Origin of the sequence: Halarsenatibacter silvermanii (genome assembly GCF_900103135.1) — a bacterium.
In the GTDB taxonomy this organism is placed as follows: domain Bacteria; phylum Bacillota; class Halanaerobiia; order Halanaerobiales; family Halarsenatibacteraceae; genus Halarsenatibacter; species Halarsenatibacter silvermanii.
The window spans coordinates 1-98,110 of record NZ_FNGO01000010.1; the positions used below are offsets into that span (position 1 = coordinate 1).

Here is a 98,110-nt window from a genome sequence, read left to right on the forward strand (position 1 = left end):
CAAAGGAGGATGATGAGGATGGCAAACAAGGAGAAGTTTGAAAGGACGAAGGAGCATTTAAATTTAGGTACGATAGGGCATGTAGATCATGGGAAGACGACATTGACGGCAGCGATCACGAGGGTATTGGCCAATTATGGAGAAGCAGAGGTAATGGATTTTGACAATATAGATAATGCGCCGGAAGAGCAGGAGCGGGGGATAACGATAGCGACCTCGCATGTGGAATACGAGACAGAAAACCGGCATTATGCTCACGTGGATTGTCCTGGTCATGCTGATTATGTAAAGAACATGATCACAGGAGCAGCGCAGATGGACGGAGCGATACTTGTAGTATCTGCAGCAGACGGACCAATGCCCCAGACCAGAGAGCATATACTGTTGGCCCGTCAGGTAGGGGTACCGGCTATGGTAGTGTATTTGAACAAGGCAGATATGGTGGATGATGAAGAGCTTATAGAGTTAGTGGAGATGGAAGTAAGGGAGTTATTGGACGAGTACGATTTTGACGGAGCGGAGACACCGATAGTGGTAGGATCGGCGCTGGAGGCGTTGGAGAATCCCGAGATAGACGAGAACGAGCATGCAGCCAGCGTGGTTGAGCTTATGGAAGCGGTAGACGAGCATATACCGACCCCGGAGAGAGATGAGGACAAGCCGTTTTTGATGCCTGTTGAGGATGTATTCAGCATAACAGGTAGAGGGACGGTAGCGACCGGTCGAGTGGAAAGAGGCCGGATAGAGCCGGGAGACGAGGTAGAGATAGTAGGGATAAAGGAGACGCAGGATACGGTAGTTACAGGTATAGAGATGTTCAGGAAGTTATTGGACGAAGCGGTAGCAGGAGACAATATAGGAGCCCTGCTTAGAGGTATAGACAGAGAAGAGGTAGAGAGAGGACAGGTGCTGGCAGAGCCGGGCAGCATAGAGCCGTATACGAAGTTCAGCGCGGAGGTATATGTGCTTTCCCAGGATGAGGGAGGCAGACACACGCCGTTTTTTGACGGATATCGTCCGCAGTTTTATTTTAGGACGACGGATGTGACAGGAACGATAAGGCTGCCCGAGGGAGTAGAGATGGTAATGCCGGGAGATAATATAGAGATGCAGGGAGAGCTGATCACGCCGATAGCGATGGAAGAAGGATTGAGGTTTGCTATCAGAGAAGGCGGCAACACAGTCGGCGCCGGTGTCATTACCGAAATTCTCGAGTAAGAGAAAAGCGGGGAGATTTCTTCCTCGCTTTTCTATGGCTCGATTGCGCATGAAGATAGTGCATAAAATGAAAGATTGAATCAGGAGCTGTCAGGAAAAGGAGGGAAGAGAATGCCTCAACAGGAAAAAATAAGAATTAAGCTCAAGGCCTATGAGCACGAATTGCTGGATAAATCGGCCAAAAAGATCGTCAATACGGCTGAAAGAACCGGCGCTCAGATATCCGGCCCGGTGCCTTTGCCGACCGATAAAGAAGTTTTTACCGTTTTGAGATCGCCTCACATTCACAAAGATGCGCGCGAACAATTTGAAATGAGAACTCACAAAAGACTGATTGACATCAAAGAACCCAGTTCTAAAACTGTGGATGCTCTCATGAGGCTGGATCTGCCTGCAGGCGTAAATATAGAAATCAAACTCTAAGATAAAGGGTTTGAGATTGGAGGTGAGAACTATGGCTATAGGTTTGATTGGCAGGAAAAAGGGTATGACGCAAATTTTTTCTGAAAAGGGAGAGCTGGTGCCGGTAACAGCTATAGAAGCCGGACCATGTGTCGTTACCCAGATAAAAACTGAAGAAAATGATGGCTATGAAGCTGTTAAACTCGGATTTGAAAAGGTTAAGGCGAAAAGTTTGAATAAACCAGAGCTCGGACTTTTTGATAAGCATGATCTGGAACCAAGAAAGTATCTGCGAGAATTTAAAGCTGATATAGATGAATACGAGGTCGGAGATGAAATCGACATAAATTTATTTTCTCCGGGTGATAAAGTCGATGTGAGCGGAATAACCCGTGGTAAAGGATTCAGTGGAAATATTAAAAGACATGGACACAGTACAGGTCCTGCCACTCATGGCTTCGGACTTGATAGAGCCCCTGGTTCAGTGGGCGCGCTCGGCCCGGAAAGAGTATTTAAAGATCAAAAGATGCCGGGGCGAATGGGTCATAATCGTACCACTATCAAAAACCTCAAAGTTATGAGAATTATACCCGAGCGCGATGTACTGCTTGTGAAAGGTTCTATTCCGGGGCCGGAAAAAGGAATTGTTGAGATCAGAAGAACTAATTAATTTATCTCCGGCAGGGAAGGAGGAGTCTGATAATGCCTGAAGTTAATATGATAAACACAGCAGGCGAAAATATCGACACTGTAGATCTGAGTGATGATATTTTTGCTGAAGAAATAAATGAACACGTAGTTCATAAAGTCGTCACAGCTCAACTGGCGGCCCGCCGTCAGGGAACGGCTTCGACCAAAGAACGGCCTGAAGTGGCCGGTGGAGGCAGAAAACCCTGGCGACAGAAAGGAACAGGACGGGCCCGCCATGGTAGTATTAGGTCCCCCATCTGGGTGGGTGGAGGAGTAACTTTTGGTCCCAAACCGCGTTCTTATGAAAAAAAGGTGAACAAAAAGACCAAAAAACTTGCTCTCCGCAGCGTTCTTTCGGCTAAACTGCAGGAGGATGAACTTATCATCCTGGACGAGCTTGAGTTTGAAAAACCCTGCACACGAGATGCCAAAAGTCTGCTCGAAGATCTGGGGATGGATGAAAAGAAATTGTTATTCATTCTGCCTGAGAAAGATGAAAACACCTATCTTTCCTTCCGAAACATTCCCAGCGCCAGAACTCTGGTTTTGGATGCATTAAACACCTATGATCTGCTCGATAATGAAATGATAGTCATGCCTGAAGCCGCCCTTTCCCGGTTAGAGGAGGTGGTTTTCTGTGGATGATCTCAGAGATGTCGTTATAGCACCGATAGTTACCGAGAAAAGCATGCAGCAAATGGAAGAAAATAATGTCTACACTTTTCAGGTAGATCCCGGAGCTAATAAAATAGAAATTCGCCAGGCCATAGAGGAAGCCTTTAACGTGAAGGTGGAAAATGTTAATACTATGAACTATAGAGGTAAAACCAGACGTCTGGGTTACAATGAAGGCAAGCGACCCGACTGGAAAAAAGCAGTTGTTAAACTTTCCGACGGGGATTCGATCGAGCTTTTTGAAGGAGTATAAAGAAGCTGTAAAAGAAACTCTTTAGTCTGTGAAAATAAGTTCAGCAAGGAGGTTTTGTCATGGGCATCAAGACATTTAAACCGACCACCCCTTCCCGGCGTTATATGACTGTTCCCGATTTCGAAGAGATCACCGAAACGGAACCGGAAGCCAGTTTAACAAAGCCGATCAAGAAAACTGGCGGACGTAATTCGAACGGTCGTATTACTTCGCGTCGAAGGGGCGGCGGCCACAAAAGAAAATATAGAGTTATTGATTTTAAGCGGGACAAAGAAAACGTTCCTGCCACGGTTGCCAGCATCGAATACGACCCTAATCGCTCAGCCCGCATAGCTCTACTTCACTATCATGATGGAGAGAAAAGATATATTCTGGCTCCGGATGGAGTCGAGGTAGGAGACGAGCTTGAGGCTGGCGATAACGTTGATATCAAACCTGGCAATGCGGTTCCATTGAAAAATGTACCGGTTGGCACCATAGTCCACAACGTCGAACTTCAGCCCGGTAAAGGCGGACAGCTGGCCAGAGCAGCTGGTGCGATAGCACAGGTATTGGCCAGAGAGGAAAAGCACGTTCATGTTAAACTCCCCTCAGGTGAAGTTCGCCTGGTCAATAAAAACTGTCGGGCTACAGTAGGACAGGTTGGCAATATCGAACACGAGAACGTGGTTTCCGGTAAAGCGGGACGTACGCGCTGGCAGGGCAAGCGGCCTGAAGTGCGCGGTATGGTTATGAACCCTGTGGACCATCCTCACGGTGGTGGAGAAGGCAAATCACCTCCAGGTCGACATCCCGTAACGCCCTGGGGTAAAAAGACCATGGGCAAGCAGACCCGCAAGCGCAAAAAGTCAGATGAAAGCATCGTAAAATCCCGTCATGATAAAAAGGATAAGTAATCGAAAGGAGGGGAGTAATATTGGCTGAAGCGGCATTTAAAAACGGTCCTTTTGTAGAAAAGAAGCTCATGGAGAGAATTGAAGGGATGAATGAGAGCGGGGAAAAAGAGGTTGTAAGAACCTGGTCCCGTAGTTCCACAATTTATCCGGAAATGGTGGGACATACCATTGCTGTTCATGATGGACGAAAGCATGTCCCAATTTACATCACTGAAGAGATGGTTGGTCACAAACTTGGTGAATTTGCTCCCACCAGAATATTCCGGGGACACGGGCGACATACTGAGAGGTCTACAGCCCTCAAATAATAAGCGTCCGCAAATAAGATTCAATCCGAAAGAGGAGGGTTATGATGGAGACGCGAGCTGTTGCCAAGCACCAGAGAATTTCTCCACGCAAGGCCAGACAGGTTATCGATCTTGTACGGGGAAAAGATGTTGATGAAGCTATAGGCATTTTGAAGAATACTCCGAGAAAAGCCTCGGATATGATCGAGGATGTAATTAATTCGGCTGCAGCCAATGCTGAACACAATCATGAAATGATCAGAGATGAGCTATATATTTCGGAAGCTTTTGTTGATCAGGGCCCGACCATGAAACGCTATAAGCCTCGAGCTATGGGTCAGGCTTCCACTATACGCAAACGTACAAGCCACATAACAATTGTGGTTAGCGATGAAAAGGAGGAGGGATAAGTTTGGGTAACAAAGTCCATCCACATGGGATGAGAGTTGGGGTTATCAAAGACTGGGATGCAAAATGGTATGCTGATCGCAACAATTATTCCGAAATGCTTCATGAAGATCTGGATATCAGAACCCATATTAAAGATAAAATGTTTGAAGCTGGTATATCCCGGGTGGTCATCAAGAGAGCAGCCAAAAGATTGAAAATAGATATTCATGCCGCCCGACCAGGAATGGTCATCGGCCGTGGAGGTTCCGAGGTCGATGCACTCAGAGAAGAAATTGAGAATATGACCGGCAGAAATGTTCAGATAAACGTGGTTGAGGTTGAAGATCCAGAATTGGATGCTCAACTGGTTGCTGAAAATATCGCCGGTCAGCTGCTGCAGCGCGTTTCTTTCCGCCGGGCCATGAAACAGGCTCTTAATCGAGCGATGAGAATGGGAGCTGAGGGTTTCAGAGTCAAGTCCAGCGGCAGACTTGGCGGCGCCGAGATGGCCAGGACGGAAGGATACCATGAAGGTGCTGTACCGCTTCACACTGTCCGTGCGGATATCGATTATGGCTTTGCTGAAGCCAATACCAAGTACGGCAGCATCGGTGTCAAAGTTTGGATTAATCACGGTGAAATTCTGCCCGACGTAGAAGACGAAGAGGGGCAGAAATCGACAGCCGATAAGTAAGATAGCTGATAGAAAGGAGGCAGCAGAGAATGTTAGTACCGAAAAGAATCAAGCACAGAAAACACCAGCGCGGTAGAATGAAAGGAAAGGCAGTCCGCGGGACCAAAGTGACATTTGGCGAATATGGTCTGCAGGCCCTAGAACCCGCCTGGATTACCAATAGACAGATTGAGTCAGCACGCATAGCTCTGACAAGATTTATCAAAAAAGGTGGTAAAGTTTGGGTCAAGATTTTTCCGGATAAGCCTGTTACCGCCAAGCCCGCTGAGACCAGAATGGGCAGCGGTAAAGGCGAAGTTGAAAAATGGGTGGCTGTAGTAAAGCCAGGCCGCATAATGTTTGAAATTGCCGGTATAGAAGAAGAAGATGCTAGAGAAGCTATGAGACTTGCTTCTCACAAGCTTCCAATCCAAACTCAGTTTGTTGCCAGAGATGGTGGTGAGTCCAATGAGGGCTGAAGAATTAAGAGATCTTACAGATCTTGAACTGGATCAAAAGCTGGATGAATTTAAGGAAGAGCTTTTTAATCTTAGGTTTCAGAATGCCACCGCTCAGCTGGATAATCCTATGAGGATCAAACAGGTGCGCAGGACCATAGCCCGCATCAAGACCATAAAGCGAGAACGAGAATTGGGCATCAGACAGAGATGAGTGAGATAAAAGGAGGTGTACCATGGCTCAAAACAGCCACGATCGCAAAGTAGAAATAGGTGAAGTTGTGAGCGATAAGATGGACAAAACTGTCACCGTTAAAGTTATCAGACGCAAACAGCATGATCTATACAAGAAAACTATAAGACGCGGAAAAAGGTTTAAAGCACACGATGAAGAGAATCGCTGCCGGGAAGGTGATACTGTGGAGATAACTGAAACCCGGCCTATCAGCAAAACGAAAAACTGGCGAGTTACCAAAATACTGGAGAAAGCGAAATAATTATCAGTCTGCAAAGGAGTGGTTAAGATGATTCAGGCTGAAAGCAGCCTCAAAGTTGCTGACAACTCTGGGGCTAGAGAACTGGTCTGCATCAGGGTGCCGGGCAGCAGCGGCAAACAATATGCCGGCATCGGTGAAAAAATAATCTGTTCTGTTAAGGAGGCTATCCCCGACGGGATGGTCGATAAAGGCGAGATAGTAACTGCTCTCATAGTGCGGACCAAAAAAGAAACCAAACGACCGGATGGTTCTTACATTAAATTTGACGAAAATGCAGCAGTTATCGTAGACGAGGTGGATAACCCCAAAGGAACCCGGATTTTCGGGCCGGTTACCAGGGAACTTCGCGATAAAAATCATATGAAGATAATCTCTCTGGCTCCGGAGGTATTATAGCTGTAAAGGAGGGGTGTAAAGTGAAAGTCAAGCAGGGAGATATGGTCGAAGTGATATACGGTAAAGACATAGGCAAAAGAGGCAAAATCTTGAATGTCGACCGCGATGAAGAACGAGTGCTCGTCGAAGATGTTAATATTGTTCACCGGCACATGCGTCCCACCCAGGACATGTCCCAGGGAGGCATCATCGAGAACGAAGCTCCTGTACATGTTTCCAATGTCATGCTCGTATGTCCAAGTTGCGACCAAAAAAGCAGAGTTGGATATCAGTTTACCGATAGCGGTGACAAGGTCCGATACTGCAAAAAGTGCGACGAGATTGTTGATTAATAGCGGGAGGAAATGCAGAAAGAAGGGAGGGTCTTAGATGTCAGTTTTAGCCAGGCAGTACAAAGAAGAAATTAGACCAGCTTTGAAAGAAGAGTTGAATTATGATAATGTCATGGAGACGCCCGAACTCGATAAGGTAATTATCAATGTGGGCCTGGGAGATGCTAAAGAGGACCCCAAACTGCTGGAATCTGTCATGGGAGATATAACCATGATCGCCGGCCAGCAGCCTACAGTAACCCGGGCCAAGAAGGCTATTGCCAATTTTAAGATTCGAGAGGGTATGCCCGTTGGTATGAAGGTCACCCTCAGGGACAAAAATATGTATGAATTTGTTTACCGGCTTATCAATATTGCCCTGCCCAGAATCAGAGACTTTCGGGGAGTTTCTCGTGATTCATTTGATGGCAGAGGTAATTACAGTATCGGGATAAGAGATCACACCATATTCCCCGAGGTAGATGTGGAAGAGGTTGATCAGATTACCGGTCTGCAGATTACTATTGTAACTTCTGCTGAAGATGACGAAGAAGGCTACCAGCTTCTCAAAAAAATGGGTATGCCTTTTAACGATTAACAAAAATTAAAATTGAGGAGGGATTATCCTTGCCTCGAAAAGCTTTGGTTGAAAAGGCAAATAAAGAACAGAAATATTCGACCCGGGGGGTTAACCGCTGCGGACGCTGCGGCAGAGCCCGGGGATATATGAGAAAGTTTGATCTCTGTCGGGTCTGCTTTAGAGAGCTGGCTCACAAAGGCGAAATTCCGGGAGTAAAGAAAGCCAGCTGGTAAAAGATTGTTGAAAGTTGAAAGGAGGGTTTTATAATGAACAGCGATCCTATCGCCGATATGCTGACCAGGATACGCAATGCCAATCAGGCCGACAAAGAAGTGGTTAATATGCCTGCCTCCAATCTAAAAAAGGGTATAGCAGAAATTCTCGATGAAGAGGGTTTTGTTGACGATGTTAAGATGATTGAAAGACACCCTCAAAATGATATAAGATTATATCTCAAGTACGGCAAGAATGGCGAAAAAGTTATAACTGGTTTAAAAAGGATCAGCAAACCGGGTCTGAGGGTTTATGTCAACAAAAATGAAATACCTGAAGTGCTCGGTGGACTCGGCATTGCCGTTATCTCTACTTCACAGGGTGTAATGTCGAATAAAGATGCCCGCCGACAGGGTATAGGAGGAGAAGTTCTCTGTTACGTCTGGTAACAAAACTCCGTAATCTCGAGGGAGGTGAGCGATGTGTCCAGGATAGGTAAACAGCCGGTTGAACTGCCGGATAAAGTGGATGTCAATTTAGATGAAAAAGAGATAACTGTCTCCGGACCGATGGGGGATATGTGCAAAGAAATTCATGAATCTTTGACTCTGGAGGTCGAGGAAGATCAGCTAAAGGTTAAAATGAAAGAGGATAACAAGGAAACAAGGGCTCTCCAGGGCATGATGAGAAGCATCATAGACAGCATGATAGAAGGTGTTACCGAAGGCTTTACCCGCGAACTGGAAATGAAGGGAGTGGGTTATAGTGCCTCGCTTCAGGGAAATTCTATCAAGCTCGAGGTAGGATACTCGCATCCCGTTTTCATAGATGCACCGGGCAACATCGAATTCGAAATTGAAAATGGAACAGATATAAAAGTTAAGGGCACCGATAAACAGCTTGTAGGAGATGTAGCTGCCCGTATAAGATCAGTACGGGAACCTGAACCTTACAAGGGTAAAGGTATCAGATATAAAGGTGAAAATATTCGTCGCAAGGAAGGCAAGACTGCTGCGGCTACGACTGAATAGGAATAATCTCGTAGAATGGAGGGATTCATATGAGTCAGCTGGATAAGCGGGAAGCCCGGGAGAGACGTCACAAGCGAATAAGAAAAGATATTATGGGTACTCCCAGCAGACCACGGATGTGCGTGAATAGAAGCCTGAAAAATATCCATGTTCAGGTTATAGACGATCTGCGCAGAGAAACGCTGGTTTCGGCATCAACCGATGAACCCGAGATAGCTCAAAAAGTAGAATATGGCGGCAATAAAGAGGCTGCCCGGGTAGTCGGGGAATTTGTGGCCAATAGAGCACTGGAAGAAGGCATAGAAAAAGTTGTTTTTGATAGAGCAGGCTATCAATATCACGGCCGGGTTAAAGCGCTGGCAGAAGCAGCGCGGGAAGCCGGCCTCGAGTTTTAAGAAAAGGAGGCGATTAAATGAGATATCCCGGAATTAACCCTGAAAAACTCGATCTCGATGAAAGGGTTGTCGATATAAATCGAGTTTCAAAAGTTGTAAAAGGGGGAAGAAAATTTAGTTTCAGCGCCCTGGTGGTAGTCGGTGATGAAGACGGCCACGTGGGAGCAGGTTACGGTAAAGCCAACGAGGTTCCTGAGGCCATCAGAAAAGGTATTGATGATGGCAAGAAAAATCTTATCGAGGTTCCGATGGTGGAAGAAACTATTCCTCACGAGATAAATGGTGTTTTTGGAGCTGGCAAGGTTCTTCTTAAACCTGCAGCTCCAGGAACAGGAGTTATCGCCGGAGGTCCTGTCAGAGCAGTACTAGAGCTGGCCGGCATTAGAGACATTCTCACCAAATCCATCGGCAGCTCCAATCCTATAAATATGGTCAAAGCTGCCGTCGATGGTCTTGAAAGACTCAAGGATGTGGAAGAAGTTGCTCGTTTGCGAGGAAAGTCAGTAGAAGAAATAAAAGGATAATCACATGTAATTTAGAGGGAGGTGCCGGAATGAAACTCCACAATCTCAGCCCGAAAGAAGGCTCTAAAAGAAAAAAGCAGCGTGTTGGTCGAGGAAGCGGCTCCGGACGCGGTGCCTTTTGCGGCAGAGGAGTCAAAGGTCAAAATGCCCGTTCGGGTGGTAATGTTCATCCCATATTTGAGGGAGGACAGACCCGACTGTTTCGCAGGCTTCCCAAGGTTGGTTTCACCAATCAATTTAAGCGTGACGTGAGTATCGTCAATGTTGGGCAGCTGAACAGACTTTCATCTGATACTGAAGTTACACCCGAGCTGCTTGAAGAAGAAGGGTTTATTTCCAAAATAGGTAAAGACGGGGTCAAGATACTGGGCGATGGAGAGCTGGAAGTGGCCCTCGAGGTTAAGGCCCACGATTTCAGCGAGTCAGCCTGCGAGAAAATCGAGGCCGCCGGTGGGAAGACCGAGGTGATTTAACGTGTTAAGCTCTCTCAAAAACGTCTTTAAAGTAAGAGAGCTCCGCAATAGAGTGCTGTTTGTTCTGGGTGTTATGGTTGTTTATCGTATCGGAGCTCACATCCCCGTTCCCGGTGTGGATATAGGAATTGTTCAGGATATGATGTTTGGTGCCAACGGCGAGGGAGCCGGAGGTGCTCTTGAATTTTTTGATATGTTTGCCGGAGGGGCTTTGAGCAATTTTTCCGTGTTTGCCATGAGCATAACACCTTATATCACAGCTTCAATTATTCTTCAGCTTTTGCAGGTAGTAATTCCTCAGCTTGAAGAGCTGGCCAGACAGGGTCGGGAAGGCAAGAAAAAGATAGCCAAATATACACGCTATCTCACAGTGGTACTTGCTGTAATTCAAAGCATAGGTATTACTACTTATATTGCCCAGTTTGGAGCCGTTCCCGATGCCAGTATGTTTGACTGGATATCGATCATTATAAGTTTAACTGCCGGTACTGCCATTTTGATGTGGCTGGGTGAGCAGATAAACGAGCACGGAATCGGCAATGGTATTTCTATATTGATTTTTACTTCTATCATAGCCCGATTTCCCATGGAGCTGGCTGAAACCTGGACACTTTTCCGGGCCGGCACCATTACCGTATTCAATCTGGTGCTGTTCGCCATTCTGGCAGTTATGATAGTTGCCGGTATAGTATTTATCCAGCAGGGTGAAAGAAGGATACCGGTGCAGTATTCCAAGCGGATTGTAGGGCGAAAAGTTTACGGCGGCCGCAGCACTCATATTCCCATGAAGGTCAATCAGGCCGGAGTGATGCCCGTAATATTCGCTTCTTCAGTACTGCTCTTTCCCGGGGTGCTTTCGCAAATACTGCCCTTTGAATGGGCGGAAGGATTGGCAACTCTGATTCAGCCGGGTTCGACGCTTTACATGGTGCTTTACGGTACGCTTACATTCTTCTTCACTTACTTTTATACTGCCATCACATTTAATCCGGAAGAGGTCGCCGAAAACATGAAAGAGCAGGGAGGCTTCATACCGGGCATAAGACCGGGTAGAGCTACTATAGATTATCTCGATAAGATCCTGGTAAGGGTTACACTGGTGGGAGCTGTATTTCTGACAGTTGTGGCTCTGCTTCCCTTCGCCATGAGGCCTCTTACCGGCGTGGACATTGCTTTTGGCGGAACATCTCTGCTGATAATGGTTGGTGTGGCGCTGCAGACGATGCAGGAAATTGAGTCGCATCTTCTCATGCGTCATTACGAAGGTTTTATGGAATAAGGCAAAGGAGGTTGATCAATGAATCTGGTTTTGATGGGTCTTCCCGGGGCTGGTAAGGGCACCCAGGCTGGACTTCTCGAAGAAAAATACGAAATACCTCACGTCTCTACCGGAGATATGTTCCGGGCTGCCATTAAAAATGAGACGGAGCTGGGCAAAGAGGCCAAAAGTTATATGGACGAGGGTGAATTGGTCCCCGATGAGGTTACTATAGGCATTGTCAGGGAGAGGCTTAAAAAGCCGGATTGTCAGGGAGGCTTTATACTCGATGGATTTCCCAGGACCGTCGAACAGGCCGAAGCTCTGGATGAAATTCTCGAAAACCAGGAAAGTTCACTTGACCTGGTCATAAGTATGGTGCTGCCCGAGGATGAACTGATGAAAAGGCTTACCGGACGGAGAGTCTGTCCTGAATGCGGTGAAAATTACCATACTGAGTACAGCCCTCCTGAAAAAGAAGGTGTCTGTGACAGGTGTGGCGCTGAGCTGATACAGCGCAGTGATGACAGGGAAGATACGGTGAAAAGACGGCTGGAAGTTAATCGTGAAAAAATAAAAAATCTGCAGGATTATTATCAGGATCGTGATCTGCTGGTTGAATTTGATGCCAGTGGAGATGTGGAAGAGGTACACGGGCGCTTTGTAGAACTTTTAGAGGACAGTCTGTAATGATAGTCAGGAAATCGTCCCGAGAGATAGAAAAAATGAAGAAAGCCAATAAAATTGTTGCTGAGGCTCATGAAATGCTTCGAGATAAAGCTGCTCCCGGAGTCAGCACCGCCGAACTTGATGAAGCCGCCGAGGAGTTCATCAAAGGCCGTGGCGGAGAGCCCTCATTCAAAGGGTATAAAGGGTATCCTGCCTCTGTATGTCTATCTATTGATAACGAAGTTGTTCATGGAATTCCCGACCAGAATAGGATTTTAAAAGAGGGTAATATACTGAGTATAGATATCGGTGTTTATTATCAGGGCTTTCACGGCGATGCTGCCCGGACTATACCCATAGGTCAGGTGGATAATGAGAAAGAGAAGTTGATAGACACCGTAAAAAGAGCTCTCGATAACGGCATCGATAAGGCCAGGGCAGGCAACAGATTGACCGATATCTCCGCAGCAGTTCAGAAAACCGCCGAGGAGGCAGGATTTTCCGTGGTTCGTCAATACGTAGGACACGGCATAGGGCGGGAGATGCATGAGGAGCCTCAGATTCCTAATTTCGGACCGCCCGGAGAAGGGCCGAAGCTGAAAGAGGGAATGACACTGGCTATCGAGCCCATGATCAATGTTGGAGAATACGAGGTTGAGACTCTCGAAGATGATTGGACGGTTGTCACTTCTGACGGCAGTCTATCAGCTCACTGGGAAGATTCCATTGCTCTGACGGATTCTGATCCCCTGATTATGAGCAGGCCCTGACTTTCTTTCACTGTTAAGATAGATGTGCTATAATGAAGGACAGGCTTGAGATGGACCGGGGAATATTTCAAACCCCGCACTTTTTAATGAGGGGGAATCAAGCTAATTATGACTGATAAAGAAGAACCTATCGAAGTAGAAGGCGAGGTTATTGAACCTCTGCCCAATGCCATGTTTAAAGTGGAGCTCGATAACGGTCATGAGGTTTTAGCTCATGTATCCGGCAAGATGAGGATGAATTATATCCGTATTCTGCCCGGAGATAGGGTTACCGTGGAGCTTTCACCCTATGATCTAAGCCGCGGCAGGATAACCTATCGACACAAAGCAGACTGATTGAAGTAACGTTATAAATTTTTAGAATAAGCTGGAGGTGTCAGCTTTATGAAAGTAAGGCCCTCAGTAAAACCGATATGCGATAAATGCAAGGTCATAAGACGCAATGGTAGAGTTATGGTTATCTGTGAAAATCCCAAACACAAGCAGCGGCAGGGTTAAACCAGGAGGTGAAAAAAGATGGCAAGAATAGAAGGTATTGATCTTCCTAAAAACAAAAGAGTTGAGATTGGTTTGACCTATATATATGGAATTGGTCGTTCGCGTTCCAATGAAATTCTGGAAGCTGCTGGAGTCGATCCGGACACCAGAGTTAAAGATCTCACCGAGGCTGAGATAGCCCGTCTGCGCAGTGAAATAGATCAATATCAGGTAGAAGGTGAGCTGCGGCGCGAGATCAAATCGGACATTCAGAGGCTGAAAGATATTGGCTGTTATCGTGGAATCAGACATAAAAAGGGTCTGCCTGTCCGGGGTCAAAGGACCAGGACGAACGCCAGGACAAGAAAAGGCCCTAAAGATATAGTCACCGGTTGATCCCGGCAGATCACGAAGAAAAGTCCGATAACAGCTTGATGACAGCACGACTACAATTTAGTGAAGGAGGTTTGTAGATAGATGGCTGCAGCGAGGAAAAAATCAGGCAAAAGAGAACAGCGCAGGGTGGAAAAAGGTCAGGCGCACATCAAATCGACTTTTAACAACACCCTTATCACTATAACTGACATGGAGGGCAATGTTCTTTCCTGGTCCAGTGCTGGCAAGGCTGGATATGAGGGTTCCCGTAAAAGCACCCCTTTTGCCGCTCAGGTGGCCGCCGAAAATGCGGCTGAGAAGGCTCAGGAGAGCGGGCTGAAAGAGATACAGATATTTGTAAAGGGGCCTGGCTCCGGAAGGGAGTCGGCTATCAGAGCACTGCAATCGGCTGGACTTGAGGTTACTTTGATTAAAGACATCACCCCAATTCCTCATAATGGCTGCCGACCTCCCAAAAGGCGGCGGGTCTAATTATACTATTGTTTAGGAGGTGTAAGCAAAAATAATGGCCAGATATACAGAAGCGAAATGTAAGCACTGCAGGCGCGAAAGTGAAAAACTTTATCTGAAGGGAGATAGATGCTTCAGCGATAAATGTGCTTTTGAAAGAAGACCATATGCTCCGGGAGAACAGGGGGAAAGTCGTCGGGGAGATTCGGAATATGCAAATCAGCTGCGTGAGAAACAGAAGGTGAGGAAGATGTACAGACTGATGGAAAATCAGTTTCACAATTATTTTAAGAAAGCTGAACGCCAGCGCGGCGTGACAGGAACCAATTTCCTCAGGCTGCTTGAAACCCGGCTTGACAACGTGGTTTTGAGGGCAGGTTTTGCTCTTTCTCGTGATCAGGCCAGGCAGTTTGTCAATCACGGACACGTGCTGGTAAATGGCAGGAAAGCTGATATTCCTTCCCGCGAGATGAAAGAAGGCGATGAGTTCAGCATCAAGGATTCTTCACGCAAGAAGGAGTTTTTCAAGCAGATCAAAGATAAAAACTCCGAATATACACCCCCGGAATGGTTGAGTGCTGATATGGAAAAAGCGGAAGGAACCGTCATAAGGATGCCTGAACGCGAAGACATTGAGCATCCTATCAACGAGCAGCTCATTGTTGAGTATTATTCACTTTAATACCTCTGCTAGGAGGATTAGTGGTATATGTTCGCTGATAATCAGGGAATTATGGCAAATGAGGGGGTTTTAGTACAGGAATGATTGAAATTGAAAAGCCTCAAATTGAAAGGGTAGAAGTGGATGAAAACTATGGTGAATATCGAATAAGTCCTCTGGAAAGAGGATTTGGAACCACGCTGGGCAATTCTATGAGAAGAATTCTGCTTTCCTCTCTTCCCGGGGCTGCCATTACTTCGGTTAAAATAGAAGGAGTCAGGCACGAATTCACCTCTATTCCCGGGGTGGTAGAGGATGTTACCGATATTATACTAAACTTAAAAGATGTGACTGTTAGATACGACGGTGAAGAAAGACAGACCATGAATCTCGAGGTTTCGGAAAAAGAGGTGGCCAAAGCCGGTGATTTTACTCTCTCCGGAGATCTGGAAATAATTAATGAGGATCACAAAATTGCCACCCTGGCTTCAGATGGTGAACTGAATTTGGAGGTCACCGTTGATAAAGGACGCGGTTACATCACTTCCGAACAAAACAAGGAAGAGTTCGAAGATGTGATAGGTTTGATACCTATAGATGCTTCTTTCAGCCCTATAGAAAAAGCTAATTTCCGGGTTGAGGATATCAGAGTTGGTCAGATAACTGATTACGACGCATTATTTCTCGAGGTTTATACGGATGGAAGCATTCATCCCGATGATGCTGTCAGTCTTGCCGGCCGCATTATGGTGGAACATCTCGAGCTATTCACCGGCCTAACAGAAGAGATGGATGATATGGAAATTATGGTGGAGACTGAAGAAGAAGAACAGAACGAGATTTTTGAAACGTCGATAGAAGAACTCGAGCTTTCTGTCCGGTCATCCAACTGCCTTAAACGGGCTGGCATAAATACAGTGGGAGAGCTCGTTGAAAAAACCGAGGATGATCTCATGAAGGTCAGAAATCTGGGTAAGAAATCGCTCAAGGAGATCAAGGAAAAATTAACAGAATACGACCTGGAGCTTAAGCAAAACGAAGAGTGAAGGAGGTTTTTATGATGGTCAGGCGCAAATTGAATAAAAAGAGCAAACACAGGCGGGCAATGTTTAGAAACATGCTGACTGAATTTTTTCGCCATGAAAGAATAGAAACGAGCCTGCCTAAAGCGAAAGAACTACAGCCTCTGGCCGAAAAAATGATAACCACGGCCGAGACCAGCAACCTAAAAAATCGACGGACAGTGCATGAAGAGCTGAAGGATAAAGATGTAGTCAAAAAACTCTTTGACGAAATAGCTCCTCGTTTTAGCGATCGGTCTGGAGGTTATACTCGCATACTAAAAATGTATCCCCGGCGTGGTGATGGTTCGGAAAGAGCCATTCTTGAGCTGGTTGAGTAAATCTCAGCTGATCATGGTAATTCCAGATTAAGTAGGTGTGAGAATGAGTTTGATAGAGATTAATAGCGCAGAATTTTCATATGATGAGCAGGAATCGCCGGCCCTTTCCGGAATCAATCTGAAGGTAGATAAAGGTGAATTTATAGGTGTGGTCGGTGCCAACGGTTCCGGCAAATCCACCCTGGCCAAACTTCTGAATGTCCTGCTGATACCTGATAAAGGTGAGGTTTATGTGGATGGCCTTTTGACCTCTGATTCAGAAAATGCCTGGCAGATCAGGCAGAAGGTGGGTCTGGTTTTTCAAAATCCTGATAATCAGCTGGTTGCTACCATGGTGGAGGAGGATGTAGCTTTCGGGCCGGAGAACCTGGCAATTCCCTCCGGGGAAATTCGCAGTCGCGTTGATGAAGCCCTGGAGATGGTAGACATGCAGGGTTATCAAACTCATCCCCCACATAATCTATCAGGCGGTCAGAAACAGAGAGTGGCTATCGCCGGCATTATAGCAATGCTGCCGGACTGCCTGGTTCTGGATGAGCCAACAGCTATGCTCGACCCCCGGGGGAGAAAAGAAGTTTTAAACACGGTCAAAAAACTCAATGAGGAAGAAGATATAACGGTAGTATATATAACCCACTTCATGGAAGAAGTAGTGGAAGCTGATAGTGTGGCCGTTATGAAAGCGGGAGAGTTGATAGCAAAGAACACTCCCGAAGAAATATTCAACAATAGAGGGTTAATAGAGGAATCTGGCCTGGAGGTGCCACCTGCGGTTGAGCTGGCAGCTGAGTTGAGAAATAGAGGGATAGATATCCCCCGGGTGCTCACCGATGAAGGCCTGGTGAATGCACTATGCTCCTAGAAGTCAGCGATCTGCGGCACGTATATCAGCTGGAAGATCCTGTCGTGGCCCTGGACGGCATAAATGCAGGAATAGAAAGCGGTGAATTTATCGGTTTAGTGGGTCATACTGGCTCAGGCAAATCCACCCTGGCTCAGACTTTAAATGGGCTGATTGAACCGACTGAGGGAACTGTTTATTATCGAGGTCAGGATATCTTTGGCGAGGAGATCAGTCTGAGAGAGATCAGAAAAAAGGTAGGGCTTGTATTTCAATATCCCGAGCATCAGTTATTTGAGGAGACTGTTGCTGAAGATATTTCCTTTGGTCCCAAAAATTTGGGGCTGGAAGGGGAAACGATTGAAGAAAGAGTGCGTAAATCCCTTGATCTAGTTGGTCTCGATTATGATGAATTTCGAGATCGCTCTCCCTTCAATCTCAGCGGCGGACAGCAGCGCCGGGTAGCTATAGCAGGGGTTTTGGCCTTAAAGCCTGAGGTGCTAATTCTGGACGAGCCGTCAGCGGCTCTCGATCCAGAAGGCAGGAAAAAACTTCTGGATTTGCTGGCCGATCTCCACGGAAATATGGGACTCACGATAATTTTGATAACTCATAGAATGGAACAGGTGGCCAGACTGGCTGACAGAGTTTTGGTGATGAAAAATGGTGGTCTGGTTCTTGATGGAACTCCGGAAGAGGTCTTTACCAGACAGGAATATCTGCGGGAGATGGCACTGGATCTCCCCCCTCTGACCAGAATTTTACAGCAGCTTAACGACAGGGGACTTTCTGTCAGAACCGATATTTTCGAAACGGAAGAGGCAGCCCGGGAGATAGAATCGGCTCTTGATGGTGAATCTTTGAGCAGGGAGAGAGGCTTATGCTGAAGGATATCACTATAGGTCAGCATATACCGGGAGATTCGCTGATACACAAACTTGATCCCAGAATCAAAATTATCATCACCATCATAATGATCGCTGTGCTTTTTTTGATCGATACTTTTCCGGGTTTTGGTCTATTCTTACTCATGCTGGCTGCTGTAACATTTTTGGCCCGGCTGCCTGTTAGGAGGGTTCTTCGAGGACTCAAGCCGGTATTTTTTCTTGTCCTTATAACCCTTTTTCTACATCTGTTTTTAACCCGGGGAGGAGAAGTGATATGGCAGTGGCGATTTATTAGGATCGAGGAGGCAGGAGTCGAAACCGGGTTTTTTATGGTTAGCCGCATATTGCTTTTGATTATGTTCACTTCTCTTTTGACTTTGACGACTTCACCGCTACAGCTGACTGACGGTATTGAATATCTGTTAAAGCCTCTGGCCCGCTTTGGAGTTCCGGCCGGTGAACTGGCGATGATGATGACTATAGCTCTTCGATTTATTCCCACTTTGATGGAAGAAGCTGATAAAATTATGAAAGCACAAAAAGCCCGGGGGGCTGATTTTGAAAGTGGAAATATTATTCAGAGAGCCAAAAGTTTAATACCTCTTCTGGTGCCGCTTTTTATCAGCGCTTTTCGCAGGGCTGATGAACTGGCGCTGGCCATGGAATCGAGATGCTATCGGGGAGGAACCGATAGAACCCGGCTAAATGAGCTCGAATTTGGACACCGGGACTTGCTGGCATTAATAATTTCTCTGGCCATAGCTGTTTTCATTAGTCTATTTTAGGAGGAAATTTAGTGACATGCAGCGAGTAAAACTTCATCTGGCCTATGACGGCACCGAATACAGCGGCTGGCAGATTCAAAAGAACACAGATCACACGATTCAGGAACACCTTGAAAGAGTTATCAGCCGTTATGATCCAGAATTCAAAAGAGTTTATGGTGCCTGTCGCACGGATGCCGGGGTTCATGCTTTAAATCAGATCGCCCATTTTGATATGTCTGTTGATATACCCGAGGATAATATAGCCACTGCTTTAAATGGTGATCTGCCCGAAGATATTGTCTGCTGGGATGCCGAAAAAGCTGCGGAAGATTTTCACAGCCGTTATGATGCCACAGGCAAAATTTATCGTTATCGAATAGATAATGGTAGTTTTCCGCATATTTATCATCACAGGTATTCCGCCTTTTTTTACGAAGATCTTGATCTTTTTTCCATGCAGAAAGCGGTCAGATATCTGCCAGGAAAAAAGGATTTCAGTTCATTTAGGGCCAAGGGATGTTCCAGTTCAACGCCGATCAGAGAAATTTTTTCCGCTGAAGTTTATCCTCAAAAAGATGAGGAAATATGGATAGAAGTCTCGGGTTCAGGTTTCTTATATAATATGGTCAGAATCATTGCCGGCACTCTGATAGAGATAGGCAGAGGGAAAATCTCCCCTGCTGAAATGGAGAAGATAATCGCGTCTAAGTCACGCGAAGCGGCTGGTTTTACCGCTCCTGCAGCCGGTCTTACCCTGGTAGAAATCTTTTATTAACCTGGATTAAGTGGATTTAGAATATAAATTTTAGAATTTCGCACAAAGGAGGTTATACCTATGTCAACTTACATGGCCAAACCGGATGAAGTTGAGCAGGACTGGTATATTGTTGATGCCGAGGGAAAAACTCTGGGCCGAATGGCTTCCAAAATTGCCCGGGTTCTAAAGGGCAAGCATAAACCCGAATATACTCCTCATGTTGATACGGGCGATTATGTGATAGTAGTAAATGCTGGTAAAGTAGAGCTTACCGGCGATAAATGGGAGCAGAAGAAGTTAATTCGTCATTCTCATCATCCCGGAGGAATGAAAAAAATACCCTATGAACAGCTCAGGGAGAGCAATCCGGAGATAATCATCGAAGAAGCAGTCGATGGCATGCTCCCTAATAATTCTCTCGGCCGCAGGATGATGAAGAAACTTAAGGTATACGAAGGTTCTGATCATCCTCACCAGGCGCAAAAACCTGAAAAACTCGAACTATGACATGTTCAATATTAAGAACGAAATCTGAACAGCTGATAACCAGTTAAAATTATATCAAAAAAATAATTCTGAAAAGTTAATGAGAGGAGGTAGTTTTAATGGCAGATGTTCAATATCAGGGCACCGGTAGGCGCAAAACTTCTACTGCCAGGGTGAGATTAATACCCGGCAGCGGCAATATAACAGTTAATGGTGATGATGTAGAGGATTATTTTCACCGCCTTTCACAGATAAAGGATCTGAAATCTCCTCTGGAACTGGTGGAACAATCCGGCAGTCTGGACGTGGAGGTTAATGTAAATGGAGGCGGAAAATCAGGTCAGGCCGGCGCTATCAGACATGGTATTGCCAGGGCTCTCCTGCAGGTTGACGAAGATTTTCGGGAACCTCTCAAAAAAGCCGGTTATCTGACAAGGGACCCCAGAATGAAAGAAAGAAAAAAATACGGCCTCAGAAAAGCCCGCAAAGCTCCTCAATTCTCCAAGAGATAAACCTCTATTTAAATTATTTAGAGCAAAACCCCTTCCTTCCCCTGGCTGGAAGAGGGGTTTTTTGTTTTATGAAGGGATCTTTGAAAGCTGCAGGAAGGAAAATGTCAGCAAGTTCAGTAATAATTAAATAGAGAGAAGGCAGGGAATGACAGCGATAAATTAATTGCAGGGAAGATGACTTTTTAACAAACTCATAATCTGCCATGATTTAGGAGGGGTTTTTATCAGATGAAAATAGCAGGTGGGCTCTTTCCTCATCCTCCGATTATAATACCGGAAGTTGGCGGCCAAAAGAGGTTTGAGGCTGAAAAAACAATCGATGCCACCAGAGATCTAGCCCGGGAGATGTCAGAAGCTGATCCTCAGTTAATAATCTTTTCGGGACCTCATGGTCAGGCTCGGGGCGAGGAAGTTACTGTGCTCCAAAAAGAAAGATTGAGCGGTGATTTCTCTCAGTTTAATACTCCCGAGGTCGAACTCTCGGTAGAGAGCCTTCCCGAAAAAATTTCCGAATTAAACGATACTGCCCGCTCTGAAGGCTGGTCTATCAGCTCACTCGACGATCCAGTTAGCGCTCAGCTTGATCATGGCGTGTTAGTTCCCCTTTATTTTCTGCGCGAGGCCGGCCTGAGCCAGGATATACCCTGGATAATAATAAATGTGGCTTTTTGGTCTCCGGAAAAGCTGTTTGGTTTTGGACAGTTCCTGAACGAATTTTTTGGAGATGAGGATGTTTTATTCGTATGCAGTGGCGATTTATCTCACAGGCTTAAGCCTGGAGCTCCGGGAGGATATGATCCCCACGGCGAAAAATTTGATCGAAAATTGATGGAACTGCTGGAGCAGGAAAGAATACATGATATAATAGATTTGGACAGTCAGCTCAGAGAGAAAGCCGGGGAATGCGGCTACAGGCCGCTTTTAATTGCGCTGGGATTCTGTCAGAACGAAAATTTGAATGTAGAGGTAAAATCTTACCAGGGTCCCTTCGGCGTGGGGTATGGTGTTGCTGGTTTTTATAATTAAAGGGAGGTCCTGATAATGGACGAACTGGATTTTTCACCGACCAGATTGGCCCGGAATGTTCTCGAGAATTATTTGGAACGCGGAAAAATACCCGAGTTGCCGGAGACAGAAATAAAGGCAGGAGCTTTTGTCACTTTAAAAAAAGCTGAACATGATGAACTCCGGGGTTGTATTGGTACGATCGAGCCTTCTACCGATCTGGTAACTAAAGAGATTGCCAAAAATGCTGTCAGTTCAGCCACTAATGATCCTCGTTTCCCTTCTGTTAGCAGGGAGGAACTAGACAATATAAAAATTTCTGTCGATATTCTCGGCAAGAAGGAACCCGTTAACGATGTTTCCAAACTCGATCCTGAAAGATATGGGGTCGTTGTTGAAAAGGGCCAGAAAAGAGGAGTGCTCCTGCCCGATTTAGAAGGGGTGGATACCGCCAGTCGACAGCTGGAAATAGCCTGCCGCAAAGCCGGGATAAGCCCCGGTGAGCTTGATGATATTCAGGCGAGCATCTATAGATTTCTCGTCAGAAGGTACGAGGAGGAATTTTAATGAACTCGGAGGTTGAAAGGGAAGCAGAACATTATAAATCGGTGAATGAAGATGAACTGATATGCGAGTTATGTCCTCATTCCTGTCGGTTAGCTTCTGGAGATAAAGGAATCTGCCGGGTGCGTGAAAATCAGAGCGGCAGACTTTATTCTCTCAATTACGGACAGGTCACTTCAGCTGCTATGGACCCGATAGAAAAAAAGCCCTTATATCATTTTCAACCCGGGACTTCGACTCTCTCGCTGGGCACCTGGGGCTGTAATTTAACCTGCAGTTTCTGCCAAAACTGGCGTATAAGTCAGGGAAATCCTACCGCAAGAAATTATTCTCCGGCTGGGATAGTCGAGCTGGCCCTGGACAAAAACAGTTCCACAATCTCTTTTACTTATTCGGAGCCGATTGTCTGGTACGAATTTATAGAAGATACTGCTCCTCTTGCAGATGAGCATGATCTGGATTTAATTCTTGTTACCAATGGGTTTATAAACCGCAGTCCATTGAAGAAGTTGATACCTCATATTTCTGCCTGCAATGTCGATCTCAAAGCGATGAATGCAGATTTTTACCGGCAAAATTGTGGCGGGGGAGATCCTGAACACGTTCGGCGGACAATCGAAGAATTATTTTCTGCAGGCATACATGTTGAGGTCACCTATCTTCTGATCCCCGGAGAAAATGACGATAGGGAGGAGCTTATCGAGCTCTGTGAATTTCTGCAGGAGCTCAATCCGGGTATCCCATTGCACATATCCCGCTATTTTCCCCGTCACCAGTTCAAAAGGCAAAAAACACCGGATGAAACTCTCAAGGGAAGTTATGAACTGGCCAGCTCGATGCTGGACCATGTTTATCTTGGGAATATTGATCTCCCGGATGTTCGCACAACCTTCTGTCCTGACTGTGGGGCTGAAGTTATTGATCGTTCCTATTATAATTTGAAAAATAAGCTCCAGGCGGGGAATTGTCCGGACTGCGGTGCTGAAATTTACGGTGTTTTTTAATTAATATTAAATTCACGGACGGGAAAAATAATCTCCACCAATAAATCAAAGAGGAGGAAGTTCAGTGGGATCATATTTTGGAACTGATGGAGTCAGGGGAGTGGCTAATGAGGATTTGACTCCCGAGCTGGCGTTAAAGCTGGGCAAAGCCGGGGGAGATCTGCTGCTGAAAAAAGCCGCCCCGGAAATCAGCCGGGAAGAGGCCCGGGTAATTGTGGGGAAGGACACCCGTATATCTGGAGATATGCTTTTTGGAGCTTTGATGGCAGGTCTGGCTGCTGTTGGAATCGACGTGGTGAATGCTGGAGTAGTTCCCACTCCGGCTGTAGCATTTATGACATCCAGGAGCAGGGCTTTGGGGGGGATAATGATTTCCGCCTCTCATAACCCTGTGGCCGATAATGGTATTAAATTTTTTGATGCGGAAGGCTTTAAACTCTCCGATGAGGAAGAAGATGAAATAGAGACTCTGCTGGAGGAGGAATTGGATAGAGCTGCTCCCGATCAGGTAGGCAGAAGGTTTGAGGCAGATGAAGCTTTGATTGACGACTATCTGGAGAGCTTAAAGGAGGCTGCTGGAATAGATCTCTCAGAACTTAATGCAGTTCTCGACTGCGCTCAGGGAGCGGCTCACAATCTGGGCCCCCGTGTTTTGAAAGAGCTGGGGGTGGGTTGCAAAGTGCTTAATGATGAGGGCAGGGGGGATTTGATCAATGTGAAATCCGGTTCTACTGACCCCGACCGTGTGAAAAAAAGTGTTGTCAATTCAAAAGCTGATCTGGGTATTGCTCTCGACGGTGATGCCGACAGGTGTCTTCTCATAGATGAAAATGGCAAAGAAGTTGATGGGGATCGGATTTTGAGCATCTGCGCACTCGATATGATTGAAAATGGCGGTTTGAACAAAAACAGGCTGGTCACAACTAAATACAGCAATCTCGGCCTGAGAGAGCTGCTTTCCCGGAAAGGTGCTTCGGTCGAATTTGCTGCCAGCGGCGATAAATATGTGCTGGAAAAAATGAAACGAGAAGATCTTAATCTGGGCGGAGAAAAATCCGGTCATATAATTTTTCTTGATCACAACACTACCGGTGATGGACTTCTTACCGCTTTAAAAGTAATGTCGGTAATGGTGCGCCAGAATATATCTCTGAGTGATCTGAGCAGCAGATTCTCACCCTGGCCACAAAAACTCATTAATATCAGGGTCTCCAGAAAGAACGAATGGTCAGACAATGAGGAGATCAACAGGGAAATTAGCAGGGCTGAAGAGGATTTAAGTGATGGCCGTGTTTTTGTCAGAGCCTCGGGCACAGAACCTCTGGTAAGGGTTATGCTGGAGAGCAGAGATGAAGAGAAAATCAAAAAATGGCAGGAGCGGCTGGAAGCAGTAATTTCCCGGGAATTAAATTAGGATATTCTTGTTATCAGTTGATAGATATCGTATAAGATCACTATCTTCCAGTACAACTAAATGAAGTTTTTGACACACCTATTTACCAACAGAAGACAAGAAGGTCCTTAAATTAATTGTTGTTTAGATATGAAAGTCTGGAGCAAAACAGGAGGTTAAACTGATGATAATAGGTCACGGGGTGGATATAGTTGAGATAGCCCGTGTTGAAAATATATTAAATCGCTTCCCTGACAGGTTTATGTCCAGGGTGTTTACCGAAGAAGAGAAAAAATACTGCCGTAATCAGGTGGTACCGGCTGAAAGTTTTTCAGCCCGCCTGGCCGCTAAAGAGGCAGTGTATAAAGCGCTATCTCCTGAGATTGATATTCTTTACTGGCAGGAAATAGAAGTTGTCTGCTTTCCCGAACAGATCGGCATACCTAAGCTGAAGCTGAGGGGAGAGACAGAAAACCTGGAAAAACGCCTGGGAATAAAAAACTGGCATTTAAGCCTGAGCCATGAAAGAGAGTACGCAGCAGCTTCAGTCATAGCTGAAGGAGGAGATTGATTAAATGATATTATTAACCGGCGAAGAGATGGCCAGGGCGGATAAAAAAGCAATCGATATGGGAATGCCCGAGTTGATTCTGATGGAGACAGCCGGACGATCGACGGCAGCAGGAACATATTCGCGATGGCAGGATAGAGCAGAAGAGGGAATTGTCGTCATTTCAGGAGGCGGTAATAATGGAGGCGATGGTCTGGTCGCCGCCCGATATTTCGATAGCTGGGGGCTGGATGTTAAAGTTATATTGCTAACTTCTCCTGAAAATCTGGAGGGAGTGAATAGAGAGAATTACCGCATGTGCAGGCTGCAGAATATCGAAATAATACCGGAAAACTCCGGGAAAATTGATGCAGCTGAGGATATGATCGCCGAAGCCGGTATAATAGTAGATGCCATGCTGGGTACGGGATTGAAGGGAGCCGTTAGAGGTAAAGCGGCCGAGATGGTGGAACTGGTAAATAAAGCCGGAGCTGCCAGAATAGCAGTTGATATTCCAACAGGAGTGGAAGCTGGCACCGGCAGGGCGCCGGGTGGGGCGGTAAAAGCTGATCTTACTGTCACCATGCAGGATGCCAAGGTCGGTCACCTGCTTTATCCCGGCCGCAGCTTCTGCGGTGAGCTGACAGTTTCCGATTTGGGTTTTCCCGATGAAGTCTACGATGAGATAGAACCTCAACATTTCCGGCTGGTTGATGAAGAGGTGAGCTCTTTACTGCCTCCCAGACCGGAAACAGGTCATAAAGGTACTTTCGGTGAAGTGCTGGTAGCTGCTGGATCCAGGAATATGCCGGGAGCAGCCCTTCTGACAGCTAAAGCTGCTCTGGCAGGTGGCGCTGGAGTGGTCAGGCTCGCCCTGCCGGAGGAGTCAGCTGCCGCTATAACATCTGCCGCTCCTGAAATTGTGCTGATACCTCTTGCAGGTGAAGAGGGTGAGCTTTCGAGCTCGAACTTAGAAAAATTAATCGGATACGCAGATAGCGCTGACGCTATGGCTCTAGGGCCGGGCCTGGGCAGCGGAGAGCCGGCGGCGGAACTGGTTAATGGACTTTTAAAAGAATTAGATCTGCCGCTGGTGCTCGATGCCGACGGGATAAACAATCTTTCCGAACTGGCCCTGGCTGCCGGATATTCCGGTGAGCTGATCATGACTCCTCATCCTGGTGAAATGGGCAGGCTTCTGGAAATGAGTCCTCAGCAGGTAGTTGAGAACAAACTGGATGTCGCCCGGGAATTTTCCCGTGAACAGGACTGTGAATTAATTTTGAAGGGAGCAGACACTCTTTCAGCTCTGACTGAAGGCGAGGTCTTTATAAATCCGACCGGTAATCAGGGTATGGCTACTGCCGGGAGCGGCGACGTACTGACAGGCCTGACTGCCGGCCTTCTTGCACAAACCCAGAATTCCGAAATTTCCGCCTGCCTGGCTCCTTATCTTCACGGCAGGGCTGGTGATATGGCTTTAGAAGAAAAAGGCAGCTATTCTCTTACTGCCGGTGATATACTCGATCGATTGGGAGCAGCTTTTTCCTCTGTAAGCAAAAATGCTGTTCGTCAGGAGGATAAAAGAGAATGATACTCTCCGATAAAACCCTCAAAGAGATGATAGATAAAGATGTTTTGCAGATTGAACCCCTTACTGAGGGGCAGCTGCAGCCGGCTTCAGTCGATCTGCGGCTGGGGAAAAATTTTCTTAAGATAGATGAGAATATGATGGAAGCGATGTCGCTCAAAGAAAAACCGGATTACACTGAGATGAACCGTTCGGAGATAGTAATTCCTCCCCATTCTTTTTTGCTGGCCAGCACACGGGAAAAAATTTCTCTTCCCGATGATCTGACCGCTTTTGTGGAAGGTCGCAGTTCAATTGGCAGAATGGGCCTTTTTATTCAGAATGCCGGCTGGGTGGATCCCGGTTTTTCCGGCCAGCTGACGCTTGAACTTTTCAATGCCAACAGGCTGCCGATAAAACTTTATGCGGGCAGGCGAATCTGCCAGCTGGTTTTTTCGAGAATGGACCAAAAGGCCGAGTCTCCTTACTGCGGCAAATACCAAAATCAACAGCGGGCAGTCGGCAGTCTGGCATGCCAGGACAGCGAGATAGCCTCCGGATCCGCTGATTGAGGAAAAGATAAAAGTTTCAAAATTTGTTTTAGCAATATGTTTGCACCCGGCTCGAGATTTATGTTATACTTCCCACTGTGGCAAATATTTCAGTCGGTTCTGTAAAACCAGCAGCGGATAAAAGTGAGGTGTATAATATGGTCAAAATTATCATTTCAGAGTTCGATCACAATATCGGTCCTGGAGATATTGTGGGAGCTTTTATAAATGAATGCGGTATAGATAGCGAGGATATAGGAAAGATAAATATTAACGATCATCAGGCCACAGTCGAGCTGGCTGAGGAAGTGGCAGCTCAGGTGGTCAAGAACATGGATGGCAATCAGATCGGGGGAGGAAAGGTTTGTGTAGACCCTGCCTCGCCTGAAGAAATTCTCTCTCCGGATCTGGTTCAGTATATCAAGAAATTCACCGGATTGGTCGAATTGGAGAGAGAAGAAGAGATGAAGCAGCATGAACTCGAGATCAAACATCTTTCTGCCCGGGAAAGGGAGAAAAAAGGAAGGGCTATCCTTCATCTGAAGGGCAGAGATGAAGGGACTGCTTTAGGACAGCGTTCGCTGGTAAAATTTATGCGTCAGCGGCCAGGAGAGAAATTGCCTGAAACTGAAATCACTGTTGGAGATCTGGTCATGCTGAGCAAGAAAGATCCTCTCGCAGATGACAATCCTACCGGTACTGTTGCTGAGATGACCAATTATTCTTTAACAGTAGTATTTGATGAAAAACCTCAGGGCTTTGTATATGGCAAAAGTTTGAGAATGGACCTTTATGTCAATGATATAACCTATCAGAGGATGCTCGATGCTGTAGAAAGTCTGGAAAAAGTGGACGGGGCTGCTAAAAGACTGCGCGATATTATGATTTTAAATCGTCGTCCGGCCCATACTCTTTCGCAGGCGGTGGAAGTTGAGAGCTGGTTTGACGATGAGCTAGATTCCTCCCAGAAGGAGGCCGTCAACAGTGCACTTTCCAGCCGCGATTATCATTTGATTCAGGGCCCGCCCGGCACCGGGAAGACTATGACTGCCATAGAAATAATTCAGCAGGCTGCCCGCAGAGGCGAAAAAGTGCTGGCCACTGCTGACTCCAATGTGGCAGTCGACAATCTGGTTGAAAGGCTGGCCGATACTCCCACGGAAGCCATCCGGATCGGTCATCCGGTGAGAGTTTCTCCTCTTCTGAGAGATCATACCCTTGACTATCGAGTGCAGGAGCATGAGGACTATCAGCAGGCACAGGAACTGAGAAGAAAAGCCGAGAATATAAAGCACAAGCAGGATGATTTGATTCATCCCAGCGGCCGGTATAGACGTGGCATGAGCAACGAGCAGATCAAGGATCTGGCTCAAAAAGGCCGGGGGTCGAGAGGTGTTTCTCCTGAAAAAATCAAGCAGATGGCCAGATGGCTCGAGCTTCAGGAGGAGATAGATGAGATATATGATGAGATAAATCGACTGGAAGATAAAGCAGTCGATGAGCTAATAGATTCAGCTGATGTGATATGTGTAACCAATTCAACTGCAGGTTCAGAGTTGATGGAAGACAGGAGGTTCGATCTGGTAACTGTAGATGAAGCCACTCAGGCTACTGAACCCGCCACTCTAATTCCTCTGCTCAAAGGTGAGAGGGTGATTTTGATAGGCGATCATAAACAGCTGCCGCCCACCGTTAAAAATCAGCAGGCCTCAGAACAGGGGCTTTCCAAATCCTTATTCGAGAGAGTTATTGAAGAGCAGGGCCGTGATTTCTGGTCTCTTCTCAAAGTTCAATACCGCATGCATGATAAAATCATGGAATTCTCCAGCAATAAATTTTATAACTGCAAGCTGGAAAGTGATGAGCAGGTAGCTGATCATACCCTGGCTGATCTGGGGGCAGAGCCCGATGAAACTTCAGGAATTCTCGATGAAGCGTTTATGGCGAATTATCCGGTGGTATTTCTCGATACCGCTGATATGGAATCTTACGAAAAAAACCGGGCAGATTCACCCTCTTATTTCAACCCGGTGGAAGCAGAAATGATCACCGATCTGGCCAGCCAGGCTATGAGTCTGGGTCTGGAGGCGGAAAATATAGGTGTTATTTCTCCATATAAAGATCAGGTCGATGAAATAGATAATCACAATTTGCCCGAGGAGCTGGAGAGAAAGACAGTTGACGGATTTCAGGGCAGAGAAAAAGAATTGATTCTTCTATCCCTGGTGCGCAGCAATAAAAGAGGTAATATCGGCTTTTTGCGCGATCTGCGCAGGCTGAATGTTTCCATCACCAGAGCCCGCCGCAAGCTCATAATTGTTGGTGATAGTTCCACTGTGGGAACCCATGAGCTTTATGCGGAGTTAATCGATTATATCAGAAAAAGCGGACTATACTATCGCCTGTAGATCTTTGCCGAGATAATAAGCCAGGCCTGCCATTAACAGGTATTATTTGCAATAATCCCCGGGCAGATTCCGTTCAGCCCGGGATTATTGACATTTTTATTTTTCTGTAATATACTTTATTGTGTGGTGTGTTTTATCATCATGCAGCTGCTGCCGGAGAAGATCCTCAGAGTTAAAATCATTAAGCCCGACACGAGTAGACAGAAAAAATTAATTTGGAGGGGAAAACATGGATGACTTTCTGAGGAATAAAAGTAATTTATCCGAGGAAGAAAGGCGGCATATTGCCCGGAGGATGATAGAAGGCTATAAGAAGATGGGGCCGCTAAACCGTGAACTGGCTTCCCGAAATGCCAACAATTTAGATCAGCTATCGGATTGATATCCAATATTTACTGCTAAAGCTTTTAATTCTTAGTTTTTGAGGCAGCGAGGTGATATAAAAGTGGGGAAAAAGGAATGGTGTCGGGTTAAGCTTCCCAGCAACCTGCTGCAGGAGATGGAGGGCTATGTTACATCTGGAGAAGAGAGCGATATTGACGAGTTTTTCTGTCAGGCCCTCAAAATGTACCTGGCTCATCTAAAGAAAGATGAAATAAAACGAAAACTAAAGTCCGGTTATAAAGAGATGAGCGAGTTGAACGAACAGCTGGCCGATGAGGGCCTACCCTCTTCCTGCCGGACAATCACATTTTATGAAGAAAAATTATCGGAGTGTGAATAATGGAAATATTAAGAGGTGATGTTTTCTATGCCAATCTGAACCCGGTGGTGGGTTCAGAGCAGGGCGGCACCCGCCCTGTTCTGATCATTCAAAATGATATCGGGAACAGGTACAGTCCCACAGTAATAGTGGCAGCTATAACCTCGCGCATCAAAAAGGGCAAGCTGCCCACCCATGTAGAAATTGGGGCCGAAGACAGCGAGCTGGACCGGGATTCGGTAATACTTCTTGAGCAGATTAGAACTCTGGACAAAAAGAGGCTTGAGCGGAGAATAACTCATCTGAGCTCTGACATAATTGAAGAGGTTAATCGATCTCTGGAAATCAGTCTGGGACTTATAGAGCTTTAATCCTACATACATAACTTTTGACTCCCCCTCTTTTATTTAAGGGGGATTATTTTATTCAGTCCGGGAAGGGTGGTGAAAAGCATCTGCCAGGTCGTGAATTTTTTGGCAGGATGCAGATAATGATCAAGTTTACTACTATATCCCGGCAGGAAACGGAGAGAGCCGGGAAAAAACTGGGTGAATGCCTTGGTGAGAAATTTAGAAAAGAAGAACTGCTTGAGGGCATGACCATATTATTAAAAGGTGAGCTGGGTGCCGGTAAAACAACTTACATCAGAGGAGTAATAAGGGCTGTTATACCGGGAGAGAGGGTTACCTCTCCCAGCTACACCCTCATAAATGAGTATACTTCCAGTCTCCTCAGTTTTGTGCATGCCGATTTGTACAGGCTTCAACAGCAGGAAGAAGCCGAGCATATCGGGCTCTTTGAATACCCGCACCGCCGCAGTGTACTGCTGGTGGAGTGGCCAGAGCGAATTTCAATAGATTGGGGAAATTATCTGGAGATTGAAATTAACAGGGGAAGACAGGAAAGAAAACGCATTCTGAAGATAAGAGCTGCAGGAAAAAGAGAAAAAAATCTGCTGGAGGAGTTGAACGGAATATATGAATGTGGCCGGGATTGATACTGCGAGCGATATCCTCGGTCTGGGATTCTGCCGGGATAATAAAATTATGGGAGAGATTAATATCAGACTCGACCAGAGTCATAATCAAAGGCTTCTGCCTCTTTTTGATGTCTTAATGGGAGAGGTTGGATGCCGTCTTTCCGATCTGGATGGCATAGCTGTTGTGACAGGTCCGGGCTCTTTTACCGGGCTGAGAATATCACTCAGCACAGTTAAAGCTTTCAGCATCTCTCAAGATCTATCACTTTTGGAGGTTTCAAGCCTGGAGCTTTTAATAGCAGACAGACTCAATCAGCCTGGTTTCTGGCTGCCTGCTTATGATGCCCGTGGAGACAGAATTTATACTGCTATATTTTCCGGCGGAAAAGAGCTGACCGATAAGAAAGCAAGAGTTCTGGAAGATCAGGCTGTAGCTCTGGCAGAACTGCCCGAGTTATTAAAAGAAGAACTGCCTGAGAAATTCAGGCTGACAATCACCGGGCCGGCTGTGAACAGATATATTGAGCAATTCAGAGAGGTAAAGGCAAATTTACCAGGAGAGATTGTGCTCGATAAAAGATATACCGCCCGTCCTGCTGGAGGGAGGCTGGCCCGATTGGGTGTTGATTTTTTGGAAAAAAACATGAGAATAGTCGGACCGGATGAGCTCCAACCCCGGTATTTAAAGAAACCTCAGGCCGAAATAGATCACGAGAAAAACTGATAGAGGTGCCATGATATGGCCGTAAATTATGGGCGAGATTTCGATAAAAATAACTTTGAATTCAGGCCAATGATGCCGAAGGATGTTGAGAGGGTCGGCTGTCTGGAGCGAAAAGTGTTTACCCGCCCCTGGCCTGAAAGAGCTTTTTTAAACGACATACTTTCAGACAGGCCGGTCTTTTATCGGGTTTGTTATGGGGAAGGCGGTCTTATTGGGTATCTGGGGGCTCATATAGAAGATGAAAAAATGCACATTGTTAATATGGCCGTTGAACCGTCCTGGCAGAGATGTGGAATAGGCGGCGAGCTTTTAAAAAGGGCTCTGGATTTTGCCCAAAAAAACTCAATTGCGGAAATATATCTGGAGGTTAGAAGGTCAAATCAAGCGGCCATAAGCCTTTATAAAAAATACGGTTTTGAAGAGGATTCTATCCGCCGCAATTATTATGTACGCAGCGGAGAGGACGCTATAATAATGGTGAAGGGAATGACAGATAATGAATGATTATATCGAGATGAGCGAAAAATACAACCGAAGAAAAAGCTTTAAAGAGCGAGCTGAAGCGAACAGGGAGAAGAGATTATCTGAGAATGAAGCGGAATTTATTCTGGCTTTAGAGACCTCCTGTGATGAAACTTCAGCAGCAGTTATCACCTCCCGGGATGGTCGGCCAGAAATTATTTCTCACGAGGTTGCCTCACAGATAGAAGCTCACCAAAAATTTGGTGGAGTTGTTCCGGAAATAGCTTCGCGCAGGCATCTGGAGCTGATCAGGCCGATGATTGATTCGACACTCGAGCAGGCAGGGGTTGATTCAACACAGCTCACAGCGACAGCAGCTACCAGAGGGCCGGGACTGGTCGGAGCTCTGCTGGTCGGTTTTGCCGCCGGGAAAGCACTGGCTTATGCTGAGAAAATTCCTTTTTTGGGTGTAAATCATATTGCCGGCCATATATTCGCCAATTTTTTGGTTCATGAAGATATTGAATTGCCCTTTCTATGTTTGACAGTCTCTGGCGGACACACTGATCTTATTTATTTTTCCAGAATGATCGAATACGAGATTTTGGGCAGGACCAGGGATGACGCCGCGGGGGAAGCTTTCGACAAAATTTCCCGGCGTCTGGAACTGGGTTATCCCGGCGGTCCAGCCATCGAGAAAAAGGCCCGGGAGGGAAATCCAAACGCGGTGGAACTGCCCCGGGCGTTGAGCGAAAGCGAGACTTATGATTTTAGTTTTAGCGGGCTCAAAACCGCAGTGATCAATTATATTCACAATCAGCAGCAGAAAGGCAATGAAATTGACACCGCTGATCTGTCAGCATCTTTTCAAAGGGCTGTGATTGAAAGCCTTTTGCCCCAGGTTGAAAGAGCCATTAAAAATTTTGAACCTGAAGCTTTGCTGCTTGCCGGAGGAGTGTCGGCCAATTCACTGCTGCGCAGTCGATTTGAAAGCCTGACCGAGAAACATGAACTCTCTCTTTATCTGCCACCTCTGGATTTGTGCACCGATAATGCCGCCATGATCGGGGCAGCAGCCTATTATCAGCTTGCTGCCGGCCATTCACATGATCTGGGGCTGGATGTACGGGCTAACCTATCGCTTTAAAAACCTGTCAGCAGTTGCGGGAGGAATTTAAAATATGAAGCAGGGCCTATACCTGGAATTTCTTTATCGCAGTGTTCAGGAGCAAAATATTCTGCCCCTGACTTCTAACTGCCCTCTTGACTGTTATTTTTGCAGCCACAAATTTCAACCTTCCGAAGTTAAAACTCTTTCTCCGGGCCATATTGATAGGGATAGAATATTAGATCTCAGCGAATTTTTGGATGGTTCTCATCGGATAATCATAGGCGAATCTGCTTCCCGCATCGAAGAAGGAGAGCCTTTCTGTCATCCTGGCTGGCGGGAAGTGATTGCCCACCTAAGAAGTAAATTCCCCAAAACACCTATCAACATAACAACTTCGGGTGTGCTTTTGAAAAGAGAAGATATAGAATATCTGGCCCGAATGCGCCCTCTCAAACTTTGTATTTCTCTCAATTTTATTTCCTCTGATTTGAGAGCTGATTATTTAAGGGATGGAGGATTTCGCAGTATCGAAGCTGTTTTACATGATTTAAACCAAATTAATCTCCCCTGCACGGGAAGCCTGGTCGCTCTGCCCAAACTGGCGGGCTGGAAAGAACTTAAAAGATCTCTGGAAATCATGGATAGAACTTCCTGTATCCAGCATGTGAGAATTTTCCGTCCTGGTTATACGAGCAGGATTAAAAGTGATAAAGCTGAAAAGCTGGATTTTAAACCCGAGTCGTTCATGAAGAAACTGGAAAGCTGGCGTGGGGAGTTTACAACTCCTATAATTTTTGAACCCCGGCCGGTCTATGATCTTCAGGCCAGAATTGTCGGGGTGAAATTTGACAGCCCTGCGGCCACAATCGGCCTCAAAAGAGGAGATATTATTGAATCGGTAGCCGAAAACCAACCATTTTCACGGGTTGAGGCCTTTTCATTATTGAAGAATCATCTGCGCCGGCAGGAAACTTTTGAGCTTGAAATCAAAAGGAACGTTCACGGCGAAAATGAAATTCTGCAGAAAAAGGTAAAACCCGGAGAAGTAAATCCCGATTCATTTCAATATGAAGAAGTAGGGCCGGGGGTGATAATGGCCCGTGATATATCTCCGGCCTATTTTTGCGAAATAAAAAGATATTCCCGTGAAAACAGTCTGCATCTGCTGATAACTGCTCCGGCTGCCAAAACCCGCATAAGACTGCTGAAAAATAAGTTAAATGAGGAAACAGGAGAGAGTACAGATTACAAAATGATGACGGTCAGGCCGCAATTTTTTGGAGGAAATATTGAGGCTGCTGGGCTGCTTGTTATTAGCGATGTCTTGAAAAATAAGGAAAAAATTTGTCGGTTTTCTCCTGATTCTATATTTTTATCTGACAGCATGTTTGATCACCGGGGGGAAGATCTGCTGGGGGAACATCGCGGAGAACTGGAGAGAAGACTCCCGGCCCCGGTTTACTTCATATGATCTTAAATAAGCATTTGAAAGTTTGTGGGCGAATAGTCGAGTAATATGGAGTAATTGGCATACAAACACTTTTGATAACTAATAATCTCTATAATTAACCCTTGATTTATATTAATAACTCCATTATTATATAAAATGGATTTGTTAGCACTCGATCTGGATGAGTGCTAATAAAAGCTAGAGTAGTCAAGTGTGCCAGTAATTGCTGGTAGCAATAAAATATTAAAGGGGGTATATGCTAATGAGATTGAGACCGTTAAGCGATCGAGTTGCAGTAAAATATGAAGAACCAGAAGAAGAGACCACCGAAAGCGGCATCGTTCTGCCCGACACAGCTAAAGAAGAGAAGCCGCAGCAGGGTCAGGTAGTTGCCAAAGGAGAGGGATGCGACGCCGAGGATACACCTACAGTAGAGATCGGCGATACAGTTGTATTCGACAAATTCGCTGGAACCGAAGTTAATGTTGACGACGCAGAATACGTTATTTTGAGTCTGGAAGACGTACTGGCAGTAATTGAATAAAAAAATTTAAGGAGGGATACATATGGCCAAGGAATTAAAGTTCGGTGAAGAAGCAAGAAGAGCTCTGGAAGATGGAGTGGATACTCTGGCCAGTTCGATAAAAATTACTCTGGGTCCAAAAGGTAGAAACGTAGTACTCGAGGAGAGCTTCGGTTCTCCTTCTATCACAAATGATGGAGTCAGCATAGCCCGGGAGATCGAGGTTGAAGATAATTTTGAGAACATGGGCGTGCAAACTGTAAAAGAGGTAGCCACTAAAACAAACGATGCAGCTGGAGACGGTACTACAACAGCCACCGTTCTGGCAGAAGCAATCTTTAAAGAAGGACTGAAAAATGTGGCTGCTGGTGCCAATCCCATGCAGCTCAAAGATGGCATAGATAAAGCAGTTGACTGCATCATAGAAGAGATAGGCAGAATCAGCGAGCCTGTTGAAGGTCGTGAAGCTGTATCTCAGATAGCAGCAATTTCGGCCGATGACGAAGAAGTTGGAGAGCTTATAGCTGGTGCCATGGAAAAAGTTGGCCAGGACGGAGTAATTTCCGTTGAAGAGTCTAAGAGCATGGGGACCTCGATGGATGTAGTAGAAGGAATGCAGTTCGATCGGGGCTATCTCTCCCCTTACATGGTCTCTGACACTGAAACCATGGAAGCTTCCATGGAAGATCCCTACATTCTCATCACCGATGAAGAAATTTCCAGCATTCAGGATATCCTGCCGCTGCTCGAAAACGTAGCTCAATCCGGCAGAGAACTGCTGATCATAGCCGATGATGTCGAAGGGGAAGCTCTGGCCACACTGGTTGTAAACAAAATTCGGGGCACATTTGATTGCGTAGCAGTAAAAGCTCCTGGATTTGGCGATCGTAGAAAGTCCATGCTGGAAGATATTGCTGTGCTCACCGGTGGACAGCTTATCACTGAAGATCTCGGCCTAAAGCTCGAAAACGCCGATATCAGTATGCTGGGTGAAGCCAACAAAGTAACTGTCACCGAAGACGATACCACCATCGTCGAAGGCAAGGGTGACAAGGATGAAATTAAGAACAGAATCAATACAATCAGAAAGCAAATCGAAGCATCTGATTCTGACTTTGATAGAGAAAAACTGGAAGAGCGTCTGGCCAAGCTGGCAGGCGGCGTAGCCGTAATAAATGTTGGTGCCGCTACTGAGACCGAACTGAAAGAGAAAAAGCACCGCATTGAAGATGCTCTCTCCGCTACCAGAGCTGCTGTTGAAGAAGGGCTTGTACCGGGCGGAGGCGCAACATTCCTGCATGCTCTGCCTGCTCTTGAAGAGCTCGAATTCGATAATGAAGATGAAGAGACAGGTGCGGAGATCGTCAGAAAAGCTCTGGAATCTCCGGCGTATCATATCTCCGATAATGCCGGATTCGAAGGATCCATCATAGTCGAAAGGTTGAAGGAGAAAGAAGAAGGCGTAGGCTTTGATGTTATGAGCGGTGAGTTCACCGATATGATCTCCGCTGGTATCATTGATCCTGCCAAAGTAACCCGTTCTGCCCTGCAGAATGCTGGCAGTGCAGTCGGAATGCTGCTTACCACCGAATGCCTTGTCGCCGACAAGGCCGACGAAGATGATGATAACGGCGGTGCTCCTGGTGGAGCCCCCGGCGGCGGTATGCCCGGCGGCATGGGCGGAGGCATGGGCGGCATGATGTAAAGCCGCTCATCTTTACCTCCCGACGGTTTTCAGTCGGGAAGAAAAATCAAGAAATGAATTCAGAGGCGTCCCTTCTTCCGTCTGGAGAAGGGACGCCTCTTTTGCTTATTTAGGGGTAGTATGGTATAATTTTATACTGGAGTATATTAAACCGGCTGGAATAGAAAGGGGAAAATATGGAACGGGATAAACTGGCAGTCATAAATTTTGGGGGACAATATGTGAGGTTGATCGCCCGGAAAATCAGGGAGCTTGGTGTTTACTGCGAAATCGTCGATCCTGAAAATGCATATGATTTATGTTCTTCTCAACGGGTTAAGGGAATTATTCTTTCAGGAGGGCCGGACAGCGTACAGGAAGAGGGCGCTCCGGTTTTGGATCAAAGCTTCTTTGATCTTGGGAAGCCCGTTCTGGGAATTTGTTATGGTATGCAGTTGATGGCTGAAATCCTGCCGGGCGGCAGGATTGAAGATGGCTCTCTTTCAGAATATGGGCGTGCTGAAGTTAAAATTATAGATACAGACGTTTTATTTGAGGATATATTTGAGCGGGGAGAAGTTTTTACGGCCTGGATGAGTCATGGTGACAGTGTGGTTAAAGAACCTGAAGACTTTGAGATTCTGGCTGAAACAGCTAGTGTGCCGATCGTAGCCATGGCTGACCGCCAGAAAAATCTTTATGGTGTGCAATTTCATCCCGAAGTCACCCATACGGAAAGAGGCAGCGATATTCTCGCCAATTTTATTTTTGATATATGTGGTCTGGAAGAAAACTGGCAGATCAGCGATATCGTTCAGGATAGAGTGGAGCAGATAAAATCTGTTTTAGATGATGATGCTAATGTTCTAATCGGGCTTTCAGGCGGAGTTGATTCTTCGGTAGCAGCTGCCCTGATTCAGGAGGCGGTCGGTGACAGACTTACCGGCATATTTATAGATCATGGGCTGCTGCGTCAGGGAGAAGCTGAACAGGTTAAAAAGAGTTTTTCTCAGGTTTTTGAGTTTCCCATAAAATTCATCGATGCTTCACAAAGATTTCTCGGACAGCTGGAGGGAGTAAGCGATCCTGAAGAAAAAAGAAATATTATTGGGCGTGAATTCATCAAAGTTTTCGAGCAGGAGGCGGAGGATTTAGAGAATGTCACTCATCTGGCCCAGGGCACTATTTATTCCGATGTAATTGAGAGCGGACTCGACCAGAATGCAGCTCTCATAAAATCCCATCATAATGTGGGTGGACTGCCGGAACGCATGGAGCTCAACCTGCTGGAACCGCTGCGCGAATTTTTTAAGGATGAAGTGAGAAGGATAGGGGAAGAACTGGGGCTGCCGGAGGATGTTGTCTGGCGTCAGCCTTTTCCGGGACCAGGTCTGGCTATAAGGGTTATTGGTGAGGTTACCAGAGAAAAACTGGCTCTTCTCCGTAAGGCTGATTACATCTTTAGAGAGGAATTGCAAAATTCCGGAATCTCGGATAAGGTATGGCAGTCTTTTGCAGTACTTCCTGACATGAAATCGGTAGGAGTTATGGGAGATACCCGCACTTATGGTTATCCCATTATTCTGAGGGCTGTGGACAGTGAAGAAGCTATGACGGCCGACTGGGTTAAAATTCCGCACGAGCTGCTGGACAAAATAGCGGGCAGAATCGTCAACGAAATGGAACAGATAAACAGGGTGGTATATGATGTGAGTTCAAAGCCTCCCGCCACGATCGAGTGGGAATAAAAGAAAGGAGATAAAAATATGGTTGACGAAATAGAGGGTGAGCTTACCGAACAACTTTTTCGAGCCGTCCTTTATCTGGAAGATGAGGAGGAGTGCTACAAATTTTTCCGGGACATAGCTACCGTAGGTGAGATAGAGTCGCTTTCTCAGCGGCTGGAAGTGGCCAGACTGCTGCAGAAGGGAGCGACCTACGAAAAGATTGTGGAAAAGACAGGAGTGAGCACTGCCACTATCAGCAGGGTTAAAAGAGCTCTGGAATACGGAACAGGCGGTTACAATCTTATACTGGATAGGTTGGATCTGGAGTGAGGAGTATATATTATGCAACTTAAATGCCCGTCTCATCACGGACGGGCTCGTTTTAATTGCATTATAAATTCTTCAGAAATTATCAGATCTCAGGAGGTTAATAATGGCTGAAAAATACGACGTTGTCATAGTTGGATCGGGACCGACAGGAATATTTACGGCTCTGGAACTGGTAGAACAGGAAACTGACTGTGAAATATTGATTGTGGAAAAAGGAAAGGACATTGACAGCCGCAGCTGTCCCATGAAAGAAAAACCGGGCAGCGGAGAAGGATGTTTTGAATGCGTTTCCTGTGCTGTGGTTTCCGGCTGGGGAGGAGCTGGAGCTTACAGCGATGGCAAACTCTCCCTATCCTCCGATGTGGGCGGAAACCTGGAAGAATATATCGGTCAGGAGAAGTTGGAATCTCTAATAGATTATGCTGATGATAAATATTTAAAATTTGGGGCCCCGGACAGAATTTTTGGGATAAGTGAGAAAAAAGAAGAGGAGTTTAAAGATAAGGCAGCCCGGGCCGGACTGAAATTTATACCCGCCCGACTGCGTCACCTGGGAACAGGTTACAGCAAAGAAGTTTTGAGAGAGATGCGAGATTATCTGCTGGATAGAGGAGTTGAAATCAGGTTTCAAACCAGAGTCACCGAGATTTTGACCGGAGAAAATGAAGAGAGGGCTGCCGGAGTCAGACTGGAAAGCGGTGATGAGATCAAAGCAGATTTTGTGACGGTGGCCCCCGGAAGAGAAAATGCTACCTGGCTGGCACAGGAGATAGATAAACTCGAGCTCAATACTTCTTTAAATCCTGTTGATATAGGAGTTCGGGTGGAAACCCCGGCTTCGATAGCTCGTCCCCTTACCGATGAACTGTATGAATCAAAGCTCATCTATCATACTCCCACTTTTGATGACAGGGTGCGCACTTTTTGCATGTGTCCGGGAGGCGAAGTCGTGAGCGAGAACAATCGAGGGCTTATAACGGTAAACGGCCATACTCATTCGGATATCGAGACTGATAATTCCAATTTTGCTCTGCTGGTCAGCAAAACCTTCACAGAACCATTTAAAGAACCTCATACTTACGGCCGGGCCATAGCCAAGCTGGCGAATCTTCTGGGAGCCGGTGTGCTTGTTCAAAGGCTGGGAGATCTTCTCGAGGGGAGAAGATCGACAAAAGAACGCATTTCTAGAAGTATAGTAGATCCGACTCTGAAAGAAGCCACAGCAGGAGATCTCAGTTTGGTATTTCCTCATCGACATCTCACAGGCTTAAAAGAGATGCTGAAAGCTCTGGACGATTTAGCTCCCGGGATTTATTCCAAGGACACCCTGTTGTACGGGGTTGAGGCTAAATTTTATTCCTCGCGCCTGGAAGTGTCTCCGGAGCTGGAAACGCATGTAGAAAACTTATTTGCCGGAGGAGATGGAGCAGGAATTACAAGAGGTCTCATGCAGGCATCGGTGGCGGGGTTGATCATTGCTCGTGAAATAAGCAGGCGAGGATGAAAAGAGAGATTTTGATATTCAAAATAAAAAAATGGTCTGGCTACCGGGATTTGAACCCGGGACCTCTTGCTCCCGAAGCAAGCGCGCTACCAAACTGCGCCATAGCCAGATACCACTAGTATTTTATCATCCGCGGCAGACTATTGCAAGAGCAGCGTCCATTAAGCTTGACAGATGAAAGCGGCTGTGTTATTTTCTTTATTAAAATGATTCGGCAAAGTGAAAAAAATAATTTTTGCTCATAAGTTAAGTTGAGCTGGAGGTATTCTGAATGAAAGATAGCCTGAAATCTATAGAAAGAAAATTACCCGAGGGGATGAGATTTTACCTGCCCGAGCAGGCTGAAGTTATAACCAGCCTGGCTAAAAAAGGCAGGGAAGTATTGAAAAATTGGGGATATCAATCTATTTTTGTTCCTGCCATGCTGCCCTACGATACCGTTTCAAAGGGATTGAGCGATGAAAATGTACGGCAGTATTACAAGCTGGTGGATTATCGAGGAGAAATTCTTGTCCTGAGGCCGGAAATGACAGCTGCTATTGCAGAAAGGCTGGTGGGCGAGGGGAAATGCGAAGAATTTCCCGGGCGATATCAGTATTTTGCTCCGGTCTATCGCCATGAAACTATACAGAGCGGCAAAAAAAGAGAGATTTATCAGCTGGGAGCCGAATTTTTGGGGGCTAATAAGTTTGCCGATGTTGAAATCTTAATGCTGGCCCAGAAGGTGTTGCTAAACTGTGAGGTCGACAATTATCGGCTGGAGATCGGCCATATAGGATTTCTGGATCAGCTTTTGAACGAGCTGGATATATCTCCGAAGAAATCGGCAGAGATCAGCGGCGCTCTAGCCAGGAGAGATCTTGTTAGTTACCGTCAGGCCTGCAGGCAGCTAAACTCCGATGCAGCGGACAGACTCATGAAGCTGCTGGATCTTAGAGGAGGCTGTAAGGTTTTAAATGCAGCCGAGGAATTGATGCCGGTACGCGAATGCACTTCCGTACAGCAGCTTCGCAAAATCCATCGCGGTCTGAAAAATCTCGGTTTGATCGAAAAAGTCTCGTATGATCTGGCTCTGACCAGAAACCTGGATTATTATTCGGGAATGGTCTTTGAAATCATGAGCCCCGATCTCGGTTATAACATCTGCGGCGGAGGCAGATATGACAGATTAATAAAAAGTCTGGGGGGCGAAAAAATACCTGCCCGCGGTTTTGCTATGGGAATTGAGAGATTGAGGCTGGTCAAAGAAAAACTGTGTTTAACCGATAATGACAGGCAGGAAAAAATTCTGCTCAGATGTCAGGATCTTTCCTCGCTTAAAACTTCTGTGAATATCGCAGAAGATTTGCAGGAACTCGGTTATGCTGTGATTTTAGAAAACAGCGAGAAATTGGTCGGAGAAGCAGCTCAGAAAAAATGCAAGATGATTATCGAGGTGGATAATAGTTCTGAGAAGCCTTTCAACTGCTGGAAAAGTTCTTTTGATCGAGAGAAGAGGGCCGAATCTGGTTCTGCGGAGAATTCGCGCAAATTCTCGCGGGCAGAGGTGATTGAATATGTCGATGGAATCTCTTAAAATAGCCATTCCCAAAGGAAGACTTTATGATGAAGTGGTAAAAGCCTGTCTCAATACGGATCTGCTGGATGATTCGCAGAATATCTCGAAGCTCTCACGCGAGCTGGTCCAGGAGGTTTCCGGAACCGGTAATTTATTTTTGCTGGCCAAACCGGCCGATGTACCGGCTTACGTAGAACACGGTGCTGCCGATATCGGTTTTACAGGCAAAGATGTCATAGCCGAAAAGGAAAGACGTCTCTATGAACTGCTCGATCTGGAAATAGGAACCTGTGATCTTGTGGTGGCGGTGCCGAACGATATGGACGTAAATACATTAGAAGATATAAAGGATAACACCAGGGTGGCAACTTCCTACCCCGGCATCGCTGAAAAATTCTTCCGGGATAAGAACATCAAAGCTGAAATCATCGAATTAAATGGCTCAGTGGAATTGGCGCCTCAGGTCGACCTGGCCGATATAATAGTTGATATAACTTCCACTGGAACCACTCTGCGCAAAAATGATCTTTCACCGATAGCTGAAATACTTTCTTCTTCAGTGCGGCTTGTCGTCAATGAAGCCAGTTACCGGACCAAGGCCACAGCAATAGATAGATTATCACGGCAGCTGGAGAAATATCTGAAAAAAACGGGTGATAATTGATTATGAAAAAACTGAGATATCCACAGGATGAAGGAGAAATCAGAAATTATCTTGAGGAGCGCAAATTTAACTTCGATACTGGACTAAATAAAAAAGTGAGCGATATAATAGATCAGGTGCAGACCGGTGGTGATAAGGCTCTTTTCTCTCTCACTCGAAAATATGATGGGGCTGAACTGGAGAGTTTGAGGGTTTCTGCTGATGAGCTTGAAGGCGAGGAGGAAATTTCGGAAAAGCTGAAAAAGTCTCTGGAGCGAGCCTATCAAAGACTCCAAAAGTATTATGCCCTGCAGGGAAGAGCTGGATGGATACATCCCGAACTTTCCGGCCGTGTAGGCGAGGAAATAACACCGCTCAAAAGAGCGGGATTGTATATACCCGGCGGCAAAGCTGCCTATCCCAGTTCGGTTATGATGACAGCCGTGCCGGCCAGTATAGCTGGGGTCGATAAGCTGGTAGCAGTCACCCCTCCTGATCAGGAGGGAAATATAAATCCGGTCACAGCTAAAGCTTTATCCATGTGTGGGGTCGATGAAGTTTATAGAATTGGCGGAGCTCAGGCAGTTGCCGCACTGGCCCTGGGGACTGAAACAATAAATCCGGTGGATAAAATTGTCGGTCCGGGCAATAAATTTGTAACCATGGCCAAAAAACTTCTTTATGGCTTTGTCGATATTGATATGCTGGCCGGTCCCAGCGAAGTTTTGATTATAGCAGATGAGGCCAGCAGAGCTGAGTTTATAGCCGCCGATATGCTGGCCCAGGCTGAACATGACGAAGAGGCAAGAACTGCTGTTATCTCGTCTTCTGCGGATGTTTTTGCCGCCGTAGAAGAAGAACTAGAAGATCAGCTGGCAGAAATCTCCACGGCTTCCCGGGCTAGAGCTGCGCTGGATGATTACGGTATGTTTATAGAAGTTGAAAATCTTGATCAGGCGGTTGAATTGTCCAATGATTACGCCCCCGAACACCTGGAAATTCAGACTGAAAATCCCCATGCGCTGCTGGGGTCTATAGAGCAGGCAGGTTCGATATTTCTGGGGAGCTGGACTCCTGAAGCAGCTGGAGATTATATTGCCGGCCCCAACCATGTCCTTCCTACTTCTGGATCAGCCCGCTTTTTTTCTCCGCTGGGAGTTAATGATTTTATTAAAAGCAGCGGTAGAGTTTCATTTTCCCGCTCGGAGCTCGAGGAGATAGGAGAAGATGTGATCAGAATTGCTGACGCTGAAGGTCTGCCCGCTCATGCCCGTTCTGTTTCGCTCAGACTTATGGGAGGTGAATAGAGCTCATATGAAAACCTTCAAAAGAGAGACGTCTGAAACCGATATCGAGGTGAAGCTCGATATCTATGGAGAAGGAAATACCAGAATCAATACCGGTATAGGTTTTTTTGACCATATGCTGGAATTATTCGGCAGGCATGGATTTATGGACCTGGAGGTAAAAGCGGACGGTGATCTCGAAGTTGATTACCATCATACAGTTGAAGATACTGGCATAGTTCTGGGTAGAGCCCTGAATGAATGTCTGGGCAGCAGGGGAGGCATAACCCGTTATGGTGATGTCCTTTTGCCGATGGATGATGTACTGCTGCAGGCGGCCGTAGATCTGGGAGGGAGATCCTACTATCAGGGCAATATATCCGCTGATAGGAAGGTGGTTAATGGTTTTCCGCTGGAACTGCTGGACGAGTTTTTTTGCAGTGTAACCGATCATGGATTTTTCAATCTTCACCTCCTGGTACGACGGACCGGGAATGCTCATCACCTGGCCGAAGCATGCTTTAAGGCGGCTGCCCGAGCTCTGGATAGTGCTTTAAAACATGAAAAGAGGCTGGATGAAACGCCGCTCTCGACCAAGGGGCAGCTGGAGGAGGGAAAAGACAATTAAATTCGGCATAATTGATTATGGAGCGGGAAATCTGGGCAATGTCCACCGGGCTTTAAATGGGCTAGGAGTCGAGAATAGTGTCGTAGATTCCGCCATTGAGATAAAAGATGCTCAAGCGTTGATTTTGCCAGGTGTTGGCTCTTTTGCTGCAGGCATGGAGGGCCTTGAGAAAAGAGATCTTGTTGAGCCTCTTTGCTCTGAGCTGAAAAAGGGCAAACATCTTCTGGGTATATGTCTTGGAATGCAGCTTCTCTTTGAGAGCAGTGAGGAGGCGGAAGGAATTGCCGGCCTGGAGCTGCTGCCGGGAAAATCAAAGCTATTTCCCGTAGAAACAGTGGCTAAAGTGCCCCATATGGGCTGGAATGATCTCAAATTCGAGAAAAATACCGGGCTGATCAGTGGACTGGAGAATTTTTATTTTTATTTTGTACACAGCTATTACCTGCCTATCAGCAGTGTCATAAAGCAGCACAGACTTGCTGTCAGTAGGTACCGGGGAATTGAGTTTGTATCAGCAGTTAAAAAAGATAATATAACCGCGCTTCAGCCTCATCCTGAAAAAAGCGGCAGCATCGGGCTGAAATTCTTGCGCAATTTCGTAGAGGAGGTAAAAAATGAAAGTTATTCCCGCCGTTGATATACTCGATGGAAAAGCAGTCAGTCTTTATCAGGGAGATTTTGACCGCCGGGAAGTGGAGAAAGATGATCCGCTGGCTATAGCCAAAAATTTCTGTGAACAGGGAGCAGATGAACTGCATATCGTTGATTTAGATGGAGCTCGAGAGGGTTATCCTGGCAACAAGGGATTGATAATGAATATACTGGAGGACCTTCCAGAAGTCAAAATTCAGGTTGGAGGAGGGATAAGAAGCATAAGCACCGCCCGAGAATATCTCCAGGCAGGTGCCGATGCTGTGATAATAGGTACTGCAGCCATCAAAAATCCCTACCTGATCGGCGAGATGATTCAGGAATTTGGAGGAGACAGAGTTATTGTTTCGCTTGATGCCGAAGAGGGCGAACTGGCCATTTCGGGCTGGGAGGAAAAATGTGGTGTCGGTATTAAAACTCAGCTGGCCAGAATAATAGAGCATGGTGTTGAAAGATTGATTTATACCGATATTGATAAGGATGGTACTCTGGAAGGCCCTGATATTCAGGAGATAAAATCGGTGGGCAGATATGAAATTGAGGTTACGGCTTCGGGGGGGATCTCTTCTCTTGAGGAGATCGAAAGACTGGCAGAACACGGTATAGATAGGGCGATTGTGGGAACTGCTCTCTATAAAGAGAAGATAGAACCGGAAGACCTGTGGGATGATGAATAGTATGCTGACCAAAAGATTAATTCCATGTCTCGATGTCAAAGCGGGAAGGGTTGTCAAGGGAGTACAGTTTGTCGATTTAAAGGATCAGGGAGATCCCGTCAAACTGGCTGCTCACTATAATGAGCAGGGTGCGGATGAGCTGGTCTTTCTGGATATTACTGCCAGCAAGCAGGAACGCGATATAATGAAGGATATAGTAAGGGAAACCGCCGAAAAATTATTTATACCTTTCACTGTGGGCGGCGGGATCAGAACTGTGGAAAAGATGAGGGAGCTTATAGCAGCTGGAGCCGACAAAGTATCGATAAATACGGCTGCGGTAGAAAATCCTGATTTGATCTCCTGGGGGGCTGAACTCCTGGGCAGTCAGGCAGTGGTGGTAGCCATCGATGCCCGCCGAGAAGAGGATGGCTGGCAGGTTTATATCAGAGGCGGCAGCGAACGCACAGACTGGAAGCTTGAGGATTGGGCGAAAGAAGTTGAAAATAGAGGAGCAGGGGAAATATTGCTGACCAGCATGGACCGGGATGGCACCCGTGATGGATATGATTTGGAGATGCTGGCCGAAGTTTCTGAAAATGTGTCTATTCCCGTGATAGCCAGCGGAGGAGCAGGTTCACCCCGGCATTTATATGAAGCTTTTACCGAGGGCAGGGCCGATGCTGCTCTGGCGGCTTCCATCTGGCATCAGAATGATTATACTATTTCTGAGTGCAAGGAATATCTGGCTGAAAAAGGTGTTGCTGTACGGCCTATAAATGGTGATGAAAATGATTGATAAAAACAATCAGTCAGAAAAAAACGACAGGAAAGATCCGGTCGAAATGATAGATTTTGACAGCCGGGGCCTGGCGCCGGCCATTGTTCAGGATATTCGCACGGGAGATGTGCTGATGCTGGCTTATATGAATGAGGAATCCCTGCGCAGAACGATCGAAGATGGCAGAGCTCATTTTTTCAGCCGCTCCCGGCAGAAACTCTGGTTGAAGGGTGAGACTTCAGAAAACTATCAATATGTTCAAAGGATAAAATATGATTGTGATGCTGATGCGCTGCTGCTGGAGGCAATACCGGCCGGCCCGGCCTGCCACACTGGTGAAGAAACATGTTTTTACCGGGAGCTCAGCGAGACCTCCCACCATTTCGATGAAAAATCCGGTCGGAACAGGCTCGATTATTCGATTCTGGACGAGCTGAGGGAAATAATCACAAGCCGCGATGAAAAGCGTCCTGATGGCTCATATACGGTCGAACTGCTGGAGGCCGGTGATGAAGAAATGGCCAAAAAATTGGGCGAGGAAGGTGTTGAACTGGCTCTATCTGCTGTCCAAAACGAGGAGGAAGAGATCTATCGTGAGTCAGCCGATCTTATATATCATCTGCTGGTTATGCTGAATTCACAGGGCCTTTCACTGGCAGGTGTTCTGTCAGAATTGCGAGAGCGTTTCCGCCAGTGATAAAATGCGGGAGGATTGTCCTAATGAACCCAGAAATATAAACAGGGAAAGGTACATATTTTGATTGAGGGGTGGTAATTTGCAGCTTTTTTCCTTTGACAGCGGAGTTTATTTGCTGGAAATTTTTGTTTTTAAACCCCTGAAAATAGAGGTGGGGGCGAGAGGCAAAGAGGTTTTTCGGTCGGGCTACTATTATTATTCTGGAACCGCCCAGAAAAATTTAAATGCCCGACTGGAAAGACATAAACAAAAATTTGTCAATAAGCACTGGCATATAGATTATCTGCTGGAAAAAACAGTTCTTTATGACATTTATGCCTGGCAGGGATCTGCAGCCTTAGAATGTAAACTGGCCGAAGAACTTCTGGCGATCGAGAATGTTGAAATTTATAATTCTGGATTCGGCGCCAGCGACTGCAGCTGTGAAGCACATCTTCTCCATTCCAAGGAAAAGTTAAGCGAAGATACAATAGAGGAGCTGGTTGTCGATGAGGAATAAAGACATATTAAAAGATCTCAATCCTGCACAAAAAAAAGCGGTCAGACATTTTCAGGGGCCGGCGCTCGTTCTGGCGGGCGCGGGAAGCGGCAAAACCCGGGTTTTGACCCACAGATTGGCTTACCTGATAGGAGAGTATGGGATCGATCCGGAAACGATTCTGGCCGTAACTTTTACAAATAAGGCAGCCGATGAGATGAAGGAGAGAGCTGCCTCACTTCTGGGTGCCAGACCAGAGAGCTGGGTGGGAACTTTTCATTCCTTTGCTGCCAGCATACTCAGGAAAGAAGCCGAAAAAATTGGCTACAATTCGAATTATGTGATTTACGATACTGCCGACCAGAGGGCCCTGCTCAAGGAAATCCTATCTGATTTAAAAATAGATTCCAGCAGGGTCAAACCGTCCCTTCTTGCGGTTTTAATCAGCAATGCCAAAAGTGATCTGGTGCGTCCAGAAGATTATGAAGCCGGTGCTGAAGGCCGAGTAAAATCTCTCGTTCCAGAAGTTTATCGCGAATACGAAAAAAGAATGAGAGCCAGCAACGCACTGGATTTCGATGATCTGCTCATGAAATGCTGTCAGCTCTTCGGCGACCATGAACGTGTGAAGAGTTATTATCAAAGAAAATATAGATTTTTGCTTATTGACGAGTATCAGGATGTCAATAACGCGCAGTACAGGCTGAGCCAGCATCTAACAGGAGAAGAGGAAAATATTTTTGCTGTCGGCGACCCTGATCAGAGTATATACGGTTTCAGAGGTGCCGACATCAGTAATATATTAAATTTTGAGCGCGATTATCCCCGCGCTGAAGTTATCAGGCTGGAACGAAATTATCGCTCCCAGCAGAAAATTTTGCAGGCAGCCCAAAGCGTCATCGAAAACAATATCAGCCGCAAAGAAAAGGACCTGTGGTCTGATCTGGGCAAAGGTGGTGATGTAGTGGTTGCCGAACTGGAATCAGGGAAGAGAGAAGCAAGGTATGTCGGAAAAGAAGTGGATAGATTAATCAAAAAAGATAATTTTGCTTACGGCGATATAGCTGTGCTTTACCGTACCAATTCTCAGTCTCGCAGCCTGGAGGATGTTTTTATGAAAAAGAACATTCCCTATCAGATTGTCGGAGGGTTAAAGTTTTACGAGCGGCGGGAAATTAAAGATATGCTTGCCTATCTTCGCCTTGTTTATAATCCTCAGGATGAAGCCAGCCTGCTGCGGGTGATCAATACTCCCCGGCGCGGTATAGGCAGAAAAACTCAGGAAAGAGTCAAAAGCTTTGCCTCCGAACATAATATATCGGTTTTTGAAGCTATTTCCAAACCTGAAGTTATCCCCGGGCTTTCCACCACTTATGAGCGTCGGGTCAGAGAATTTGCCGAATTAATAGAGGAACTTCGCGCACGATATGAAGAAGGTACTGTTCTCGATCTGATGAGTGCTGTAATTCGCAGGACCGGATATAAGGACGATCTACGGCAGAAGGATGATAAAGCGAGAGAGAGGATCGAAAATATCGGTGAGCTGCATAATCTTATCAGGGAGTATCTCCAGAAAAATAACGAGGGGGGCCTGGGTGATTTTTTGGAGGAGGTTAAGCTGCTGTCAGATATAGACAGGTGGGAGGACAGTACCGATCATGTAACATTGATGACCCTTCATTCTGCCAAAGGACTGGAATTTCCCGCGGTATTTATGGTAGGAATGGATGAGGGAATCTTTCCTCATGAAAACTGCCTGGAAGACAGTGATGAAGTCGAAGAGGAGAGAAGACTCTGTTATGTGGGCATGACCAGAGCTCAGCAGCAGCTCTATCTGACCAGGGCCAAAAAGCGCCGCCGATACGGCAGCCGCAAACGTTATGAACCATCTCGTTTTCTGTCGGAAATCGATGGTAATGTCACCACGCGTGAGATTCCGGGCGGCAGCAGAAAAGATTCTTTTGAAACTGGAACTGGCTGGAGTGATTCGCTGCAGAAGTCCGCTGATAAGGCTCTGGATAATCTTTTTACCGGTGGGGAAGATAAAAAAACATCAGAAGATACCTCATATCAGCCCGGGGAGATAGTACAGCATTCTGAATTCGGTCAGGGAGAAGTGCTTAAAGTCAGCCGGAGCCGACAGTATGGCGAAAAGATAAAAGTTCGTTTTGCAGATGGCAATGAAAAAGAGCTGATGGTGAGTTATGCGCCGCTGGAAAAGAAAAATTAGGTTGCTGCTCAAGAGGTGAGTTAAATGGATGAAGAAGTTGATGATCTACAGGAAAGAATAGAAGAGCTGCGGGAGAAGCTGCATTATCATAACCGTCGTTATCACGTCTATGATGATCCCGTCATTTCCGATGCCGAGTACGATGAAATGATGCAGGAGCTTAAAGAGCTCGAGCGGAGGCATCCCCGGTTTCAGGATCCCAATTCTCCCACCCGGCGGGTAGGAGGGGAGCCTCTGGATGAATTTGAAAAGGTCGAACATAGTCAACGCATGCTCAGTCTTGACAATGCTTTTGATGATGATGATCTTTATGATTTTGCTGACAGGATAGAACGGCGGCTCGACTCTCATAAAATAAAAGAGGAGCCGGATTATGTTATTGAGCATAAGGTCGATGGGCTGGCTGTTATACTTCGCTATCGTGACGGGCGGCTGGAACTGGCGGCCACCCGGGGAGATGGGAGTGTGGGCGAAAATGTCACCGCCAATATAAAAACCATCCCTTCCGTTCCCCTCAGGCTTTCCCGGCCTGCAGATATTGAGATCAGGGGAGAAGTCTTCATGCCGGAAGACGAATTTGAGGAGATGAACCGGCGGCGCCTGGAGGAAGATAAAAATCTTTTTGCCAATCCCCGCAATGCGGCTGCCGGTTCTGTCAGGCAGCTTGATCCTTCGATTGCAGCCGAGAGACCGCTGGATTTTCTGGCTTATTCTCTGCTCGAGACTTCAGCGGATAATTTTGATCGTCATGTGAAAGCCATGGAGTTCATGAAAAAACTTGGATTCAAAACAAATCAGTACTGGAGAAAAGACAGTGTCGAAAAAGCAGCCGTTCTTTGTTGGGAATGGACGGAAAAGAGGAATCAGCTGAATTATGAAATTGATGGAATGGTGATTAAAGTTGATCAGCTGGCTCTTCGGGAAGTTTTGGGTTCTACTTCCAGCAGTCCCCGCTGGGCAATAGCCTATAAATTCCCCGCTCAGCAGAAAAGCACCCGGGTTAAGGATATAGTTGTCTCGGTTGGACGGACGGGTGCTCTAACCCCCAATGCTATCCTTGAGCCGGTGGACATAGATGGCTCCACCGTCAGCCGGGCTACACTTCATAATGAGGATGAAATTGAGAGAAAAGATGTAAGAATAGGTGATCGCGTAATCATTCAAAAAGCGGGAGATATAATCCCCGAGGTGGTTCGCGTCATAAAAGAAGAGCGTAACGGCGGGGAAGCAAAATTCAACATGCCGGAATGCTGTCCTTCCTGCGGTTCAGAAGTCAGCCGCGATCCGGATGAAGCGGTTCTCCGCTGCTCAAATGCTGCCTGTCCTGCTCAGCTGCGTGAGAGCATACTTCACTTTGTTTCCCGTGAAGCTATGAACATCGAAGGGATTGGACCTTCGCTTGTCGACAGGATGATGGAGGCAAAGCTGGTCGAGGATTATGGCGATTTATACTATCTGGAAAAAGACGAGTTGATCAGACTTGAAAGGGTGGCTTCCAAATCAGCTGATAATATTCTTCAGGCCATAAAGGAGAGTAAAAACCGAGAATTCGACAGATTGATCTACGCTCTGGGTATCAGACATGTCGGCTCTCGCACAGCAGCTTTGATCTGTGAGCATTTTAATTCTCTGGAACGGATCAAAAAAGCTGGAGTAGAAGATCTTAAAGAGATAGATGAAGTCGGTCCGGTGATCGCCAGAAGCGTGGCGGATTTTTTTGAACGCGAAAAAAATCAGGAAATTCTTCAGAAACTGAAAGATGCCGGTCTGCCCACCGAAATGAAAGAGCAGTCAGACAGTGATAACCTGGAAGATCTCCGTTTTGTGCTGACCGGGCGGCTGGATGATTTTACCCGTCAGGAGGCCTCGGAAGCAATCGAGCAGCGAGGAGGTCGGGTGACTTCCAGCGTCAGTGGACGGACCGATTATCTAGTGGCGGGAGAAAACCCCGGCTCCAAGCTGGATGAAGCCAGAGAAAGGGATGTAACCGTTTTAAATGAAGATGAGTTTCTAAATATTTTAAGCGAGAAGGAGGGTGATTAATTTGATAGATCGAGATGATGTTGAAGACCTGGCCAGGCTGGCCAAGCTGGAACTTTCAGAGGCGGAAAAGGAACAATTTGCCGGCGAATTGAAGGACGTGGTTGATTATGTCAACAAGATACTGGAAATCGACACCGAGGGTGTTAAGCCCACCTATTATCCCCAGCCCCGGGAGAATGTCGTGCGTGAAGATGAGGTGACCAATGAGGACAGAAGAGATGAAATGCTCGAAGAGGCCCCGGAAAAGACAGAAGGTCAGTTTCGGGTGCCGGGAATCGGCAAGCAGGATTAGGAGGTAGAAAATAATGCAGGATATTATAAAATTTAGTCTGGCAGAATTAATCGACAGGAGAGAAGAAGGAGAAATATCTCCCCGGGAGATAACTGAAGTTTATCGGGAAAGACTGGAAGAACTGGATGGTAAAATAGGCGCATTTGTAGATCTTAACGACGAAATCACACCGGCTGGAGAAGGTGAACTGGCCGGAATCCCGGTGGCTTTGAAAGATAATATGGCTACCAGCAATCTTTCCACAGGCTGCGCCTCTGAGATTCTGGAGGATTATCAACCTCCTTATGATGCAGCTGTAGTGGAAAAATTAAAAGAGGCAGGAGCCTTTCTCATCGGGAAAACCAACATGGATGAATTTGCTATGGGTTCGACGACTGAGTTTTCCGCCCAAAAAGTTACCAGAAACCCCTGGAATTTGGACCATGTTCCCGGCGGTTCCAGTGGAGGATCAGCAGCTGCCGTGGCAGCTGGATTTGTTCCCGCCGCCCTGGGATCAGACACGGGAGGTTCGATACGACAGCCTGCCGCATTCAGCGGCGTTGTTGGTCTAAAACCCACTTATGGGCTGGTATCGAGATATGGACTTATAGCTTTTGCCTCATCTTTAGATCAAATCGGACCTCTGGCCAGAAATGTAGAAGATGCCGCTATCTTGCTTAATATCATATCCGGTCATGATAAAAGAGATTCTACTTCAGCAGATATAGATCATCCTGATTATCTGAAAAATCTTGATAGAGGAGTTTCGAATTTTACGTTTGGCCTGCCCGAAGGTTATCTCGATCTCGATATTGATAACGACGTCAAACAGGCTGTACGGGACTCTATAAAAGCTCTGGAGAAAGCGGGGGCGGAAGTCATTGAGGTTGAGCTTCCTTCCCTCGATCAAATGCTGGCCGCATATTATGTGATCGCGCCTGCTGAAGCCAGCTCTAATTTGGCCCGTTATGATGGAGTACAGTACGGCAAGCGGCAGGAGGCGGAAGAACTGGAGGAAATGTATTTTGAGACACGCAGCTTGGGTTTTGGGCCTGAGGTAAAAAGAAGAATAATGCTGGGTACATACGCTCTCAGCGCCGGCTATCAGGACGACCTGTACAAACAAGCTCTTAAAGTTAGGACGATAATTAAAGAAGCCTATCAGGAAGTCTTCGAAAAAGTGGATATGCTGCTGACCCCAACAGCACCCACTCCTGCTTTTGCCGTGGGCGAGGAACAGGATCCTCTTGATGTGTATTATACCGATGTTTTCACTGTGCCCTGCAACATAACTGGCTTTCCCGGTATTTCACTGCCGGCAGGCTTCAACGATGAAGGACTGCCGCTGGGAGTTCAGCTGATTTCCAGTTCTTTTAACGAGGTTGAGCTGCTGCAGGCAGCCAGCGGTTTAGAAAAACTCCTCGACACGCCCAGTCTCGCTAAATTAGACTAAAAAGGAAAGGTGATAAGGATGTTAGAGGATTTTCAAATAGTTATCGGGTTGGAAGTCCATGTACAGCTGCAGACCGAGACCAAGCTTTTCTGCGGCTGCAGCACAGAATTTGGCCGTCCGCCCAATGTCAACACCTGTCCGGTTTGTCAGGGCCTTCCGGGTACTCTGCCTGTGCTTAACGAAAGGGCTCTGGAATATTCGCTTCTGGCAGCGAGAGCTCTCAACTGCAGCATAAATGAGTACAGCAAATTTGATCGAAAGAACTATTTTTATCCCGATCTGCCCAAAGGCTATCAAATATCTCAATATGATCTGCCTCTGGGGTATGACGGGCATCTAACTATAGATATCGAAGAAGAGAGTGATATCTGCGAAAAAAAGATAGGTATCAATCGGGTTCATATGGAGGAGGATGCCGGGAAACTGGTTCATGGAGACAGACCGGGAAGCAAAAGTTACAGTTATGTCGATCTAAACCGGGCTGGCGTCCCCCTTATCGAAATTGTAAGCGAACCGGAGATGAACAGTCCGCGCGAGGCCCGACTTTATCTGGAAAGTTTAAAGCAGACAATAGCTTATCTCGGTGTCTCCGACTGCAATATGGAAGAGGGTTCCCTGCGGTGTGATGCCAATATATCACTGCGTGACAGGGGAACTGAAAAATTCGGTATAAAAGCTGAGGTCAAGAATATGAACAGTTTCAGCGCCGTAGAGGAAGCACTATCCTATGAGGCCAAAAGACAGGCGGAGATTCTCTCTTCGGGCCATGAGGTTGTGCAGGAAACAAGAGCCTGGGATGCTGACAGACAGCAGACCACTTCCATGCGAACTAAAGAGGAAGCAGAGGATTATCGCTATTTCCCCGAACCTGATTTGATGCCCCTTAAAATATCGGACAGCTGGATCGATGAGATCGATGAGAAAATGCCGGAACTTCCCCGTCAGCGGTGTCAGCGCTTTCAGGAGGAATACAACCTTCCCGCCTATGATGCTGAAGTTTTAACGGGTGAGAGGGAGTTTGCCGATCTTTTTGAAGCGGCTGCCGAAGAATATCATGATGCCAAAGAGGTCAGTAACTGGTTGATGGGAGAATACAGGCGGCTGCTCAATGAAAACAATCTCGTACCCGGAGAAGGTCAAATAAGCCCCGAATCTCTGGCGGAGCTGTTAAAGCTCGTAGATGATGAAGTTATAAGTTCAAATATGGGCAAAGAGGTATTTGAAGAGATGTTCGAGGAAGGCGGAGATCCGGGAGCTATCGTGGAAGAAAGAGGTTTGAAGCAGATAAGCGATGAGGATCAGCTCGGTGAGATAGTGGCAGAAGTCCTGGAAGAAAATCCTGATGTGGTGGAGGATATTCTTGAGGGCAAGGACAAAGCCATCGGATATCTTGTTGGTCAGGTCATGCAGAAGACTCAGGGTAAAGCCAATCCTCAGATGGCCAAAAACATGCTGAGAGAGAAAATAGAAAACGAATAAACTCAGCAGAACATTCCTCTTAAAAGTCATAGCGGAGTAATTTGCTCATAGGGCTGAGTCATTCCAGCGACTCAGCCTTCTTCGTTTTTTTACTGGCATGGGTGGCCTGAATTGGATTTTGAGAGGGATCATTCAATTCCTTCTTGAGGGTGAAATAGAGCCAGGGGAGGGCTATAATTATATTTCCTAACTCCGATATGGGAAAGGCGTACCAGAGATAAGAAAGCCCCCAAAAACTGCCCAAAAAATACATCAGAGGAAGCAGCAGAACCATCTGACGGAAGAAAGATTGTATCAGACTGGGAACCCCCCGGCCTATAGCCTGAAAGGTGGCCGAAATGATGATAGCTGGTCCTATTATCGGATAGGCGGGGCTTATATTTCTCAGAGCTGTAACGCCGATATTTATGAGCTCGGGATCGCTGCTGAAAAGCCTCAGAAGTTTTTCCGGGGCAAATTGAAAGATGAGCATCCCGCTGGTGGTGATGAGAAAAGCGAACAAAACATTGGAAAACAGGCCTTTTTTAACCCGGCCCGGTTTGTTGTGAGAATAATTATAGCCTATCAGGGGCAAATAACCCTGCTTAATACCGAATATGGGCATGAGAACAAAGGACTGCAGCCGGAAGTAAATACCACCGACGGCTATAGCCTCCGAAGAGAATTGAGCCAGAATTCTATTCATTCCTCCCAGCATGAAGCTGGCCATAAACTGCATTATCATGGCCGGAAACCCCACCCTGTAGATCTCACGGATTAGATCCAGTCGGAGCGAAAAATGTTTTAAGGATATATTGAGCTCGATCTTATCTCCGACTATCAGATAGATGATCATTACTCCGCTCAGAGAACGGGCTATAACAGTCGCCAGGGCTGCGCCCTGCAGACCCATTTCCGGGAAAAAACCGATTCCAAAGATCATCAGAGGATCGAGTATGATATTAATGCCAGCTCCCCAAAATATATTCAGCATGGGGAGGAAGGTATTGCCTTCTCCTCGCAGCACATGATTGCTGATGATCGGTAGAAAGAAAGAATAAGAACAGGTCAGGACAATTCTGCTGTAGCTGGAGGCTTTGGCGATAAGAACCTCATCCTCGGCAAATAGACTGACAAGATTAGGAGTAAAAAAGAAACCCACCACTGTCAGCATAAGACTGGCCAGCGCAGCTAAAAATAAGGCTTGTGATCCGGCCTGACTGGCATCTTCCAGATCATCCGCGCCCAGAAGCCGGGAGATTAAGGAGGTGGCTCCCACTCCGGTGCCCACCGAGATGCCGATGAGAATCATCTCCAGAGGGAAAAACAATGCCAGAGAGGAGATGGCCTCTGTGCTGTACTGGCCTATAAAGATGCTGTCTATTATGCTGTAAAGCGACTGGGCTGTCATGGCCAGAATACCTGGCAGTGAAAGTTTTAATACCAGAGGTATGATGGGCTCTTTTCCCAGCCGTTCTGATCTTGCATCGGTTTTCATTTTGTAGCTTCTCCTCTCGCTGCTGTTTAGCCGGGACCAAATTTATGATATAATCACAGAAAATATAGTTGTTCAGATCGTTTCGACTCTGAAGCTCATTCTAACATAGATGTTTTTACTGGTCAATTTTGCCCGGTGATTTTCGGGCAGGTCAGGAGGCAATTCATGAAAAATTTCAGGAAATACATCGTGAAAATCTTAGATTTATCCTCGCAGGGAGAGGGGGTGGCCCGGCCGGAGGATCTGCCGGTTTTTTTCGTTCCAGGAGCTCTCCCCGGAGAGAAGGTCGAAGTGCGTCCGACAAAGAAGAAGAAAAATTACTGGAGGACCGAGCTTCTTTCCGTTCGAGAGGCGTCAGGTCACAGAGTTAATCCCCGGTGTGATGTTTACGAAAGCTGCGGAGGCTGCAATCTTCAGCATCTCGGTTACAGGGTTCAGCTGAAAGAGAAGGAAAAGATAATAAAAAATTCTCTCTCGAGGATAGGGGGAGTTGAAGAGCTACCTGAATTTTCGGTAACAGGCATGGACTTCCCCTGGTATTATCGCAATAAGGGACAATTCCCGGTGGGCAGAGAGGATGCGAAAAAAGGGGAAGAAGGGGGCCGCGTCAGGGCCGGCCTGTATAAAAAAGGCAGTCATGAACTGGTCTTTTTCGATGAATGCCCCATCCAGCATCAGCCCATAAATCGTCTTATCAAGGAGACAGAGAAGAGATTGAACAGATATGAAATAACCCCCTACAACGAAGGAAAACATAGCGGTAACCTGCGGCATCTGGTGATTCGAGGGGCAGTCTGTTCCTCTCAGCTGCAGCTTACCTTTGTAACCAGGCGCGGTAAGCTGCCGTCCCGAAAAGAAATTACGGCAGAACTGATAGAGGAAATACGTTCGCTCTGGAGCATATATCACAGTGTAAACGCCGAAGACACCAATGTTATTCTGGGAGATGAAATTGAACTGGTTACCGGTGAAAGGTTTATTACCGAATACATCAGAGATAAAAAATTTTATATACATCCCAGCAGCTTTTTTCAGGTTAACACACAGCAGACAGAAAAGCTTTATGAACGGGTTCTATCTCTGGCCAGAGACGTATCACCTCGGCGCATAATTGACGCTTACTGTGGGGCCGGGACGATCGGCATTTATCTGGCTGATGGAATGAAAGGTGATATAGAAAAAACTTTAGGAATCGAGGAAGTTCCTCAGGCGGTGCAGGCTGCGGCAGTAAATTCCAGTTTGAATGAGTGTCGAAATGTTGACTTTATTCAGGGAAAAGTTGAGAAAGTTCTGCCCCGCCTGGACCTGAAGGAAGAGCTCGTAATAGTCGATCCGCCCCGGAAAGGATTGAGCGAAAATAGCTGTCAGACTATTCTCGATTCCTCACCTTCAGCGGTAGTTTATGTTTCCTGTAATCCCGGTACCCTGGCCCGAGACATATCGAGACTGTCGACTTCCTTTCGACTGGAGAAAATTGAAGCTGTCGATATGTTTCCTCATACTCATCATGTCGAAACAGCGGTTCTTCTGGTGCGGGACTAAAAGGAGGTATACATAATGAACTACGTACTGGCAGTGGTATTCGCATTTTCCGGAATTGGCGGATTAATCTATGGCGTCGAAACCGGAGTATTTATTGGTCTTGGCCTTCTGCCCTGGCAGCTGATAAGAATAGGCGTGAGCAGTCAATATTATAGATTGCTGGCAGCGATCTGTGCTCTTGCCGGCGTGATATTCTTTGTGATTAACAGTATGTGGTACTGGCTGCTTGCCTTTGTTTTTATATGTCTTTATAATCTCTGGGGATATATAAGGTTTTACAATGATAAAAGTTCTTGACAAATGCCTCATTTTATAATATAAAAGTATTTAGGGAAAGTATCATCGGCGATGTATTTAAACATTTAACCGAAATATTGATTTTGCGATCAGGTGAGGAATAGCGTTTTTCATGATTTAGTTAGAAATGGGAAGTAAATTATCAAAACCAAAATCTAATAACGGGGTGAATTTAGATATGCCGACCTATCTATATGAGTGTAATGAATGCGGCAGATTTGAGAAGATGCAGGGTATCAAGGAGGAGGTTCTGGAGGAATGTCCCGACTGCGGCCGGGAGGTTAGAAGGATCATCGGAGCTCCCGGAATTGTCTTCAAAGGTTCTGGTTTTTACTGTACGGATTACGGTAAAAGCTCTCAGTCTCCCGGCGAACCTCAATCAAAATCTGAAGATGAAGACTCTTCGGGTTCGGCTGAGAGCTCCCCGGAAGAAAAAGCTTCTTAAAGACCAGTGATTGCCCGGATTGCATTATATCCGGGTATAATAAATTTTACAGAATATTCGCTTAAACTTACTGCAGGTTACTGTGAGAATTACTTTTAATCCGGGAGGGCGACAGTTTGAAGTTAGGTGTAATTTCGGATACTCATATTCCCGACAGATCCCCGGCTCTTTCTGAAAAAGTGAGAGAGGACTTCCAAAACGTCGATGAAATATGGCATGCCGGAGATATTACTTCAGATAACTTGATAAAACAGCTCGAAAATATCGCTCCCGTAAAGGCGGTTAAAGGAAACTGCGATGGTTTCTCGCTGGGAAGAGAGCTAAAAAGTTCTCTTACTCTGAAAAGAGCTGGTTTCAAAATATCTCTCGACCATGGAGATGGATTGGGAAGAGATAAAATCTCCAAATTGAGCTACAGGTTTGATGAATCGGATGTAATAATTTTTGGACATACCCACAGAGCCTTCAAATCCTGGCAGAAAGATCAACTTTTCTTGAATCCAGGCTCTCCGACCGTTCCCCGGAGGCAGAAGTACGGCAGTTTCGCTTTGCTGGAGATATGTGCGAATCGGGAGATAGATGTAGAATTGAGAAAAATAAAAGGTTAGAGGTGATTTGATGACTGATGTTCGCGAACTTGCTCGAGAGCTGGCCGACGCTCTTGCAGGCTCGGATGAATACCAGGAATATCTTGAACTTAAAGAGAAAATCTCTGGTGATGAGAAGACGAAAAAATTGCTGTTGGATTATAGGGAAAAATTGATGGAAGCTAGAAGTAAACAGATACAGGGGGAAGAACTTGATGAAGAGCTCGAGCAGGAACTGCAGGAGATTCAAAGATATGTGGAACTCAATAAACCGGTGCAGGAGTATATGGAGGCCGAACACCGGATCAACGAGCTTGTCAATGAACTCCATCAGATAATTTTCTCAGATCTGGAGATCGGGCTGGAAGATGAACCTGCCGGTCCAGAAGTTCAATAAATTAGTAAAACAGCCCTTCAATTTTAAACGGATGAAGGGCTGTTTTGAAAAAGATTGCAGCAATCATTTTTGTTCCGGGGCCGGATGATCTCTTTTTTAATCGACCTCAACCACTTCTGAGACTTCAGGAATATGCTCTTTCAGTGCCTGTTCTATACCGTGCTTTATTGTCATAGTGGACATAGGGCAGCCCGCGCAGGCGCCTGTTAATCTGACTCTGACTTTTCCATCATCTTCAACTGACACAAGCTCGACGTCGCCTCCATCTGCCTGAAGTCCGGGACGCACCTGGTCTATGACATCTTCCACTTCTTCTCTATTCACAGCAATCACCTCCAGCTTTGTTGGCATTTATTATTGTTGAGTGTGAATCGTGATTTCAATTCTCAATTATTATAACATAGATTATCGCAAAAACAAAGCAAAGCAGGCAACTAAACTTTTTCCAGAAAGGAAGAGTTTGATGTCAGATTTTGTTCATCTTCATAATCATACCGAATACAGCCTTCTTGATGGGTCGCTGCGTCTATCCGAACTGGTTGCTGCCACCAGGGAGTACGGTCAGAAAGCGGTGGCGATGACCGATCACGGTGTTTTATATGGGATGGTAAAATTTTATAAGAAGGCTCGGGAGGAAGGGATAAAACCGATTATCGGCTGCGAAGTTTATCTGACTCCCGGAGATAGGCGCGAAAAAAAAGACAGGGAACTATATCATCTGGTTCTTTTAGCTTCCAGCGATAGAGGTTATAACAATCTTCTGGAAATCGTCACCAAATCTCATCTGGAAGGTTATTATTATCGTCCGCGGGTCGACAAAAATCTTCTTTACGAAAATCGGCGCGGCCTGATAGCGACCTCGGCCTGTCTACAGGGGGAGATTCCGACCAGAATACTGGCGGGTAATTTCAAAGAAGCCGAAAAGAGCTTGAGAGAATACCGCGAAATATTTGGCCGGGAGAATTTTTTTTTGGAACTGCAGGACCATGGTCTGCCGGAACAAAAAAAGGTCAATCCGGAGTTAAAAAAATTTAGCAAAGAATTCGATCTGGGATTGGTTGCGGCCAATGACAGTCATTATCTGGAAAAGAGTGACGCTGAATTTCATGATGTTCTGCTTGCCCTGCAGACCAACAGCGAGGTTGCCGATACAGATAGAATGACTTTCCCAAACCAGGAATTTTATCTGAAATCTCCACGAGAAATGCGAGAACTTTTCTCGGAGGAGCAGGAAGCCATTAAAAACACCGGACGTATTGCCGACAGATGTGAGGTGAACCTTGATTTTGAACGATTTTTCCTGCCTGAATATCCTGAAGCTTCAGAGCAGGATTTATCGGCTGAGGAGATGCTGAGAAAAAAATGCAGGGAGAGGCTGGATGAGAATTTTTCCGATGATGAAAAACCCCGGGAGAGAATGGAGTATGAGCTTGAGATTATATGCGATATGGGCTATGCAGCATATTTTTTGATAGTTCAGGATTTTGTTGAGGAGGCTAAAAAAAGAGAAATAAGAGTCGGGCCAGGAAGAGGGTCGGCAGCCGGCAGTTTTGTATCCTATTTGCTGGGTATAACCAAAGTGAATCCTCTGGATTACGGTCTGATTTTTGAGCGGTTTTTAAATCCAGCCCGAGTAAGTCTGCCCGATATTGATATTGATTTTGACGAAAGGCGAGATGAAATTATCGATTATGTGTCCCGTCGTTATGGTCAGGAAAGGGTGGCGCAGATCGGCACTTTTGGCACCATGGCAGCCCGGGGGGCTATCCGTGATGTCGGTAGAGCCCTGGGTATGGATTATAACACCGTCGATCGCGTGGCAAAATCAATACCTCTGCAGAGCGGGAAAACTCTGGATGAACTTATGGAAAGCGATTCCAGCCTGCAGAAGATGGCCGATGAGAGTGAAAGGGTGGCCGAGCTTCTCAATATAGCCCAAAAGCTGGAAGGACTGCCCAGGCACATATCGACCCATGCTGCCGGGGTGATTATAGGTCCGGACAGATTAATGGATTTTGTTCCTCTTCAGAAGCAGGATGAAACCATTATTACCCAGCTTCCTATGGAGGATGTCGAAGCTCTGGGTCTGCTTAAGATGGATTTTCTGGGGCTCAGAAATCTGACTGTTATCGAGGATTCGCTGGAACGTATTGAAAAAAATCACGGTAAAAATATAGATATCGATGAAGTTCCGCTCGATGATAAGGAAGTTTATGAGATGCTCAGCCGGGGAGAGACAGCCGGGGTTTTTCAGATGGAGTCTCAACTTTTCAAAGATCTCACTGCCAATTTAAAACCGGAGTATTTTACCGATATCATAGCTCTCCTGGCGCTCGGGCGTCCTGGTCCTTTAGGCAGCGGGCTTGTTGATGATTATATTAAATGCCGCCATGGAGAAAAAGAACCGGAATATCTCCATCCCGGTCTGAAGCCAATTCTGCAGGAGACTTATGGACTTATACTTTATCAGGAACAGGTCATGGAAATTGCCAGTGAGCTGGGAAATTTTAGCATGGGAGAAGCCGATATACTAAGGCGGGGCATGGGCAAAAAGAAGAAAAAACTGGTCGCAGAAAAAAGGGAGCAGTTTGTAGAAGGGGCGCTTGAAAATGGTCTATCCGGAGATATTGCCAATGAGATCTTTGACCAGATGGAATACTTTTCCGGCTACGGCTTTAATAAATCTCACAGCGCTGCTTATGCTCTTTTGGCCTATCAGACGGCCTATTTAAAATGCAAGTTTCCTGCGGAATTTATGGCAGCACTTTTAACAAGCGTCATGGACAATCTTGATAAAGTGAGCGATTATATTTCTACTTCTCGGGAGATGGGAATTGAGATTTATTCTCCGGATGTTAATGAAAGCGACGAGGTATTTACAGCTCTTTCCGATGAGGAAATAAGATTTGGTCTAAAAGCCATCAAACATCTGGGAAGAAAGGCCATTGAGGAAATAACGAACAGGAGATCGGAGGGTGGTGAATTTGAAACTGTCCACGATTTGTTAGATAGATGCGACCTATCCCGCCTACAAAAAAGCGATATGGAAGCTTTAACAAAAGCCGGAGCCCTGGATGAATTTGAAGCAAAAAGATCACAACTTCTCTCTTCTCTGGAGGAACTTCACGAGAGATTTAGCGAACATAATTCGAGCAGAGCAAGAGGACAAACCTCTTTTTTTGAGCTGGTCGAAGAAGAAGATAAATTTTATGAAGATGATTTTACTTTTCCGGAGCTGGAAGAGGTAGATCAACGTACCAGATTGAATCAGGAAAGAGAATATCTGGGACTTTATCTCTCGGGCCATCCCCTCGATCCTTACAGCGAATTCTTTCAGGGACTGGGTGTTCAAAGCCGGAAGCTCATTTCACTGGTCGAGAACTCAAAGAAAGAACATCTGCTGCTGGGAGGACTTATCTCGGGTATCAGAGAACATACGACCAAAAACAATAGAAAGATGGCATTTTTGACCCTCGAGGGTCGGAGCAGCAGTCTTGATGTTGTGGTATTCCCTGGTGCTTATACAGGAGCAGTGCGGATGGTTTCTGAACGCCAGGCTGTGCTGGTTTATGGAAGGCCGGATGAAGACCAGCTGATTGCCAGTCGGGTTATACCCCTCTTTGATTCGGCTTTGCTGCTGGAGATAGGATCCAGTTCAGCAAAAGATATGGAAAGGATAATAAATTTTCTGGAAGAATCCGCCTCAGGTATGATGCCCGTCATATTTAAACAGAGAAAGAATTCGGATATATGCTGCTGGCTGCCGCCTGAAAAATTGTGGCTTGAGGGGTTGGAAAGGGCGGAAAAAATGCCTGCTGATGATAATTTAAATTTGGAAATAAAAAGATTTAATTTTAGTTGACACATATATCATTGAAGGGAAGATAAACATCAGTATGAATATAAAAACTCTTGAAATTTTCGTCAGTTTGGCTGATCTTGGCAGTTACTCCAGGGTGGCCGCGGAAATGAACCTCAGTCAGCCTGCTGTCAGCATGCAGATCAAAAATTTAGAGGAAAAGATGTCTGCTGAGCTGGTGGCCAGAAAGGGACGGGGAGTAGAACTGACGCGAACCGGCCGTGTATTTTACCGCAGGGTCAGTGAGCTTCTGCGGGAGTGGGAAGACGTGCAATTAGAGATTGAAAGACTGCAGGAAAGTAGGCTGGATGAAATATGCATCGGGGCCAGCACAATACCTTCCAGCCATATTATTCCCGAATTGTTGAGCGATTTTTGCCGTGGTTATCCTGAAATTAAGATGACCGTCCGGGTCGGTGATAGTCAGGATATTATCGAATTACTTGATGATCGAGAGATTGAGCTGGCCGTGATAGGGAAAAAACCTGAAAGTATCGAGCTAGAAGTTATGCCCCTTATTAAAGATGAACTGCATCTGCTGGTTTCCCGGAATGATGAATTGTTCGGGCGTGATTCTGTGTCCTTAAAGGAGATACTCGAGAGAAAATTGCTGATACGAGAAAAAGGTTCTGCCACCCGCAGGACCATGATGAATGCTTTAAGAGAAGCAGGAGCTGATAGAAAAGATCTTGACATCAGAGCCGTTCTCGAAACCAATGAAGCTATAATTTCAGCAGTAGAAGCTGGTCTGGGCGTTTCATTCATCTCCCGGCTGGCTTCCAATAAAGCATTGGAATGGGGGCGGGTCGGCAAAATAAATCTTGACGGTGTGAGGATGGAGCGCAATTTTTATATTTCCCATCCTCCCGGGAGGATTCAGGGTACGCCTCTGGAATCCTTCGTTCGACTTGCTCGCGATTTCTCCCGATAATATGAATAATTATCAGATTATCACGTCCTTCAGACTTCGAACCCTAACTATACGGACAGGCAGCAGCTGCAAATTCTCTGAGCGACATTTATGCCATGGGCCATAGGCGGCCGACCGGTGCTGGTTCCCAACATTTGCTGTTTCCCCGGCTCTCTGGATAGAGGTATTTTGAAACGAATTCTGGCCGGCCATCTTTTGGAAATGATGGAAGCCTGACAGCTGGGCTGTAAAATTTTTGCCGAAAAACTTCCCTGTTTTGAGGGTATACCCGATCTGATAGCGTCTGGAATGATGCCAGGTGGACTACACAAAAATAAAGAAACTTATTCGGATAAAGTGGATTTCGGATCAAAACTGGAGGAAGCAAAGTTTATTAAAGATTTGCTTCATGATCCGCAAACATCCGCGGGACTGCTTCTAGCTTTTCAAAAGGGTGATATATAAATAGCCCGGGAGATATTGAGGTAGAATTCATGCCCATCGAGAGAGATTGGCAGGGCGTTTTTGGACCGGCCCGCACTGAAATTCTATGAAGAATATAGAAAAATAATGAGATCCCGATCCCGGCAGACGGCCCGGATCGGGATTTTCGACTGGATAGCATTACTGAAAATAGTACGGCCCGAGAGTCACATTTTAGCCGAAGAGGTATTCGGCATCTTCATAAAAATCCAGAGGGACCTGTTTTATTTCTGCTACCGCTTCGGAGAGATCGACAGGTACAATATCCTGTCCCTGCAGCGCGGGCATCTTGCCGAAGTTTTCTTCTTCAACTAGATCTATGGCCATAAGACCGTAGCGGCTGGAAAGCACCCTATCATAAGCAGTGGGGCTGCCGCCTCTGACTATGTGGCGGGGCTGAATATATCTGGTTTCCCAGTCCATTTTTTCCTCAATCTCTTCTGCCAGATAATCACCAATACCTCCCAGCACCACGTGACCGTATTCATCAGTTTCCTCATCCTGTGCCATCATCTCTTCCATTTCTGTTGTGGTGGCGCCTTCAGCCACAACCACCAGAGCATATTCCTTCCCTTTCTCTCTTCTTTTCTCCAGATAATGGCATACGTCATCTATGCTGTATTCTTTTTCCGGTATCATAATAAAATCAGCGTCACCAGCCCATCCGGCATAGCGGCCAAATATCTCATAAATTATAACCCGGTGGTGAGAACAGGCGGTTGTCCTCAACCTATCCAGGTGATCGGTAGCTGCCTGAATAGCGCTCATAAAACCAAAGGTCATGTCGGTGCATCGGAGATCATTATCCATAGTCTTGGGAACACCAACGACATTTAAGCCGCGCTCATAGAACTTGTCGGCAGCCCCCAGAGTGTCATCTCCTCCGATTACTATCATAGCATCCAGATCCTGTTCTTCAAAAGTTTCTTCAACTTTTTCAGGACCGTGTCTGGGATTAAAAGGATTGGTCCTGCTGCTTCCCAGCATAGTACCTCCTTCAGGCATAATATCGATCACATCATCGATCTCCAGGGGGCGAGCTATGTTTTCAACCGCACCTTTCCAGCCATCTTCAAACCCAATAAATTCGTGACCGTATTCATTTATTCCCTTCCAGACTATAGATTTTATAACAGCATTGAGGCCGCCGCAGTCTCCGCCTCCAGTCAGTATGCCAATTTTCATAATCAAACCTCCTGTAGATTATTTTATAAAAATTTCTTCGAGCAGGTCAGGGTAAAAACTGAGTCATTAATAATTACAAGATAGAGTAAATATCTCCTGCTAAAACAAAGAAATAATAAAATTCACAAAAATAACCCTCCCAGGTGAAACATTGTTTGACAAATTTATTGGACTGGTGATATGATGGTTTAAAGCTATGGGCGTTTGAAAATATATATTTAGTTAAATCGTGCACGGGTTAACATTCCCGGGAGGGTCTACATATGGGACAAATGGAGAGAATAGGAGTTATGACCAGCGGAGGCGACGCTCCGGGCATGAATGCAGCCGTGAGAGCTATAACCCGCTGGGGTAAAGATGCCGGATTGGATATATTGGGCATCAAAAGAGGCTATGCTGGCCTTTTAAATGAGGAAATAATTCCTCTGTCCGATAGTGATGTTTCGGGAAAGGTAAACAGAGGCGGGACTTTTTTGCTTACAGCGAGAAGCGAAAAGTTTCGCAGTGAAGAAGGACAGCAGAAGGCTCTGGAAATGCTGCACAAAAATCAGATCGATGGTTTGATCGTAATAGGCGGCGATGGTTCGATGCGCGGCGCTAAAAAGCTCGAAGAAAAGGGGTTTCCCACAGCTTTTCTTCCAGGAACTATAGATAATGACATTCCCTGTACTGATTACTCCATAGGTTTTGATACCGCTATAAACACCGTTACGAACATCGTCGATAAAATTCGCGATACTGCTACTTCTCACGAAAGAGTTTTTATAATCGAAACCATGGGGCGTCACAGCGGAGTTTTAACGCTGGAAGCCGGTCTGGCTGCCGGAGCTGAAGCAGTATTAATTCCGGAAATAAAGTTTGATATTGAAGAAGTATGCCGGATTGTTGCAAAAGGATATGATCGTGGTAAGCTTCATAATCTTATCCTCGTGGCTGAAGGAGTGGATTACACTCATGGAGAGAGCTATGCTGACAGGAAGAACAGAGTGGTGTTTGAAATAGGAAAAAAAATAGAAAGCCGCACCGGTCATGAAGTGCGAGAGATAGTTTTAGGACATGTTCAGCGGGGAGGAGCTCCCTCGGCCAAAGATAGAATTTTGGCCAGCAAAATGGGATCCAGAGTTTTAGAGGGCATTCTGGAAGGTAAGTCAGGCATGATGGTCGCTAAAGAAGGAAATCTTTTCAGAATGATTTCTTATGAAAAGGTATTAAATAATGAAGTTTCAATCGACAAAAGTCTTTATGAACTGGCCCATATTATAGGCTAGCAGCGAGGTTAATTTCTTTGTTAGTTTTTCTTTCTAACGCTGGTGAATAATTTAGCAAAATTTCATCCGGGGCAGCCCGGTCAGGAGGTATAATTATGCGGAAAACCAAAATTGTCTGCACTCTGGGACCTGCCAGCAACGACAGGTCGACACTAAGACAGATGGCGGAAAGCGGCATGAATGTAGCGCGTTTTAACTTTTCTCACGGGGAGCATGAAGAACATCTTCATAGAATCAATATGGTTAGAAAGGTCGAAGAAGAATTGGGGGATCCAATAGCCCTCATGCTCGATACTCAGGGGCCAGAAATCAGGACCGGAGAACTTGTCGAAGATGAGGTTGAGCTCGTTGAAGGCGAAGAAGTGGTGATAACTACCGATGAAGTCGAAGGGGACAGAGATAAATTCAGCGTTTTTTATGATAACCTACCCAACGATGTCGATCCAGGCAGCACCATACTGGTTGATGATGGTTTGATCGAGCTTGAAGTTCTTTCGGTAGCCGGTTCAGAAATAAACTGTAAAATTATGAACGGCAGCAAGCTGGGAACATATAAGGGTGTCAACCTGCCCGGTATAAAAGTAAAACTTCCGGCTCTAACCGATAAGGATAGAAAGGATATCAAGTTCGGATGCGAACAGGGGGTTCATTTTGTGGCGGCCTCTTTTGTTCGAAAGGCAGACGATGTGATCGAAATAAGAAAACTTTTGGAGGAAAATAACAGCGAAGATATAGGCATTATCCCAAAGATTGAAAATCAGGAAGGCGTCGAAAATATTGATGAAATTATCGAAGTTTCAGATGGAATCATGGTTGCCAGAGGTGATCTCGGGGTTGAGCTTCCAGCAGAAAGAGTACCCATAATACAAAAAAGCATTATTCGCAAATGCAATCAGGCGGCTATACCAGTAATCACCGCCACTCAGATGCTCGATTCTATGATCAGAAATCCTCGGCCTACCAGGGCCGAAGCCTCTGATGTGGCCAATGCAATTTTTGACGGGACGGACGCGATAATGCTTTCCGGAGAATCGGCAGCAGGGAATTATCCCGTGGAAGCGGTTAAAACTATGGCCAAAATCGCCCGGGAAACAGAAAACTCCCTGTCTTATACCAGAGATCTATTTCAGGATGATGAGTCTCAAAAAACTGCCACAGAAGCTATAAGTCTTGCTTCATGTGAGACAGCCGTGAATCTCGAGGCAGATGCGATTATAACATCTACTGATTCAGGTCTTACGGCCAGGATGGTCGCTAAATACCGGCCCGATATTAAGATAATAGCTGTGACTCCCAATGATAGAGTTCTGCACTCGCTAGCTTTAAGCTGGGGAGTTGCTCCCCTTAAAGGAGAAAATGCTGATTCCACTGATAAGATGATACAGCTTTCCATAGACTCTGCTCTGGATAAAGGCTATATAAAAAATGGTGATCTCGTTACAGTTACTGCTGGAGCCCCTGTGGGCATGCCCGGTACAACAAATCTCATAAAAGTTGACGTGGTAGGACGACCGCTGCTGGAAGGGGATGGGATTGGCAAAAGTATTATAACCGGAAATGCTATTAAAGTCTCTTCTCCTGAAGAAGCAGAGGAAAAAATCGAAGAAGGAGATATTATAGTAACTTCTATGACCGATAGTTCATATATGCCGGCTATAAAAAAGGCTGCTGGAATTATAACAGAGAAAGGTGGTCTCACCTCTCATCCCGCTATCGTAGGGCTCAATCTGGAAAAACCTGTGGTAGTGGGGGTAGGGGATGCTGCTGACAAAATCGAAGATGGTGGGGAAATCACACTTGACGGAGTAAGAGGTCTGGTATACAAGGGTATCGCCCATCTTCGTTGAACAGATTAATAAGATATTAGCAGAAAAACCAAAAGGAGCGGGGGGAAATTTCCCCCGCTCCTTTTTCTGATTCGGAAGTAAAGAGGCCGCGTAGCCACCCGGAATATTGGAACTGTCGGAAGAACCCGTACAGACTTTCCTGCAAATGACCGAAGCTTAACTTCATGGTGCTCGGAACATACTTCTTAGATTTCTCAATCATTCACTTCTGAACTCCGAGGAACCTTACTGCTTACAGTCACGATAAGCTTTTAAATCTAAAATCTTAAATCCTGCTGATTTCCGGATGATGGTCTCTTTACTTCCACCTTTATAGTACCAGATAGAGCGTCAAAAGTCAAGTAAAATTTGAACATTTTATAATATTAAAAAATAACTTGCGATTTTTTTGCTGCTAACCGCCTCCGGGAACAATAGATTACCTGGGTCGGTTGCTATCATGATTTTTGCCCCGGGGAGAATAATTTATTTTGCGAGCATACCAGGGACCCAATTTGGGGGTCAAAATTATTACTGAGGCTAAAAAACCCGGTTTTCCGGATCCATCATCCAGCGCGAGAAAAAGTATAAACTGCTGAAAAAGACCGTAAAGCATTGTCCCCAAGACCGCTCCAGGAATGATGGAAGCGAAATGAAGAGTTTTATAGAGGGGGTTTGAAAATCTGCTCCGATAACTTCGCAATTTCATTCTCAATTTGTGTACTCCCCAAAAACCTGTAAGTCCGATATATCCACCAAGCAGAGGCAGAAATATCAGGGCGGGAGTGGAAAGATTCAACAATAAAGCCAGAGCAGATGCTGCGGCCAAACAGATGAGCCCTGAAGCCGTAGCAAGACGGCCCAAATAAAGGATGAACTCATCTTTATTGCGATTTTGGTAGCTCATTTTTACCTCCTGTAAATTAGATCTGTAACTGTTCAATAGCTTTGCAGACATAATTATATCACATATCCGCCTGGAATTCAGTTTTTATTCTGTTGCAACTTTCTGTTAAAAATGATATATTTGAATCTGGCAGGTAATCAAATTAAACACTTTAATATAGATATTGGCTGTGATTATTCCTTCATAAATTCCTGACTTCCAAATAACAAGAGGGGGTTATTGTATTGATTAAGAAAAGTGGAATTCTGGCGATTTTATTTGCCGTCGTTCTGGTAATCAGTTTTATGGGTTTTAGCCAGCCGGCTGAAGCAGAGACTATTCAGGTAGGTGCAGTTTTTTCTTTAGGTGGTCTGGGTGATCTGTCATTTAACGATCTCGCTTATGAAGCTCTGGAAAATGCCAGCGAAGATTATGATGTGGAATTTGATTATATTGAACCTGATAGCTCAGCGGATTTCGATCCCTCACTTCGCAGATTTGCTGAAAGGAATTACGATCTGGTTTTAGCTGTCGGTTTCCTGCAGGAAGAGGAAGTAAGACAGATTTCTCAGGAATATCCTCATGTGAATTTCGCCCATGTTGATGTTGCTCATGAGCCAGCTATCGATAATGTCAGAGGAATGCTATTTGCCGACCATCAAAGTTCCTTTTTGGTAGGAGCTCTTTCAGCTCTGGTTACAGAAGAAGACAATGTGGGTTTTCTCGGCGGCATCGACAGTCCCCTTATCAACAAATTTGAGGGTGGTTTCGTACAGGGGGTGGAGTATATAGCCGAAGAAGACAAAGATATCGAAATCCAGCGCAGTTATGCCGATAGTTTTGATGATGCTGCTCGCGGGCGAGAAATAGCACTTGGATTTATCGATGATGGTGCCGATGTTATTTATCATGCTTCCGGTGGAACAGGTGATGGTCTTTTCACCGCTGCTGAAGAAGAAGACATCTATGCCATTGGGGTGGATTCCAATCAAAACTGGATTTCTCCAGGGCATATAATAGCGAGCAAACTGAAAAACGTTGATGTAGCAGTGTATAATACAATTGAAGATGTTGTTAAAGGTGACTTTGAAGGTGGCAGAAATATGGAATTTGATCTGGAAGTTGATGGTGTAGGAACAACTCCACTCGAGTCTGTCATAGATGAAGTTATAGAGCCGGAACTCGATGAGGAAGATAGAGAAGCAATTCTCCAGATGAAAGAAGAAGTAACCGCACCTCACGCAGAGCGAATTGAGGAAATTCGCGAAAAGATTATTGAAGATGAAATAGAGATTGAAGACTGGTCTGAAATCGGCAGACAATAAGAAACAAAATCAATTGAGCTCTCATAAAATTGAATGATTTTAAAAATGTGAGAACAACGTTATATCTGGACTTCACCTCCGGAAGCGGATTCCAGGTGGTGGGGTCCTGCTTTTTGTTTTATTCAGAGCAGTTTTTATTTCAAAAACTGGAGGCACAGTTTATGGCTTCAGAAATAACTTCAGATGAGGTCCATGATAAAAATATTCTCGAAATGAGGGGAATCACCAAACTTTTTCCTGGTGTCAGGGCTAACGATGAGGTTGATCTGATCGTCGAGGATGGAGAAATTCACGCTCTGGTGGGCGAAAATGGTGCTGGAAAAACCACTTTGATGAAAATTTTATACGGAATGCTGGAGGCGGATGCGGGTAAAATTTTTTATAATGGCCAAGAAGTTGACATTGAAGGCCCTCAGGATGCTATAAATCTGGGAATAGGTATGGTGCACCAGCATTTTAAACTGGTGGACACTCTGACCGTGACGGAGAATATTATCCTCGGTTCAGAGCCCAGAAAAGGGTTATCTATAAACGTTAAAAAGGCCAAAAAGAGAGTTGAGGAAATCTCAGAAAAGTTTGGTCTTCACGTCGATCCCGATGCTAAAATTCAAGATATACCGGTCGGAATGCAGCAGAGAGTTGAAATAATTAAGATCCTTTATCGAGGAGCCGATCTTTTGGTCTTTGATGAACCGACGGCGGTTCTTACCCCTCAGGAGATAGATGAATTGTTTGAGATTTTTCGCTCTCTTAAAGAAGAAGGCAAAACAATGATATTTATAACGCATAAACTTCAGGAAGTAAAAAAAGTTACCGACAGCATAACTGTTCTTCGAGATGGAAAGAGCGTGGGCAGAGTAAAGACTGAAAATGTAAGCCAGAATGAAGTAGCTGAAATGATGGTGGGACGAGAGGTTTTATTCGACGTCGAGAAAAAAAAGGCCAGCCCGGGAGAGAAAATTCTCGAAGTAGAGCGCCTGCATGTAAATGATAATAGAGGTATCGAAGCAGTTAGTGGAATTTCCTTTTCAATAGATAGAGGAGAAATTTTTGGGGTTGCCGGTGTTGAAGGTAACGGTCAAACTGAACTCGTCGAGGCGCTGACGGGATTGAGAGAGATCGAGTCGGGGAGTGTTAATTATAAAGGCGAAGATATTACCGGAATCGATGCCCGGCAGATTAAGGATAGAAAGATTGCCCATATTCCCGAAGACAGGCAGCGCCGGGGACTGATTCTTGATTTTGACCTGGCTGAAAATATGATTCTGGGTTATCAGCATCAAACACCTTTCTCTCGAAATGGTCTGATGAATTATGAAAGGATATATGATAATGCTGAAGCTCTAATAGAAGAATTTGATGTGAGAACCAGCAGCTTTCGCAATTCTGCCGGCAAATTATCAGGGGGGAATCAGCAGAAAGCTGTGATAGCCAGGGAATTTTCAAGGAATCCGGAACTCCTTATAGCCTCTCAGCCGACACGTGGGGTAGATGTAGGGTCTATTGAGTTTATTCACGAGCAGCTTGTAAAAAAGCGTGATGAAGGTGTGGCAGTTTTGCTTGTATCAGCTGAGCTTTCGGAAATAATTTCGCTCAGCGATAGAATAGGTGTCATTTTCGATGGGGAACTTGTGAAAATTATGAAGACCGCCCGGACCGATGAAAGAGAGCTGGGAAAACTGATGACCGGCGGTACAGTAAAGGAGGCGGATTAGAATGTCAGATCTCCTGAGCGGTTCGGGAGACTCGTTGGCCAGCAGCAAAATTAAAAAGATTTTGCTGGATTTAGGCCTTTCTCTGCTTTCTATTGTAATTGCTCTTCTTGTTGGGGCTATTTTTATTGTTCTGGCCGGGGAATCTCCTGCGGTGGCCTATGGTGCTCTTTATGAAGGGGCCCTCGGCGGTACCAGACAGATTCTGAGCACCTTCTGGCGGTCTACTCCTTTGATTTTTACCGGCTTTGCTCTGGCTATCCCCTTTCGCGCGGGACTTTTTAATATTGGAGGAGAGGGCCAGCTGCTGGTGGGTGGTTTTTCGGCAGCTTTTGTAGGTTTTTATTTCGAGCTGCCCGCAGTCATCCATGCTCCTTTTGCTCTGCTGGCCGGTGTTGCTGCCGGGGGGATTTGGGCTTTAATACCTGCTGTTCTCAAAGCGTTAAAAGGAGCTCATGAGGTAATCGTTACAATAATGATGAATTATATAGCAACTTATCTAACTATTCATTATGGAATAAATTATTTTAGAGAAGGAGGGCGTCAGGCACTGCCAGACATACATGAATCGGCGGAAATTTTTCGACTGGCAGAAATTACTGAACTCCCCCTGTTGGGCAATCTTCCCTTCGTGCATATGCTATCTTACCCGGGACTGCGACTCCATGTAAACTTTTTGCTGGCTCTTATCTCAGCGCTGTTGTTATGGTTTCTTCTCTGGAAAACCACCTATGGATACGAGATAAGGTCGGTGGGACTCAATCCCTCTGCCGCCGAGTATGGTGGTATTAGTTCAAATAAAAACATCATCATCTCCATGGTTATAGGAGGAGCTCTGGCCGGTCTGGCCGGCGCTGGAGAGGCGCTGGGCACTCACCATACCTTTATTCAGGGAATGGATGCAGGTCATGGTTTCACCGGTATAGCTGTCGCATTGCTGGGGCGTAATCACCCAGCGGGAATCATTCTGGCGGGTATTCTCTTCGGGGGGCTATCCGAAGGAGGCCTGGAGATGCAGTTTGCTGGTGTACCTGCTGAAATCGTAGAAATTGTACAGGGTCTGATTATATTTTTCGTGGCGGCTCTGCAGATGCTCAAATACTTCCTGGCTCGCAGAAGAGCTAAAGGGGAGGATGAATGATGGAGACCTTAAGACAGCTATTTTCCGTTCCTCTGATACTTTCCAGCCTGCGTTTTGCCACTCCCTTAGTGCTGGCGGCTATCGGAGGAACTTTCAATGAGCGTTCAGGGGTAATTAATATTGGATTGGAAGGGATGATGCTGTTTGGAGCTTTTTCTGCGGTTTACGGCACTTTCATCACGGGGAATCCCTGGCTGGGGGTTTTATATGCGGCTGCAGGCGGTGCACTTTTAGCTCTTATTCTGGCGGTTGTCTGTGTCTCGCTTAAGGCTGATCAAATAGTAGTTGCTACCGGTATCAATATATTTGCCTCTGGCTTAACTGTTTATTTGCTTCAGATATTTTTTGATTCCGCCGGCAGATCGCCGCGTGTCCCCAGGCTGCCAGCATTTCGGGTGCTCGGCGCGCGTTATAATCCCATGACGCTTTTGGCGGTCCTGCTGGTTCCGATAGCCTGGTATATTCTTTTCCGTACTCCCTGGGGTTTGAGAATCCGTTCTGTGGGAGAACATCCGAGTGCTGCTGATTCTCTAGGGATTGATGTAAATAAGTATAGATTTATCTGTGTTCTTATAAGTGGAGTTCTGGCCGGTCTGGCCGGAGCCCATCTCAGTATTGGTGACGGAGCTTCTTTTCTCAGCGATATGTCAGAAGGTCGCGGATTTATTGCTCTGGCGGCTATGATTTTTGGCAAATGGAATCCCCTGGGGGCTCTGGGGGCTGCCCTGCTCTTTGGATATTTTGAGGCAGTTGCCATCAGGGTCGACATACTCTGGCTTCCTTCTGAACTGCTGCGTTCGATACCATATATAATGACTATAATAGTTCTTGCCGGTGCCATCGGTCGGGCCAGCCCGCCCGCTTCTATAGGCGAGCCCTATTTTCAGGAAGAAGAATAGCCGTTATAAAACTTGAAAGCTGAGATCATCTGAGGTAAAATGAGTTAAGATAATTAAATTGAGTGGTTGTTAAATCTTTTTTTTGCAAACAGGAGTGAAATATAAATTGATCTCTATTACGGGAACATTTGCTGCCTTTTTACTGGTCGTATTTTTGCTTTCACAGCAAAGAAGCCTGGGTACAGCCATGCTGATTGGGTCTTTGCTGGTTGGTTTGACCGCAACTGAGGATTTTTCCTATAATTTTCAGCAGCTGGGGTCGACTTTTCTGGAAGGGGTATATGACCCTATGACCCTGCAGCTGGTTGCTCTGGTCAGCCTGGTCACTATTTTTGCCTATATGATGAAAGAGATGAGTATGCTGAAGGATTTGATCGCCGTAGTGACAAATTACCTCAATAGTGCCTATCTATCCATTGTAACGATCCCATCATTGATAGGAGTGCTGCCCATTCCGGGAGGAGCCATATTTTCCGCCCCGATGATTGAGCCTTTGGGTGAAAAGATGAAATTGGATGGGGCCGAGCTGACATCTCTTAACATTTATTTTCGGCATCTCTGGTATTTTTCATTCCCATACATCCCCAGTTTAATTCTGGCCTCTTCTTTATCAGGGATTGATCTGCTTACAATAGCAGCCATGCATCTTCCGATAGTCGGATTTATGATTGTCATAGGATGGATCTATTACGGAAGGGCTGGAGCCGGCAGAGAAGAGATGGAAAAAAACGCCGCGGATTCTTCTGCGGATCAAAAAGAAGCTGAGGCTACAGGCGATTCTTCTCCTTCCCGCAAAAAATTGATCAACGCTTTTCTTCCCTATCTGGTCGTGCTGCTGCCACCAATTTTGCTGGGAATAGACTTTGTGCTCTCACTGTTGATTGGCATTGTTCTGGTAGCACTGCTAAAAAGGGAAAACTTTAAACTGAGCATGATCAAAAATGGTTTCAACCTCGATCTGGCCTATGGTATATTTGGTATCATGATTTTTAGAGCCTTTATAGAAAATTCAGAGGGAGTGGAAAACTTTACAGAATTCTTTCTGGAAGCAGGTATATCTCCTCTACTTCTCGCTCTGATAGTTCCCTTTGTAGTTGGATTGCTGACAGGCAATCACGTCGGTGCTATCGGTATTTCCTATCCGGTGGTTTTGTCGGTTTTTTCCGGGAGTAATGCTTTCCCTCTCTGGCATATGATAATTTTCAGCACCAGTTACTTTGGTTATATGATGTCTCCTTTTCATATGTGCAATATCATGACCGTAAAGTATTATAATACGACGCTCAAAAGTTATTATAAACATATACTTTTACCCATGGGTAGTTCAGCTGCAGGAGTGCTTCTGCTGGGGGTTATATACTGGTTCTGGATGGCAATATAAGTTTTGGGAGAAAACTGGGGGTATTCCGATGAAATTCAAATTTGAAGCCGGGATGGAAATTCCAGAGTCCGAGGTCGATCTGCTCGCCGTTGGTGAACTTTTGGTCGACCTGATAGCTGAGCAGGAGACCGGAGGTTTAGCCCGGGCTGAAAGATTTGGGCGGCATTTTGGTGGCTCTCCTGCCAATATAGCCCTTAATGTCAGGAGCCTCGGTCCTAAAACATCTCTTATCAGCAGGGTGGGTGAAGATGGTCTCGGCGATTTTCTGCTTGATATATTAAAGAAGGGCGAAGTCGAAATAAAGGGCATCAGACGTGATAGGCAGGAGAATACCTCGATTATTTTAATAACTCAGAGCAAAGAATCTCCGGAATTTCTGGCCTATCGTGGAGCGGAAAAATGTCTCAAACCTGGAGATATAGATTCAGAACTGATCAGAAGATCTGGACTGGTTCACATATCGACCTTTGCTATCTCTGCAGCAAAGAGTAGACGAGCTCTGGACAAAGTGATGAGAATCGCCAGAGATCAGGGGAAGATTTTATCGCTGGATCCGAATTACCGTCCTCAACTCTGGGAGGGAGATAATCCCGGACACGAGTACATAAAAGAACTTCTGAAAAAGGTTAATATCGTTAAGCCTTCTCTGGATGATGCCCGGGCCCTATTCGGACCGGCCAGCCGCGAGGAATACATCCGGATGTTTCATAATGCAGGTGCGGATTTGGTTATACTTACTCTAGGGGCTGATGGATTGCTGGCTTCGACCGGGGAGGAGCAGAAATATTACCCTTCCCTTGCTGAGGAAGTCAAAGATACCACCGGAGCGGGAGATGCTTTTTGGTCGGGTTTTTATGCCGGACTGATCGGGGGAAAAAAGCTCTCTGCTTCTATACAATGTGGAAATGCGCTGGCAGCTGAAGCATTAAAAATGACCGGTGCTCCTTTGGAGGCTGCTGATCTGGAGGAGATCAAAAAAAAATATGAGATCGATGCCGGGGAGTGAAAAAAATAATGGCAAAAAAACCGCAGCTGATAGCTTTTTTAAATCCGCAGGGAAATTTTGATCCCGGAGATAGCTATTGGACTGAACATCCCGATTTTGGTGGTCAGCTGGTTTACGTCAAAGAAGTAGCCCTGGCTCTGGCAGAATCACACGGAGTCAGAGTTGATATTCTGACCCGCAGAATCAAAGATACTGACTGGCCTGAGTTTTCCGAGAGGATTGAGAAATATCCTCGCAGTGATCGGGTGAGAATTGTAAGAATACCCTTCGGAGGAGATGCATTTCTCAACAAGGAGCAGTTATGGCCTCATATTATTGATTATGTTGATGGTATAGAGCATTTTTATGATGAAGAAGGCGAGTTTCCGGACATTGCCACCACTCATTATGGAGACGGGGGACTGGCAGGTGCAATGCTTTTTGAGAGGAAGCAAATTCCCTTTACATTCACAGGACACTCGCTGGGAGCTCAAAAAATGGATAAACTCAATGTTAGCAGTGAAAATCTCGAAGAAATGCTCGACCGTTTCAATTTTCATCTTAGAATTGCCGCGGAAAGATTAAGTATGAACAACTCTGCCACGATTTTTGTCTCGACCGAGCAGGAACGAAAAACACAGTACACACATCCCGCCTACGATGATGTGGTGGATATTGAAGATGATGACAGCTTTTCCGTGGTTCCTCCCGGCGTAAATCTGGATGTTTTTCATTCTGAAAAAGACTCCAAAGATCACGAAATTAAGCAGCGTATTGAGAAAAAATTGAAACGAGATCTGGATTCAGGGAGGGAAGATAAGCCTGCAGTGATAGCGGCCAGCCGTCTTGATGCCAAGAAGAACCATGCCGGCCTGGTTAAAGCTTTTGCCGCAAGTCCCGAGCTGCAGGAAGAAGTCAACCTGGTTATGACTCTGCGCGGTATAGATAATCCTTTTGCCGGTTACGATCAGGCTGATGAAGATGAAAAAAAGATTCTGGATGAAATAATGGGAATAATCAGAAACAATGATTTAGAAGGTAAAGTGAGTATGTTTTCTCTGGCCAGCCAGCAGGAACTGGCTTCCTGTTATAGAGTTCTGGCTGAAAAAAAGTCTATTTTTGCTCTGGTTTCCTTCCATGAGCCATTTGGTCTGGCGCCGATCGAAGCCATGGCTTCGGGCCTGCCGGTGGTGGCAACAGAAAATGGAGGGCCGGAAGAGATTCTTTATGAAGACGACCAGGATTACGGAGTTCTCGTAAACCCCGAGGATCCTGAAGATATCTCCAGAGGACTGCTCGAAATAGTCAATTCCGAAGATGACTGGCAGTATTATCATAGAGCGGGTCAGAAAAGAGTGGAAAATAAATACACCTGGGAGGCCACCGCTGCCAGATATCTGGAACGCCTTAGCAGTATTTTAGCTCAACCCGACCGTTATCTTCCGAAGAATTTTGAAAAAGTCCCCGCATATTTTTTTGATTCTGGTGAAGAGAATGAGCTGATTGAGCTGCTTAAAGATGTTTATCCAATGGATTAATTCTGCTAATAATCATACAAAATAATTATTAGAGTATGCTGAAGGAGGCTATTAAAATTGTCCAAATCTGAAACTCTGGTTCTGTTGAAGCCTGAAGCCGTGAAAAGACAGCTTGTGGGAGAGATCATATCTCGCCTGGAGAAAGCAAATTTCAACATCGAAAGAATGAAGCTGGATTGTTTCCCGCGAGAGGTTCTGGCCGAACTTTATAAGGAACATAAAGGCAAGGATTTTTACGAAAGTATCGTGGGAGGTTTTGCCGGTGAGCCGATAGTAGCTATGATATTGAGCGGGAAAGATAATGTGATCAAGCGGGTTCGAACTATTATGGGCTCTACTGATCCAGCTGAAGCCGTCCCGGGCACTATTCGCGGTGATTATGCCCATCACATGGAACCCGATAATATAATGCATGCTTCCGACTCAGCTGAGTCTGCAAAAAGAGAAATAGAATTATTTTTCCCTGAATACAGCTAAATCACGTTCTTAAAAACTAAATTTGCCCGCAGAACCGGGCATTATTTAGGTTCTGCGGGCGTTTATCAGGTGTTCTGAAGGAATAATTCGCTGTTTTGCTTGAAGAGCAGAATAATGACCATGACTGAGATTATAAGTGCCGGCAGCAGATGAGATAGGTTGTAAATAAAGGAGTATATCCAGGGATTCTGGTTTTCCGGAGCGAATTCTGCGAAAAATATTGCGCCGGCCAGAATGTGAGACAGAAGTCTACCTCCTCCTCCCAGCCCCAGGGCAAAAAGCAATCTGCCAAATTTTATTTTACCTAACTCTGAAAAGACTGGCAAGATACCGGCGATTCCCACCATCATATAGGCCAGAGGATAATCCAGTATAAGCTGAGCCGGATGAACTATATAAGGACCGGTGATCAGCTGTAGCAGGCCGTGGATTAAGCCGGTGATAATTCCAGCTCCGCCCCCATGACGAAAGGCCACAAAAAGAATTGGCAGCATCTCCAGATTTACCGAACCACCCTGAGGCATTCTCCAGAGAGTTATGAAGCTTAATACCGTTGATAAAGATGCAGCTACAGCAGCTTCAGCCATTATTCTTGTTCTGGTCGTGTTCATCAAAAAACTCCTCCCTATCCGGGGATCTGGCTTTCGGAATACTGGAGGAGGATTTAATAATTCCCTGCGCCTGCATTACCAGGATCAGGTTATGCGGGTCGATGCAGTGCATCCTCTCAGCCTCCGAGCGAGGCTCCCCGGTATTTAATTTGCGAAAATATATTTTTAAGCACTCTATCTTCACATTTCGAGACTATAGCAAAAATTCCTTTACCTGAAAGCCGAATCCGACTTTTTAGTCGGTCTTGACATAAAATAAGTTATGTGCTAACATTATACTGGTTTTAGTATGGTATAATAGTGAATATTGTGCGGAGGTGGCGGAACTGGCAGACGCGCTAGATTTAGGATCTAGTGGGGTTTGCCCTGTGAGGGTTCGAATCCCTCCCTCCGCACCATTTTATTACATTGCCCATTCTACCTCCCCGAACCGGGCAGGGTCCCAGGTCGGGGAATTGTTTATAAATACTTGTTTTTGATTTATCATATGTAAGGAGGGCTTAATTTTATGGTCAAAAAAGTGGAGAGAGAAGAGCTGGAAGGCAATAAAGTCAGGTTAAATGTCAGGATAGAAAAAGAAGCTGTAAATAACGCGCTGGATAGAGCATACGAAAAAGTTGTGGATGAAGTGGATATTCCCGGTTTTCGCCAGGGTAAAGTTCCCAGAAAAGTTCTGGAGTCAAAGTTTGGAGAAGAGGTGCTTTATAAGGATGCTCTTGACATATTGATTCCCGGTCAGTATTCGCAGGCGGTGGAAGAAGCTGAAATTGAACCTATCGATCAACCCGATATTGAGGATTACCATATTGCCAAAGATGAAGAGGGTTCATTTACCGCTGAAGTTGAAGTGAAACCGGAAGTTGAACTCGGTGAATATACCGATTTCGATATAGATATGGAGGAGGCTGAAGTCACCGAAGAAGAGGTAGAAAAAACTCTGGAGCAGATGCAGGAGCAGCAGAGCCAGCTGGTAAGTTCTGACGGAACTCTGGTTCAGGAAGGCGATCACGTGGTCATAGATTTCACGGGATATATTGATGGAGAAACTTTCCCGGGAGGTCAGGCCGAAGAATACATTCTTGAAATAGGATCGGGAGAATTTGTGCCCGGTTTTGAGGAAAAGCTGATTGGGAAAGAAGTTGACGAGGATAAAGTGCACGAGGTAAATATTACTTTTCCGGAAGATTATGAAGCCGAAGATCTCGCAGGAGAACAGGCAATGTTTGAAGTTATTATTAAGGAGATTAAAGAAAAAGATGTTCCTGAACTGAATGATGAGTTTGCCCGGGAATCCGGCGATTATGAAACTCTTTCTGAAATGAAAGAAGAGATCAAAAATAATCTCAAAGAGCAAAAAGAACAGCGATCACGGGCGGCTGCTGAAAACGAGATAATCGAGAAGGTAACCGCAGAATCCGAAGTTGAAGTGCCCGAGCAGCTTGTCGACGAAGAATTAGATCGGATGTTTCAGCAGATGATACAAAATCTGCAGTCACAGGGGGTCGATGTAGAAGAATTTTTTGAATATCAGGATATGAATGAGGATGAATGGCGTCAGGAAAATAGAGAAGATGCCCGTGAGCGGGCCAAACAGAACCTTGTACTCGAAGCCATTGCTGCCGCTGAAGAGATTGAAGTCAGCGAAGATGAAATAGAGGATAAGATTGACGAAATAGCTGAACAGGGAGAGCAGGAACCCGAGCAGGTCAAGCAGTTTTTGCAGATGCAGGGCCAGCTGGCTGATCTGGAACAGGGTTTGAGGATGGAAAAAACTATTGATTTCCTACTCGAAAACAATTAAAATGGTATTAAGAAGAATTTATATGAAGACATGCAGGAGGTGTCTTAATGAATTTAGTTCCAATGGTGGTTGAACAAACCAGGCGAGGTGAACGTTCCTACGATATTTACTCCCGCCTTCTCAAGGATAGAATTATTTTTCTGGGATCTCATGTAACAGATGAAGTGGCAAATACTGTTATAGCACAGATGCTTTTTCTGGAAGGAGAAGACCCGGACAAAGATATTTATCTCTATATCAACAGTCCTGGAGGCTCGGTGACAGCAGCTTTGGCCATGTATGACACTATGCAGTATATAAAGCCTGATGTTGTTACTATCTGCATGGGGCAGGCTGCCAGTGCAGGTGCTCTTCTTCTGGCTGCTGGATCCGAGGGTAAAAGACATGGCCTTCCTTATTCCCGGGTTATGATTCATCAACCTGCTGGAGGCATTCAGGGCAAAGCCAGTGAGGCCGAAGTTCATGTGGAAGAACTTCTGAGAATAAGAGAAATTCTCAACGAAATTCTCAGTGAACACACCGAGAAAACCGTGGAAGAAATAGAAGAAGATGTTGAAAGAGATTATTTCATGGACGCTGAAGAAGCTAAAAACTATGGCATTATCGACGATATTATAACAAGAAGCGAGCTGCAGGATAAGTAGTTTTTAAACAGTGAGGTGATTGAATGTTTAAATTTGGAGAAGAAAAGGGCAAGCTGAAATGCTCTTTTTGCGGCAAAAGTCAGGAGCAGGTGCAGAAGCTTGTCGCCGGTCCCGGAGTATATATATGCGATGAATGTATAGATCTCTGCAACGAAATAATTGAAGAAGAGTTAGATGAAGATATGGATCTCGATCTGAAGAACCTGCCCAATCCCGGGGAGATAAAAGAAATTCTTGATGAATACGTTGTGGGCCAGGAAAGAGCCAAAAAGACTCTCTCAGTTGCAGTTTATAATCATTACAAGCGCGTAAATTCGGATATGAAAATAGATGATGTAGAATTGGAAAAAAGCAATATCATGATGATAGGGCCAACGGGTTGCGGGAAAACTCTTCTGGCACAAACTCTGGCCCGAATTCTAGATGTACCCTTTGCTATTACTGATGCTACCTCTTTAACCGAAGCCGGTTATGTGGGGGAGGACGTTGAAAATATTCTGCTGAAATTGATCCAGGCAGCTGATTATGACGTGGAAAAGGCCGAGAAAGGCATAATTTACGTCGATGAAATAGACAAAATAGCCCGCAAATCCGAAAACCCTTCCATAACCAGGGACGTTTCCGGAGAGGGTGTTCAGCAGGCTCTTTTGAAAATCTTAGAAGGCACTACTGCCAGTGTCCCGCCCCAGGGCGGTAGAAAGCACCCACATCAGGAATTTATACAGATTGATACGTCCAACATTCTTTTTATAGCTGGTGGCTCATTTGATGGTCTTGATGACATGATTGAAAATCGCATAAAAGAAAAATCTCTCGGTTTTGGGGCTGAAATTGAAACCCAGGATGAAAAAGAAAATATAGGTGAAACATTAAAGCATGTTCTGCCTCAGGATCTGCTTCATTACGGTTTGATTCCTGAATTTATAGGCCGTATGCCGGTACTGGTCACCCTGGATGAGCTGATCGAAGAGGATCTGGTAGAGATTCTGACTACTCCCAGAAATGCACTGGTTAAGCAGTACAAGAAGTTTTTTGCCATGGATGATGTGGAACTGGAGTTCACCGATGAAGCTTTGATGTCTATCTCCGAAAAAGCTCTCGATCGCAACAGCGGTGCTCGGGGACTTCGTTCCGTGGTAGAAAATGCTATTCTGGATGTCATGTACGAACTTCCTTCCTACCAGGATATCAGCAAATGTATAATTACCAAAGAAGTAGTAGAAGACGATGAGGACCCGGAATTGATCACCGAAGGCAGCAGAGAAGAGACCGCCTAATTCAGTCAAAAAAATAGATGATTACCAGGGGGATATGAGCAGTTTACCTCAGTTGAGGTGGGCTGTAATTATTCCCCTTTTCGATTTTCTTTTGCAATTTTTATTCTACAATGTCAGCTGGAAGCAGGTGATATAATCATGTTTGATAGAGCTGAATTTGTCAGAGGTGCTCATCAGCCTGATCAATTTCCTCGCCATACTTTTCCGGAAGTGGCTTTTTCCGGGCGGTCAAATGTCGGCAAGTCTTCTCTGATAAACATGCTTTTGGGCCGTAAAAAACTGGCCCGGATCAGCAAAAAGCCAGGACGCACCAAAAGCATAAACTTTTATAGGATCGACGATCGCTTCTGTCTGGTGGATCTTCCTGGTTACGGTTACGCAGGCGTGCCTGCAGAGGAACAGGAAAAATGGGCTTATCTGATCGAGGATTATCTTCATCATCGGAAAAATCTTAAAGGGATAATTCAAATTGTTGATGCTCGTCATGAACCCAGCGAAGATGATTATTTGATGATGGACTGGCTTGCTTCGGCCGAACTCAATTTTTTGATAGCTGCCACCAAATGCGACAAATTAAAAAAGAGTCGTCTTAAACCTCAGCGGAAAATGATAGCTGACAGAATGGGAATTTCTCTGGAAAAGGTCCTGTTAACCTCGGCGCGCAAAAGACAGGGTAAAAAGAGACTGGAAACCTTTATTAAAGAGGTGACAGGAATTTCTTAAGAATGTATTGGGAGGAGAGAATTTTGCCAGAAAAGCAGCCCCCCGAATTTCGCCCGGATTCAAAATTGTCTTCAGCGAATAACTACGAAGTTTTCGCTGAAATTTATGATGAGGTAATGTCTGCTGTCCCTTACGATCTCTGGTATGATTATCTCAATTTTCTTTACAGGTATCACGGTTTTGAAGATCCGGAAAATATACTGGAGCTGGCCTGCGGTACGGGGGAGGTAATGAAAAGATTTCTCGGTTATCCTGGAGAAAATACAAAAAGTGATTTTATCATTGGGGTGGACAGATCAGAATATATGCTGGCCCAGGCCCGGGAGAAACTGGCATCTATGAATGATAATTTTCTGCTGGTCCAACAGGATATAAGAGAACTGAAACTTGCCCGAGAGTTTGATTTTATATATTCTATATTCGACAGCATAAATTATATCACCGGTAAGGACGGATTGGAAAGTGTTTTTAAGGGAGTTTATGATCATCTGAAAGATGATGGAGTATTTATTTTTGATTATAACACCTGTTCCAGGCTGCAAAGTATCGAAGAGGGAGTTTCCAATTTTTATGGACACGATTTTTTCTGTCAGTGGCAGGATGAAGTTATAAAAGAAGAAGATATCTGGAGGGTGGAGCTGACGATAAATATTGATGATCGAGAAGAAATAATCTATGAGCAGCATGAGGAGAAGGCATTTCCGCTGGAAGAAGTAAAATCTTTGCTGCATAAAAGCGGTTTTGATTGGATTGAACTTTATGAAACTCCCAAACTGAAAAAAGGCAGGGAGGATAGTTTTCGTGTTCACTTCATGGCCAGTTCTCACAAACCTCCCGGGCTTTCTCCTCCGGGATATTTAAATGCTTATCTGCGCTGGAAGATGTGTAAATTAAAACATCTTTTTTTCTAAATAGAAACAGGGAGGCCGAAAATATGAGCAATAAAATTTTATCAGGTATATCAGTTTTAATTATTTTACTGTTAATCGGGTTTGGATTTTTCATGCAGCAGGAGGATGAGACAGTCGATACCGATCTGGTTGAGTATGAGGACACCGGGATTTATCTCGACACTGTAAACACCATCAGGGTATATGCTGCCAGCGAGGAGGAGGGCAAAACCGCGGTCGATCAGGTTTTTGAGAGATTGCAGGAGATAGATAGAAAACTCAGCATATACGATGAAGACAGCGAAATATCGGCAGTAAATCAACAGGCCGGAAAAGAGTCTGTGGAGGTCAGCAGAAAAACCTATGAAATTCTGGAGGATTCAATCCATTATGCCCGTGAGCTGGAGGGCAGTTTTGATCCTTCCATCGGTGCTCTTACCCTGCTTTGGGGCTGGGGCAGTGAAGAAGGGCCTTCAGTTCCAGATGAGGAGGAAGTGAGGGAAACTCTGGATTTTGTTGATTATAATAAAATAGAAATGCAGGAAAATAACAACCAGGTGAGCCTGGCTGAGGAAGGAATGCGACTTGATCTGGGAGCGATAGCTAAAGGATATGCCTCTGTTGAGGCCAGGCAGGTGCTCAAAGATAACAATATCGATAGTGCTTTTGTGAATCTCGGCGGCAATATTACGCTTATGGGAATGAAACCTGATGAAACCCCCTGGCGGATCGGAATTCAGCACCCCCGCTCGGACAGAGGGGAGGTTATGGCAGCTGTGGATGTAGATGAAGAAGAGCTTGAAACTTCCGAAGCTGTGGTTACTTCAGGAGACTATGAGAGGTATTTCGAAGAGGATGGAGAAGAATACCATCATATTATAGATCCTGAAACCGGTTATCCAACCGTGCACGAAATTATAAGTACCACGATAGTTACCGATGATCCTATTAAAGCTGATGCCTATTCTACAGGAGTGCTGGTCAGAGGTATGGATGGGCTTGAATTTGTTGAAGAGACCGAAAATATGGAAGCAGTTTTTATCAGTGAAAATCTGGATGTTTTTGCTACCAGCGGGGTTCGAGACAGGCTGGAGCTTTTCGATGAAGAGTTTGAAATGGTCGATATGGAAGAAATATAGATAGACTTAGTTTAAAAATTACGGTGCTTTTTTTATCTAAATTACAGTCGGCCGCAGGCAGTCTCGCCCCCCTGCGGCTGTTTTTTTAATTGGCAGAGGAAAATAAAAATTTTTACAGAAATATTTAAGATAGAAGCATCTTTTTATTATCATTATTAAATATAAATTTTAGGGGGCAAAATATGCTGGATATCCACAGGATCAAAAGTTTTGAGATGCCTACCAGGATTATCACAGGAGTGGGCTGTCGGAAGGAACTTGTACCTGCTTTAGAACAGGAGGAAGTGACCAAACCTCTGATCGTTACCGACGAAGGAATTATCGAAGCCGGGTTGCTGGAAAAAATAACCTGTCTGCTTGAAGAAAAGAACATCGAGTTTGAAGTTTATTCTGAAGTGGAAGCCAACCCGGATATAGAAACAGTAGATCAGGGTTGTGATATTTTTCAGGAGAAAGGTTGTGATGGGCTGATAGCGCTGGGAGGTGGAAGCTCGATCGATACTGCCAAAGGTATAGGGGTTTTAGATCAGCATGGCGGATCTATTAAAGAATATGAATTCGGGCAAAAACCTCTCCAGAGGAGAATAACTTCCCTTATAGCTCTACCAACCACGGCAGGTACAGGCAGCGAGGTAACCATGTGGGCTGTAATAACCGATCATGAAAGAGAGATCAAATACAATGTGGGAGGACCATTGATAGCCCCTCAGGTTGCCATAGTCGATCCTGAACTGCACGTATCGATGCCGGCTTTTATAACGGCAGAAACAGGAATGGATGCCCTCTGCCACGCCATAGAATGCTATACTTCCCATTATGCTCAGCCTCTGACTGATTCTGTGGCTTTGCTGGCAATAGAATACTGTGCCAAATATCTGAGGCGGGCCACAGCCAATTCTCAGGATCTGGAGGCCAGATATTATATGGCTCAGGCGGCCACTCTGGCCGGGCTTTCTTACGGCAGCGAGAGTGCTGGAGCAGTTCACGCCATGGCCCAGAGTCTGGCAGGCATTAAACCGGAAATAAGACATGGAGCAGCAGTCGGGGCTTTGCTGGCTCCAGTAATGGAGTATAACTGGTTGGGCCGCCCGGAAAAATTCAGCCGCATAGCTGAAGCCATGGAAGAAAATGTCTGGGATCTTACAAATAAGGAAGCTGCAATTGCCGGAATAGAAGCGATCAGAGGACTGGTTGAGGATATAGGGATTCCGTCTTTGAGAGAGCTGGGTATTACCAGAGATGAAATACCAGAGCTGGCTCAGGCCGCTGAAGATGATCCGCAGACGGTGGGCAATCCTCGTGACGTGGATAAAAATAGTTATAAAGAAATTTATCATAAAGCTTTAAAGAGAAAATAATTGCTGTTGAAAATATTCTTTATCCTTTCTTTGGAGGAGGACAAAATTGATGAATCAGGAAGAAAAAATTTTGGATGAGGTTGAAAATGCGGCGCGGAATAATCTGGCTGAAAAACGCACTATGGCCTGTTCTCAGGCGGTAAATCTGGCTCTGCAGGAAAAATTTCTTAATGGAGAGATAAATTCTGAGCTGGTAAAGGCACTAGCTCCCTTTGCTGGAGGCACCCGGCGCAATTCTTTGTGTGGGGCTTTAGTCGGCGGTATAATCGGTATAGGAATGAAACATGGAGTTGATCTTGAAAATATGTCCCGGCTGGAAAGCCTTACTTCCTCCTATAAACCGGCTCAGGAATTTTATGAGTTTTTCGAAGAAGATAATGAAAGTTTGAACTGCTATGATATTATTGGTTATGATTTGAGGGATGATGAGCAGAGAGAGGAATGGCTTGATCGGGATGGCTGGAATGAGTGTGCTGATCGTTGTGGAAGGGCAGCCCGGAAGGCTGCTAAATTAATAATAAAGTGGGATGATCTGAAGGGGGGCGAATGACCGACATGGACTCAAGCATCAAAAGAGAGCTGGCTGAGAGGCTTGAAGAAGCTAAAAAAACAGGCGATCCTATCCCGCCTCTCACCAATGAATATCCGGAAATGACCATTCAGGATGCCTATGATATACAAAATATCAACAGGGGAGAGATACTGAAAACTGAAGAGTTAAAGGGTCGCAAAATTGGTTTGACATCCCGAGTAATGCAGGATAATTTTGGCGTGACTGAGCCGGATTTTGGTTTCATATCTGAAAGTTTGCTAACGGCTGAAAAAAAGTTAGGCCTTCGTGAGCACAATTTAATCCAGCCCAAAATTGAGGCTGAGATAGCTTTCATCATGGATAGAGATATTTCCGGTCCCGGGGTTAATTTTAGAGATGTACTGCAGCATACCTACAGAGTAGTTCCAGTCTTTGAGATTATTGACAGCAGAATCAGGGATTGGAATATTGAGATTCAGGACACCATAGCAGATAATGCTTCCTGTGGTCTGGTGATCATAGGAAATGGCGCTGCCGATCCGGATGATATTGATCTGCGCACAACCGGTCTGATATTGACCTGTGATGGCAAACTGCAGGACACAGCGGCCGGAGCAGAAGTTTTCGGACATCCAGCCGGTTCAGTTGCCTGGCTGGTTAATAAGATGTCTGAATTTGATGAGGGTTTAAAGGCGGGAGAGCTCGTACTATCAGGCTCCCCTGTTGCAGCTTATAAAATAAAACAAGGAGAATTTTGGGAAGCAGAAATAGGAGATATAGGTAGGGTTACAGCAGCTTTTTAATCTATCTAGAAAACTTTTGTTTTTACAGGAAGAATTTTGCCGGAGATCTGCCCTGCCTAATGAATAAAGACACACAACCTGTCCCCGGAGAAAAGTTTATGGGGACAGGTTGTGTGTCGTTTTCTTTTCTGTTTAAAGATAATATTCTACAGCCTGGTCCAGAGCCATCTCTCCGGCCAATCTGTCCTCCAAAATATCTTCTTCTTTTAAACGCAGAGCCAGATAAATACCGGTATAGTAATGAGGATTCCATTTTTCTTTATCATAATTCAGGGCATAAAGGCGTATTATCCAGTCCTGCAGCCGGGATAGGTTTTTCTCAGCCAGACCTCTTATCATTTTGGTAGTGTATTCTACATCTTCATAAGAAAAACATTCATAGAAATCGGCAAAGTTTTCCGGCAGCTTAAGATTTATGTCCTCTTTCACCCTTTCCAGACGTTCCTGACTTATCGCCTTATCTTCAATTCTCTTATGATAATAAATTTTGTAGGGCAAAGGAAAATTATCGGAGTGAAAACTGGCCCTTTCCCAGAGGCGATATATTACCAGGGTGATCATGTGATGAAGATTGATTATGCCCTGACCTGAAGCTGCTCTGCGCATTGCATTTTCAGGCAAAGAATCTAAAGCGTAATCATCTGGAGCAAAATCCGGGGGGATTTCGTATCTATTTAAGTACAGCAAATGTGATAAAATGGCACTTTCCGCCGCCGGGTGTCTGGTGTTTACCAGCTCCTCGAATACGGGAAAAAAGCAGCTGAGGCTGTGCCCTAAATTTTCGGGGCCGTATACTCCTCCCAGAGAAAGCAGCAGATCCTGCAGATAATCAGCTTTTTCTTCATAAGCCTGAAGCGCATAATAAAAAGCATTATGAGCATTTTTTTCCGCCAGCTCTTCCAGCATCATCCTGACAGGCTCATCAACAGACTGGCTAAAATATTTATTCTCAGCCCTAACATCCAGCCAGTTTCTTTCTCTGACTTCAGTAAGGAACAGATTCAACACAGCCAGCTCACTTGCCCGGCTGAGCTTATTCTTTCTGGCCAGGCTTCTCAGAAACACTGCCATTTTGACCTGGTGAAAGTTACCATAGGTGAGATTGGCCTCGAAAAGCAATACCGGCAGAAGTTCATCGATAAAACTGACCGCGCTCCAGTTTTTGTCATCCTTAAGTCTCTGCAGAAATTTTTCTTTCTCATGACCGTCTCCTGCAAGCAGCCGCTGCAGATATGAATCCATTAATTTCCCTCCCCTCAGTCCTTAGCCAGATATAGCAATTCTTTTATATCAGGCTTCTCTCCCAGCTGATAAATTTTATAAATTCAATATTTCCTTCGCATGTTTTTCAGATCCAATTTTTCTGACCATACCTGATTGCTGGGCTGATGTTCAATGCTAATCTCCAGTGGAACTACTTTTTTTGCTGGAGTTTTTGAAAATTATTCTCGAGATCGACCATCTGATTTTTGCAGACACTGGTCCAGGCCAGAGGATAAAAAGATACCAGAACTCTCTGCAGCATCTTTTGATTTAATAACTCTCCTGACTAATTCTGTTTCCATTATAGCAATATCAGCTGATAAAAACAATTTATTCCAGCTGCTGTGCCTGGGTGTGTGTTTGAAGATATGTTTGTAAAGGTAATATGTTTATGATAAAATAGTCGTGTAGAAAAATAATTATTTTTTGAGGGGCTATAGCTCAGCTGGACAGAGCGGCAGATTCCTAATCTGCAGGTCGCAGGTTCAAGTCCTGCTAGTCCCACCATCTCTTTTTATTGATATAACAACGATTAAAAGGCCCCGGGAGTTTATGCCCGGGGCCTTCGAATTTTTGTCCTGCACCCATTCTGCACCCGAAAATTGAAAAAATTGCTTTTTAGCCTTATAAATTCGTTTGGTTGTGTAATTTTTGTACGGCTTTTTTCTGCTCGTTTATAGAAACATGTGAGTATATATTTAGAGTAGTTTCCACTCTTGCATGTCCTAATCTTTCCTGAACTACTTTAGGATTTATACCGGCTTCTAAAAGCCAGGTTGCATGAGTGTGCCTTAAATCATGCAATTTGTATTCGCCCATATTTAGGTCCCTGCATATAGACTTAAATTTTTGAGTCAAATAGTCCGGCCTTAAAGCTAGACCGTCCGGGGTTATAAATATAGGATCCTCTCCGCCTGCGAAAGCAGCGTTTTTCTTTTTATATTTCTTTAAAATTTTAGCAGTTTCATCTGCCAAAGCTATTTGCCTTCTGGATGATTTATTTTTCAATCCTTGATATTTAAATTCTCCTCCCACCATCTGGCCGGTACGCTCAACTTCGATAATTTGCCTTTCAAAACTTATATCCTTACATTTTAATCCGGTGAATTCACTTCTTCGCATTCCGGTATTTAAAAGCAGATAATAGGCGGTATAAAGCATTTCGCCTTCGATAGATTCCAAAAATTTTTCGACTTCTGCTCTGCTAAGAGGATTAGTATCGCTAGAAGGTGTGGGAGCTTTTATCGACTGACAAGGGTTGCTTTCAATAAGTCCATATGGGCTTACAGCGTGTTTTAAAGCCATAGAAAGTAAGCGGTGGTGTGATTCTACGGTTCTATTGGATAATCCTCCAGAATCTCCTATACTCCCCTTTGATAATTTTTGGTTTTGGTATTCTAAGATATGCATCGGTTTAATTTCATTCAGCCTTAATTCTCCTAAACTGGGGATTAAATGATTATAAATTATCCCTTTATATAACCTGGCTGTATTATGCTTTACATTCGAGCGATAATCTTCAAACCAATCAACTAAGTATTTTTTAAGTTTTACATTTCCACCTTCCTGGTAGCCACCCTTAATCATTTCGGCCATGACTTTTTCGGCTTCTTTTTTTGTTCCATTAACAGTTCTATAGATCCGTTTACGCTTTCCCGTCTCTGGATCTCTTCCACTCTCTATTCTGACTTGCCATTTTTTGGGCCCTCTTTTTATTAAATGGGCCATATTTCTTCTCCCTTCCTTTTAAATTTTTCGTTTATTTCAAATCAAAAGCCTGAAAATTTTCATCAAACAGAAAAGAATGTTGTGGCGAGAAAAATTCTAAATATTCTGTCCAGTAATCAAAAGCTTCTTCTTTTATAACTTGTGAAAGATTTTCATTTAAAATTATATAGTTATTATTAGGAGATATGTAGATCATGCCAAAAATGCTTTCGCCTAAATTGGCAAAAATCTTCTCCCCTTCTCGGGCTACAAATGACATAAACTGCCCCCCCTTCATTAATTACTCGGTCTCATCAATGGCTTTAATCACTCTGATAATTTTTTCGATTTCGTTGTCCGAAAGATTTTTAGTTTGTTCAAATAATTTTTGCAAGGAATCTCTCTTCCGCAATTCCTCAAAATATTCAACTAATTTTGGATGATTTGATATGGCCTTTTCAATTCTATCATGGCCTTCTGTAAGATCGCTTGCATTAGCTTTGATATCAGTCAATCCTATTAAATAATCAACTGATACATCAAATGTCTCGGCAAATTTTTTGAGTTTATTTTTGCCCGGGGAACGTTGTCCATTTTCATAAGAGCTGATTGTAGAGTTAGTAATTCCTGTAATCTTGCCTAACTCTTTCTGCGATAAATTCTGTTCTTTTCTTAATTTTTTAAGACGTTTAGAAAAAATATTATTTTCCACTTTTGACACCCTCTTTCCACGCTCCCTTTCATTTTATTGAAAGTACTGTAAATAGTATACTTCACAATATAATAAAAGTCAAGACAGCAAATTAAAAATAACAGCAAAAATAGTTCTACATTATTTGAAATTATTACTTCACAAAAACTTGAAAATATGGTATGCTACAAGTAAGTTAAAATATATATAGGAGTTTTAAAGTTATACAATAAAAGCTTTAAGCTGCTTTATAGCAAGAATAAGAGAGGAGATGAAGAATCATGGAAATTTAACTGCTATAAAATAATAATGTTTTTTTTGGCTAATAATTACACAAAATTAGAAACTATTAATTTGGGAAACTAAAAAGGAGTGGAATAAAATGGTAGAGCAAAAAATGTTGGAAACATTACTAAGGATAGAAAGTAAATTAGAAAATATGAATAATGGAGGCCAGGAAGAATTTATAACAGATGAGAAACCGGTTTTTAATACACAAGAAATGGCTGAAATGATTGGTTGTCATGTTGATACTATAAGAAGGAATTGTAGGGAAGGAAAAATTCCTCACAAAAAATTCAGCGGGAAATTTATTTTTCCACGAGAACAGATAATAGAGTGGTTGAGAGATTCCAGGGGAAACTGGCAAAGGCCAGCAGGTGATGAGTTATCAGCAGATATCCTACAATTTAAAAATAGTTTAAATCCAGAAAAAAAGTATGAGGTTTAAATTAGTAAATAGTTAGTTGCAAATTATTCTTATGATCTATTCTATCAACTAATTATATTTTTGAACGGTGATTTTTATAAAGTTAGGGGGAATTTAAAATGAGATGTTCACACTCGCAGATTAATCGATACGAAACCTGCGGCCAGCAGTACGAGTATTATTATATTAACCGGCTGCGGCCTTTTACGCGTTCGGCAAATTTATCTTTTGGCTCGGCGATACACGAAACCCTGGCCGATATGATACTGGATAAGGACGAGGGCAAACTTAAAGACGCCGGTTATTATGGGAACCACTTTTCAAAAAAATGGGAAAAAGAAAACGAGGCAGAACTGGAATTCGGCCGATACGATAATTTTGAAAAACTAAAAAACACCGGACAGGCTCTCATCGAGATGTTTTACGAGGAGGAGCTGGGGCGGATAGTTAAAGTCCACGATGTTGAAAGAAAGATGAAATATAAAATAGCCGGGGTCGATTTCATAGGTTACGCCGATCTTGTGGCCGATGTTGCAAATCATAAAGGCGAGATCGTTACAGCCTTAATAGATTTTAAAACCTCCGGCCGGCGTTACGGTGATGAGAAAGTGTTACTTTCAGATCAGCTTACCAATTATATGATCGCGGCCGAAAAAGTATTTAATCTGCCCGGGGGCGGTGAGGTAGAGGCCGCGGCCTTTTGCGTTTTGTTAAAACAAAAAACGCCGAAAATTAACTGGCATTTTAGAGAAGGTTTTGACCGCGAAAGTTACGAGAAGAAAGTCGAAAATATAACAGCGGATATTATTACCGGTAAGTTTTTCAAAAAGCCCGGTATGCATTGCTCCTGGTGCGATTTTAAGTCTGTCTGTATCGGGGTTAAGGATCCGGCCGATGAATTATACACCGAACTCTACAGCGGCCCGGCGCTCCTCATGGGCGAGGTCAACGAATTGCCGATTACTTTCGGCGAGGGCGGCGAGTGGGATTTTGATCCGAGCGTAAACCCCCAGAGGGCGGTTAAAAAGTATATACGATATTACAATATTATCGGCGAGTATATCTTCGCGGTCACAAAAGATTTCCGCGGCAGCCCCAGAGAATATTTTTATAAACTGTCCCGGGACGGCAAACTGGAAAGGCTAAAAAATTATAAGCCAGATACGGTTGACGAGGCCGAAAAAGACGAAGAATTTTATGTGCCGTTTTAGGAGGGGTGATAATGCAAACTCCGGAATATGTAGAAAATTTACTGAAAATGGCAGGTAAAAAAGGTGAGGCCCGACGGGAAATGGCACGGGAGCTGAAAATGCCCGACTATTGGACGGTATTGGAAAGACAGGTTGACTGGTTTTATTTGAAAAAGTTGGCGGAAAAGTTAGTGGGAGAAATAAACGCCGAGGAATTTAAGAAATCGATTATCTGTTCTGATTGCCCGGTTAAGGTTTGCGAGGCGGAAGTGACCGAGTGTTATAAGCTGGCCGAACAAATAAATTATTTTGAGGAGGCGATGTAAATGAAAATTTATGAAAAGTTGCAGAAAATCCAGGCCGAATTAAAAGCTCCAAAATCACAGTTCAATAAATTCGGCGGTTATAATTATCGGTCCTGCGAGGATATTTTAGAGGCCGCGAAACCTCTTTTAAACCAGCGGGGGCTGGCCCTTTCAATCAGCGACGAGATAGTGCAGGTTGGCGAGAGATATTATATTAAGGCAACCGCCCGGCTTATCGATACCGAGGAAGGCGAAACTTACGAAACCACCGCCTTTGCCCGCGAGGCTAAAGATAAAAAGGGTATGGACGATAGTCAGATAACCGGGGCGGCAAGCAGTTACGCCCGGAAGTACGCGTTAAATGGTCTTTTCTCAATTGACGATAACAAGGACGCAGATTATACAAATAAACACAATAACGGGACGGCTAAAAAGGCTGAAAAAAAGACGAAAAAGCCAGCTAAAAATAAGAAAAAATCGGCCGGCGATGATGTAAGAACAGCGCGCATAAACGGTCTGAAAAATACCGCCGCGAATAACGGGAGTGTACTGGATCAAGACGATATGAATTATCTCGGTAAGGAAATTAAGGCAATGGGCAAAGAAAAATTAGAGGATCTCACGCAGGAAGAATACCAGAGTTTGGCGGCACTTTTAAAACAGAGAATAATGAAGAAGGGGGCTTAAATTATGAAATTCCCCGCCAGCGGACTGCAGATTAATACGCTTAAAGAAGGGCTAAAAATAACGGTCTATGTTGAGAAGGACGCCCGGCGCGAGGTATTAGAGCAGGTCCATAACTTTATAGACCGGCCTCTTGAAGTGGATATCAATATCAACGCGGCCGGCCGAGTTAAAGAGCTGGGCCAGATATCCGGCGAGCAGCGCAAAAAGATTTACGCCGTCTTAAAAGATATCGATGAATACACCGGGCAGGGCGTCGAGAGTATTAAACGAGAGATGAAAAAGATCTTTACGGCCGAGAGCGGATCCGAGATGTTTTCCCTGTCTGATTGTGACAGGGAACTGGCGGGGGATTTTATAGAATTCCTTATAGGTTATTGTTTTGAAAATGGGATAAGTTTAAGCGATCACCCGGCCGATAGTTTAGACGATATTGAAAAATATATGTATGTTTGTATCGATAAGAAGATATGCGCTGTATGCGGCGAGAAGGCCGAAATACATCACTACGACGCTATAGGTATGGGGGGATAGGGATAAGGTCGACGACGCTGAGAACTTAATTATGCCGCTCTGTCGGACACACCACAGCGAGGCTCATAATATAGGTCGGGAAACTTTTATTGAAAAATATCGTATAAAACCTGTAAGGAGGAATTAAAATGGAAGAAATTTTGGATTCACTAAAGGACGATACCGAGAGGCTTTTTGTCGAAACTTTTTGCCGGGATTGCCCGGAGCCGGTTAAAGAGTTAACGGCTATGAATATGATAGTGGAAAAAGGACAGCTGCCGCTGGAAGATGTCATGATGGGCGTTATACATTCAGCCTTAGAAGATCATTATTTTGGAAAAAAGAGGGGGATATAAAATGTTAAATAAAAATGCGGACATTTGTCCTCCCCCTAAGCTGCTGGACATCATAGCAGCTATAATATAGTATTAAGTCTAAGGGAGGACAAAAAACCATGGCAAAAACAAGCCAACAGAGAGTCGAAGTTAAAAATCGTGACAAACAGCTGAAATATATCCTGGAAAATGAGTTTGAACTTTCACCACGTGAATCGGAATCAATCGTGAAGACTGCAAATGAGATATATGAACTGGAAAATTATGAACCCTCTCATCAGGCTGACAGAGGTAAAATAGTCAGGACGGTAATCTCCAAGGATGCAAAGCATGGCCCCAGATTAGAAGAACTTCCCAAAGTCAACGTTACGCTGACTAAAGACATCCAAAAAGAGGATAAAGACCTTTACCGTAAGGAAGGTAAAACCAGCCTCAGACAGTCCAAGATACTGCGTATGACCAATGAAGCCTTAGAGCAGGACGGATTACTTACCCAGGAGGATCTGGCGGATATCCTGGAAGTC

At 45.2% G+C, this 98,110-nt stretch carries 116 protein-coding genes, 3 tRNA genes, 1 pseudogene and 1 riboswitch; of the genes and pseudogenes, 109 read left to right on the forward strand and 11 right to left on the reverse strand.

Annotated elements, in window-relative coordinates; all coding sequences use genetic code 11:
* Window positions 1-18 precede the first annotated feature (18 nt).
* The 58 genes from tuf to BLT15_RS06765 all read left to right on the forward strand — a co-directional run bounded on the left by tuf (window position 19) and on the right by BLT15_RS06765 (window position 40,937).
* Window positions 19-1,218 (forward strand): elongation factor Tu, encoded by a 1,200-nt coding sequence (gene tuf / locus BLT15_RS06485; protein ID WP_089760129.1) that lies wholly within the window; start codon window positions 19-21, stop codon window positions 1,216-1,218.
* 111 nt (window positions 1,219-1,329) lie between these two features.
* Window positions 1,330-1,641, forward strand: a complete 312-nt coding sequence (gene rpsJ, locus BLT15_RS06490; RefSeq protein ID WP_089759901.1) for a 30S ribosomal protein S10 — start codon at window positions 1,330-1,332, stop codon at window positions 1,639-1,641.
* A 31-nt stretch (window positions 1,642-1,672) separates the two neighbouring features.
* Window positions 1,673-2,290, forward strand: a complete 618-nt coding sequence (gene rplC / locus BLT15_RS06495; RefSeq protein ID WP_089759903.1) for a 50S ribosomal protein L3 — start codon at window positions 1,673-1,675, stop codon at window positions 2,288-2,290.
* Window positions 2,291-2,322: 32 nt separating this feature from the next.
* Entirely contained in the window at window positions 2,323-2,955 is a 633-nt protein-coding gene (gene rplD, locus BLT15_RS06500; RefSeq protein WP_089759905.1) for a 50S ribosomal protein L4, read from the forward strand.
* Window positions 2,948-3,238 carry a 50S ribosomal protein L23 gene (gene rplW, locus BLT15_RS06505; RefSeq protein WP_089759906.1) on the forward strand — a complete coding sequence of 97 codons (291 nt, stop codon included), beginning with the start codon at window positions 2,948-2,950 and terminating at the stop codon, window positions 3,236-3,238. Before rplD ends, rplW begins: the two co-directional genes overlap by 8 nt.
* A gap of 59 nt (window positions 3,239-3,297) precedes the next feature.
* Entirely contained in the window at window positions 3,298-4,134 is an 837-nt protein-coding gene (gene rplB / locus BLT15_RS06510) for a 50S ribosomal protein L2 (RefSeq protein ID WP_089759908.1), read from the forward strand.
* Between the two features lie 20 nt (window positions 4,135-4,154).
* Entirely contained in the window at window positions 4,155-4,442 is a 288-nt protein-coding gene (rpsS, locus tag BLT15_RS06515; protein ID WP_268762231.1) for a 30S ribosomal protein S19, read from the forward strand.
* Between the two features lie 44 nt (window positions 4,443-4,486).
* Window positions 4,487-4,831, forward strand: a complete 345-nt coding sequence (gene rplV / locus BLT15_RS06520) for a 50S ribosomal protein L22 (RefSeq protein WP_089759910.1) — start codon at window positions 4,487-4,489, stop codon at window positions 4,829-4,831.
* Between the two features lie 2 nt (window positions 4,832-4,833).
* A complete protein-coding gene (gene rpsC / locus BLT15_RS06525; protein WP_089759912.1) occupies window positions 4,834-5,505 on the forward strand; it encodes a 30S ribosomal protein S3 in 672 nt (223 codons plus the stop codon).
* Window positions 5,506-5,534: 29 nt separating this feature from the next.
* Window positions 5,535-5,963: a 50S ribosomal protein L16 gene (rplP, locus tag BLT15_RS06530; protein ID WP_089759914.1), complete on the forward strand. Its 429-nt coding sequence runs from the start codon at window positions 5,535-5,537 to the stop codon at window positions 5,961-5,963.
* Complete coding sequence (rpmC, locus tag BLT15_RS06535; RefSeq protein ID WP_089759916.1) at window positions 5,953-6,156, forward strand: 50S ribosomal protein L29; 204 nt, start codon at window positions 5,953-5,955, stop codon at window positions 6,154-6,156. The genes rplP and rpmC overlap by 11 nt, the downstream gene beginning before the upstream one ends.
* Window positions 6,157-6,178: 22 nt before the next feature.
* On the forward strand, window positions 6,179-6,439 hold the full coding sequence (gene rpsQ / locus BLT15_RS06540) for a 30S ribosomal protein S17 (protein WP_089759919.1): 261 nt from the start codon (window positions 6,179-6,181) through the stop codon (window positions 6,437-6,439).
* Between the two features lie 27 nt (window positions 6,440-6,466).
* Window positions 6,467-6,835 (forward strand): 50S ribosomal protein L14, encoded by a 369-nt coding sequence (gene rplN, locus BLT15_RS06545; protein ID WP_089759921.1) that lies wholly within the window; start codon window positions 6,467-6,469, stop codon window positions 6,833-6,835.
* A 20-nt stretch (window positions 6,836-6,855) separates the two neighbouring features.
* Entirely contained in the window at window positions 6,856-7,167 is a 312-nt protein-coding gene (rplX, locus tag BLT15_RS06550) for a 50S ribosomal protein L24 (protein ID WP_089759923.1), read from the forward strand.
* Window positions 7,168-7,204: 37 nt separating this feature from the next.
* The gene (gene rplE / locus BLT15_RS06555) at window positions 7,205-7,744 is read left to right on the forward strand and encodes a 50S ribosomal protein L5 (RefSeq protein ID WP_089759925.1); all 540 of its coding nucleotides are present in this window, start codon (window positions 7,205-7,207) and stop codon (window positions 7,742-7,744) included.
* A gap of 29 nt (window positions 7,745-7,773) precedes the next feature.
* Window positions 7,774-7,959 carry a type Z 30S ribosomal protein S14 gene (locus tag BLT15_RS06560; RefSeq protein ID WP_089759926.1) on the forward strand — a complete coding sequence of 62 codons (186 nt, stop codon included), beginning with the start codon at window positions 7,774-7,776 and terminating at the stop codon, window positions 7,957-7,959.
* A 30-nt stretch (window positions 7,960-7,989) separates the two neighbouring features.
* Window positions 7,990-8,388 carry a 30S ribosomal protein S8 gene (rpsH, locus tag BLT15_RS06565; protein WP_143423032.1) on the forward strand — a complete coding sequence of 133 codons (399 nt, stop codon included), beginning with the start codon at window positions 7,990-7,992 and terminating at the stop codon, window positions 8,386-8,388.
* Between the two features lie 33 nt (window positions 8,389-8,421).
* Window positions 8,422-8,970: a 50S ribosomal protein L6 gene (gene rplF / locus BLT15_RS06570; RefSeq protein WP_089759930.1), complete on the forward strand. Its 549-nt coding sequence runs from the start codon at window positions 8,422-8,424 to the stop codon at window positions 8,968-8,970.
* Between the two features lie 29 nt (window positions 8,971-8,999).
* Window positions 9,000-9,365 (forward strand): 50S ribosomal protein L18, encoded by a 366-nt coding sequence (gene rplR / locus BLT15_RS06575; protein ID WP_089759932.1) that lies wholly within the window; start codon window positions 9,000-9,002, stop codon window positions 9,363-9,365.
* 17 nt (window positions 9,366-9,382) lie between these two features.
* Entirely contained in the window at window positions 9,383-9,889 is a 507-nt protein-coding gene (gene rpsE, locus BLT15_RS06580; protein WP_089759934.1) for a 30S ribosomal protein S5, read from the forward strand.
* Between the two features lie 29 nt (window positions 9,890-9,918).
* Window positions 9,919-10,362 (forward strand): 50S ribosomal protein L15, encoded by a 444-nt coding sequence (rplO, locus tag BLT15_RS06585; protein ID WP_089759936.1) that lies wholly within the window; start codon window positions 9,919-9,921, stop codon window positions 10,360-10,362.
* Between the two features lies 1 nt (window position 10,363).
* Window positions 10,364-11,641, forward strand: coding sequence for a preprotein translocase subunit SecY (gene secY, locus BLT15_RS06590; RefSeq protein ID WP_089759940.1), 1,278 nt, complete (start codon window positions 10,364-10,366; stop codon window positions 11,639-11,641).
* An 18-nt stretch (window positions 11,642-11,659) separates the two neighbouring features.
* The gene (locus tag BLT15_RS06595; protein ID WP_089759942.1) at window positions 11,660-12,310 is read left to right on the forward strand and encodes an adenylate kinase; all 651 of its coding nucleotides are present in this window, start codon (window positions 11,660-11,662) and stop codon (window positions 12,308-12,310) included.
* The gene (gene map / locus BLT15_RS06600; RefSeq protein WP_089759944.1) at window positions 12,310-13,059 is read left to right on the forward strand and encodes a type I methionyl aminopeptidase; all 750 of its coding nucleotides are present in this window, start codon (window positions 12,310-12,312) and stop codon (window positions 13,057-13,059) included. Before BLT15_RS06595 ends, map begins: the two co-directional genes overlap by 1 nt.
* A 108-nt stretch (window positions 13,060-13,167) precedes the next feature.
* On the forward strand, window positions 13,168-13,395 hold the full coding sequence (gene infA, locus BLT15_RS06605) for a translation initiation factor IF-1 (protein ID WP_089759946.1): 228 nt from the start codon (window positions 13,168-13,170) through the stop codon (window positions 13,393-13,395).
* A 48-nt stretch (window positions 13,396-13,443) separates the two neighbouring features.
* Window positions 13,444-13,557 (forward strand): 50S ribosomal protein L36, encoded by a 114-nt coding sequence (rpmJ, locus tag BLT15_RS06610; protein WP_089759949.1) that lies wholly within the window; start codon window positions 13,444-13,446, stop codon window positions 13,555-13,557.
* 18 nt (window positions 13,558-13,575) lie between these two features.
* A complete protein-coding gene (rpsM, locus tag BLT15_RS06615; protein ID WP_089759951.1) occupies window positions 13,576-13,932 on the forward strand; it encodes a 30S ribosomal protein S13 in 357 nt (118 codons plus the stop codon).
* A gap of 81 nt (window positions 13,933-14,013) precedes the next feature.
* Window positions 14,014-14,403, forward strand: coding sequence for a 30S ribosomal protein S11 (gene rpsK / locus BLT15_RS06620; protein ID WP_089759952.1), 390 nt, complete (start codon window positions 14,014-14,016; stop codon window positions 14,401-14,403).
* 34 nt (window positions 14,404-14,437) lie between these two features.
* Window positions 14,438-15,064, forward strand: coding sequence for a 30S ribosomal protein S4 (gene rpsD, locus BLT15_RS06625; RefSeq protein ID WP_089759954.1), 627 nt, complete (start codon window positions 14,438-14,440; stop codon window positions 15,062-15,064).
* 80 nt (window positions 15,065-15,144) lie between these two features.
* Window positions 15,145-16,089, forward strand: coding sequence for a DNA-directed RNA polymerase subunit alpha (locus BLT15_RS06630; protein ID WP_089759956.1), 945 nt, complete (start codon window positions 15,145-15,147; stop codon window positions 16,087-16,089).
* A gap of 14 nt (window positions 16,090-16,103) precedes the next feature.
* Window positions 16,104-16,445 carry a 50S ribosomal protein L17 gene (gene rplQ, locus BLT15_RS06635; protein ID WP_089759958.1) on the forward strand — a complete coding sequence of 114 codons (342 nt, stop codon included), beginning with the start codon at window positions 16,104-16,106 and terminating at the stop codon, window positions 16,443-16,445.
* A 43-nt stretch (window positions 16,446-16,488) separates the two neighbouring features.
* Complete coding sequence (locus BLT15_RS06640; RefSeq protein WP_089759960.1) at window positions 16,489-17,307, forward strand: energy-coupling factor transporter ATPase; 819 nt, start codon at window positions 16,489-16,491, stop codon at window positions 17,305-17,307.
* Window positions 17,298-18,173: an energy-coupling factor transporter ATPase gene (locus BLT15_RS06645; protein ID WP_089759963.1), complete on the forward strand. Its 876-nt coding sequence runs from the start codon at window positions 17,298-17,300 to the stop codon at window positions 18,171-18,173. Before BLT15_RS06640 ends, BLT15_RS06645 begins: the two co-directional genes overlap by 10 nt.
* Window positions 18,167-18,958 (forward strand): energy-coupling factor transporter transmembrane component T family protein, encoded by a 792-nt coding sequence (locus BLT15_RS06650; protein WP_089759965.1) that lies wholly within the window; start codon window positions 18,167-18,169, stop codon window positions 18,956-18,958. The genes BLT15_RS06645 and BLT15_RS06650 overlap by 7 nt, the downstream gene beginning before the upstream one ends.
* Before the next feature lie 16 nt (window positions 18,959-18,974).
* Window positions 18,975-19,715 carry a tRNA pseudouridine(38-40) synthase TruA gene (gene truA, locus BLT15_RS06655; protein WP_089759967.1) on the forward strand — a complete coding sequence of 247 codons (741 nt, stop codon included), beginning with the start codon at window positions 18,975-18,977 and terminating at the stop codon, window positions 19,713-19,715.
* A 60-nt stretch (window positions 19,716-19,775) separates the two neighbouring features.
* The gene (rplM, locus tag BLT15_RS06660; protein WP_089759969.1) at window positions 19,776-20,204 is read left to right on the forward strand and encodes a 50S ribosomal protein L13; all 429 of its coding nucleotides are present in this window, start codon (window positions 19,776-19,778) and stop codon (window positions 20,202-20,204) included.
* A 98-nt stretch (window positions 20,205-20,302) separates the two neighbouring features.
* Complete coding sequence (gene rpsI, locus BLT15_RS06665; protein ID WP_089759971.1) at window positions 20,303-20,695, forward strand: 30S ribosomal protein S9; 393 nt, start codon at window positions 20,303-20,305, stop codon at window positions 20,693-20,695.
* A gap of 228 nt (window positions 20,696-20,923) precedes the next feature.
* Window positions 20,924-21,721: a class III extradiol dioxygenase subunit B-like domain-containing protein gene (locus BLT15_RS06670; protein ID WP_089759973.1), complete on the forward strand. Its 798-nt coding sequence runs from the start codon at window positions 20,924-20,926 to the stop codon at window positions 21,719-21,721.
* A gap of 15 nt (window positions 21,722-21,736) precedes the next feature.
* Window positions 21,737-22,267 (forward strand): AmmeMemoRadiSam system protein A, encoded by a 531-nt coding sequence (gene amrA / locus BLT15_RS06675; RefSeq protein WP_089759975.1) that lies wholly within the window; start codon window positions 21,737-21,739, stop codon window positions 22,265-22,267.
* Complete coding sequence (gene amrS, locus BLT15_RS06680) at window positions 22,267-23,268, forward strand: AmmeMemoRadiSam system radical SAM enzyme (RefSeq protein ID WP_089759978.1); 1,002 nt, start codon at window positions 22,267-22,269, stop codon at window positions 23,266-23,268. Before amrA ends, amrS begins: the two co-directional genes overlap by 1 nt.
* 64 nt (window positions 23,269-23,332) lie before the next feature.
* The gene (gene glmM / locus BLT15_RS06685; protein WP_089759980.1) at window positions 23,333-24,682 is read left to right on the forward strand and encodes a phosphoglucosamine mutase; all 1,350 of its coding nucleotides are present in this window, start codon (window positions 23,333-23,335) and stop codon (window positions 24,680-24,682) included.
* Window positions 24,683-24,845: 163 nt separating this feature from the next.
* Window positions 24,846-25,232 carry a holo-ACP synthase gene (gene acpS, locus BLT15_RS06690; RefSeq protein ID WP_089759983.1) on the forward strand — a complete coding sequence of 129 codons (387 nt, stop codon included), beginning with the start codon at window positions 24,846-24,848 and terminating at the stop codon, window positions 25,230-25,232.
* 4 nt (window positions 25,233-25,236) lie between these two features.
* Window positions 25,237-26,805 carry an NAD(P)H-hydrate dehydratase gene (locus BLT15_RS06695; protein WP_089759985.1) on the forward strand — a complete coding sequence of 523 codons (1,569 nt, stop codon included), beginning with the start codon at window positions 25,237-25,239 and terminating at the stop codon, window positions 26,803-26,805.
* Window positions 26,802-27,353 carry a dCTP deaminase gene (gene dcd / locus BLT15_RS06700; protein WP_089759987.1) on the forward strand — a complete coding sequence of 184 codons (552 nt, stop codon included), beginning with the start codon at window positions 26,802-26,804 and terminating at the stop codon, window positions 27,351-27,353. Before BLT15_RS06695 ends, dcd begins: the two co-directional genes overlap by 4 nt.
* Window positions 27,354-27,490: 137 nt before the next feature.
* A complete protein-coding gene (locus BLT15_RS06705; RefSeq protein WP_089759990.1) occupies window positions 27,491-29,740 on the forward strand; it encodes an IGHMBP2 family helicase in 2,250 nt (749 codons plus the stop codon).
* Between the two features lie 229 nt (window positions 29,741-29,969).
* Window positions 29,970-30,122 carry a hypothetical protein gene (locus tag BLT15_RS13430; protein ID WP_200769713.1) on the forward strand — a complete coding sequence of 51 codons (153 nt, stop codon included), beginning with the start codon at window positions 29,970-29,972 and terminating at the stop codon, window positions 30,120-30,122.
* 63 nt (window positions 30,123-30,185) lie between these two features.
* Window positions 30,186-30,464 (forward strand): hypothetical protein, encoded by a 279-nt coding sequence (locus BLT15_RS06710; RefSeq protein WP_089759992.1) that lies wholly within the window; start codon window positions 30,186-30,188, stop codon window positions 30,462-30,464.
* Window positions 30,464-30,814, forward strand: a complete 351-nt coding sequence (locus BLT15_RS06715; protein WP_089759995.1) for a type II toxin-antitoxin system PemK/MazF family toxin — start codon at window positions 30,464-30,466, stop codon at window positions 30,812-30,814. Before BLT15_RS06710 ends, BLT15_RS06715 begins: the two co-directional genes overlap by 1 nt.
* A gap of 119 nt (window positions 30,815-30,933) precedes the next feature.
* Window positions 30,934-31,440, forward strand: coding sequence for a tRNA (adenosine(37)-N6)-threonylcarbamoyltransferase complex ATPase subunit type 1 TsaE (gene tsaE, locus BLT15_RS06720; protein ID WP_159429846.1), 507 nt, complete (start codon window positions 30,934-30,936; stop codon window positions 31,438-31,440).
* Window positions 31,427-32,146, forward strand: a complete 720-nt coding sequence (gene tsaB, locus BLT15_RS06725; RefSeq protein ID WP_159429847.1) for a tRNA (adenosine(37)-N6)-threonylcarbamoyltransferase complex dimerization subunit type 1 TsaB — start codon at window positions 31,427-31,429, stop codon at window positions 32,144-32,146. The genes tsaE and tsaB overlap by 14 nt, the downstream gene beginning before the upstream one ends.
* Window positions 32,147-32,161: 15 nt before the next feature.
* A complete protein-coding gene (gene rimI, locus BLT15_RS06730) occupies window positions 32,162-32,650 on the forward strand; it encodes a ribosomal protein S18-alanine N-acetyltransferase (protein WP_089760001.1) in 489 nt (162 codons plus the stop codon).
* Window positions 32,643-33,755, forward strand: coding sequence for a tRNA (adenosine(37)-N6)-threonylcarbamoyltransferase complex transferase subunit TsaD (tsaD, locus tag BLT15_RS06735; RefSeq protein WP_234985531.1), 1,113 nt, complete (start codon window positions 32,643-32,645; stop codon window positions 33,753-33,755). The genes rimI and tsaD overlap by 8 nt, the downstream gene beginning before the upstream one ends.
* A 34-nt stretch (window positions 33,756-33,789) precedes the next feature.
* Window positions 33,790-35,190: a DUF512 domain-containing protein gene (locus BLT15_RS06740; RefSeq protein ID WP_089760003.1), complete on the forward strand. Its 1,401-nt coding sequence runs from the start codon at window positions 33,790-33,792 to the stop codon at window positions 35,188-35,190.
* A 241-nt stretch (window positions 35,191-35,431) separates the two neighbouring features.
* On the forward strand, window positions 35,432-35,713 hold the full coding sequence (locus BLT15_RS06745; RefSeq protein WP_089760006.1) for a co-chaperone GroES: 282 nt from the start codon (window positions 35,432-35,434) through the stop codon (window positions 35,711-35,713).
* Window positions 35,714-35,735: 22 nt separating this feature from the next.
* Entirely contained in the window at window positions 35,736-37,397 is a 1,662-nt protein-coding gene (gene groL / locus BLT15_RS06750) for a chaperonin GroEL (protein WP_089760008.1), read from the forward strand.
* Window positions 37,398-37,573: 176 nt separating this feature from the next.
* A complete protein-coding gene (gene guaA, locus BLT15_RS06755) occupies window positions 37,574-39,124 on the forward strand; it encodes a glutamine-hydrolyzing GMP synthase (RefSeq protein ID WP_089760011.1) in 1,551 nt (516 codons plus the stop codon).
* Between the two features lie 18 nt (window positions 39,125-39,142).
* On the forward strand, window positions 39,143-39,433 hold the full coding sequence (locus BLT15_RS06760; RefSeq protein WP_089760014.1) for a YerC/YecD family TrpR-related protein: 291 nt from the start codon (window positions 39,143-39,145) through the stop codon (window positions 39,431-39,433).
* A gap of 103 nt (window positions 39,434-39,536) precedes the next feature.
* Window positions 39,537-40,937, forward strand: coding sequence for an NAD(P)/FAD-dependent oxidoreductase (locus BLT15_RS06765; protein ID WP_089760016.1), 1,401 nt, complete (start codon window positions 39,537-39,539; stop codon window positions 40,935-40,937).
* Between the two features lie 32 nt (window positions 40,938-40,969).
* On the opposite strand, the gene BLT15_RS06770 is transcribed toward BLT15_RS06765, so the two are convergent.
* Window positions 40,970-41,046: transfer RNA gene (locus BLT15_RS06770), tRNA-Pro, on the reverse strand.
* A gap of 162 nt (window positions 41,047-41,208) precedes the next feature.
* Between BLT15_RS06770 and BLT15_RS06775 the strand changes: the two genes are divergently transcribed.
* From BLT15_RS06775 to gatB, 14 genes are all read left to right on the forward strand, one after another.
* Window positions 41,209-42,513: an ATP phosphoribosyltransferase regulatory subunit gene (locus BLT15_RS06775; protein ID WP_089760018.1), complete on the forward strand. Its 1,305-nt coding sequence runs from the start codon at window positions 41,209-41,211 to the stop codon at window positions 42,511-42,513.
* Window positions 42,500-43,159, forward strand: a complete 660-nt coding sequence (hisG, locus tag BLT15_RS06780; RefSeq protein WP_089760020.1) for an ATP phosphoribosyltransferase — start codon at window positions 42,500-42,502, stop codon at window positions 43,157-43,159. Before BLT15_RS06775 ends, hisG begins: the two co-directional genes overlap by 14 nt.
* Before the next feature lie 2 nt (window positions 43,160-43,161).
* Entirely contained in the window at window positions 43,162-44,445 is a 1,284-nt protein-coding gene (gene hisD, locus BLT15_RS06785) for a histidinol dehydrogenase (RefSeq protein ID WP_089760022.1), read from the forward strand.
* 7 nt (window positions 44,446-44,452) lie between these two features.
* Entirely contained in the window at window positions 44,453-45,052 is a 600-nt protein-coding gene (hisB, locus tag BLT15_RS06790; protein WP_089760024.1) for an imidazoleglycerol-phosphate dehydratase HisB, read from the forward strand.
* Window positions 44,985-45,689 carry an imidazole glycerol phosphate synthase subunit HisH gene (gene hisH / locus BLT15_RS06795; protein WP_234985532.1) on the forward strand — a complete coding sequence of 235 codons (705 nt, stop codon included), beginning with the start codon at window positions 44,985-44,987 and terminating at the stop codon, window positions 45,687-45,689. Before hisB ends, hisH begins: the two co-directional genes overlap by 68 nt.
* Window positions 45,667-46,380 carry a 1-(5-phosphoribosyl)-5-[(5-phosphoribosylamino)methylideneamino]imidazole-4-carboxamide isomerase gene (gene hisA / locus BLT15_RS06800; RefSeq protein ID WP_089760028.1) on the forward strand — a complete coding sequence of 238 codons (714 nt, stop codon included), beginning with the start codon at window positions 45,667-45,669 and terminating at the stop codon, window positions 46,378-46,380. Before hisH ends, hisA begins: the two co-directional genes overlap by 23 nt.
* A 1-nt stretch (window position 46,381) precedes the next feature.
* Window positions 46,382-47,158: an imidazole glycerol phosphate synthase subunit HisF gene (gene hisF, locus BLT15_RS06805; protein ID WP_089760030.1), complete on the forward strand. Its 777-nt coding sequence runs from the start codon at window positions 46,382-46,384 to the stop codon at window positions 47,156-47,158.
* A complete protein-coding gene (gene hisIE / locus BLT15_RS06810) occupies window positions 47,151-47,837 on the forward strand; it encodes a bifunctional phosphoribosyl-AMP cyclohydrolase/phosphoribosyl-ATP diphosphatase HisIE (protein WP_089760135.1) in 687 nt (228 codons plus the stop codon). The genes hisF and hisIE overlap by 8 nt, the downstream gene beginning before the upstream one ends.
* Window positions 47,838-47,916: 79 nt before the next feature.
* Entirely contained in the window at window positions 47,917-48,336 is a 420-nt protein-coding gene (locus BLT15_RS06815; RefSeq protein WP_089760032.1) for a GIY-YIG nuclease family protein, read from the forward strand.
* Window positions 48,326-50,545, forward strand: a complete 2,220-nt coding sequence (locus tag BLT15_RS06820) for an ATP-dependent helicase (protein ID WP_089760035.1) — start codon at window positions 48,326-48,328, stop codon at window positions 50,543-50,545. Before BLT15_RS06815 ends, BLT15_RS06820 begins: the two co-directional genes overlap by 11 nt.
* Window positions 50,546-50,569: 24 nt before the next feature.
* Window positions 50,570-52,588, forward strand: a complete 2,019-nt coding sequence (gene ligA / locus BLT15_RS06825; protein ID WP_089760037.1) for an NAD-dependent DNA ligase LigA — start codon at window positions 50,570-50,572, stop codon at window positions 52,586-52,588.
* Entirely contained in the window at window positions 52,581-52,880 is a 300-nt protein-coding gene (gene gatC, locus BLT15_RS06830) for an Asp-tRNA(Asn)/Glu-tRNA(Gln) amidotransferase subunit GatC (protein ID WP_089760039.1), read from the forward strand. Before ligA ends, gatC begins: the two co-directional genes overlap by 8 nt.
* Window positions 52,881-52,893: 13 nt before the next feature.
* Window positions 52,894-54,312, forward strand: coding sequence for an Asp-tRNA(Asn)/Glu-tRNA(Gln) amidotransferase subunit GatA (gatA, locus tag BLT15_RS06835; RefSeq protein WP_089760041.1), 1,419 nt, complete (start codon window positions 52,894-52,896; stop codon window positions 54,310-54,312).
* A gap of 18 nt (window positions 54,313-54,330) precedes the next feature.
* Window positions 54,331-55,791: an Asp-tRNA(Asn)/Glu-tRNA(Gln) amidotransferase subunit GatB gene (gene gatB, locus BLT15_RS06840; protein WP_089760043.1), complete on the forward strand. Its 1,461-nt coding sequence runs from the start codon at window positions 54,331-54,333 to the stop codon at window positions 55,789-55,791.
* 58 nt (window positions 55,792-55,849) lie between these two features.
* Here the strand turns inward: gatB and BLT15_RS06845 are convergent, their stop codons facing one another.
* Complete coding sequence (locus BLT15_RS06845; RefSeq protein ID WP_089760045.1) at window positions 55,850-57,268, reverse strand: MATE family efflux transporter; 1,419 nt, start codon at window positions 57,266-57,268, stop codon at window positions 55,850-55,852.
* Between the two features lie 165 nt (window positions 57,269-57,433).
* Between BLT15_RS06845 and rlmD the strand changes: the two genes are divergently transcribed.
* From rlmD to BLT15_RS06870, 5 genes are all read left to right on the forward strand, one after another.
* Window positions 57,434-58,810 (forward strand): 23S rRNA (uracil(1939)-C(5))-methyltransferase RlmD, encoded by a 1,377-nt coding sequence (gene rlmD / locus BLT15_RS06850; RefSeq protein WP_089760046.1) that lies wholly within the window; start codon window positions 57,434-57,436, stop codon window positions 58,808-58,810.
* 15 nt (window positions 58,811-58,825) lie between these two features.
* Complete coding sequence (locus tag BLT15_RS06855; RefSeq protein WP_089760048.1) at window positions 58,826-59,107, forward strand: hypothetical protein; 282 nt, start codon at window positions 58,826-58,828, stop codon at window positions 59,105-59,107.
* A gap of 166 nt (window positions 59,108-59,273) precedes the next feature.
* Window positions 59,274-59,552, forward strand: a complete 279-nt coding sequence (locus tag BLT15_RS06860) for an FmdB family zinc ribbon protein (RefSeq protein WP_234985534.1) — start codon at window positions 59,274-59,276, stop codon at window positions 59,550-59,552.
* A gap of 116 nt (window positions 59,553-59,668) precedes the next feature.
* Window positions 59,669-60,160: a metallophosphoesterase family protein gene (locus BLT15_RS06865; RefSeq protein ID WP_159429849.1), complete on the forward strand. Its 492-nt coding sequence runs from the start codon at window positions 59,669-59,671 to the stop codon at window positions 60,158-60,160.
* Window positions 60,161-60,170: 10 nt separating this feature from the next.
* Window positions 60,171-60,536 carry a YlbF/YmcA family competence regulator gene (locus tag BLT15_RS06870; RefSeq protein WP_089760054.1) on the forward strand — a complete coding sequence of 122 codons (366 nt, stop codon included), beginning with the start codon at window positions 60,171-60,173 and terminating at the stop codon, window positions 60,534-60,536.
* A 96-nt stretch (window positions 60,537-60,632) separates the two neighbouring features.
* Here the strand turns inward: BLT15_RS06870 and BLT15_RS06875 are convergent, their stop codons facing one another.
* Window positions 60,633-60,860, reverse strand: a complete 228-nt coding sequence (locus BLT15_RS06875; protein WP_234985535.1) for a NifU family protein — start codon at window positions 60,858-60,860, stop codon at window positions 60,633-60,635.
* Window positions 60,861-60,999: 139 nt separating this feature from the next.
* On the opposite strand from BLT15_RS06875, the gene BLT15_RS06880 reads away from it, so the two are divergent.
* The 3 genes and pseudogenes from BLT15_RS06880 to BLT15_RS13760 all read left to right on the forward strand — a co-directional run.
* A complete protein-coding gene (locus BLT15_RS06880) occupies window positions 61,000-64,398 on the forward strand; it encodes a DNA polymerase III subunit alpha (protein WP_089760059.1) in 3,399 nt (1,132 codons plus the stop codon).
* A 34-nt stretch (window positions 64,399-64,432) separates the two neighbouring features.
* Window positions 64,433-65,326, forward strand: coding sequence for a selenium metabolism-associated LysR family transcriptional regulator (locus BLT15_RS06885; RefSeq protein WP_089760061.1), 894 nt, complete (start codon window positions 64,433-64,435; stop codon window positions 65,324-65,326).
* Between the two features lie 50 nt (window positions 65,327-65,376).
* Window positions 65,377-65,515 (forward strand): annotated as a pseudogene (locus tag BLT15_RS13760) (AIR synthase related protein); the annotation flags it as partial.
* A gap of 447 nt (window positions 65,516-65,962) precedes the next feature.
* On the opposite strand, the gene BLT15_RS06890 reads toward BLT15_RS13760, so the two are convergent.
* Window positions 65,963-66,973, reverse strand: a complete 1,011-nt coding sequence (locus BLT15_RS06890; RefSeq protein ID WP_089760063.1) for a 6-phosphofructokinase — start codon at window positions 66,971-66,973, stop codon at window positions 65,963-65,965.
* A 272-nt stretch (window positions 66,974-67,245) separates the two neighbouring features.
* Between BLT15_RS06890 and BLT15_RS06895 the strand changes: the two genes are divergently transcribed.
* Complete coding sequence (locus BLT15_RS06895) at window positions 67,246-68,241, forward strand: ATP-dependent 6-phosphofructokinase (protein WP_089760137.1); 996 nt, start codon at window positions 67,246-67,248, stop codon at window positions 68,239-68,241.
* Window positions 68,242-68,336: 95 nt separating this feature from the next.
* Window positions 68,337-70,088, forward strand: a complete 1,752-nt coding sequence (gene pyk / locus BLT15_RS06900; protein WP_089760065.1) for a pyruvate kinase — start codon at window positions 68,337-68,339, stop codon at window positions 70,086-70,088.
* A 418-nt stretch (window positions 70,089-70,506) separates the two neighbouring features.
* Here pyk and BLT15_RS06905 read toward each other — a convergent pair whose 3' ends face one another.
* A complete protein-coding gene (locus tag BLT15_RS06905) occupies window positions 70,507-70,974 on the reverse strand; it encodes a hypothetical protein (RefSeq protein ID WP_089760067.1) in 468 nt (155 codons plus the stop codon).
* Window positions 70,975-71,198: 224 nt separating this feature from the next.
* Between BLT15_RS06905 and BLT15_RS06910 the strand changes: the two genes are divergently transcribed.
* From BLT15_RS06910 to ndk, 8 genes are all read left to right on the forward strand, one after another.
* On the forward strand, window positions 71,199-72,278 hold the full coding sequence (locus tag BLT15_RS06910; RefSeq protein ID WP_234985537.1) for a BMP family lipoprotein: 1,080 nt from the start codon (window positions 71,199-71,201) through the stop codon (window positions 72,276-72,278).
* A 161-nt stretch (window positions 72,279-72,439) separates the two neighbouring features.
* On the forward strand, window positions 72,440-73,993 hold the full coding sequence (locus tag BLT15_RS06915) for an ABC transporter ATP-binding protein (protein ID WP_089760142.1): 1,554 nt from the start codon (window positions 72,440-72,442) through the stop codon (window positions 73,991-73,993).
* A gap of 1 nt (window position 73,994) precedes the next feature.
* Window positions 73,995-75,131 (forward strand): ABC transporter permease, encoded by a 1,137-nt coding sequence (locus BLT15_RS06920; protein WP_089760070.1) that lies wholly within the window; start codon window positions 73,995-73,997, stop codon window positions 75,129-75,131.
* Window positions 75,131-76,030 (forward strand): ABC transporter permease, encoded by a 900-nt coding sequence (locus BLT15_RS06925; RefSeq protein ID WP_089760072.1) that lies wholly within the window; start codon window positions 75,131-75,133, stop codon window positions 76,028-76,030. The genes BLT15_RS06920 and BLT15_RS06925 overlap by 1 nt, the downstream gene beginning before the upstream one ends.
* Before the next feature lie 106 nt (window positions 76,031-76,136).
* Entirely contained in the window at window positions 76,137-77,411 is a 1,275-nt protein-coding gene (locus BLT15_RS06930; RefSeq protein WP_089760074.1) for a DUF401 family protein, read from the forward strand.
* A gap of 28 nt (window positions 77,412-77,439) precedes the next feature.
* Window positions 77,440-78,417 carry a carbohydrate kinase family protein gene (locus BLT15_RS06935; protein ID WP_089760077.1) on the forward strand — a complete coding sequence of 326 codons (978 nt, stop codon included), beginning with the start codon at window positions 77,440-77,442 and terminating at the stop codon, window positions 78,415-78,417.
* Window positions 78,418-78,425: 8 nt separating this feature from the next.
* Window positions 78,426-79,934, forward strand: a complete 1,509-nt coding sequence (locus BLT15_RS06940) for a glycosyltransferase (RefSeq protein ID WP_089760145.1) — start codon at window positions 78,426-78,428, stop codon at window positions 79,932-79,934.
* 57 nt (window positions 79,935-79,991) lie between these two features.
* Entirely contained in the window at window positions 79,992-80,411 is a 420-nt protein-coding gene (ndk, locus tag BLT15_RS06945; protein ID WP_089760079.1) for a nucleoside-diphosphate kinase, read from the forward strand.
* 65 nt (window positions 80,412-80,476) lie between these two features.
* On the opposite strand, the gene thiT is transcribed toward ndk, so the two are convergent.
* Entirely contained in the window at window positions 80,477-81,022 is a 546-nt protein-coding gene (gene thiT / locus BLT15_RS06950; protein WP_089760081.1) for an energy-coupled thiamine transporter ThiT, read from the reverse strand.
* Window positions 81,023-81,065: 43 nt separating this feature from the next.
* Window positions 81,066-81,172, reverse strand: a riboswitch (TPP riboswitch).
* Between the two features lie 161 nt (window positions 81,173-81,333).
* On the opposite strand from thiT, the gene BLT15_RS06955 reads away from it, so the two are divergent.
* From BLT15_RS06955 to BLT15_RS07000, 10 genes are all read left to right on the forward strand, one after another.
* A tRNA-Leu gene (locus BLT15_RS06955) sits at window positions 81,334-81,420 on the forward strand.
* Window positions 81,421-81,530: 110 nt separating this feature from the next.
* Window positions 81,531-82,823 carry a trigger factor gene (gene tig, locus BLT15_RS06960; RefSeq protein WP_089760084.1) on the forward strand — a complete coding sequence of 431 codons (1,293 nt, stop codon included), beginning with the start codon at window positions 81,531-81,533 and terminating at the stop codon, window positions 82,821-82,823.
* Window positions 82,824-82,870: 47 nt separating this feature from the next.
* Window positions 82,871-83,467 (forward strand): ATP-dependent Clp endopeptidase proteolytic subunit ClpP, encoded by a 597-nt coding sequence (gene clpP, locus BLT15_RS06965; protein WP_089760086.1) that lies wholly within the window; start codon window positions 82,871-82,873, stop codon window positions 83,465-83,467.
* A 23-nt stretch (window positions 83,468-83,490) separates the two neighbouring features.
* A complete protein-coding gene (gene clpX, locus BLT15_RS06970) occupies window positions 83,491-84,744 on the forward strand; it encodes an ATP-dependent Clp protease ATP-binding subunit ClpX (RefSeq protein WP_089760089.1) in 1,254 nt (417 codons plus the stop codon).
* Between the two features lie 138 nt (window positions 84,745-84,882).
* Window positions 84,883-85,467, forward strand: a complete 585-nt coding sequence (gene yihA, locus BLT15_RS06975; RefSeq protein WP_089760091.1) for a ribosome biogenesis GTP-binding protein YihA/YsxC — start codon at window positions 84,883-84,885, stop codon at window positions 85,465-85,467.
* 23 nt (window positions 85,468-85,490) lie between these two features.
* A complete protein-coding gene (locus tag BLT15_RS06980; protein WP_159429850.1) occupies window positions 85,491-86,378 on the forward strand; it encodes a class I SAM-dependent DNA methyltransferase in 888 nt (295 codons plus the stop codon).
* Window positions 86,379-86,401: 23 nt separating this feature from the next.
* A complete protein-coding gene (locus BLT15_RS06985) occupies window positions 86,402-87,496 on the forward strand; it encodes an FAD:protein FMN transferase (RefSeq protein ID WP_089760096.1) in 1,095 nt (364 codons plus the stop codon).
* A 182-nt stretch (window positions 87,497-87,678) separates the two neighbouring features.
* Complete coding sequence (gene gbsB, locus BLT15_RS06990) at window positions 87,679-88,854, forward strand: choline dehydrogenase (RefSeq protein WP_089760098.1); 1,176 nt, start codon at window positions 87,679-87,681, stop codon at window positions 88,852-88,854.
* A gap of 49 nt (window positions 88,855-88,903) precedes the next feature.
* On the forward strand, window positions 88,904-89,404 hold the full coding sequence (locus tag BLT15_RS06995) for a C-GCAxxG-C-C family protein (RefSeq protein ID WP_089760100.1): 501 nt from the start codon (window positions 88,904-88,906) through the stop codon (window positions 89,402-89,404).
* A 5-nt stretch (window positions 89,405-89,409) separates the two neighbouring features.
* Window positions 89,410-90,189, forward strand: coding sequence for a 2-keto-4-pentenoate hydratase (locus BLT15_RS07000; protein ID WP_159429851.1), 780 nt, complete (start codon window positions 89,410-89,412; stop codon window positions 90,187-90,189).
* Window positions 90,190-90,321: 132 nt separating this feature from the next.
* On the opposite strand, the gene BLT15_RS07005 is transcribed toward BLT15_RS07000, so the two are convergent.
* On the reverse strand, window positions 90,322-91,431 hold the full coding sequence (locus tag BLT15_RS07005; RefSeq protein ID WP_089760106.1) for a hypothetical protein: 1,110 nt from the start codon (window positions 91,429-91,431) through the stop codon (window positions 90,322-90,324).
* Between the two features lie 172 nt (window positions 91,432-91,603).
* Window positions 91,604-91,714, reverse strand: coding sequence for a redoxin domain-containing protein (locus BLT15_RS07010; RefSeq protein ID WP_089760108.1), 111 nt, complete (start codon window positions 91,712-91,714; stop codon window positions 91,604-91,606).
* Window positions 91,715-91,882: 168 nt separating this feature from the next.
* Between BLT15_RS07010 and BLT15_RS07015 the strand changes: the two genes are divergently transcribed.
* Window positions 91,883-91,959, forward strand: a tRNA-Arg gene (locus BLT15_RS07015).
* A 117-nt stretch (window positions 91,960-92,076) separates the two neighbouring features.
* Here the strand turns inward: BLT15_RS07015 and BLT15_RS07020 are convergent.
* Genes BLT15_RS07020 through BLT15_RS07030 form a run of 3 tightly spaced genes read right to left on the reverse strand, consistent with a single transcriptional unit; the run spans window position 92,077 to window position 93,880 of the window.
* Window positions 92,077-93,180: a site-specific integrase gene (locus tag BLT15_RS07020; RefSeq protein WP_089760110.1), complete on the reverse strand. Its 1,104-nt coding sequence runs from the start codon at window positions 93,178-93,180 to the stop codon at window positions 92,077-92,079.
* A gap of 31 nt (window positions 93,181-93,211) precedes the next feature.
* Window positions 93,212-93,439 carry a hypothetical protein gene (locus tag BLT15_RS07025; protein WP_089760112.1) on the reverse strand — a complete coding sequence of 76 codons (228 nt, stop codon included), beginning with the start codon at window positions 93,437-93,439 and terminating at the stop codon, window positions 93,212-93,214.
* 21 nt (window positions 93,440-93,460) lie between these two features.
* Complete coding sequence (locus tag BLT15_RS07030) at window positions 93,461-93,880, reverse strand: helix-turn-helix domain-containing protein (protein WP_200769714.1); 420 nt, start codon at window positions 93,878-93,880, stop codon at window positions 93,461-93,463.
* A gap of 352 nt (window positions 93,881-94,232) precedes the next feature.
* Between BLT15_RS07030 and BLT15_RS07035 the strand changes: the two genes are divergently transcribed.
* From BLT15_RS07035 to BLT15_RS07070, 8 genes are all read left to right on the forward strand, one after another.
* A complete protein-coding gene (locus tag BLT15_RS07035; RefSeq protein ID WP_089760114.1) occupies window positions 94,233-94,580 on the forward strand; it encodes a helix-turn-helix domain-containing protein in 348 nt (115 codons plus the stop codon).
* A gap of 98 nt (window positions 94,581-94,678) precedes the next feature.
* On the forward strand, window positions 94,679-95,770 hold the full coding sequence (locus tag BLT15_RS07040) for a RecB family exonuclease (RefSeq protein ID WP_089760116.1): 1,092 nt from the start codon (window positions 94,679-94,681) through the stop codon (window positions 95,768-95,770).
* Between the two features lie 11 nt (window positions 95,771-95,781).
* Window positions 95,782-96,075: a hypothetical protein gene (locus BLT15_RS07045; protein ID WP_089760118.1), complete on the forward strand. Its 294-nt coding sequence runs from the start codon at window positions 95,782-95,784 to the stop codon at window positions 96,073-96,075.
* On the forward strand, window positions 96,076-96,741 hold the full coding sequence (locus BLT15_RS07050) for an ERF family protein (protein ID WP_089760120.1): 666 nt from the start codon (window positions 96,076-96,078) through the stop codon (window positions 96,739-96,741). It abuts the gene before it with no gap.
* Window positions 96,742-96,744: 3 nt separating this feature from the next.
* Window positions 96,745-97,272, forward strand: coding sequence for a putative HNHc nuclease (locus BLT15_RS07055; RefSeq protein WP_089760122.1), 528 nt, complete (start codon window positions 96,745-96,747; stop codon window positions 97,270-97,272).
* 31 nt (window positions 97,273-97,303) lie between these two features.
* On the forward strand, window positions 97,304-97,399 hold the full coding sequence (locus BLT15_RS13820) for a hypothetical protein (protein WP_089760125.1): 96 nt from the start codon (window positions 97,304-97,306) through the stop codon (window positions 97,397-97,399).
* Between the two features lies 1 nt (window position 97,400).
* Entirely contained in the window at window positions 97,401-97,607 is a 207-nt protein-coding gene (locus tag BLT15_RS07065) for a hypothetical protein (protein WP_089760126.1), read from the forward strand.
* 98 nt (window positions 97,608-97,705) lie between these two features.
* Window positions 97,706-98,110 (forward strand): DUF1670 domain-containing protein (locus BLT15_RS07070; RefSeq protein ID WP_143423034.1); only part of this gene is annotated, 405 nt, incomplete at its 3' end.

What these genes read in the sequence shown, in the direction of transcription:
- tuf (WP_089760129.1), top strand. Translation starts at nt 19, where the DNA reads ATGGCAAACAAGGAGAAGTTTGAAAGGACGAAGGAGCATTTAAATTTA.
- rpsJ (WP_089759901.1), top strand. Translation starts at nt 1,330, where the DNA reads ATGCCTCAACAGGAAAAAATAAGAATTAAGCTCAAGGCCTATGAGCAC.
- rplC (WP_089759903.1), top strand. Translation starts at nt 1,673, where the DNA reads ATGGCTATAGGTTTGATTGGCAGGAAAAAGGGTATGACGCAAATTTTT.
- rplD (WP_089759905.1), top strand. Translation starts at nt 2,323, where the DNA reads ATGCCTGAAGTTAATATGATAAACACAGCAGGCGAAAATATCGACACT.
- rplB (WP_089759908.1), top strand. Translation starts at nt 3,298, where the DNA reads ATGGGCATCAAGACATTTAAACCGACCACCCCTTCCCGGCGTTATATG.
- rplV (WP_089759910.1), top strand. Translation starts at nt 4,487, where the DNA reads ATGGAGACGCGAGCTGTTGCCAAGCACCAGAGAATTTCTCCACGCAAG.
- rplP (WP_089759914.1), top strand. Translation starts at nt 5,535, where the DNA reads ATGTTAGTACCGAAAAGAATCAAGCACAGAAAACACCAGCGCGGTAGA.
- rpmC (WP_089759916.1), top strand. Translation starts at nt 5,953, where the DNA reads ATGAGGGCTGAAGAATTAAGAGATCTTACAGATCTTGAACTGGATCAA.
- rpsQ (WP_089759919.1), top strand. Translation starts at nt 6,179, where the DNA reads ATGGCTCAAAACAGCCACGATCGCAAAGTAGAAATAGGTGAAGTTGTG.
- rplN (WP_089759921.1), top strand. Translation starts at nt 6,467, where the DNA reads ATGATTCAGGCTGAAAGCAGCCTCAAAGTTGCTGACAACTCTGGGGCT.
- rplE (WP_089759925.1), top strand. Translation starts at nt 7,205, where the DNA reads ATGTCAGTTTTAGCCAGGCAGTACAAAGAAGAAATTAGACCAGCTTTG.
- rplR (WP_089759932.1), top strand. Translation starts at nt 9,000, where the DNA reads ATGAGTCAGCTGGATAAGCGGGAAGCCCGGGAGAGACGTCACAAGCGA.
- rpsE (WP_089759934.1), top strand. Translation starts at nt 9,383, where the DNA reads ATGAGATATCCCGGAATTAACCCTGAAAAACTCGATCTCGATGAAAGG.
- rplO (WP_089759936.1), top strand. Translation starts at nt 9,919, where the DNA reads ATGAAACTCCACAATCTCAGCCCGAAAGAAGGCTCTAAAAGAAAAAAG.
- BLT15_RS06595 (WP_089759942.1), top strand. Translation starts at nt 11,660, where the DNA reads ATGAATCTGGTTTTGATGGGTCTTCCCGGGGCTGGTAAGGGCACCCAG.
- map (WP_089759944.1), top strand. Translation starts at nt 12,310, where the DNA reads ATGATAGTCAGGAAATCGTCCCGAGAGATAGAAAAAATGAAGAAAGCC.
- infA (WP_089759946.1), top strand. Translation starts at nt 13,168, where the DNA reads ATGACTGATAAAGAAGAACCTATCGAAGTAGAAGGCGAGGTTATTGAA.
- rpmJ (WP_089759949.1), top strand. Translation starts at nt 13,444, where the DNA reads ATGAAAGTAAGGCCCTCAGTAAAACCGATATGCGATAAATGCAAGGTC.
- rpsM (WP_089759951.1), top strand. Translation starts at nt 13,576, where the DNA reads ATGGCAAGAATAGAAGGTATTGATCTTCCTAAAAACAAAAGAGTTGAG.
- rpsK (WP_089759952.1), top strand. Translation starts at nt 14,014, where the DNA reads ATGGCTGCAGCGAGGAAAAAATCAGGCAAAAGAGAACAGCGCAGGGTG.
- rpsD (WP_089759954.1), top strand. Translation starts at nt 14,438, where the DNA reads ATGGCCAGATATACAGAAGCGAAATGTAAGCACTGCAGGCGCGAAAGT.
- BLT15_RS06630 (WP_089759956.1), top strand. Translation starts at nt 15,145, where the DNA reads ATGATTGAAATTGAAAAGCCTCAAATTGAAAGGGTAGAAGTGGATGAA.
- rplQ (WP_089759958.1), top strand. Translation starts at nt 16,104, where the DNA reads ATGGTCAGGCGCAAATTGAATAAAAAGAGCAAACACAGGCGGGCAATG.
- BLT15_RS06640 (WP_089759960.1), top strand. Translation starts at nt 16,489, where the DNA reads ATGAGTTTGATAGAGATTAATAGCGCAGAATTTTCATATGATGAGCAG.
- BLT15_RS06645 (WP_089759963.1), top strand. Translation starts at nt 17,298, where the DNA reads ATGCTCCTAGAAGTCAGCGATCTGCGGCACGTATATCAGCTGGAAGAT.
- BLT15_RS06650 (WP_089759965.1), top strand. Translation starts at nt 18,167, where the DNA reads ATGCTGAAGGATATCACTATAGGTCAGCATATACCGGGAGATTCGCTG.
- truA (WP_089759967.1), top strand. Translation starts at nt 18,975, where the DNA reads ATGCAGCGAGTAAAACTTCATCTGGCCTATGACGGCACCGAATACAGC.
- rplM (WP_089759969.1), top strand. Translation starts at nt 19,776, where the DNA reads ATGTCAACTTACATGGCCAAACCGGATGAAGTTGAGCAGGACTGGTAT.
- rpsI (WP_089759971.1), top strand. Translation starts at nt 20,303, where the DNA reads ATGGCAGATGTTCAATATCAGGGCACCGGTAGGCGCAAAACTTCTACT.
- BLT15_RS06670 (WP_089759973.1), top strand. Translation starts at nt 20,924, where the DNA reads ATGAAAATAGCAGGTGGGCTCTTTCCTCATCCTCCGATTATAATACCG.
- amrA (WP_089759975.1), top strand. Translation starts at nt 21,737, where the DNA reads ATGGACGAACTGGATTTTTCACCGACCAGATTGGCCCGGAATGTTCTC.
- amrS (WP_089759978.1), top strand. Translation starts at nt 22,267, where the DNA reads ATGAACTCGGAGGTTGAAAGGGAAGCAGAACATTATAAATCGGTGAAT.
- acpS (WP_089759983.1), top strand. Translation starts at nt 24,846, where the DNA reads ATGATAATAGGTCACGGGGTGGATATAGTTGAGATAGCCCGTGTTGAA.
- BLT15_RS06695 (WP_089759985.1), top strand. Translation starts at nt 25,237, where the DNA reads ATGATATTATTAACCGGCGAAGAGATGGCCAGGGCGGATAAAAAAGCA.
- dcd (WP_089759987.1), top strand. Translation starts at nt 26,802, where the DNA reads ATGATACTCTCCGATAAAACCCTCAAAGAGATGATAGATAAAGATGTT.
- BLT15_RS06705 (WP_089759990.1), top strand. Translation starts at nt 27,491, where the DNA reads ATGGTCAAAATTATCATTTCAGAGTTCGATCACAATATCGGTCCTGGA.
- BLT15_RS13430 (WP_200769713.1), top strand. Translation starts at nt 29,970, where the DNA reads ATGGATGACTTTCTGAGGAATAAAAGTAATTTATCCGAGGAAGAAAGG.
- BLT15_RS06715 (WP_089759995.1), top strand. Translation starts at nt 30,464, where the DNA reads ATGGAAATATTAAGAGGTGATGTTTTCTATGCCAATCTGAACCCGGTG.
- tsaE (WP_159429846.1), top strand. Translation starts at nt 30,934, where the DNA reads ATGATCAAGTTTACTACTATATCCCGGCAGGAAACGGAGAGAGCCGGG.
- rimI (WP_089760001.1), top strand. Translation starts at nt 32,162, where the DNA reads ATGGCCGTAAATTATGGGCGAGATTTCGATAAAAATAACTTTGAATTC.
- tsaD (WP_234985531.1), top strand. Translation starts at nt 32,643, where the DNA reads ATGAATGATTATATCGAGATGAGCGAAAAATACAACCGAAGAAAAAGC.
- BLT15_RS06740 (WP_089760003.1), top strand. Translation starts at nt 33,790, where the DNA reads ATGAAGCAGGGCCTATACCTGGAATTTCTTTATCGCAGTGTTCAGGAG.
- BLT15_RS06745 (WP_089760006.1), top strand. Translation starts at nt 35,432, where the DNA reads ATGAGATTGAGACCGTTAAGCGATCGAGTTGCAGTAAAATATGAAGAA.
- groL (WP_089760008.1), top strand. Translation starts at nt 35,736, where the DNA reads ATGGCCAAGGAATTAAAGTTCGGTGAAGAAGCAAGAAGAGCTCTGGAA.
- guaA (WP_089760011.1), top strand. Translation starts at nt 37,574, where the DNA reads ATGGAACGGGATAAACTGGCAGTCATAAATTTTGGGGGACAATATGTG.
- BLT15_RS06760 (WP_089760014.1), top strand. Translation starts at nt 39,143, where the DNA reads ATGGTTGACGAAATAGAGGGTGAGCTTACCGAACAACTTTTTCGAGCC.
- BLT15_RS06765 (WP_089760016.1), top strand. Translation starts at nt 39,537, where the DNA reads ATGGCTGAAAAATACGACGTTGTCATAGTTGGATCGGGACCGACAGGA.
- BLT15_RS06775 (WP_089760018.1), top strand. Translation starts at nt 41,209, where the DNA reads ATGAAAGATAGCCTGAAATCTATAGAAAGAAAATTACCCGAGGGGATG.
- hisG (WP_089760020.1), top strand. Translation starts at nt 42,500, where the DNA reads ATGGAATCTCTTAAAATAGCCATTCCCAAAGGAAGACTTTATGATGAA.
- hisD (WP_089760022.1), top strand. Translation starts at nt 43,162, where the DNA reads ATGAAAAAACTGAGATATCCACAGGATGAAGGAGAAATCAGAAATTAT.
- hisB (WP_089760024.1), top strand. Translation starts at nt 44,453, where the DNA reads ATGAAAACCTTCAAAAGAGAGACGTCTGAAACCGATATCGAGGTGAAG.
- hisH (WP_234985532.1), top strand. Translation starts at nt 44,985, where the DNA reads ATGAAAAGAGGCTGGATGAAACGCCGCTCTCGACCAAGGGGCAGCTGG.
- hisA (WP_089760028.1), top strand. Translation starts at nt 45,667, where the DNA reads ATGAAAGTTATTCCCGCCGTTGATATACTCGATGGAAAAGCAGTCAGT.
- hisF (WP_089760030.1), top strand. Translation starts at nt 46,382, where the DNA reads ATGCTGACCAAAAGATTAATTCCATGTCTCGATGTCAAAGCGGGAAGG.
- hisIE (WP_089760135.1), top strand. Translation starts at nt 47,151, where the DNA reads ATGATTGATAAAAACAATCAGTCAGAAAAAAACGACAGGAAAGATCCG.
- BLT15_RS06820 (WP_089760035.1), top strand. Translation starts at nt 48,326, where the DNA reads ATGAGGAATAAAGACATATTAAAAGATCTCAATCCTGCACAAAAAAAA.
- ligA (WP_089760037.1), top strand. Translation starts at nt 50,570, where the DNA reads ATGGATGAAGAAGTTGATGATCTACAGGAAAGAATAGAAGAGCTGCGG.
- gatA (WP_089760041.1), top strand. Translation starts at nt 52,894, where the DNA reads ATGCAGGATATTATAAAATTTAGTCTGGCAGAATTAATCGACAGGAGA.
- gatB (WP_089760043.1), top strand. Translation starts at nt 54,331, where the DNA reads ATGTTAGAGGATTTTCAAATAGTTATCGGGTTGGAAGTCCATGTACAG.
- BLT15_RS06845 (WP_089760045.1), bottom strand. Translation starts at nt 57,268, where the DNA reads ATGAAAACCGATGCAAGATCAGAACGGCTGGGAAAAGAGCCCATCATA.
- rlmD (WP_089760046.1), top strand. Translation starts at nt 57,434, where the DNA reads ATGAAAAATTTCAGGAAATACATCGTGAAAATCTTAGATTTATCCTCG.
- BLT15_RS06855 (WP_089760048.1), top strand. Translation starts at nt 58,826, where the DNA reads ATGAACTACGTACTGGCAGTGGTATTCGCATTTTCCGGAATTGGCGGA.
- BLT15_RS06870 (WP_089760054.1), top strand. Translation starts at nt 60,171, where the DNA reads ATGACTGATGTTCGCGAACTTGCTCGAGAGCTGGCCGACGCTCTTGCA.
- BLT15_RS06880 (WP_089760059.1), top strand. Translation starts at nt 61,000, where the DNA reads ATGTCAGATTTTGTTCATCTTCATAATCATACCGAATACAGCCTTCTT.
- BLT15_RS06885 (WP_089760061.1), top strand. Translation starts at nt 64,433, where the DNA reads ATGAATATAAAAACTCTTGAAATTTTCGTCAGTTTGGCTGATCTTGGC.
- BLT15_RS06890 (WP_089760063.1), bottom strand. Translation starts at nt 66,973, where the DNA reads ATGAAAATTGGCATACTGACTGGAGGCGGAGACTGCGGCGGCCTCAAT.
- BLT15_RS06895 (WP_089760137.1), top strand. Translation starts at nt 67,246, where the DNA reads ATGGAGAGAATAGGAGTTATGACCAGCGGAGGCGACGCTCCGGGCATG.
- pyk (WP_089760065.1), top strand. Translation starts at nt 68,337, where the DNA reads ATGCGGAAAACCAAAATTGTCTGCACTCTGGGACCTGCCAGCAACGAC.
- BLT15_RS06905 (WP_089760067.1), bottom strand. Translation starts at nt 70,974, where the DNA reads ATGAGCTACCAAAATCGCAATAAAGATGAGTTCATCCTTTATTTGGGC.
- BLT15_RS06915 (WP_089760142.1), top strand. Translation starts at nt 72,440, where the DNA reads ATGGCTTCAGAAATAACTTCAGATGAGGTCCATGATAAAAATATTCTC.
- BLT15_RS06920 (WP_089760070.1), top strand. Translation starts at nt 73,995, where the DNA reads ATGTCAGATCTCCTGAGCGGTTCGGGAGACTCGTTGGCCAGCAGCAAA.
- BLT15_RS06925 (WP_089760072.1), top strand. Translation starts at nt 75,131, where the DNA reads ATGGAGACCTTAAGACAGCTATTTTCCGTTCCTCTGATACTTTCCAGC.
- BLT15_RS06935 (WP_089760077.1), top strand. Translation starts at nt 77,440, where the DNA reads ATGAAATTCAAATTTGAAGCCGGGATGGAAATTCCAGAGTCCGAGGTC.
- BLT15_RS06940 (WP_089760145.1), top strand. Translation starts at nt 78,426, where the DNA reads ATGGCAAAAAAACCGCAGCTGATAGCTTTTTTAAATCCGCAGGGAAAT.
- thiT (WP_089760081.1), bottom strand. Translation starts at nt 81,022, where the DNA reads ATGAACACGACCAGAACAAGAATAATGGCTGAAGCTGCTGTAGCTGCA.
- tig (WP_089760084.1), top strand. Translation starts at nt 81,531, where the DNA reads ATGGTCAAAAAAGTGGAGAGAGAAGAGCTGGAAGGCAATAAAGTCAGG.
- clpP (WP_089760086.1), top strand. Translation starts at nt 82,871, where the DNA reads ATGAATTTAGTTCCAATGGTGGTTGAACAAACCAGGCGAGGTGAACGT.
- clpX (WP_089760089.1), top strand. Translation starts at nt 83,491, where the DNA reads ATGTTTAAATTTGGAGAAGAAAAGGGCAAGCTGAAATGCTCTTTTTGC.
- yihA (WP_089760091.1), top strand. Translation starts at nt 84,883, where the DNA reads ATGTTTGATAGAGCTGAATTTGTCAGAGGTGCTCATCAGCCTGATCAA.
- BLT15_RS06985 (WP_089760096.1), top strand. Translation starts at nt 86,402, where the DNA reads ATGAGCAATAAAATTTTATCAGGTATATCAGTTTTAATTATTTTACTG.
- gbsB (WP_089760098.1), top strand. Translation starts at nt 87,679, where the DNA reads ATGCTGGATATCCACAGGATCAAAAGTTTTGAGATGCCTACCAGGATT.
- BLT15_RS06995 (WP_089760100.1), top strand. Translation starts at nt 88,904, where the DNA reads ATGAATCAGGAAGAAAAAATTTTGGATGAGGTTGAAAATGCGGCGCGG.
- BLT15_RS07000 (WP_159429851.1), top strand. Translation starts at nt 89,410, where the DNA reads ATGGACTCAAGCATCAAAAGAGAGCTGGCTGAGAGGCTTGAAGAAGCT.
- BLT15_RS07005 (WP_089760106.1), bottom strand. Translation starts at nt 91,431, where the DNA reads ATGGATTCATATCTGCAGCGGCTGCTTGCAGGAGACGGTCATGAGAAA.
- BLT15_RS07010 (WP_089760108.1), bottom strand. Translation starts at nt 91,714, where the DNA reads ATGCTGCAGAGAGTTCTGGTATCTTTTTATCCTCTGGCCTGGACCAGT.
- BLT15_RS07020 (WP_089760110.1), bottom strand. Translation starts at nt 93,180, where the DNA reads ATGGCCCATTTAATAAAAAGAGGGCCCAAAAAATGGCAAGTCAGAATA.
- BLT15_RS07025 (WP_089760112.1), bottom strand. Translation starts at nt 93,439, where the DNA reads ATGTCATTTGTAGCCCGAGAAGGGGAGAAGATTTTTGCCAATTTAGGC.
- BLT15_RS07035 (WP_089760114.1), top strand. Translation starts at nt 94,233, where the DNA reads ATGGTAGAGCAAAAAATGTTGGAAACATTACTAAGGATAGAAAGTAAA.
- BLT15_RS07040 (WP_089760116.1), top strand. Translation starts at nt 94,679, where the DNA reads ATGAGATGTTCACACTCGCAGATTAATCGATACGAAACCTGCGGCCAG.
- BLT15_RS07045 (WP_089760118.1), top strand. Translation starts at nt 95,782, where the DNA reads ATGCAAACTCCGGAATATGTAGAAAATTTACTGAAAATGGCAGGTAAA.
- BLT15_RS07050 (WP_089760120.1), top strand. Translation starts at nt 96,076, where the DNA reads ATGAAAATTTATGAAAAGTTGCAGAAAATCCAGGCCGAATTAAAAGCT.
- BLT15_RS07055 (WP_089760122.1), top strand. Translation starts at nt 96,745, where the DNA reads ATGAAATTCCCCGCCAGCGGACTGCAGATTAATACGCTTAAAGAAGGG.
- BLT15_RS13820 (WP_089760125.1), top strand. Translation starts at nt 97,304, where the DNA reads ATGCCGCTCTGTCGGACACACCACAGCGAGGCTCATAATATAGGTCGG.
- BLT15_RS07065 (WP_089760126.1), top strand. Translation starts at nt 97,401, where the DNA reads ATGGAAGAAATTTTGGATTCACTAAAGGACGATACCGAGAGGCTTTTT.